Origin of the sequence: Breznakia pachnodae (assembly GCF_030814225.1) — a bacterium.
In the GTDB taxonomy this organism is placed as follows: domain Bacteria; phylum Bacillota_I; class Bacilli_A; order Erysipelotrichales; family Erysipelotrichaceae; genus Breznakia; species Breznakia pachnodae.
In genome coordinates this window covers 57,672-173,014 of sequence record NZ_JAUSUR010000009.1, presented here as the reverse complement: position 1 = coordinate 173,014, position 115,343 = coordinate 57,672, and the positions used below count along the sequence as shown (strand labels likewise).

The following is a 115,343-nucleotide window of genomic DNA, read 5'->3' as shown; positions in this document are numbered from 1 at the left end:
AAGTTTTTTCCAATGTGGATTTGGAATTCTAATAAACTAAACGATATTGAATCAAAAGAATTAATGGAGTATATAAAGGATAGAGTAATAAACCATAATTTAAAGATGGTGATTGTGAAAAATAATGTATATGAAAATCTAAGAGAACTGTATCCATATATTATTAATAACACTGTAATCATGAATGCATATATTAATAAGAAACCAAAACTCAATGTAGAAATAAGTGGAACAATTGATTATGCTAAGAAAGATGAAAATAAAATAATAGCTGATTTTTTGATTGGTTATGATGAAGAAATAGATCATACAGGATTGTCACGGGAAGATGCACTAGAGGACGCCAGTGGTCTTATTAGTAATCCTACGTTTTATGTGTGGAGAAATGAGCAACAAGAAATAGTAACGATTGGAAAATTGAATTATGATAGTGATACAGTGATTCGGATTAACTGTGTATTTACGAAACCAGAGGAAAGAAGAAAAGGATACTCTGCAATGCTTATGTATGCTCTTTGTAATAAGATATTGGAAATGGAAAAGATACCTATGCTCTATGCAGATAAAGCATATCTTCCAGCAAATAAATCATATCAAAATGTAGGCTTTCAAAAGATTGGTGAGATTGTAGAAATAGAACTATCAGAAAATAAGCAAACAAAAACATAACTTACTAGGTTATGTTTTTGTTTGTTTTATTAGTCTGTACAATGATACACCCGCAAGCATCCAAATAAGTATTCCATATACTACGTTTAGTAAGGAAAGGATGAGCATGAAAATAGATGCGATTAACATATAAAGAAGACCATCAATTTTTTCTGTATTTTTAAAATTATTATAGAAAATGACACTACTATATAATAAGAGAATACCTGAAATTATTTTATAAACAAGATTTGCCGAATCAAGCATAGTTATTGTAGCGGTGGAAATATAATAAGTGTTAACTTCGAAAACAGTCCATATAGTTAATATAGATAAAGAAGTAATAATCAATAAAATATTTATTATTTTACTGTGTTTTGTAATTGTAGTTGGTTTCATATAATTACCTCCATATCCTAATCCAATTTCCACTCGTATTCTTCTAAAAACTCAATTTTTGTATATTCTATAAATTGATCAACTACAGTTCTAGCAATATAGGGTTTATCACTTACAATTCCTAATATTCCAGCATCTAGATATTTTTTCATATCTATTGCATCATTAGCTGTCCAGACATATACAGGAATCCAAGAGGCTCTAAACTTATAAATGTTCTCAGCTGTTGCCATCGATTCTTCAATGAAGATGAAATCAATGTTCATACTTTTTATAATTGATGAATCAAGAATACCAATTTCACCAAATACACAGAATCCAGCATCTATACTTGGGTGCTTTGTATTTGCTTCCTCAACCAATTGATAATCAAGAGACAAGAACATAATATGTTCTTCATAGTCATACTTATCAACGACTTTCATAATCTCGTCAATTAGATTCTTTTCTTCTTTTCCATGTAGCTTCAATTCAATAACTAAATCAATTTTTCCATCACAGTAGGTAATTACTTCATCTAATGTCGAGATTTTCCCTTCATACCCATTTTGAGATAATGTCAGTCCTGATAATTCTGCAGCTGTCAGATCATAAACATTCACATCCTGGTTTGCCAATCGTGAAAGGTTGGTATCATGAATAACCATAGGAACCCCATCTTTTGATAATAGGATATCAATCTCTGCATATTCAGCATTTGCATCTATGGCACCTTGAATTGCTTCAATTGTATTTTCTACTCCTTTATCACTTCCTCGGTGACCTATAACAATTGGTTTATGTAATGCTTCTGGAACTCTTAAGACCGAGTAGGTACTACTTCCCAATGCCAAACAAAGGATGAAGATTAGTAACTTACATAAGGTTTTCAATTTAGGCTTTGTATTGATTGCTTTAATAAATCTTAAGTTAGAAAACTGCTTTGTATATAGTTCACTTAAACGTAAATTGATTGCTTGTTTTGTATTGTCAGATAATCGATAATTTATTGTTATAAGTGAAAGTAATAGAGGCATCAACATAACGTTACCAATAAAGTATAAAATCGTTATAGGTAGTAGTAAGAAGAATTGCCAGGAAAAATGATAATGTTCAAAAATCATTCCAATACTAATAATAGATGAATGAAACGCTTGTTCATATAAATAGTTTGGTATCCAATGTAAAACCAACCATATACTTATATAGATGATGATTGTAATGAAAAATTGTTTGTAAGATTTTTTGATGTTACGAATACTACTTTTCATTGCACGATAGAAATTTTGGTTTTCTAATATCATAGCCGGCAGGGTGTAAATCAAAAGAAAAAAGACTAGTGCTAATATAATAGGGATTAATAATAAAACAATAGAGCCCCATGAGAACTTGGCAATCTCACCACTAACGAAATTAGGGATCATAACTCTACTTACAAAAGAAGAATGAAGGCCTAATGTGGATAAAGGAAGTAAAGCAAATGCATAAATCAAGAAGCCAATACTACTGATGTGTTTCAGATTCTTTAAAGAGTACAGTGCATTTACTAGGATTGTTTTATATGTTGTTTTCGTATTGTTTCGCCAATTATGTACGCATAAAATAATAAGAGCATATTCGTAATAAATGGTGATTGTAATAATAAAGGTCGCAATAAAGAAGCAGATGAAACCAGGAATGGTTAAAACAAACTCCAAGATTGACATATTAAATGCAATTTGGATTCCTGTAACTCTAAGTGCAAACTGTAATATAAAAGAGATAACTCCTGTGACGACATAGTTGTTTACTATATAAATAGCAACTGATAAAAGAAATAGTTTAGGAAGTAGTTTTATAAATGATTTTACTTGGTTAATCATAGGGCCTCATTTCTTATGTATTATGGTTATCAACTAATGCAATAAAAGCATCCGCTGCACTACTTAGCGGAAAATACTTTTGATAGATATAACCAATTGATCTTTTAGGTAGTGGCTTTTTAAGATTTAATTTTTGTAGTGATTTATCTTTTAAATAATCTAATGAAAACTCCTCAATAACACAAGAGATTCCAAGATTGATTTTAGCGAACTGTAATAATAATTCATGTGCACCACTTTCAATGTGTGGTTCTAGACTAACTCCACTCTTCAAAAATTCAGATAATACAAATTGTTTTGAAATTGAATTTCCTTCCAATAAGATGATTGGAAGTTTAGCAATCTCTTCTCTTGTATATTCCTTTTTTAATTTTCTAGATGAACTTGCAACAAATATATCATGAATTTCAATGCATGGTATAATTTTTAGATCAGGATCATCAATTGGTAGATTCACAAAAGCTAAATCTACATCACCACTTTTAATTAAATCAATCATTTCTAATGATGTTGCATTCAGTACCTGTAAATGAATATTAGGATATTGATTATGGAATAGTTCTAAATAAGGAAGCAGGACATTGGTAGTAATTGTGTCAGCGGCACCAATGGTGAGTTTTCCATCATCCAAACTTTTTAAATTATTAATACGTTGTTCTGCTATATCAATTGAGTTCATTGCCGTTTTAACGTAATCATAAAGAATCTGTCCTTCTTGGGTTAGTGAAGTTTTCTTATGATGGCGATGAAACAATACACAATCCAGATCATCTTCTAACTGTTTAATTGATTGAGAGATTGCGGATTGTGATACATACAGTTTTTCTGCAGCTTTAGAAAATGAAGTTAATCGTGCTACTTCATAGAAAATTCGATAATTATCCAGTTTAGTTTTCATATAAGTACCTCTTATGTATAATATATTGAATATTAATTATACTTATGCCTATGCCTGTATTATAATATCAATGGATAAAATGTCAAATGAAACAGAAAGGATAAGTACTTTGGTACTTATAGGTGGTACAGATGGCTGGTTATGTAGTTGTAGGAACCCAATGGGGAGATGAAGGAAAAGGAAAGATTGTTGATGTCTTAGGAGATAAGGTAGATTACGTAGTACGTTTCCAAGGTGGAAATAATGCAGGGCATACAGTAGTTGTTGACGGTAAAAAACATATCTTACATTTATTGCCTTCAGGAGTATTGCATCGTCAGTCAAAATGTATTATTGGTCCAGGAGTGGTTGTTGATCCATTTGTTTTCTTGGAAGAAATTTCCGTTATTGAAAAAGGTGGATTAAATACTGACCATGTATTTATTAGTGAACGTGCTCATCTGATTATGCCATATCACATTGCATTAGATAAGTATCAGGAAGAATATAAGAAAGAAAATAAGGTAGGTACAACCAAACGTGGTATCGGACCTTGTTATGCAGATAAGTTTCAAAGAGTTGGATTACGCGTTGGTGATCTGTTGGACTTTGAAACATTTAAAGAAAAACTAACTTTTACATTAAAAATGAAGAATGATGAAATTGTAAAGTTATATGGTGGAGAAGCATTTGACTTAGATAAAATGATCAAAGACTTTGATGATATAAGAGAAACTTTATTGCCTCGTATTATTGATGCGGTGGAAGAAGTAAACAATGCACTTGATGACGATAAGTTTGTCTTGTTTGAAGGTGCACAGGCAGCGATGTTGGATATTAACTATGGAACCTATCCTTATGTTACCAGTTCATCACCAACAAGTGCTGGTGTATGTGCAGGAGCAGGAGTGTCACCTAAGAAACTGGACCGTATTGTAGGAGTGGTAAAAGCATACTCAACAAGAGTAGGAGAAGGTCCATTTGTTACAGAGCAATTAAATGAAGATGGTGATTTGATTCGTAGTAATGGAGCCGAGTATGGTGCAACAACAGGAAGACCAAGAAGATGTGGTTGGTTAGATTTGGTTGTAGTGAAACATGCCGCAAGAATCAATGGACTTACAGACCTAGTTATTACGAAGGTGGATATCTTATCTGGAATCAAAGAAATTCCTGTTTGTGTTGGATATGAAATCGATGGGAAGGTATATGACTATATTCCAGCAAGTGTTGAAAAAGTTGCGAAAGCAAAACCAGTATATGAAGTATATCCTGGATGGGATGAAGATATTTCAAAAATTGCTACATGGGATGAACTTCCAGAGAACTGCAAGAAGTACTTAAAGAAGATTGAAGAATTTACCAATACAAGAATCTCAATGGTTTCAGTAGGACCAGGCAGAGAACATAATATATATGTACATGATATAATCTCAAAATAAAACAGAACATTCGTTCTGTTTTATTTTCGAAAAAAGTAAAGTATATGATATGAGAAATTCTTATATATAAGGTATAATAGTTAAGAAGTGAAAGGAGATAGTGAAATGAAACAATTTATCGAGGACTTTAAAAGCTTTGCATTACGTGGTAATGTTTTAGACTTAGCTGTTGGGGTTGTAATTGGGGGAGCCTTCAGCAAGATCGTATCTTCTTTAGTTGAAGATATTATTACCCCTTTAATTTCTACAGTTCTTAATACAAGCGAAATGGCATCTTGGACGATGGTAATCGGATCTAGTAATGGAGAAGATGTATTATTAAAGTATGGATCATTCATTCAAAATATTATAGATTTCGTATTAATTGCATTCTGTATTTTTGTTGCAATTCGCATAATTGGCAAGTTTACAAGAAAAGAAAAACAAGAAGCAGCTCCAGCAAAATCTGCAGAAATTGTAATTTTGGAAGAAATTAGAGATGCTATAAAAAGTAAATAGATTGCAAACAATGTATAAAAATCTTGTTGTATTAGTTCATTAGTACGCTCGCAAACCCTTAGTTCAACGGCTCATTTGAGAACTGTTTTAGGGGCTTAATACAAATCACAAAATGTGTGAAAAAGCCACTGTTTATGGGCTTTTTTTTAAATGTGTGAAAGTTTGGGATTTGGTTGTCGCATTTGCTTTCCTGTGATATTATTGCAGTTGTGAAAAGGCAAAGGAGTGAGAACATGGATTCCAAGAAAACACTCATTGAGCAATTCAATGAATTTACAAAAGAAAAATATCGACAGACAAAAAATTATTTAGGGCCAGTCTTTAGGGAAGGTACTAATACAATGATAAAGATTGCTTATGCATGTGCTACAAAAGCGAAGGTTGCATTTAATACACTAATGCCTGTATTAATTGAAAAGACAAAATCTCTAACATTCGCAACAGCAGCAGGTATAAGAGAAATGAATAAGATTGCAGCTGAAAAGTTGAACTTTAATTTCCGTCACTTAGTAATGACAACAAGTGCAGCAGCGATTGTATTTGCATTGACAATTACAGTTACTGGTGCAGGGCGTTCTAAAGTTAGCGCAGCGGTGTTAGAAACAACACCGGAAGTTGAAAAGACTTATAACGATGAAGTTATGGAAATCAACTATGGTGATGACAGTGCAATCGTTGATGTTGCTAAAGAAATACTTGCAGATGACGAAGCTGCAGTATATGAAGCAAAACCTGTTACATTAGCAAATGGTGGCGAAGGTTACGAAATCGGAAACTATATTGTTGCGGTTGATCGTGAAGCTACGAAAGAATTAGGTGAAGAACAAATTCAACTTACTGTTCAAACAAAGGAAACTTACAACAAAGATGACTTTGGAAAAGTAGTAATTAATGATTCTACAGCTGATGTTACAAAAGAAAATGGTGCAGTTCATACATATACATTAAATGTTAAATATGTAGATACACAAGCGCCTACAATCAACTTAACTCAAAACGAAGTTGAAATTGATGATACAGATACGTTTAACAGACATTCATTTGTTCAATCAATTACTGATAACTATGATGGAGTAATCGAAGACTACACAATCGAAGGTGAAGTTCCTGAAAAGGATGAACTTCGTTGGGAAGCTGGAGATTACACAATTACTTATAAAGCTACAGATGCTAACGGTAACGTTGGACAAGCAAGCTTAAAAGTAAAAGTTAATGAAACAGAAGAAGAAAAAGAAGAGGAAGAAGTTGCTTCTAACACTGACACTGGTTCATCAAGTGATGTAGTTGAAACAAGTAGCGCAGCAAGTTACGAAAACGCAGGTTCAGTACTTGCAGCAGCATATGCACAAATTGGTGTAAACCAAGACTGTACAATGCTTGTTACAAACTCATTAAAAGCTGTTGGAATTAATTTCCACAGTGCACCAGCAGGATATATCAGCCTAGGAACTACAGTTTCAGTTGCTGATGCTCAACCTGGTGACATTATCTACTATGCAGATGGTGGTGCTGGAGTACCTCACGTTGCAATCTATGCAGGTAATGGTATGGCAATTCACGGTGGTTACATGGGAACAACAAAACTTGCAAGTGCATGGATGGGTTCTGGATTTGTAGTTATCCGCTTATAGTCAAATATTCAAAAAGTAACAATGCAAATTGTTGCTTTTTTTTAACTTTTAACTTATTTATATAGAGGAGTATATAGAATATTACTATATACTCTTTTGTTGTGTTGTGGGTTGAGAAAAATAGTTGAATAGAGTAGTGAAAAATAGAGCGTTATGTTATATAATGTTAGATATGTAGTTTTTAAAATAAAATGAGCAACACTCAATGTATATGAGTGAGTAAATAGATGGGTAAATTAAGGAGATTGCAATGAAAGAAATTATTCGTATCGAAGGTGGACATAAATTAAGTGGAAAAGTTAGAATTTCAGGATCGAAAAATGCTACTGTAGCACTTATACCAGCTGCGATCCTTTCGGATGAGCCAGTAACAATTGTTGGTGTTCCAGAGATTGCAGATGTAAAGTCACTAAAAATATTATTAGAAGAGTTAGGTGTAAATGTAGTAATGAAAGGAACTGACCATATTGTAATTGATCCTAATGGGATGGAAAACAAGCCAATGGACAGTGAAACGGTAACAAAATTAAGAGCATCCTATTACTTTATGGGTGTTTTGTTAGCGAAATATAAAAAAGTAGTTATTAAGATGCCAGGAGGGTGTTATCTTGGACCACGTCCAATTGATCTTCATCTAAAAGGCTTTGAAGCACTTGGTGCAACCGTTCGTTATGAAGGTGGTTGCTACCATATTGAAGCAGAAGAATTGGTTGGAGATAAAATTTTCCTTGATATTTCAAGTGTGGGTGCCACAATCAATATTATGACGGCTGCTGTATACGCAAAAGGGAAAACAATTATTGAGAATGCAGCAAAAGAACCGGAAATTATTGATATTGCAACATTATTAAATAAGATGGGTGCAGAAATTAGAGGAATGGGTACCAATGTAATTACAATTACAGGGGTCGAAAAGTTACATGGATGTTTCCATGAGATTATCCCTGATCGTATTGAAGCAGCAACTTATCTTACGCTTGCAGCAACTGCAGGAAACGATGTAACGATTGAAAACGTGATTCCACTTCACTTGGATGGTCTAATTTCTAAATTAGTAGATATTGGAGTCGAACTAAGTGTTGATATTGATAAAATTATAGTACATGGAAGAAAAGAAAAACTGACAGCAGTTGATATTAAGACAGCACCATATCCTGGTTTCGCCACGGATATGCAACAGCCTTTGACAGCTCTTTTAACGCAGTGTGAAGGCCAATCAGTTGTTACTGAGACAATTTATACAGAACGTTTCAAACATTGTAATGAGTTGAATAAAATGGGTGCGGATATTGATATTCGTATACCAAGTTCATTTATCAATGGTCCTTCAGTACTTTCAGGAACAAGTGTAGAAGCAACCGATTTACGTTGTGGGGCTTGTTTGGTTATCGCAGGACTAATAGCTCAAGGAACTACGGAAATCCATGAAATCTATCATATTGAACGTGGATATGAGAATATTGTAGGTAAGTTACGTGACTTGGGAGCGGTTATTGAAAAAGTTACAATTGATTAATGTGCAAAAGTGGTAAAAACACTTGAAATATTAAGAAAAGATAGATATAATGATTAAGCACTTACTTTAAGCTCGCATAGAGTTTAAGGCGGAAGGAGAAGAAATTATGAAAAAAGGAATTCACCCAGAATATCATAATATCACTGTTAAATGTTCAACATGTGGAACTGAATATGAAACTGGATCTACTGCAAATGATTTAAAAGTAGATACTTGTTCAAACTGTCACCCATTCTATACTGGTAGACAACGTTTCGCTGCTGCACAAGGTCGTGTAGAGAAGTTTAACAAGAAATATGGTTTAAAATCAGACGAACAAGAATAATCGAACAAAAAGCGAAGATGAAAATCTTTGCTTTTTTCTAGAAAAAGGAGAAAATTATGTTAATTACATACAAACCGCAGGGCGTTTGCTCAAAAGAAATCAACATTGAAGTTGAAGATAATATTGTAAAGACCGTTGAATTTGTAGGTGGATGTAATGGAAATGCGAAAGGGATTGCAGCACTAGCAAAAGGAATGAACGTAGATGAAGTTATCAAACGTTTATCTGGGATTACCTGTGGCTTTCGCCAAACAAGTTGTCCTGATCAAATGGCAAGAGCATTATCTCAAAGTCTGAAGGAAGAGTAATTCTTCCTTTTTTTTGCCATAAACGTCGAGTATGCTATGATAAGTAATGATAAAGTATAGATGAAAGGATGGTTCTATGGAAAAAACACTTTTATTAAGTTCTGCTATTTATTATATTGAATCAAATATTAGAAATGAAATTGATTATGAAGAACTTGCTAATCATCTAGGGATATCTTATCGTTATCTTCGTCTGCTGTTTAAAGACTATATGAATGAATCATTGCACTCATATGTTAGTAAACGAAGAATTCATAATGCAGCACTGGAAATCATCAGTACAGATAAGTGGTTAACAGAAATTGCCAGTGAATTTCAATATCAGGCATACGACAGTTTTACCAGAGCGTTTGATCGAGTTAGTGGGAAAACACCAGCCGAGTTTCGAAAACAGAACATAGCAGTGAAACGCAACCTTTTAGGTGTAGGAATCTATGGACCAGTAATTGAAGGAGGTAATACGATGAGTTTGAATTTAAATCAAGAAGAATGTGTATTGTTTGGAGTACCCAAAGTAGAGTTTACCACAGGAAAATGTAATACCTTTCCTGCATGTTTGGAAAGTGCACTTGTTTATATGGGGTATCAGGAAGATAACTTATATGCAAATCTGATGGCAGCATCAGGACTTAGTTTTCGTTTGCGTTGGAATAAAGAAGGATGGGATATGAGTAGTGTAGCATTGTCATTCGTAGAAGAAGACCCACAACTTCCATTACAAAGAATGTTTACCTATGCAAATGCAGAGTATCAGTTTTATGATAAGCAACAACTAAGTAAGGAAGAATGCAAGCATCAGATAATGAAGAGTCTTCAAAATGGTGTTCCTATACTTGCAAGTGGAATTGTTGGACCACCAGAGACGGTGATTATTACTGGATACAAAAATCATGGAAAAACATTATTGGGGTGGAGTTATTTTCAGGAACATCCAGAATATGCAGCTAATGTTATGATTGATGACAGTGGATATTTTGTAAGTGATGATTGGTGGGAGAAAGAAGAAACTTTAAACTTCTGTTTCTTTGAGAAAAAGGATGCATCTTATAATAAGGATACAGGCGCGTGGATAAAGAATGCACATCGTTTGATGAGTAAACTTGAAGTGGGAAGTTATTATGGTGGAAAGAAAGCATACGAAAGCTGGAAAGAAGCCCTTTTAAATGATCCAGTCTTTGCATCATCATCAGCAATCCAGTTGGTTGTTGAACGGCTGTTAGTAGAAGGGGATAATGAGACTTGTTTGAATGAAGGAAGGTATTGGGCATCGGTATTCTTTGATGAACTAGGAAAGGGAACACAAAATGATGAGTATACAATGATTGCAAGTGATTTTAAAGCAATTGCAGATATTGGAAATGAGATGCTGGCAATTCGTGATGCAATGAATCCAGAAGCAAACCCAATTGAAAAACTATGCGATATGAAAATCCGTAAAGAGTTAGCCAAACAGATTGATAAAGCAAAGGATTTAGAACAGATTATCATTAAAAAACTAGAAAAATTAATTGTATAAATTGAAGAGATGGAAAATTCCATCTTTTTTTATAAAATGCCTATAGGCATGGTATAATAGGAACGTTGAAGTAGAGGAGGTATACATATATGAGTGCAATGATTGAGCGTTTAGAAAAAATGGAACAGCGATATCATGAGATAAATGAACAAATGATGACTCAGGAAGTTCTTTCAGATAACAAGCTAATGGCGAAGTTAGGAAAAGAGCAATCTTCACTGACTCCAGTTGTTGAAACATATGGTGAACTAAAAAAAGTATTACAGGGAATTGAAGATGCAAATGCATTATTAAAAGAAAATGATCAAGAAGTTATTGAAATGGCAAAGATGGAACTAGAAGAGTTAAATCCAAAGGAACAGGAACTGTTGGACCGTTTGGAAGTATTATTAATTCCGAAAGATCCTGCAGATCAAAACAATGCAATGTTTGAAATTCGTGGAGCTGCTGGTGGAGATGAAGGAAATATCTTTGCTGGTGATCTTTATCGTATGTATATGAAATATGCAGAAAGCAAAGGTTGGAAGAGTGAAGTGATTGAAATGGCAGAAAGTGAAGCTGGCGGTTTCACCAGAGTTGTTTTTATGCTGAAGGGAACAGAAGTATATGGACACATGAAATTCGAAACAGGATCTCATCGTGTACAGAGGGTACCAAAAACCGAAACTCAAGGTCGTGTGCATACATCGACGGCAACGGTATTGGTTGACCCTGAAATTGAAGAAGATGAAATTGATATTGATCCAAATGATTTGGAAATCGATACAATGCGTGCAAGTGGAGCTGGAGGACAACATGTTAATAAAACCGACTCTGCAGTACGTGTAACGCACATTCCAACAGGAATTAGTGTGAAGTGTCAGGATGGTAGAAGTCAACATGAGAACCGTGCTACTGCCCTTATGAGTATTCGTGCAAAAGTGTATTCTGAAATGAAGCGAAGAGAAGAAGAAGAACGTCATGCGGAAAGAAAGAGTAAGTTAGGAACGGGAGACCGTAGTGAAAAAATCCGTACGTACAACTATCCACAAAACCGTGTAACCGATCACCGTATTGGATTAACCCTCCAACAGTTGGATCGTATCATGGAAGGAAAACTGGATGATATTATTGAAGCTTTGTTGTTACAGGATCAAAAGGATAAAATTGCAGGTAATAAATAATGAAATATAAGGATGCTTTAAAAAATGCAAAAGAAAAATGTATCAAGGCTGGTGTTGGCGATCAGGCACCACTGTTTCTTCTGCTGGAAATAACTGAAAAAGAAGCACATAACTTATATATGGAATATGAAGAAGAAATCGAAGATAGTATGCTTGAAGAATATAACCAAAAGGTCGAACGCTTACTAACGGGTGAACCACTAGATCATATTTTGGGATATAGTTATTTTTATGGATATCGTTTTGCTGTTGATGATCGTGTGTTAATTCCACGCCCTGAGACAGAAGAATTGGTAGCCAATGTATTAAGTGCATATGATGATCATTTTGCCTCACAGCAAGCAACCGTGATTGATGTTGGAAGTGGAAGTGGTGCAATTGCCATTTCTTTGAAACTGGAAGAAACTAATTTACAAGTTAGTGCCAGTGACATTAGTGAAGATGCGGTTGATGTTGCAAGCATGAACGCAAAGAACCTTGGTGCAGATGTAACATTCCTAGTTGGTAACATGTTGGATCCATTTATTGAAAACAATTATCAGGTAGATATTCTGGTAAGTAATCCTCCTTATATTCCTAAGGATGAGCAAATGGAACAAAGTGTAGTAGGTTATGAACCACATCTTGCTTTATTTGGTGGAGATGATGGATTACGCTTTTATCGTGAAATATTTGAAAAAGCACATCTGGTTATCAAAGAAAAAAGTATCTTGGCTTTTGAAATGGGTTATGATCAAAAAGAAACATTAACCAATGAAGCAAAAAAATACTTTAAAGATGATAGAATAGAAGTATATAAGGATATGAGTGGTAAAGATCGAATGCTTTTTATATATCATAACTGTTAGAGAGGTTAGCTATGAAAAAAATATTATGTTTCGCTTGTCTGTGTTTAACACTAGTTGCCTGTGGCAGCGATGATGACTATTATGTATGTAAGTTTGAAGATAAAACATCAAACGCAACAATGGAAATTTACTATGACAGCGATACTGGTAAAGTGCTAGAGGTAGAAATAGAATCTGAACAAACAATATCAAAAGATGAATTAGAATCATTTGAAGATACTAGTTTTGAAGAGTACTGGAACAAGAATGCTACATCTCTTGAAATGGATGGAGTATCTGTAAGTTCTAAATATGATAAATCAGATCGTATAGCTTCTGTCAGTATAACTATCAATGTTGATAACCTGGATAAAAATAATCGAGAAATCTTTCTAATACCAAATAATCTTAGTGTAGAAGATATGATTAAAAATGTAAAAGCAGAAGATTATAAATGTAACTACTAAATATAATAAAAAAGACCATATGGGAGCATATGGTCTTTATATATTATCTATGTCTCTTATTCTAAAGATTTCTTAAAAGGATCGCATAAGAAATGGGTAAGATTGTCATAAAGGAGTCCCAGACATATTTAAGTTAGCCTCAACTAACTGACTACATAATATACTATATTAGATTTGATGTCAACCAATATGCAACAAAATTTTAAAAAAAGTTAGAAAATGTTAACTAAATGTTTGACATTAGGGTTAGCCAGTGCTAACATATAACGTGTAAAAAAGTATTCTAATATTATAGAAAGGATGATCATGATGCCATTAGTATTAGCGCCAGTAGGAAAAACATTGAAGGTTTTAAAATGTTCGTTAGATGAGAAAACGGGGAAACATTTGCAGAACTTAGGGTTAATTCCGGGAGCAACAGTTGTTGTTGTAAGAGAAAAAGACGGAGATGTGATTGTCCAGGTAAAAGATTCTAGAATTGCTTTGAACAAGCAATTAGCTAGAAAAATACTTGTTGCGTAGAGATACGGGGAGGATCAGATGAAACTAAAAGATGTAAAGCCAGGAGAAACGGTTACAGTAAAGAAAGTACTTGGAACTGGACCAATTCGCCGCAGAATTTTTGACATGGGGATTACGCCAAGAACTCAGATTTTTGTACGTAAGGTAGCTCCACTTGGTGACCCAATTGAAGTAACTGTCAGAAACTATGAATTATCATTGCGTAAAGATGAAGCAAATGAAATTGAAGTCGAATAGGGGGACATTATGAGAGTAGCGTTAGTAGGAAATCCAAATAGTGGGAAAACCACATTATTTAATGAATTAACAGGTAGTACGGCTAAGGTGGGGAACTGGCCAGGTGTTACAGTAGACAAAAAAGAAGGTAAATATAAGAAAGCGAAGACACCAATGGACATTATTGATCTCCCTGGTGTTTATTCTTTATCTCCATATACTTTGGAAGAAGTAATTGCGAGAGATTATATTATTAATGAAAAACCAGATGTAATTATTAATATTATTGATGGTACTAACTTAGAGCGTAACTTGTATTTAACAACACAGATTCTGGAAACAGATATTCCAGTTGTTGGTGCACTAAACATGATGGACTTAGTTGAAAAGAACAAAGATAAAATCAATGTTGATGAGTTATCAAAAAAATTAGGGATTCCATTAGTTCAAATTAGTGCATTAAGAGCAACTAATATCAAAGACTTAATGGAAGTAGTTGCAACAGCAACTACGAAAAGAAAACCTTTAAACTTATTTAAAGGAACTAGCTTAGACAAACCATTCCATGACTTATATAACTTATATTCTTCAAAAGGGTTTGATCAACCAGTATTCAAAGCTAGTAAAACATTAGAACATGATGAAAAAATTCTGGCTAGTGATGAGTTAAAACCATTACTTGCAGATATTAAAAAAGTAACCGACTTAAATGAAGACAGTGAAGCAGATATCGCAGATATCCGCTACCAATATATTGAAACAGAATTAAGTGGAAGTTTAGAAAAAACAAGAGTACTTGGAGATTTAAGTACATCTGATAAGATTGACAAGATTCTAACAAACCGTTTCTTAGGTTTACCAATCTTTGCTCTTATCATGTTTGCAATCTTCCATACAACATTCTCTGAAAACTTCTTATTTATTGAAGGCTTGGCATCACCAGGTGTTTACCTTCAAGGATTAACAGAGGTACCAATTGAATGGATTACTGGAGTATTAGAAGGATTCTTAGAAAGTATGGGAGCAAGTGCTTGGGTATTTGGACTTGTAATTGATGGAATTGTTGCTGGGGTAGGAGGAGTTCTATCGTTCATCCCTCAGATTCTAGTTATCTTCTTATTCTTAAGTATTCTTGAAGACAGTGGATACATGGCTCGTGTTGCATTTATCATGGACCGTATCTTACGTAGATTTGGATTATCAGGAAAAGCATTCTTACCATTATTAACTGGATTTGGATGTAGTGTACCAGCGATTATGGGAGCACGTACATTAGAGGGTGAGCGTGAAAGAAAATTAACAATGATGTTAGTTCCGTATATGTCATGTGGAGCAAAGGCACCAATCTGGGCCTTATTTGCATCTGCAGTGTTTACGGACAATGGAGACTTAATGACGTTTGGAATTTATATGTTAGGTATTTTAGTGGCTGTAATTTCAGCAATTATCTTAAAGAAATTTGTATTTAAAGGAGAAGCATCTCCATTTGTAATGGAAATGCCAGCATACCACTTCCCAAGACTTAAGAACTTATTACTTCGTCTATGGGAAAAACTAAAAGGATATGTAGTACGTGCGGGAACAGTTATTCTTGCATCTACAATCGTACTTTGGTTCTTGGCTAACTTTGACTTCTCACTTAGTATGGTGGAAGCAAACAGTGAAGCAAGTATCTTAGGTATCTTAGCAAATGGTATCAAATTTATCTTTATGCCACTTGGATTTGTTGGTGGTAGTGATGGATGGAAAGCTGTAGTAGCAATCTTAACTGGATTGATTGCGAAGGAAGCAGTAGTATCAACTATGGGAGTTCTTTACACTGGTATGGAAAGTGAAGAAGACTTCCTAGGAGAAGATAGTGCAACAAACTCTTTAATTGCAACTATTGGTGCTACATTCTCTCCACTAGCAGCATTATCATTCATGGCATTTAACTTATTGAGTATTCCATGTATGGCAGCAGTAGCTGCATTACGTGCTGAATTAAATGATCGTAAGATCTTCTGGTTCACACTTGTGTTTTGGATAGTAGTAGCTTGGGTTGTTTCATTCTTAATCTTCAATGTAGGAACATTGTTAGGATTCTAATATGAAACCAATTGATATCATTATCCTTGTAGCAGCAGTAGCTTTCGTAGGATATATGGTGTTTAGAAAAATCAGACAACACCAAGAAAATAAAAAAAATGGTGTAGTAGGGTGCGGAGGCAGTTGTACTGGCTGTACTCAAGTAGAACAATGTAATGAAATCCATAAATTAATGGAAGACATACAGAAAAAACATAAACATAGCACATAATGCTATGTTTTTTGTTGGTAAAATATTGTTAGGAGATATCAAATATGCTATATAGTTATAAAGAATTAATTGATAAATATAAAACAAAATATGCATTGAAGAAACTATTAGATAATAATTATTTTGTAAAAATAGATAATGGTTATTACAGCGACACGCCTTATTATGATGAACTTGAATTAATTTTTAAGAAGTATTTAGGAATAATCCTTAACGATCAAAGTGCATTTTTTTATCACGGTTTGTCTGATTATATCCCAGACAAATATTTTGTAGCTACAAAACAAAAAGCAAAGAAAATTAACTTTGAGTCTGTAGTTCAGATATATGTAAGTAATAAATTCTATGGTTTAGGAAAAATGAAAATAAATGTTATTGGTGTTAATGTTAGTATATATGATAAAGAAAGAATGCTTATTGAGTTATTCAGAAGTAAAAAAAATTATTCATATGATTACTATAAGGAAATAGTTAAATCATTTAGGGAAATAATAGATGAGTTAGATATGGATAAATTAATAAAATATTTAGAGAAATTCTCAAATGGAGATAATATTTTAGAAAGGATAAATATGGAGATTTTCTAGCACAGAAAAAAAGACTTAGCTTAATTAAGTGAGCTAAGTCTTTTACATAAGTTTTGAAAAATCATGTTCTACTACTTCTACTGGTGTAAACACACCATCTTCAAATTCATATTTAATCATTCCACAATTTCCAAATGCGTGTGCATATTCTTCAAATGTTTTCCCTGTGTGAGCCAAGAACTGAAAACTTGCTCCAGCGTGAGATACAACTAATACAGTATGATGATCATCTTTTTCCATGATAGCTGTTATTGTAGGAACAATTCTGGCACGAACCTGAGATCGTGACTCACCACCATAATTTGTAAAGAAATCTTCATAAGTTTCTCGACTAGGATTTAAATCCTGACTTTCACTTTCGAATGTACCATAATTCATTTCTCGAAGATTTTTAACTCGCTCATAGTCCATTTTACCATCCGTTACCAATTCCAGTGTATCACTGGCTCTCTCGGATGTTGAAGCGTATGCATGATCAAATTCAATATTATGTTTCTTAAAGTATTCTCCAGCAATTTTAGCTTGTTTGATTCCTTTTTCAGTTAGAGGAGAATCACTCCAACCTTGTATTTTCCTGCGAACATTAAACAGCGTTTCTCCATGTCGCATTACATATAGCGTTTTCTTCATATTACCAAATCCTTTCTTCTTTGATTAAGTAAACAAAGTATAACACTTGGAGTGAACTCTAAGTCAATACATATACTATGAATTAATTGAAATAGGTACCTGCAGTTCAGTAACATACTGATCTGCATCTTTTGACCATTCACCTTCATGATAGATTTCACGAACACCACCACTAATTTCATACTTATGTTCCTTCATCCATGTTAACAGCAACTGATAGCTCTCACCAATGGTGTTTAAAGGGCCTACGTGAATGATAGAAGCGACTTTAACCTTTGGTAACTGTCTTATGTCATTTCTATCCTTCTTGCTTGCCAGAGGCTCTACTACCTCCATATCAATTGGTTTCTCTGTGTGTACAAACAAACCGGCATAATAAATACTCATACAAGAGATTGTTCTTGGCTCTTGTGCGACTTGATTTAATGAATTCCACATTCTCTCGCAAAACTCATCAAATGTTTCTTTTGTTTCATCATATACTTCTCTTTTTGTAACTGCCCAAATCGGTTCTACTTCTTTTACGACAATTTGATTCATAAATGTCATTCCTCCGTTGTTGAGTATAAAGTAGTTAACTTCTAATCGATTATGTTGCTCTTTCAACTGTTCTATTTTCTTGGACATTGTCTCAATCTTTTCTTCAAGAAGATGAGTTAGTTCAGCAGCAGTAATATTCGCATCTAAATGATACTTAATTTCTTTTAAACTACAGCCAGCATCTTTTAGCATTTGTATCTTCTGTACTTCCACAATTTTGGTAGCTGCATAAAAACGATAATTATTTATATCATCCACATAGGAAGGATATAATAATCCAACTGTTTCATAATGTTTAATGGTATCAATACTTAATCCACATATTTTTGAAAATTCACTTACTTTATACATTTTCTTACCTCTTCTGTAACGTTACATCTTTACTATATACCTGTGGGTAACTCCCAAGTCAAGAAGATACAAAAAAAATAACACTTACGTGTTACTTTTTGTTGTTTTCAAGACTTTCCAGAATTTTTTCAAATGTTTCTTCACTGATAATGTGTTCAATTCGACATGCATCTTTTTCTGCAGTATCAGCAGATACATTTAGTATTTCAATTAAAAAACTACGAATTGACTTGTGACGATGAAAAATCATCTGCGCCATATTCGTTCCTTCTTCCGTTAAATGGATATCTCCATACGTTTCTTGCGTAATTAAACCGCGGTCTTTTAAATTGTTAACTGCCTTGTTTACACTTGGCTTTGAAACTCCCATCAACTTCGCTACATCAATAGAGCGAACTTTTCCTTTTTCGGATAAAATCATGATTGTTTCCAAATAGTCTTCTAGTGATTCTCCTAAAAGCATAATACCACCTCTCAATATCTTAATTATACCATATTCTTTATCATGTCAAAATATGTTGCTTCTTTGAAGCCACAAGTAACTTGATCACCTACAACAAGAATTGGTCGTTTTACCAGCATTCCATTGGTTGCCAGCAGTTTGATTTGTTCTTCTTCACTCATTGAGTGAATTCTATCTTTTACTCGCAGTTGGCGATATAGTGAGCCTGATGTATTAAAAAACCTTTTTAAACTCAGGTTACTCATTTTGTATAATTTTCTTATCTCATCTTCACTTAACTTATCTTCAACTATATCCCTAGTTTTAAATTTCACATTGTTCATTCTCAAGAACTTCTTTGCCTTCTGGCAAGTACTACATCTTGGGTACTCTATTAAAAGAACCATATATTACTCTCCTCATAGTTTTCCACCTAATATATTATACTATGTAAACGCTTTCTTTTGAAACAATATTTTTAATAATGCTAATTTATTTTATATCCTGAACTTCAATAAGTCAAACTTAGTGAATTCCAATAGCATTCAAAACCATAAAAATAAGGCTTTATTCAAAAAGTAAAAAGTATTAATTAAATAAAGAAAATGAAGTTTGAATTAATTCGTGAATAAACAAGATGGATTGCTTGCAGTTTGAGGTAGAATATGGTTAAATAGGTTAGTACATAAATTATCCAGAGATGGGGTAGAGAGTTAGCTCGTAACCCACGCCAACCTACATGTATATGAAAGGTGGTACTGCTAACAGCGATAAGAGAATTCATTATACGTTAATGCCTTCTCTTTAGAAGGCATTTTTATATTTTATGCCAGAAAGGACTTGAGAATATGAAAGATTACATTTTTACTTCAGAAAGTATTACAGAAGGACATCCGGATAAGATCTGTGACAAGATAGCAGATGCAATTCTAGATGCTGCATTAACACAAGATACCAACGCTAAGATGGCGGTGGAAGCAACAATTAAGGATGACTTCATTCTTGTGTATGGAGAAGCAAATACAACTGCTGATATTGATTATGCAAAGATTGCGAAAGATACAGTAAAAGCAATTGGTTATGAAGAAGAGTATACTGTGCTTGTGAAAGTAAACAAGCAATCATGTGAGATTAATCAGGCGGTGGTTCACCAGGATGGTGAAATCGGTGCAGGGGACCAGGGATTGATGTTTGGTTATGCATGTAATGATAGTGATGAATATATGCCAGCACCAATTTACTATGCACATAAACTTGCCAGAAAACTTACAGAAGTTAGAAGAAACAATTCAATGCTGAAACCAGATGGAAAGACACAGGTAAGTGTGGAGTACAAAGATGGTAAGGTAGCTCGTATTGATACAATTGTAGTATCAACACAACATGATAAAGATGCAACACAAGAAGAGATTAAAGAATTGATTATGAAGGAAGTAATCAAACCTTGTGTGGAAGAAAACCTAGTAGATGAAAACACCAAGTATCTGATTAATCCAAGTGGAAGCTTTGTTGTTGGAGGAAGTTTTGGTGATTCAGGAACAACAGGTAGAAAAATAGTGGTTGATACATATGGTGGAATGGGTCGTATTGGAGGAGGATGTTTCTCTAGTAAGGATCCAACGAAAGTAGATCGTAGTGCTGCTTACTATGCTCGCTATGTAGCGAAATCAGTAGTCGCAAATAAACTTGCGGATCGTTGTGAAGTACAGGTTGCTTATGCCATTGGTAAGAGTGCTCCAGTATCGTTAATGGTTGATACATTTGGAACTGGTTTAATGAGTGATGAAGAATTACTTAAGGTAATTGAAAAGAACTTTAACTTTGAAGTAAGTAATATCTTGAATGAACTAGATTTACGTAAACCAATCTATTCGAAAACTGCATGCTATGGACACTTTGGTGATCCACAGTTCAGCTGGGAAAAAGTTAAAAAAATTAGTTAATTATGGAAGGATTCTCATCAGAATCCTTCTTTTTTACCGAAAATGCCAAAAAAAGTAAAAAAAATGCCAATTTATTCAAAAATTACTTGAAATATATATAATAATTATATATCATAAGTATAGGGAGGTAGGATTCCTAACTAGTCCTTGATTTTACTTGGGGGAAAGACATCGAAAGATGTCTTTTCTCTTTTTACGATAAATAGAATAAGGGTTGCATAATCAGTGATTTCAACTTATAATGGAGTGGTAAAATGCGATGAAGAAAAGAGTACTGATTTTAAGATGGATAGAGAGTAAGTGGCTGGTGGAAACTTATCATTAAGAAATCAAGAAGATGGTTTTGGAGCATCTGTGGTGAGCATTGGTAAACTATAGACGTGGGCGGCGTTAACGCTTGAGGTGTATATTGATACACGAAGTAAGGTGGTAACACGGTAACTCGTCCTTTGGATGAGTTTTTTATTTTAGAGGAGGACAACATTATGGAAAAACAAAAGTATTATATTACAACAGCAATTGCATATACCTCGGGGAAACCTCATATTGGTAATGTGTATGAAATTATCTTGGCAGACAGTATTGCCAGATATAAACGACTTGATGGATACGATGTATTCTTTCAGACTGGTACGGATGAACATGGCCAGAAGATTGAAGACAAAGCGAATGAATTAGGAATCACTCCACAGGCATATGTGGATGATGTAGCCAAAGTAGTAAAGAGCATGTTTGATCTTGCGAATACTTCTTATGATAAGTTCATTCGTACTACAGATCCTAATCATAAAGCAATGGTTCAAAAAATCTTTAAACGTCTATATGACCAAGGAGATATTTATAAAGGTGAGTATGAAGGATGGTATTGTAAGTCTTGTGAATCCTTCTTTACGGAATCACAGTTAGTGGATGGAAAATGCCCGGATTGTGGTGGTGAAGTTTATATTGCGAAGGAAGAAACATATTTCTTCCGTATGAGTAAATACCAAGATCGTTTAATGAAACACATTGAAGATCACCCTGAATTTATACAACCAGAATCAAGAAAAAATGAAATGATCAATAACTTCCTAAAACCTGGACTACAGGATTTAGCAGTATCAAGAACATCATTCAAATGGGGAATCCCAGTTGACTTTGATGACAAGCATGTTGTGTATGTTTGGGTTGATGCGCTAAGTAACTATATTACTGGACTAGGATATGATGTAGATGGAAATCATGGTGAGTTATACAAAAAGTACTGGCCTGCAGATTTGCATCTGATTGGAAAAGATATTTTACGTTTCCATACAATTTACTGGCCAATTATGTTGATGGCTTTGGATGTACCATTACCAAAACAAGTATTTGGTCATCCTTGGATTTTAGTTGGTGAAGGTAAGATGAGTAAGTCAAAAGGAAATGTAATCTACTTGGATGAACTAGTAAACTACTTTGGTGTAGATGCAGTTCGTTACTATGTACTACATGAAATGCCATTTGCTCAAGATGGAGTAATTACTTGGGACTTAATGATTGAAAGAATCAACTCAGATTTAGCCAATGTATTAGGTAACTTGGTAAACCGTACCATTTCAATGTCAAATAAATATTTTGATGGTGTAGTAAAAAATCCAGGTGTAAAAGAAGATGTTGATAATGAATTAATTCAGTTAGCATTAGAAACACCTAAGAATGTAAATAAACACATGGAAACATTGCATGTAAGTGATGCAATCACAGATATCTTTACGTTATTAAGAAGAAGCAATAAGTATATTGATGAAACATGTCCATGGATTTTAGCCAAAGATGATGCAAAACAAGATCGCTTACAAACCGTGTTATACAACTTACTGGAAAGTATCAGAATTTCAGCAGTTCTACTAGAACCATTTATTCCAGATACTAGTAAAAAGATTTTAGATCAAATCCAAACGAAACAAACAACATTCGATACAATCGAATCATTTGGAAATTTAGAAGAAGGAATTAAAGTGGTAGAAAAACCAGAAATTCTATTCAACCGTATTGATGAAAAAGAATTCGCGAAACAATATGAAGAAGATCACAAAGTAGAAACAAAACCGAAAAAAGAAGAAATTACGTTTGATGATTTCATGAAAACAGAAATGAAAGTAGGTCTGGTTGAAAAGTGTGAAAAGCATCCTAAAGCAGATAAACTGTTAGTTTCTCAAATCAATATTGGTGATGAAGTAAGACAAGTAGTGAGTGGAATCGCTGATGCTATTACACCAGAAGAAATGGTTGGTAAAAAAGTAATTGTAGTCACAAACTTAAAACCAGCAAAAATTCGTGGTGTAGAATCACAAGGAATGATCCTTGTTGGTGAAGATGACAAGAACCTTGAAGTAGTAAATGTAACTGCTCTAGAACCAGGTTCTATTGTCAGATAATGAATAATAAACGATTACAGCCTAGTATTATACTAGGCTTAGTTGCTATTGCCTTAATTATTAAAGGATTTACCAGTGGTGAAATGGCTATGGTAGCGATTGGTATTTTATTAATTATATTGAGTGTATCTAGAACGATGCTTATCAAGAAGTTCTCATCTGAGGAATATGATGATGTTGATGCACCAGATATGATTACTCGTTATCTGTTGGAAGATCCAGTACTCTATGTAGAGATGCTGGAAGTATATAAATCTGGGAATGGTGAAGTTCTATATGCAGAGAATGATGGTATCCTATTATACGATAATTTAAGCTTTAATTATCTTGCAAGTGCAAAAACTCTTGCGGGAGCCAGAGATATTGTAAGACTTTTACCACAGAACTATGGGGTATTTGTAGCTCATGATGAAATCTTTCAAGAGCTAATTGGTATCGACTTTGTATTTAAGAATTCGTTACTTTCTTATAATCATGTATATCAAAGCAAGCAACATGTGCCACTAGAAAATACCGAAGTTGAGATTCGTTTGCTGGATGATAGTTATCTAGAAGTGATTAAACAACAATATACAATTGAGCGTTTATCAACAGACACCTATATTCTTGGTAGAATAAAGGATGGTATGCTTGGCGCTTTTGTGGATGATAAATTAGCAGGATTTATTGGTATCCATGATAGTGGTCCAATTGGACTGTTAGAAGTGTTTGATGAGTATCGTGGTCAGAAGATTGCCCAGACTCTTCAGGCAGCAATTATGAATCGTTTAATTGATCAAGGAAAAACCATTTTCCTGCAAGTAAATGATACCAATGAAGTAAGTCTTCATATTCAAAAGAAATTACATATGACATGTGCGAAAAATCCATGCGGATGGTATTTCTCATAAATGAAAAAGAATAGCTCAAATTTATAGAGCTATTCTTTTATTTTAAGAGATATGGTCGATCTAATCGTTCTTTATATGCCTTGTTTTTTCTTAGGAAATAATGCCATCCTAGTTTATTTATCCATTTTACAGGCTTTCTACAAAGTAGTTTTACTTGTTTCTCACTTAATACATAAGGATTTCCTAACGTTTCTATCATTTCTTTTGAAAATGTTTGAGTCTGATTATATTCAACTCCTAATTGTGTCAATTGATTCAATAATTTTTTAAACATAAATCTAGGCATAAGGGCAAGACCAGCAGCTCCAGGTTTGACGATTGTTCCCATATATTCATAGTTCATTCTACGTACAAATACTTCCAGATAATTAACTAAGTATTTAGCTGTTTCACTTTCTTCAAATCCAGCCTGTACAATAAATCCAATTCTTCTTCCTTGTTTCTTATTAATTTTCATTTCTTCAAATAATTCTTTTACGATTCCTGGCATTGCATGAATATATAAAGGCATAACAATAATAATCGTTTCATATTCTTCAATTTCATCAGCCAATAACTTTGTGTTCAAAGATGCAAGCGTTCTTATCTCATATGGAAACTGTAAAGGTGCAGAAATCTGTTCGATAAAAGTATACGAATTACTTTTCTTTCCTTTTGGTGATCCGTTTATAAATAATGTACTCATAGTTGTTCCTCCTTAAATTCTGATAATGGTAATACAGAAATATCTTTACTGTGGAATTGGTAAAATGTACGGTGTAAGTATTCTTCTAAAACCGTTTTCTCATTATCCAATATATCTGTATCTTTATAGTATATTTTTATTGATGGATACTTTTCATATCTAGGATGATGCATTGATTCTCCAGTGTGGAAATTAGAGTATGGTAAAAATAGTGGAATCATACGATCAAATAATTTCTTTACCTTACTACTTACAAATCCAGTTTTTGTATCTAAGAAATAAACAACAGTATCTGCATTAATATAATTTGTATAATATTGCTCCAAATCTTTAAATGCACATCTTCCTGGGGTTCTCCACCAACAGCTCCAGCACCCTGTGCATCCATGAAATGTGACTTCATTAATATTCATAATATCTTCATAATTTTTTAAGTTAACTTCATATTCACTTACGATAAATGTTTTCATAACGTTCCTCCATACTTAGACTATAAGTTAGGGGCTGACCCCCAGGTCAATAGGTATTTAAAAAAAACTATTTTTTTTATAATTAAGGTCTTTTTATAGAGAAAAAAAGAGAATTGAAATTCTCTTTTTACTTACGTTTGATTGGTGAACAAGCTTCAATCAATATTCTTTCCTTTCCATCTTTAAATAGTACTAACTTTAGAAACAAGTAGACTTCTCCAAGCATTTCTAAGTTATTTTTCTCGCAAAACTCTAGTCCTTTTTTTAATGTATCTGCACCTATGGTGTGTTCATCATCATTATAGCGTCCACTTTCTACGATAACTGACATATACTCGCCTTCAGGCAAGTATTCGCATCCTGCTTCTTTCTTATCTGCTGGCTCAAGAATATACATGTTGGAATCAATATAACCATTTTGATCAAATGTCATTCGTTTAACCATATGAGAAAACATATCATCTTTTTCAAGATCCATATGGGCAATAACATGTTCTTCATATTCATCTAATGCGGATGAAGCAGTATAAGAACTTACAATTTTATAAAGTGGAATTTTCTTTATTATAAAGGTATTTAGATTTTGCTTATACTCGCTAATAAATTGTTTTGTGTTTTCAATCCGATTTATCTTCTTTTGAAGTTCAGCTAATTCTATATCAAGTTCTTTCTTACTGTTACTAAGTAAATCTTCGATAGATGAAAGTTCTGTACCTTCTGTAATTTGCTTAATCTGCTGCAAGGTTAATCCACGTTTCTTATAAAACTCAATTCCAAAAAGTTGAAAAATTTCATAGAACGTAAATTCTCGATAATTATTATCATTATTCTTATCTGGATGTAAAATTCCAATTTCTTCATAGTAACGAAGGGTATCTCTGGTTGTACCTAAGGTGCGAGTCATATCACCAGTTTTATACTTATTCTCTAAATTGTCGATATCATATTTATCGATATCATTTCCAAAAACGCGTTTGCTCATAATTATTCCCCTAATGTTTGATGTCTTAGATCCTTTTGGATTCTTCTGTTTTCAAATGCTTGCTTTTGTTTTTTTAGACGATCTTTTTGTCTTTGAAGTTGTCTTAGTTCATGTTCCAGTTTATTTTTTTCTGCTTTTGTTGCTGTATTCAGTTGTTCTTCACGATTACTTATTTCCTGATCTACTCGTTTATTCCATTCATACATAATCTGCTCTCTTCGATCTGGAATACCCTTACTGGCATCTTTCATTGAATCACGAAGTAGTTGTGAGTAACGTTGCATTGTTCCACCCCATACGCGATTACGGTCTTGGTAGTAATCAACCTGCTGTTCTTGCCCCAATTCATCTACCAAAGTATCTTCTTCACGATCTATAATATTTTGAAGGAAGGTCATAATAGGTAGAATCAAATAAATAATCAATCCTGCATGAATAAAGAAGTGGGCAAAGATTAATAATAGTACACGAAGTATAATCGTAAATAATCCTTGTCGGTTTAATTCATGTATCCGTTGTGTCTTTAGCTGCTCATCTACATTACTCTGTTTATTTAATGAGATAATCAGTCGTTGCATAATAACGGTTACAATCAAAGTGAGAATTCCATAAATCAAGATAGTCTGTTGGATGGTATCTTCTATCAGCATTCGGGTTGCTGAAGGAACTAATGATAAGAAAAATAATAATACTAGGTAAAATACCAGATTCTTATTTTTTACTGTATCTACTCGATTAAATGCATATGCAGTCTGAAACCAAAGGTTAGCCACAAAACAGAAACTAATAAAGTATATTCCCACTGCACGAAAAAGCGCAGAAATATCAACGACTCCATTTAATCCATATTTTATTGGTAACTCTAATACCATAATAGTTAGTATGATAGCAATGATTGCATCCCCAAAAACAACAACTCGATCCTTCATATCCAATACTCCTTATCCTCTTTAGAATTTTATTATATCATATTAGATTTATGAGGATTAGTGATTCAAATCAAGATGATTCAGAACTTGAATAATCTCTTCTTTTCGATTTGTTGAGAGTGAATCAATGAAGTTGATAAAGAGTTGTTGCCAACTTGTGGAGATTGCTAATAATTGTAGAGAATGATGAGTGAATTGTACTTCACGATGAAATGCAAATTCTTCTGGATAAAGGGTTTTAAATAATGCTGCAATACTTACATTATCAAAAGAAGTAAATAACTTGGTTACTTCTTCTTCAAATAAAAGGTCTAGATCTAAAACTTCAATCAAATCATTGATATGAAGTGGTTGTTTAAGAATCAGTTCTATTTTTTTATTAGACTTTGCATCCTGTATGGCTTCGATTAGTTGCTGGAAGTGTAGAGAATCCAATTTCTGAGGGTTTTTGATTTTAATTGCAAATGGTTTACTTTGATAATGTAACACAATAGAGTGAAGTGTATGGTTCAATAGAGCAGGCTGCAGTTTTGTTAGAAATGGTACGCGATACTTTTGTAGATACAAGAGTGTTTCTGGATTTTTTGTGAATTTTGTGAGTTGCTGAAAACATTGAATAACCAATTTCTCTGAGTTGTTATCCAACCTTTGATATAGTAATTCAATTTCTTCTTCATGAAAGAGATGTAGTTCTTCCTTGTTTAAGAGTAAAGAAAATAGTAATTGGTCTAGTATGATTTCTAAGAGATTAGTTCCAAGATAAGTAATGGATACACCGTGAAGTTCTTCGTATAAATGAATGATTTCTTTTAATGTATCAGAAGCGAATTGATTGCAGAAGTTTTGTTCAAGTTCAAAACGATGGATATATTCTAAAACCATAGCTATTCCTTTTTTGTTATACATATTATGGTCCATGGATAAACCATCAATCAGTGGATAATCTAAGTCCTCCTTACAAAATGCACTGTGATATTCTACATCATAGTTAATGTAGAAATCTAGTAATTGATGATCAATGACATTCTGATAACGTTCATTATTGAAAGGGAGTCGTGTTTGTTTTAGTTGCTGATATTTCTGATATACGAGTTGATGGTCTTTTTCAATGTATTCTTTTCCTTGCTCATATAATTGAAAGACATCTACCTTTGCTTCTAGTGAAAGGTTGGGTGTATACAGTACAGCATAATCTAAAGTGTAATAAACAGACTCCATAATTCGTTTGTATCGTCTTCTGGAAATAGTGGTACTTCTCTGAAAGTTATACATCTTTACTAGATTAGATGAAAGTAGGAATACATGATCCTGAATAATTTTTACCTGTTCACTGGTAAGTGAGTTATGTTCAATTAAAAAAAGCAGATAGTCTTCAAAGGATGTAAATTGATATTGTTTGGCAGTGATGGTATGGTTCATTATTGTTTCTCCAGTTCTTTTAAAATCATTTGTATAAGTTCTAAATCAATTACTCCATGTCTGGCAATGTAGCAATCATAAATCATTGATACAAATTCATCATCATAGATAACTTTAGTAGTACGACTCTTACAGTCATAAAAAAGATTGATGAAATCTTCAATGAGGGTGATGTACTGATCGACATGGATATAGCGAGATTGCTTTACGATGTTAGCGATTGTAAAAATAATATTTGAGTTCATATCAACAAGATTATTTCTTTTGTATGCCTGTTGTTGTACTTCTTGCAGATGCTGAAAATCTTCAGGTGATATAAAATATCCATCTGCAGCAATTTCACTATTCACTTCTACCAGTTGATGTGAGTTGCTTTTGTTATCCTTTATTACATAGTATTTCATGATGTTCCTCCTGTCTGTATATACTTAATACACCCTACAGCGAAGACATACAAGACTTGAAAAAATGGCCAAAATATGGTAATATAAGACTATAGATGAGGTGAAAAACTTCATTTTTTTTATTCATTTTATCGTTTAGTGGTAATTTATAAGTTTATGCATTATTTCAATAATCTTTTCTTGTTTTCCCTTTTTATATATAGTAAAGTGAAATTAAACGAGGAGGAAAGTCAAATGGCTAATCGATTTATTTTAAATGAAACCAGCTATCATGGAGCTGGTGCAATCAAAGAAATTGTAACGGAAGTAAAGAATAGAGGATTTAAGAAAGCATTGGTTGTTACAGATGCAGACTTAGTGAAATTCAATGTAGTGAAGAAGGTTACAGATTTATTAGATGGAGCCGATTTAGCATATGAAGTATATGATAAGGTAGAAGCGAATCCAACCGTAAAGATGGTACAGGATGGAGTAGCAATGTTTAAGGAAACAGGGGCAGACTACTTAATTGCAATTGGTGGAGGTTCACCACAGGATACTGCAAAAGGAATTGGAATTATCATCAACAATCCTGAATATGCAGATGTTGTGAGTCTGGAAGGAACAGCGCCTACAAAAAATAAAAGTGTACCAATGATTGCAGTGGCAACAACTGCTGGTACTGCAGCTGAGGTTACAATTAATTATGTAATTACTGATACTGAAAAGAAACGTAAGTTTGTATGTGTGGATCCTCATGATATTCCAGTAGTGGCAATTGTAGATCCAGACATGATGAGCAGCATGCCAAAGGGATTAACGGCTGCAACAGGTATGGATGCACTAACACATGCAATAGAAGGATATACAACATTAGGAGCATGGGAATTGGCGGATACGTTAAACTTGAAAGCAATTGAACTGATTTCAAGAAGTTTGCGAAGTGCAGTTGAAAACGATGCCAAGGGTAGAGAAGACATGGCACTTGGACAATATGTTACAGGTATGGCATTCTCAAATGTTGGTCTTGGGGTAGTACATGGGATGGCACATCCACTTGGAGCTTTCTATGGAACTGCACATGGGATTGCAAATGCAGTGTTACTTCCATATGTAATGGAATATAATAAAGACTATACTGGTGAGAAGTTTAGAGAAATAGCAAGAGCGATGGGTGTGGAAGGTGTTGATAATATGACACAGGAAGAATACCGTGCTGCTGCAATTGCTGCTGTTGAACAACTTTCTAAAGATGTTGGTATTCCTCACACTTTAAAAGAAATTGATGTGAAGGAAGAAGATTTAGAAGCACTAGCAGAGGCAGCTATGGCTGATGTTTGTACAGGTGGTAATCCAAGAGCTTGTAATTATGAAGAAGTTCTTGAAGTATACAAAAAAGCTTATAATGGGTAAAAGAAAAGAAGGTTCAAGTGAACCTTCTTTTGCTTATACAATTCCAAAGAATGCTAATATAATACTGATAATAATGATGACGATAAGAATCGTCGTTGTTTTTATTTTCTTACCCAAGAAGTAATATAGAATACCAAAGATTGCGAGTGGTAATAGACACGGCATTACTTCATCTAAGTATCCCTGTAATGGTTCTGCGAAATCGCCACTACCAACATTGATAGCAAATTCGAAGTATACCATCGATGCACTCATACAACCGATAACCATTAATCCAACTACAGAAGCAATATAGGTTATTTTATCCATAATACCAGAACCCTGGATTTGTTTGAAGAAATCAACTCCTAGTTCATATCCTTTGTTCAGACAGTAATAACGTAAGAACCAAGCTGGAATATTGAAAATTAAAATAAACAGAAGTGGACCAATTACGCTTCCATCTCTTGAGAAAGAAATCGCGATACCAGCAGCAATAATTCTTAATGTTCCCCAGATTAGTGAATCACCAATCCCTGCCAGAGGTCCCATAAGCGATGCTCTAACGGCATCAATAGATGTTTCATCAAAGTCTTCATTGTTTGCGTTTTCCTCTTCCATGGCAGCTAGGATACCATATAACAGGGTAGAGATGTGTGGCGTAATTGCCATAAACTCAAGATGACGTTTTAATGCACGTTTTCTACCTTCTAAATCATCTTCATATAAGGTACCAATCGCATCACACATCGTATAGGCAGCAGCAAGGTTTTGTTGTCGTTCATAATTCCAAGAAGCATCCTGATGACATGATCTTCTGAAGATTGTCATTAAATTCTTTTTTGTTAAACTCTTTGTATTAGAATTCGTTTTCATCTTCAATCACCTCCATTTGTGCATTTCCACTATTATTTTTATTTAAGGTCATAATAACTGCTACAATAACACAAGCCATAAGTGCTACACCAAGTACTGGTACATTCAGATATGCAGATAATAAGAATCCACCAAAGAAGAATGCAGCTACATCTTTTGTCATAATCATTCTAGCTAACATAGCAAATCCAATTGCTGGAATAATACCAGTTGCTACTTCTAATCCATGTGTAATAAATGCTGGTATTGCTGCAACAATATCAGCGATGAATGGAGAACCAAGGTAGTAAGAAATTCCAACGATGAATGATAGTGGAATTAAGAACTCAAGGAATGCTGCAATATGCATTCTTTCTACACCTTTTACATTTCCCTGATCAGCACTTATATCTGCTCTGCGACAGTTAATTTGTGGAATTACTAACATCATAATTAGGTTACTAACCATTGCTACTAGTGTAGCTACTGGTACTGCAAGAGCTACTGCAGTTCCTGGTTCACTACCACTAGAGATTACAAATGATGCACCAATAATTGTTCCTGATACCATATCAGGAGGGTTACTTGCTCCGACTGGGAAAGCACCTAACCATACAAGTTCTAATGTTGCTCCAACCATTACCCCAGTTGTGAAGTCACCCAGGACAAGTCCAACTAATGGAGAAATAACGATTGGACGATCTAACATGGAACTACCCATTACTACATTGGAGTAACCAAAGATAGCAATTAGAGTAATTAACATTGATTGTAATAATAAACTCATTTTTTAATCCTCCTTATAATAAATCCAATGGATTTTGTTTTGAATCATTTGGCACTAAACGAATTTCCAGTTCAACACCAGCTTTATCTAAGTTTTTCAATATCTCAACATCACTGTCATCGACAGAGATAGCTTTTGAAATTTGACGTTTATGTTCTTCTTTTTTCAAACCACCTAAGTTTACTGATTTGATTTGTGGATATCCATTAATTAATCGCTCAGTATCCTTTAAGTTACCAGTAATAATAAATAATTTATATTTATCAGTTGCACCATTGTTTAATGCAACTAAAGAATCTTCGATACTTTTCATTACAAGTTTTACCCCATTTGGTTTTGACATACGAATTGCAGTCATTCTAAGTTCATCTTCAACTACTTCATCATTGGCAATTAAGATACAATCTGCTCCTAATTGTTTGGTCCATGAAAAAGCAACCTGTCCATGAAGTAATCGATGGTCTACTCGAAGTAGTTTAATCATACTGTTATCCTCCTTACTGGACTTTATTTCTTGCATTAAGCATCGCTGTTACATGCTCTGCATCTATTTCACCAGTATCTTTATATGTATCTTTGAAGTAACTACCAACAATTGCTGCATCTGTAATTGCGAACTGCTCTTTACAATTGTCTGGTGTTAATCCAGCTCCAACAATCAGTGGGAAGTCTTTTAATGTATCCTTGAATGATTGGATTTTACTCATACTTGTTTCCTGACCAGTAGCATCTTCAGTTACAACAATTGCATCGCAACGCTCTTTACCAATTAATAAATCTTCTTCCAGCGAACGCTTTGATAAGTATGGCTGATATTTAAATCGTACCCCACCAAGAACGTATCCATCAAATCTCTCTCTAAATAATTTCATGAATGCATCAAATGTAATATCATCACGTTCTTCTAAATGACCAGCTACAGAATCTAATTGAATAAATGTAGCACCGTATTTTATAGCAAGTTCAAATGCCATCGTGTCATTGTTTAGACAATTGATTCCAAATGTAATACCTGGCATTGTTTCCTTTATATATTCCAAGACATCTACCATATTTGTATAGGTTCCAAAGTAGTTTTCAACAATCATTGCATCAACTCCTGCTTTGGTATAAATATCAATTTCTTTTTTTGCACGCTCTAAGATATCTTCAGGAGTATCTCCTTTTAAATGCAGCATCGCAAAGATTGGTTTTTTATTCTCAAATACTTCTAAAAAAGGTTTCTTCATTTCTTTCTCTCCTTCGATTAGAACTCTTCAGGTTCTAACTCATCACAAATTGATTCAATATAGACAATTGCCTCTTTTCCACTATCTAGAATATTTTGGATTCGATCATTGTCTATTTCACATTCTTTGTTGGATAGTACTATTTCCAACACCAAACTCATATTCATACCAGAAAACAGTTTAATATTTTCTAACTTTGCACTTTGAAGTAGTGCAGTATGAATACTTCCACCCACTATATCGGTAATTACGATATACTCTGTATCTGGATGATCACCAGCCTCTTCAATTAACTGTTTTGCATAGTCTTGTGCACTCTCCCCAGGGTATAGACTGAATGTTTCGATCTGTTGGGTATGTTCCCCGATGATCATCTGAACAGAATTCAACATTCCTTTTGATAACTCTCCATGAGAGGCTAAAATCACTTTTCTCAAGTTCTCACCACCTTTATAATCAAAGAATTCTTCTCACTTTACTATCCGCATTAATCGTGCCAAAAAGAAAAGTAAGACTAAAATTATCTTACTTTTACAAATTATTACTGATGTAATCATAAATATAACCAATTTCATCATCAGGTATTTCAACACTGTAGTATTTTTCTACTGAAGCAAATGTCTGTCTGATACTTGTGATGAAGTCCTGATGGTTAGCTTGTAGATCTTCAATATCCAGATAATTATCTAGAGGTTGATGAGTAACCAGACGTTCAATCATACAACAAATATGAACATATAAACCTACACAGGTATTGTTTTCAATTCGTATACCATAGTTTTGTTGGAAGTCATCAAGTGCTGTTGCGACATGTTCCAAGAGTTTGTTTGGGTTTAGAATGGTTAGATGATTCATAATATTTGTTAATGAGAAATTACGAAGCAATCGCTGTTTGAAATCGGTAATTTCCTGTGGTGACAGATATTGTTTAAACACATCTTCCAATATTTCAATATCCTGATTCATAATCAATTCTTCAATTGGAATAAATAATAAATTATCAATCCCAGGATTTAATGTTCCAATAACACACTTCACATTGTAGCGTTCAAACAGATTATCTCGATGTTCTTTTTCCAGTAACTGGTTATAGTCATATGTCAGAATACTTAAATTAATACCTGTTGGTAAACTGGATGATAGTAATTGACGAATCTTCTCTGCTGTACCCATTCCACTTGCACAAGCACATACCAAGATATCTTCTTTTTGTTTCTTTTCGATAATATGATATTGAAAAGAATTCTGCTCACATGCATTTTTTAATAGTGTATCGAGTGGTGTATCTAGTTTTAACTCATTACCAATTTCCAATGCAAGTTTTGTTGTAATGTTATTGATAATACCTATATCAGCATTAATCTCAGTTTCAATTCCTTTATAGATTTCTTCCAGTGAACCCATGTCTACTAATAAAACTAATTCCTGATAATGGTTAATCTTAGATAAATACTCATTCAGCTCTTCAATGATTTCCTGAGTAGTAACTTCAATTGGCATATCGATTGAATCAAATACATATTGTCCAAGTAGTTTATTAGTTGCACTGGCAATTGAACTAGCTGTTGAATAACCATGAGCAAGAATAATCCCTATTCTTGAATTGATAGGTTCTCCCTTGTTCATCATTTTTAGATTTAGTGATAAAAGGGAAGCGAACATATTATCAATTGCAGTATCTAAACGATTATTGATTTGTTCACTAATCACTGTAGCAACCATACTCTCTCGATTGGTTAGTGAAGAAGAGAGCTTGTAAAATGCATCTACTGCATCTTTGTGATTCATTACCCAATTACGAATGCGTACCGGACTGCTCATTACACTGCGAATATATTGCATCAACAATAAATAATCATTATTACTGATTTTATAGTTGTAACGTTTCATAACATCTTTGATAATGATTGAAATTTCATTCATCAGATAATCACTTTTGTTATCCTGAATCGTTTTCTTATCATAAAGAATCTGATCATAATAGTTTTTAATAGTTTGAAAGATTACTTCTTCACTATCCATTTGCTTTGGAATAGCAAGTAACTGATTATACAGTTGAATCACTCGATTATTGTCTTTTACTTCATTACTCAATTCAGCAATTGATAATAATCGATCATCACTTTCATTCTGTAGCGTTTTTATATTAAGTTCTTTTCTAAACAATGTTTTTGGTAAATGACGCATATGAATTTCAAGGGTATCATCTGCTTTTTCTCTTAATGCATTTGCACAACATACTTTAATATTATTTTTTAAATCACCAATATTTCCTTCAAAATCATACTCTATCAATAAGTTATAGACAAAGTTACTGATTTTAATATTACGTTTGATTAGTTGTTCCTCTTGGGCAAAGATTGAATGAATTAATTGAATACGCTCATAAATACCACGATCTTTTAAAGAAGGAATCATAACAGTAATTGGCACACGACGTAAGAAGGTTTTTAATAACACTTCTTCAGGTTTTTCGGTTGTCGCAAAGATAAGACGAACATGAGATGTTTCCCATTTCTCGTTTTCTCCAACTTTATGATAAATTCCTTTATCCATGAATAAGAATAGTTTTTCCTGACATTCCGCTTTTAGACAATGAACTTCATCTAAGAATAAGATTCCACCATTAGCTGCCTGAATCAAACCGACATTATCTTTATCTGCACCAGTAAACGAGCCTTTCTTATGACCAAACAGATTCGCTGTTAACAGTTCTGGATTATTTGCATATTCACTACAGTTCACCGTCACAAATGGTTTATCTTCACCAATGATATTGTGATTTACTGCATATTCATACATCAGTTGAGCAATAAAACTCTTACCAGTTCCTGTAGGTCCATTCAATAAAACCGGAAGGGAATTGTTGGGGTAGGAAATGGCTGCAATACATTGTTCTACACAATCGGATAAACTATCCTGATATCCAATTAGCTTTTGGAAGTCTTTTAATTCTTCTTTTTGTGTATGATTTTTTAACTCAGCTTCTGATAGAAATATTTTCTTTGCAATCTCTACCTGATGAGATTGTTCAAAAATACTTTTATGAAAGTACTGAGGTTCTTTATTTTGAATACAAAAAAGAACACCATCTTCAACTAGCTGATTAGATTCACGAGAAATAAAGTTCTTACTTTTCTCAAGTGACTCACTGAGCATTGCAATGGTTGTTCCCTTTCCTTTTTGTGTGTTTTCAATTACAATTTCTATTATTTTATCTTTCATGTTATCACCAAAAAGTTGTATCTCTTACTTAATTTCATTATATCGGGTGAAGTCGCTTTGTCAACACGAAGAAAAGCAGAAATGTTTTTATTATCACATTTCGTATTTTGGCACAAAAAATGCGTATAATTATATTGAAGAGACTTGTATTACTTCATCAGAAAAGAAAGGAGCGTTTTATGAAATATCGATTTACAAAAGATCTTACAACAACTCAGACGCAGACCTTTCATGCGAAATTGTATGATTCTTTAGAATTCTTAAAACTCTCAAACGATGAAGTGATTCATAGCATATTAAAAGCAATTCAGGAGAATCCATTATTAGAAGTAGATTTTGATCAGTATGGGATGTTGCCTTTAGATGAGACTTATGAAAATGTCTCACAGAAGCCAAATTTAAAGACTCATTTATATTATCAGTTACATACATCGGATGAATTTTATAGTGATAAAATATCTTCTTATATAATTGAAGCACTTGATGAGCGTGGCTTTTTTAGTGAAGATACAGAGGAAACATGTAAATTGCTTGGTGTGAACAAAGAAGAGTTCTTAAAGCATTTGAGTTTTATACAAACCTTTGATCCTTTAGGTGTTGCAGCATTTAACAGTATTGATTCATTGATTATTCAAAGCAAAGGAAAAGGACATTTACTAGCTGCTCAGATATTGGCGGAGTGTAATGAAGAATTACTTTTGAAAAAGTACTCTCTGATAGCGAAGAAATTGGATAAAAAGTTAGAGCAGATAACAAAAGAATTATCATTCATTCAAACATTGAATCCTTATCCTTGTACAGCATTTTATACTGCAAGAGACGAGACTAAAGTACCAGAACTTAAAATTGAAGTAGAGAATCAGCAGATTATGATTTCACCGATTCGTTACTATAATGTATACTACAATGATGTATATACTGATTTATTGAAAACAGATAAAGTGATTAAAAAATATTTCAATGAAGCAAAAACCATTATCGCGAATTTAGACAAACGTAATGCAACCCTATTGTTGATTGCAAATGAGTTAGTTACGACGCAACAGGGTTACTTTAGGTATGGTGATGAGTTAGTTGCCTGTACTCAAAAAGAAGTGGCAGATAGATTAGGAGTCAATCAGTCTACTGTATCACGTGCAACAATGAATAAGTATTATGAATTTAATAATGAAGTATTTGCATTATCTGACTTGTTTGTGGCTGCTACTGAAAGTGGAACCAGCAGTGATGGCGTTAAGAAAGCACTTCAGGAAATCATTCAACAGGAAGATAAGACAAAGCCATTTCGAGATGATGAATTAGTGGAAGAGTTGAAAAAATACAATCTGCAAGTTTCCAGAAGAACCGTAAGCAAATATCGAAGTAGTATGGGAATTCCAATTACAGGAAAACGTAAAAAGAAATAAATCATGGTATAATAACCACGGGTAAAACTGGAGGCTAAGAATGAACTATCGTATTCAAGAACTTGATTCATTTACTGTTGTTGGGCAGGAAGTAGAATTGAGTAATAAACAAAGTAAAAACCTTCAACTAAGTATGAACTTCTGGCCACGATTTAATGCAAATCTAAAAAAAGCTCAATTATCACAACTTGGGAATTGGGTAAAGTATGCATTTATGGAAAGAAGAGATAATAAAGTGTTTTATTATTGTGCAATCCCAAAACGAGATTGTATTCCAGAAGGATTTATATTGAAAGAAATACAACCTTCAAAATATCTGGTGGTAGAGCATGTAGGAAATATGAAGACTATTTATTCTACATACGAACAGGTTTATAAAGAAGTATTGCCAGCCAATAATTATCTTCCTAAACAAACCGATTTTCTTCATTTTGAGCGATATGACCATCGCTTTCACTGGAATAAACCAACTTCAATTATTGAGATTTGGATACCCGTTCAATAAAAACAAATGATAATCAAGTAGCTGAGTTTTTATAGCTGCTTTTTCTCTGTTTTCTTTTCGAGAATACTTGACTGTCTAGCAACTGTACAGTTTATAATGAACGTATATGGGCATTTTAGCAGAAAGGATAATTGTATGGATAAAAAAGCATACTTAAATGACTTATTAAGTCAGATGACAATTGATGAGAAAATAGCACAATTGTCATGTACACTTCCACTTACATTAATAGAAGATGAAGTGATTAATGAAGAGAGACTAAAAGAGAATCATCCGCATGGTGTTGGGAGAATGACCCAATTCGGTACTGGGTTTTTAAGAGGACCAAAAGCCATTGCGAAAGCATATAATGCAATTCAGAAGTATCATGTTGAAAATACAAGACTAGGAATACCAGCATTAATTCAGATTGAATCAATTGCTGGGGTTGTCGCAAAAGATGCAACCGTATTTCCTGTTCCAGTTGCAGTAGCTTCAACATGGGAACCATCATTATCAAGAAAAATTGGTGATATCAGTAGTGCGGAAGCAAAAGCATTAGGAGTGAGACAATGTTTAGCACCAGTAGCTGATGTTACTAGAGATGCAAGATGGGGAAGAGTTGGTGAAACATTTGGTGAAGATCCAACCCTTGTTACTCGTCTGTCAGTTGAGCAGGTAAAAGGATTACAGAAGGATGATATTCGCAATAATGTTGTTTCTTGTGCCAAACATTTCCTGGGATATGGAGCATCGGAAAAAGGAATTAATACATCATCTATTCATTATGGTGAAAAAGAAATAATGGAAACATATGCAAGACCATTCAACGCAATGATTAAGGAAGCCAACTTACAAAGTGTAATGGTTACTTATTCAGAAATTGATGGAGTACCAATTTCCACAAACAAATATTATTTACGTAATATTCTTCGTGGGGCAATGAAGTTTAGTGGAACTGCACTATGTGATGCAATGTCAATTCCACGTACCCACCAACAGCAAGGTATGTACAAAGATAATCATGTAGCTGCAATCAAAGCGATCGAAGCTGGACTTGATGCAGATACACCTATGACAACGGTTTATACTACACTGAAGGATAGTATTGAAAATGGTGAAGTAGAAGAAAAATATTTGGATGAAGCAGTATTAAGAGTGTTAACACATAAATATGATTTGGGCTTATTTGAAAATCCTTATGTGGATGAAAGAAGAATTGATGAAGTATTCTATAAGGAAAGTTCACAGGCAGTTTCAAAAGAAATTGCAGAGAAAGAAGTAACCTTATTAAAGAATGATGGAATTCTTCCATTAAATAAAGATAATAAGCAAAAACTAGTATTAGTAGGACCATTTGCTGATCGTTTAAATACATTATTTGGTGGATATGCATACCCCTCATTTGCAGAGATGCTACTAAATGTAACTTATAGTGCAAAAAAAGAAACATCTAAAATGGAAGGATTAGGAGCATTCTTTTCTCAATTATTAAATATTGATGATGTTGCGAAAGAAATGAAACTGGATCTTAATTTAAGTTATGAAGATAATGTTCAAAACTATATCAAAGATGTATATGGAATCGATACGTTATATGAAGCAATGCAGAAAGTATTTACGAATACAGATATTTCTTGTTTCAAAGGAACAGATGAAGAAATTGAAACAATTTTAGAAGCAAGCAAAGAGAGTGATGTTATTATTGCAACTTTAGGAGAAGTTACTGGATTTGGTAAAGATGCAACAAGTGGTGAAGGGATTGATAATCCAGATATTACCTTACCAGGTAATCAAAAATTTGTATTACAGAAGTTATGCGAAAGTGGAAAACCAGTAGTATTGGTATTGTTTAATGGTAGACCATTAGAACTACAATATGCTGCAGATCATTGTGCTGCAATCCTTGAAGTGTGGTATCCAGGTCCTCATGGTGCACAGGCAATCACAAAAGTATTATCTGGAGAAATTAACCCTGGTGGAAAACTACCATTGTCATTCCCTAAGCATGTAAATCAAAGTCCGCTATACTATGGACATAGAGCGAGCAGTGGATATCGAGAAGTAAATCATACGATAAAAGATAAAGAAAAAATTGAAGCAAGTAACTTGGCTCCGCTTTATCACTTTGGTCATGGTTTGTCTTATACAACTTATTCCTACAGTGATTTAAAAACACCAGAATCAATTCAGACAAAAGATACATTTGATGTTTCTTTTAAAGTGAAAAACACTGGTGAAGTTGCAGGAGAAGAAGTTGTTCAAGTATACGCACAAATGTTAGGTGCTACTTCAATTCGCCCAGTTATGGAGCTTAAAGGATTCAAACGTATTCATTTCAACAAAGGTGAAGAAAAAGAAGTAACATTTACGTTTGATACAACTCAGTTTATGTATTTTAATGAAGACCGTGATTATGCACTGGAAGCAGGTACATTAAAAGTATTTGTGGGATCAAGTTCTATTGATTTGCGTTTAGAAACACAAATTGAAATTGCTGGCAAAACATACACAGATGAAATGTTTGTAGGATGTTGTGACTTTACTTGTACAGTGAAATAAATTAGTAATATCAAAAAGATATAAATATCTTTTTGTCGATAATATAGGAGGTAAAGCATTTATGATGGAGAATTTGCAGTTTGTAATTTGTGATATTGATAATACATTGGTTTCACCACTTACTCACGATATGCAGGAAAAAACGAAAGAAGTAATTCGTAAACTGCATGCTCATGGGATTCACTTTGGTCTTGCGTCCGGAAGACCATTAGATGAAATTAACGCACAGGTAGTAAGATGGGGATTAGAGAAAGAAACAACAATGCTACTTGGAATGAATGGATGTGAGTTGTGGGATCGTAATGATGATACCTTGCATTCATACTATTTATTAAAGAAAGAATGGATTAAAGAAATTCTTGAACTTATGAAACCATTTGATTTAAATCCATATATGTATTTAGATGGTGGTAGATTTTTATGTACAAGAATGGATGAGATGGTACAATACTCAGCTGAGAAAGTAGGTAAAAAAATCGTACTTGTCAATGATATGAGTGAGTTTTATAAAGAAGAAAATGCGAAACTGATGTTTCGTATTCCAGAAGACCGAATGGAAGAAATTGAGGCATATGTCAGTAAACATGCTTCACCATATTATAAAGCATTTAAGACACAAACAACAATGTTGGAGTTCTCTAATATCAATGTCTCAAAAGCATATACCATGATTGAATATTGTAAACGTCAAAATATTGACGTGGAAAATGTAATGGCATTTGGAGATATGAGTAATGACAATGATATGCTAGAAGCAAGTGGACTTGGGGTATGTCTGCTAAACGGTGGGGAAGATACCAAAGCAATTGCTGATATCATTACTGAAAAGACTTGTGATGAAGAAGGATTTGCATATTTTATTGAAGATCATATTTTTAAACCAAGAGGTTGGTAATTTATATAGCAGATACTAAAATAATAAAAGGTATCTGCTTTTTCTTTTGGAATGATTATATAGGTTCTCTATAGCAGTTATTTCGTTTATAATAGAACTATAGCGAGGACATAATTATGAAAGAAAAAAATGTAATTGATGCATACATTGATGAATTTGATGGAGATATCAAAGAGCGAATGATAAAAATAAGAGCAATCATCAACAAGATATTACCAGAGGCAACTGAGAAAATGGGTTATAATATGCCAACATTTCACTGGCATGAAAATGTAGTTCATTTTGCTGCTTCAAAAACCCACATAGGATTTTATCCAACACCTTCAGGAGTTGATTATTTTAAGACATTAAGCAGTGATTATAAAACTTCAAAAGGAACAGTACAACTACCAAACAATAAGCCAATTCCTTATGACTTAATTGAAAAGACAGTATTGTTTCGAAAAGAAGAAGTGGAAAAGAAACATGGAAATAAATAATAATGTTCAGGAATTAGTAGCGAAGTTAAATCAAAATGATCAGATGGAAGCATATCATGCTTTAAAAGAACTATTAAAAATATCTCAAGATAGTATTGAAGTATATAATTATCTAGACACATTTCGTTCATTTTTAAGAGATGAGAAAAACTCATATGTTCGCTCTAGAGGTTTCCTATTAATTGTGGAAAATGCTAGATGGGATAAAGCTAACAAAATCAATGGGTTTGTATCAGAGTTGTTAGATGCAATTGAGGATGAAAAACCTACAGCAACCAGACAGCATATTCAATCATTAAGTACTTTGATAAAGTACAAACCAGAATTTCAGTCACTTATTGAAGAACGATTAGAATCTATTGACTATAATAAGTATGCGGACACAATGAAAGGATTAGTTCAAAAAGACGTAAACAACATCTTGAAGTTGACCAAGGAGTAAGGAGTTGTAACTATGCTTCTAATAATGAATATTATTTATTTTCTTATTGTACTTTTGATTTATAAATCACGGGCTTCAAAAAAACAAGATATCCGTGTTTTTAATAATGACGATGATTTTTATGAAAAATTACCTAAAGAAAAGAGTAATTATTATTGGAAGAAATCAACCCAATATGTAATTGCTTATATGATTAGTATGGGGTTATGGATTAATGCAGGTATTTTATTTATGAAGAGTACAGAAGATTGGATGTTTCAGATTATACTACTAATTGGTGGTTTTGCACTTATGAGCATTATTTACTTCTATCTAGATAAAAAATTAAGAGATCATATTCTAGAAGGAATGAGTCACGATGAATAAACAATACATAATAGAAATTACAATGAATGATAAAAAGACAAATAAAGTAAATACAGGATATCGACCACACCTTGCACTTCCTAATTCTAATGAATTGTTAGGAGTTCAATTTATTGATTTTATTGATGAAGTAATTACTAATCAACCCACATTAGCAGTTATTGAAACTATGTATGATATTGATTACAGTTCACTACAAGTAAATACTATTTTTGATATAAGAGAAGGACGAAATATAGTTGGAAAAGGGATTATAAAAGAAATAATTTAATTTTTTCTTGACCTTATACTTAGTATATAGTGTAAAAGGAAGGTAGGAGGTGTCATATGAAAACAAATGAAGTTGAAAAACGATTAGGCATCAGTAAACAGTCAATTCTATTTTATGAAAAAGAAGGACTTGTACATCCAAAACGTGATGAAAGTAATTACCGAGATTATGATGAGCAAGATGTTCAGATATTGCAAATGATTAAACTATTAAGAGGAATGGATATATCAATTGATGATATTCGTTTGGTATTAAGTGGAGATAAGAGTTTTTCTGAATGCTTAGAAATGAAGGAACAGAATATTGAGTATCTTATGAGTGAGTTAGAAGAAACAAAAAATGTGGTTTCTTCCTTAAAAGAAAAGAATATTCCATTAATTCCGGCACTTGCTGATTTTGAATTACAGACAAAGACAATTAACTTTGGATATAATAAAACTAATAAAACACCGTCATTGGGACGATTACTTACATCCAAATTAGCTTTATCCAGGTTAATGGGATTAATTATTTATTCACTTATTTTTCTTTTCTTTATCATTGTAATTCTACTTGCATTTAATTATACGATAAATTCAATACCAGTTATTATTGGTATTTGGATTATAATATTTATTATAGTTGTATTATTGTTTGGAAATGTACAATGGGTTTTACTAGAACTGACGAATGATCAATATATTGAATTTCTAGAATCCAGTATTCGATACTATAAGCGAAGAAATAACCTTTCTCATTTTCGTTATATTTTATCATCAATATTCAATAACAATAGAAAATATCTAAAAGAAGTAAACTATGAAGATATTAAAAAAGTAACAATTAAAGAAGTTGATCGTTATGTAAGGATGCCATATACTTATATTGGATATCAAATAGTAACTTATGATTTTACTTTTGATTTCAAAGATGAAAGTGTTATTTTGAGAAATCCAATTACTTTAGAGGATGATCAATACTTAGTAAAAGAAATAATTAAAGCAAAGATAAAAACAATTGAAGACAAGGACCATTACTTAGATTAATGATATGGCAACTGATTTACATTATATAAATCAGTTGCTGTTTTATTATATGGTTATGATAAAATAGGAGATATACAAACTAAGTTTCCTAGGAAATAGTGGAGGGAATATGTCTAGAAGTGAAAAAGTAACACTTACAAATATGTGTATGGTTTATGATGATAAAGGTAATATTTTGATACAAGATCGTAAAGATATTTCATGGCCTGGGGTTTGTTTTCCTGGTGGTCATATCGAAGCAAAAGAATCATTTGTGGAATCTGTAATTCGTGAAGTGAAAGAAGAAACTGGTCTTATTATTGAGAATCCAGTTTTATGTGGTGTGAAGCAATTTACTACAAAAGAACATGGAAGATATATTGTATTCTTTTACAAAAGCAATACCTATACAGGTGAACTGTGTAGTAGTGATGAAGGAGAAGTCTATTGGATTAAACGTTCTGAGTTACATAACTATCAGCTGTCAGAAGACTTTGAAGATATGTTGAAAGTATTTGAAGATGATGAATTGAGTGAATTTTATTACTACAATGAAGGGGGAGATTGGGATTATAAATTACTGTAAGGAGGTCAAATATGAACCGAGTTGATATATTACGAGACTATATAAATAATGTGCTAAACAGTATTAGAGATGATGAATTTAAAGCAATGGGATATATTCACCTTTATGGAGTTGCACAAGCAAGTGTATTACTGGCTAAGAAACGTAAACTAGGTGAAGAACTTTGTGAGATGGCAGCTTTACTGCATGATATTTATACATATCAAAATAATACAAGTAAAGACCATGCAGTAAAAGGTGCAGTTATAGCAAGAGAAATTCTGGAAGAATTAGAAATTGCCAGCTATGAAGAAATTGATATTATTTGTACTGCAATTTATAACCATAGTAGTAAAGCAATGGTTCATGATAGTTATAGTGAATTATTAAAAGATGCAGATGTTCTTCAGCATAATCTTTATCATCCGGATGTTCCAGACCATGAAAAGAAACGATATGAAGCTTTATTAAAAGAACTAGGTTTATGTGTGTAATGCCTATAGGTTTATCCAAATAAAGAAATATGGTATTATTATAGAACGAAATAGTAATAACTATTTAAGGGAGGAAGAAGTATGTTTGATCGCGTACAAATAAAAGAAAGAGCGAAAGCTATTTATCGAAGTAATGTTGTAAAAGCTCTAGTAATTGGAGTTGTTTTATGGCTAGTAACTGAGGGAAATAGTGGATCGACAACAGAATTTAATTTATCAGACTCAAATGATATGGTTGATGCTGCACAAGATAGTTTTTACCAGCTAAGATCAAGTCATTTCTGGAGCTTAATACCATTTGCGTTTGCAGGGTATGCAATTATTAGATTATTAATATCAGTACTTATATCACCAGTACAAACAATGCTGATGTACTACTATAAAGATATGTCACTAGGAAAAGAATCACCTAATATCATGGAAGTGGTTCAACGTGGAGTATTCTTCAAAGTAGCTGCAGTTACTATCTTGTCAGCAATTGGTATTGGAATAGCTACGATATTCCTTGTGGTACCAGGAATATATTTATCGTATGTATGGCGTTATGTAGGACTGATTGCAGTAGATCATCCTGAAATGTCAATTACCGAAGTATTCGCTGAAAGTAAACGAATTACTATGGGTTATAAGTTTGACTTATTCGTATTGGACTTATCATTTATTGGATGGTATATTGCAGTAGCAGTTGTTAGTGTAATATCACTTGGAATTCTTGGGGTTATTGGTGGAATTGCATTAACACCATATACAGCACTAAGTGATGTAGAGGCTTATAATGTATTAAGTTTAAATTTTACTGAATCAAGTGAATGGTAATTATGAAAGGCATTATCCTAATATAGGGTAGTGCTTTTTTTGTTGTGTGAGCAAGCATTCTATCATACAATAAAGATAAGTAAAAGAGGGAAATAGAATGAAAAAAATATTAGCAATCTTATGTCTTGCGCTACTTTTAGGGTGTAGCAGTGGACTCTCAATAGATGGACATATTGAGAAGTTGGAGAAAATAGGAATTCAGGTTCCAGATTCACTAGAAACAAGCATTGATCCAAAGACAGTAGAAATTAATGGAACGGTTTATCAGGATATGATATATATGTATATTTTAATTCAATCTGGAATTGGCGAATACGATGAAGAAAAATATGCTTATGTCCCTACAAATGAAACAGTGTATGTATTTGATGCCGAAGCAATGAATATAGACAATATGTATGCAAATCTGTGTGATGGATTATCTAGTATAACGAAAGATGATTTTGTGATTGAGAATGTTAAACAGGAAGTTATAGAAGAGAGTGAAGATGGAATAGGAATGTATCAGATTGAATTCACAATCAATGGAAATGTGTATACGGCAGAAGCTGAAATGAGATATGACTGGATTGATACCAACTTTATGTTGTATGTAAATGAAGCAATTGAAAAAGAAGGTTATGATAATCGATTGTACTATACTTGGTATACGCAAGAAGTTGTAGTGTTGTATCGTGACCGTGATTGGGTAGATGAATTTGAAGCTTTAACAGAAATAGAACTTTTTTAATCTTTGTAAACAAGAGTTGTCTAATTGTAGATGACTCTTGTTTTATTAATAGTATATTTAAAACTATAAAACAATGAAAATAGAATTAAACGTATTTAAATCTAAAGCCTCTACCTATAATTGTTTGAATTCATACATCGATTTTACATCAATTTTACAACGCTATGATATTCTTACTCTCAAGGAGGAACATAATATGAGAATATTAAAAAGAGCGTTTTGGAATGTATGTAAGACATACAAAAAAACAGTTCTGATGTTGCTTGTGATAAGTGCAATTATGACACTTATTTTTTCTGGTCTGGCATTACAGACTTCATCAGTACAGGCGACTAAAAAAGCACAGAAATCAGTGGGAGCAAAAGTAGACTTCTTTCCTGATTACAATAAAATGATGCAGGCTGAATTTGGTGATGGCATCAGTGATGATATGCACATTGTAGATAGTAAGTTTGTGGAACGATTAGAAAAATCAAAATATGTAAAGGAACTTGATTATTCACTTATGGCATTTGCATCATCAAATTACCATAATGGAATGACGGATATGTTTGCTCAAAGTGGTTCAGATCCATTTGCAGTTCAAACTGACAACATTGATGGTGCGGAAATAAAATATATAGTACCATCAATCTACGTGAAATCACTAGATAAACCAGAGAATGATTTGGATTTTAAGTCAGAGAAAAATAAATTAGTGGATGGTGTATATCCAGCAGATAGTAAAGAGGAAAATCCAGTTATTGTATCTAAAAAATTCTTGGAAAGAAATAATCTTGAAATCGGACAACAAATTGAAATAAAGGGTGGAGATGTAGCTATGGCACCTCTTAATGTAACAATTGTTGGAACCTTTGAATCAATAAAAAGTGATGATAGTAATAAATCGCAAAATTCAATGATGCCTGAAGATGATTTGAATGATTACTTCTATAGCAATATGGCTACAACACAAAAAATACTAATGGCTGGAAATTCAGAGGAACGCTCGAGTATACAATACGAAAGTATCAATGTTACATTAACGTCTGCAGATGATTTAGATGCATTTCTGAATGAGTTTAAAAATGATATGGGTGATACTTCATTAATTAAATTATCTTCTGAACAAGCATCACTAAGTCAAACTCTATCTGCAATTGACAGTGTGGGTAATATTGCCAATACGATGGTTCTTATCACGACAGTGGCAGCTGTTATGATTCTAGGATTACTTATACTTATTTCTTTAAGAGAACGTAAATATGAGGTTGGAGTATTACTGTCATTAGGTGAAAGCAAACTGGCATTAATTGTACAAATTGTGATGGAGTCCATTTTGATTATGGCGGTATCAATTATTATATCCATTGGATCTAGTACTATGGTTGCCAATCAGATTGAGGATTACATTACTGAACAGGCAATCAGTGAAACTACTGAAGAATCACAAAAAGAAGTAGATTTGGATTTAGATGTAAATATATTAGATCCATCTATATTTGGAAAAGGTGTTGGTATCGGATTTGGTATTGTAATTATATCTTCTGTATTGCCAATGATTCTAACACTAAAGAAAGATCCAAAAACATTACTGTTGGGGAGGGATTAATATGGAATTAATTTTAGTTGGAAAACATATAAACTTCGCATATAACCAAACACCAATTTTAAATGATATTAATGTTCAGTTTGAACAAGGCAAGGTTCATGCAATCATTGGTCCATCAGGTAGTGGGAAGACTACACTATTATCTGTATTATCAGGAATAAGTAAGTACAAAGAAGGAAGTATTGAATATAAAGGTGAAGAACTATCGAAGTTGAATCAATCGAAATATCGTAAAGAGACTGGCATTATCTTTCAAAACTTTAACCTAATTACTTACTTAAGTGCAGTTCAGAATATTGTAGTGGCAATGGATATAGGAAGTATCAAAGGCAATAAGTTAGAAAAAGCAAAAGCATTATTAACCCAAGTAGGGATTAAAGAAGAAGATTGGTATCGTCCAGCAGCTAAGTTATCAGGAGGGCAGCAACAGCGTGTAGCAATTGCCAGAGCACTAGCTACAGATAGTGAAATTATTTTTGCAGATGAGCCTACAGGAAATTTGGACAGTAAAACTGGCCAGGAAATCATTCGTTTGTTATGCAATCTGGCAAGCGAACATAATAAATGTGTCATCTGTGTCACTCATGATATGCGGTTTCGTAAGAAAGCCGATATCGTATATACGTTAAGTGATGGTACAATAGATACGTAAGTATTTATGGGAGTATTAAAATGAAATATAAAATATTAGTTGTAGAAGATGAAAAAGCAATTCAGAAAGCCCTTATGGGTTTTTTGAAGCGTGAGGGATATATTGTGGAAAGTGCAGATGATGGAAAAACAGCATTATCTCTTGCATTAGAAAATGAATATCATTTGATATTATTAGATATGCTTCTTCCAGAAATGGGTGGTGAAGAGGTATTAGTAAAGTTACGCGAAAAGAAAGATACACCAGTTATGATCATTAGTTCACTAGGTGATGAACTAATTCAACTGGATGCTTATCAAAACTCAATTGATGATTATATCGTAAAGCCATTTTCAATGAATCTTTTATTATGTAAGATAGCTGTTTTACTAAAACGAATTTATCCAACTGAAAAAGAAGTTGTTCAAAGTGGTGATATTCGCTTAATCGTAAATAATTATGAGCTTTATCGTAATGATGAAAAAATCGAAGTGACAACAAAAGAATTTGAATTACTGCAGCTATTATTTCTACATAAAGGAAGGGTGTTTACACGTGAAGAACTGTATACGACAATATGGGGATATGATTATTATGGAGATACTAGAACGATTGATGTTCATATAGGAAATATTCGTAAAAAAACAATGTTAGAGACAATCACTACAATCCCAGGCGTAGGATATAAAGTGGAGAAATAGGATGAAAAAACTATCAATTTATTGGAAAACAGTAGTTGTCTCTATAACAATTATTTTGGTAACCGTTGTTAGTTTATTTATAGTTGTTTCTATTCTAACTCCATACTTAACACAAGAAATACAAAAAGAACGATTTAATGAACAAATCGAAGCAATCCAAGAATCAATAGAAGAAAATGGAATCAATACGGATGAATTAGAAAAATTAATTGAAAATAATCTATATTTTGAAATATATGAAAATGGAGAAATGATTTATAACTCAATAACAATAGAAGTTGCTTATAATCCTGAACAAAATAATGGAAATGATGAAAATAGTTTTGTGATTCCTTCATTTATGGATACAGATACATTAGAACATGAAGAGGAAGTAATTTATCAAGGAAATGCTTATGATTTATTTGTAACTAAAACGATTACATTCACAATGAATGAAAGTACGATGTTGCTAAATAAGATATTACCTTATTTTCTTATTATAGGTAGTATTGCAGCTATTCTATTATCAATTATTTATGCAAGATTCTTTTCAAAGAAAATTAAGCGATTATCTACTATTATGGATAAGATGAAAGAAAAAGACTATAAACCTAATAATAAAAAGATTGATGGTGATGAATTACAGCGTTTAGAGAATGATGTGAATAGTTTATATTCACAACTCTTAGAAGAAATAACAATAGTAAATAAGTTTGAAGAAGAACGTCAATTGTTTCTAAGAGGAATTACGCATGAGTTAAAAACACCAATTATGGCAATGGGAGTAACAATTGAAGGAATCCTTGCTAAAGTAGACGGATATGATAATTATGAAGAAGCATTAAATGACTGTTATCAGGAATTACAGTCAATGTCGAATTTAGTAAATGAGATTTTGGATTTAGCTAAAATTCAGTCGGTAAAAGATGTAGGTACAATTAATGTATCTGAAGCAATCGATAAAATATTGGAGATATATCAATTCTCATTTATTGACAAACATATATCAGTTAATAAAAATCAAATGAGTGAAATGCAACTAACTATTCCCGAAAATCATTTCAATAAAGTATTATCTAATATTATTAGTAATGTGACAAAGTATACACCAGAACATGGTAAGTTTGATATCAATATAGATGATAAATGTTTGCGCTTTGTGAACACAGTTCAAGCAAATACAGATATTAAAGTTGATAAAATATTTGATGCATTTGTTACAAGTGACAGCTTAGATGAAAAAGAACTCTATAAGAGTCATGGTCTAGGTTTGTATATTACATCTTCAATATTGAAACAATATCATATTAACTATAAATGCTGGGTAGAGGATAATTTTTTCTACTTTGAAATATTTTTATAGTATTGTACAAGGTAAGCGATGAAACAGGTAATTGATTTCACTTCTTACCTTATTGCTTTTCAAAAAGACTATCAGTTATAATGAGTGTATAGTAGTCAATGAAAGAGGGCAATTCATGGATCATTCACAAATACTTAGTGATAAGTTTTCAGTAATATCATTACCTGAAATTTATGCACCAAGACAGTCATTAGTAGAGCGGTATCAGATGTCTGCGAAGAAGCGAATCATTTATATCTCAGCACCATCAGGGTATGGAAAAACGCTTTCTACAAGATTATGGCTTGAAAATACCAGTTATAAATATATCTGGATTAGTTTAGATGAATACGATAATACTGTATCAATTTTTTATCGCTTACTATGTACAGGTATTTTTTCATTGCAGCCTAATAATAAAGCAATGCAAGAAATATTATCCAGTCCTTCCTTTCATGCTTCCCCAATCGAACATACAATAGAATTAATTTCCGCATTTGGGATTGATTTAGAGCGATATGCAATTGTATTAGATAATATGCATCTTGTACACAATAAAGAAATTATTAAATCAATGTTAATGATTCAAAAACGTTTTCCTGGATCTTTCTTACTATTGATACTTACTTGTGATGAGATAAGGTATGATGATATAAAAGCGATTGGTCAGGAGCGTTGCGCAATTATTACAGAAGATCATTTGGCTTTTTCTACCAAAGAAATACAGAAGTATTTTGGTGAGTATAATCGAGTAATTTCATTTGAAAAAGCAGAGGAAATTCGTTCGGTTACCAGAGGTTGGGCGATTGGTGTTAATGCCTTGGCGATGAGTGGAATTATTGATATGAAAGTGGAAGATGGACAAGTCTTTTCAAATTACATTAAATCTCAACTTTGGGATAAATGGAAAACAGATACCCAAGAATTTCTACTTAGAACATCAATTGTTAGTGAAATAACAATTGATTTAGCGATTCGTTTAACTGGAAGAAAAGATAGTTTAGATATATTAGAGGAACTAAGTGTTCAAAATGTTTTTGTCAGTCAGGTAGGAAAAGATAATTATCGATATCATAATTTGTTTTCCGAATTTTTAAAAGGTATTCTTTTTGATGAACATCCAATATTAACTAAAGAATTATATAAAATAGTAGCTGAGTATTATTTAGAAAATAATAAAATATTTCAGGCCAGACAATGTGCATTGAAGAGTGGTAGTAAAGAAATTATTGAAAGAAGTAATCACGCAATTAATAGTACAGATAATCAGAACAGTGTATTATCTGTGGATGAGTTTGTGAATGTATATAGCAGTTATTCTGATATGAGTAATCCTGAAGAAGTATGTGAGTTATATCCTTATCTATATTCTCAGTATGTTGGTTATTACTATGTAACAGGGAATGCGGAAATGACCCTGTTTTGCTTGGATAAAATATATGAACACCTACCAGTGATTTCGAAAGAATATCCACAATTTGTATCAGATGTTTCAATTATTACACTTCTTGATTTTAGAGTGAGTTTATTTAAATCGGCAAGAAAGTTGTTTAAATACCGTTCTCCATCTGAATTAAGTGAACGACTAGGTTGGAGCTCATTTACCATGCAGTTACCATTCTTTATTCATTCGGGTATGGACTACAGTGATCTTATAAGTAGAAATATATCAAAACAAATTATTCGCTTCCTTGGTCCTATGCTTGGGGATATTGGAAAAGTTCTTTTACCAATTTTAAATTCTAGTTATATGTATGAAAGAAATGAATTAGATAAAGCACAAACAGTAATTTCAAATATTAAAATATGTCAGGATGCAATATTTGGTGATGAAATTGGTTTTTGTTATTTAATGCAGGTTGCTGCAATTCATAATGCACAGGGAAATAGTAAAGCACTATCAAATGCGATTACAAATATTGAGCAATTTGTTAGTGAAAGTGACCATAGTTATTTTGCACCTAATTTTGAAGCATTCAAAACAAAGGTGAAATTAATGAATGCAGATCAAAAGTTAGCTCACCAATGGTTAGATAACTACTATATTGTAGATACAGGTAAGTTTGCATTGTACAAGATTTATCAGCATTTTACTACAATAAGAGCCTATATGGTTCTTGGCTATGCAGATAAAGCTAGAGAATATATAAAAGGAATTAAAGAGTTATCACAAGAGTTTGGTAGAATCATTGACCAAGCAGAAGCAAACGTATTAGAAGTGATAATAGAATGGTCAATTGGTGATAAGAAAAAAGCAGTAAGTATATTAGAAAAAACACTTTCTTCAATTCAAAATTATAAATATATTCGTGTAGTTGCAGACGAAGGAACTGCAATATTACCAATTCTAGTAAGACTGCAGTCTTTAATGAAGAACCCTAAATATGAAAAAGTAGTCAATGAAAAATATCTAGATAGTCTTGTTGAAGCAACACGTTTACAGGCAAAATCAACCAAAGGAATTGCTGTTTATCTTCGTTCGCCTAAAGTGAAGTTATCCAATCAACAAAGGAATGTATTATCATTACTAGTAGAGGGTTACCGAAATAATGAAATAGCGAAAATGACAAACTTAACCATTCATACTGTTAAATATCATTTAAGTGCAGCATATAAAAAACTTGGTGTTGATAATGCCAATGATGCAGTTAAAAAAGTAGTAGATGAAAAGTTATTAGACTAATATAGTAATAGAGAAATCCTAAAAAAGGGTTTCTTTTTTTCTGTTTTAAGCAAAAACCCTATACTCCACCTAAAATAAAATTTAAAAAAATGAAAAAAACCCTATACTCATTTCGTTAAATTGAAAAAACTCATTATAAACTGTAAGTAGAAAAAACATAATTCAAGGAGGTGTATCATGAAGAACTATCAAACCTCAGAATTTATAGAGATTTGTAGAAATGCAACCATCGAGTTATTTAAGGATAAGATTACAAGTGATGATATACAAACATTATTAGATTGTATGCCAATGGTTAATAATAATGAATTATTAATACCTGAATCTAGTTTTTCTATACCAAAAGTAATCAACAGTGAAGTACTTATTACCAGTTCATTGGGTTGGTCAATTATTCGTGTTACACCATCAGATACACAGTATCAGACATGGAGAATGGATGAAAGAGTATGGGGTACTAGAATTGGTAGTGGAGTAGCAAGTGGCTTTATTTATACCGTATATGAAAGTTATGAAGCATTCTTTAAATATACAACAACCTATCAGTTAAAATCAGTAAATAAATATGATGATATTCTACAAATCAATTGGTTCAATAGTAGTGGCTTACCAATTGCACAGTTTAATGGAGTATTAGAAGGAGGGCCAATATTAGAAATAGGAGGTGGTTGTTACTGGAAGAATAGTGGTGCTTAGTTTACAACTTTGAAACAGGAGGAAAAAATATGAAACGAGTTTCTAAAGTATTTATGAGTATTTTTGTATTATTTACAGTTTTATTTACAAATGATGCAATTATTGAAAAAGTAGAGGCAGCTGATACAACATATGATATTTGGGATGGACAAGCAGATATTGATTGGTATGATTCTTCCAATATAAAAGATTCATATGATATTCTAAATGCAAAGCAGTTGGCTGGTTTAGCGCAATTAGTGAATTCTGGTGAGGATTTCAATGGGGTTGTAATAAATCTAACAACTAATATTGATTTAAATAATATGGAATGGACACCAATTGGAGGAAGTAATCAGCTTGAAGGTGTTACATTTAATGGAAATGGTTATATGGTAAAAAATTTGAAAGTAACTAATAAATTTTCAAGTGGTTTATTCGGCTGGATTATTGATTGTCAGTTGAATAATTTAAATGTTGAAGGAGAAATTATTACTAGAAGTGGTTATGCAGGAATGCTTGCTGCAGATATAATAAATACAAATATTTATCAGTGCTATACATCTGGAACTATTACAATGAATGGTACTGATTATAATGAATATGGCGATGCTGTAGGTGGTGTAATCGGACAGTATTATAATGAAGATGAAAATGTAAATGGATATATAAAAGAATGTGGCTCATCAGTTACTATTAATGCAGTTACACCTGGACAATATGCAGGAGTAATAGGTTGGGCTTCTACATACAATGATAGTTCAACTTATGAAATTAGTGACTGTTACTTTTCTGGCGTTTTAAGTATTTCGGATCCAAGTTCCGCAACAAATGGAATTGGTGGTATTATCCTTTCAGTAGGAGCTGATTTTGGTCACGCAGATTTACCATCAGGAAATTATATAGTAAAGAATTGTTATGTATCCGGAACTGTTGAAAACACAGGAGATTCAACTTCTGCACTTGGAATTGCAATAGTTGATGGTACAGTAGATAATTGTTATTGGAATTCTTCATTACAAATAGATGGAGTTCAACAATTGATTTGGAATAAAAGTAAACAAGATTTTGATTCTGGAACAGGACAAACTACGAATACAGAAGAGAGAACATTAGAACAAATGAAAACAGTAGAATTTCTATCGACACTAAATGGTGGAAGAACCGTTTGGGAGTGGATGATTGGTAATGATGGAAATTCTTATCCAATACTAGTATGGCAGCTACGTAATTATGATGCGGATTACACATTAGTAGATGAAGCACTAAAGAAAGTACCAGATGACTTGAGTGTCTATACAAATGATACAGTAAATTCATTAAATAATGCTATAGATGCGATTATTCGAGGAAAAGATGCCAGTGAGCAAAGTATAGTTAATGGATATGCAGCAGCAATAGAAAATGCAATCAATCAATTAGTATATAGAGATGCAGACTATGCTAAGGTAAATGAAGTAATAAGTAAAGTTCCAAAAGACTTAAATCTTTATACAGACGAAAGCGTGAAAGTTTTAAATAATGCACTGGATGCAGTAATATTAGGAAAGAACATAACTGAACAAAGTATTGTTGATGGTTATGCAACAGCAATAGAAAATGCAATCAATCAACTAGCATATATAGGTGCAGATTACACAAAAGTAAATGAAGCCATAAAGAAAGTACCAACAGATTTAAGTATCTATACTGATGAAAGTGTAAAAAAATTAAATGATGCATTAGATGCAGTAGTAGAAGGAAAAAATATTACAGAACAAGAACTTGTTGATAGTTACGCAACAGCAATAGAAAATGCGATTAACGCTTTAGAAAAGAAATTAATTGTTATTGATGGTTCAGATAGTAACAGTACAAATAAAGATGATATAGTCGTTCCTCCTGCAGGAGATCTAACAAATATACCATATTTAATTTTTACAGTGCTACTTAGTTCAGCAATTATTATTGTATTAAGCAAAAAGCAAAAGAGAGTATAAGTTAATTAAAAAAACGGTAACCAAATCAGGTTACCGTTTTTGAATGTATATTATTCTCCTAAAACGATTTTTACTAAATCAAGAGGATGAACTACTTCACCATCTTTGTATACACGCATGTTTCCACCAGAGATTTCATCGATAAGAATAACTTCTCCGTTATTTCTACCAAACTCTAATTTGATATCGTATAATTCACAATCTTTTTTAGCAAGGTCAGCTTTTAAAATCTTACAAATTTTTTGTGTTTGTGATTTTAATGATTCATATTCATCAGCTGTTAGAAGATTCAACATCTCTAATGCATCTTTTGTGATAGGAGGATCTTCTCTGTCATCATCTTTTAATGTTACTTCTACGAATGCATCTAAATCTTGACCCTCTGTAGCATATTGTCCATAACGACGCATAAAGCTACCAACTGCTTTAAAACGACAGATAATTTCTAAACCATTACCAAATACAGTTGCAGGTAATACTTCCATTGTATTGTTATCTGTATCAGCATTTACATAGTGTGTTTTAACTCCATTGTCATGTAGTAATTCGAAGAAGTATTTTGTTAATCTTAATCCTCCGTTACCCATTCCATCAATTGAAAGACCAACTGTATTTGCTCCTGGATCAAATACTCCATCAGTTCCAGTTACATCATCTTTAAACTTTAATAAATAGTTTCCATTTTCTAATTCAAAAACGTCTTTTGTTTTTCCTTGATATACTAATTTCATAATATAAAGTACCTTTCTTTCTGCTTATATCTTAAAAAATATCATGCAATGCTTAATGTGTCAACTTTATATGTTAATTGTATAGCAATTGATTATAATATAACTTAAAATATAGTTAATTATTTATACATTGATACATCAAAGTATAGAAAGTGATTGTAATCAATCTAGTTATTATGTATAATTCAGTGGAAGAAAGAAGGTTGCTATGAAAAATAAAAAAGGTAATGCTTTAAGAGAAGATATTTTAAAAGTATCAGAACAACTCTTTAAAGAATATGGATATGATCATACAACTTTTCAGATGATTGCAGATGAACTGGGAATCACAAGAGGTGCAATTGTATATCATTTCAAAAATAAACATCGAATCTTACATACACTATTTGAGGATTACTTTCAATCAATTCATAACTATATAAAAGAGAATCTAAACGAAAACTTTAATTACTATCTGTATTACTGTATTTTCTACATTTATATATCTAGAGAGATTACAAAGAACGAAAAGAATTATCAACTCTTCTATCACAAAGATTATATTAACAGTTGGGAAAATGAAAAACTGATGGATGTGGAAACATCGTATCAGTTGATTACGGATAATTTTAATAAGGATTTTTCTAAAGAAGAATTACGATTGGCAACAGTTATGGACTTAGGTGCTAGAAAGAGTCTGTTTAAAGAGTTCTCAGACGATGCAGGAGTTCTAACTATCGATAAGTATAGTTATTATCGAGTATATCTGATTGGGGTCTTATCACGCTTAGATGAAGCGACAATCCAAAAGAATATTCAAAGAGCTTTTGAATTTGTAGATGCTCATGAACTTGAGAGTATTCCTTTGTTGGCGTAAAAAATGAAGAAAGTAATTTCGTGATATAATAACAGAAGGGAATATAATAAAAATAAAATGACTTTCTGATTTAAGTAGTCGAAAAAATATTTTGAGGGGCATTATGATAAAAAGAATAATTCAGAAATTTCAAGATTTAACTACAGTGTATAAAGTAATTACTATTATCGTTAGTTTATCAGTAATTGCTGCAGTAACCTTTGCAGTATATACTGCAGTTACACCAAACAATAAATTGAAATTAAAAGAAGAATCGTTTGTATTTGAGTATGGCTATTCTTATTCCTATGAGAAGAGTTACTATATAGATGCAGATAAAGAAATTCTTGATAAAATAACAGTTAAGATCAATGGGGAAGATATTGATAATCCGGCAACCTATGATTTGAGTGAAGAACAGTGGTTGGATATTTATGATGTTGGAACATACAAAGGTGTTGCAACTTATGAGGATGAAAAGGTTGAATTTCTCGTAGAAATTAAAGATACTACAAAACCTGAATTTATTAGTTTTAATAAAGAAATTACAGTAAAGGTAAATGATGAAAAGGTTGAATTTGAAAGTTATTTTTATGCAGGTGATTTATCAGATGTAACTCTTAGCGTCGATACAAGTGATGTGGATTTATCAAAAGCAGGAAGTTATGAAATAACGGTAGTTGCTGAAGATGAATATGGCAATAAGACAGAAAAAACTGCTACAGTGATTGTGGAAAAATAAGACAAAAATAATACCTAATTCAATTGATGATTGAGTTAGGTATTTTTCTTTTGTGAAAATGGAAGTGAACCATTTTAAAAAAACTTGCGACTAATTTATGTTAAAAACAAAAAAGTGAAATATTTTAGTTTCATCGTGAACCGATACAAAAAATTTGTGTCCTTAATGATGAAAGGAGACTAAGGTATATAAAATAATCAAAGGATTATTTATTTTATGAAGGAGTGTTTATGAGTAAAAAGACAAAATATTTAGTTTCAACACAAACAGTTGTCAGAGCTATTGAAGGAGATACGGAAGCTTTTAATGAACTATATAAAGCTTATTTTAATATGATTCGTTTTATTACTAGTCAGTTCGCTAGAAATGAAAGTGAAGCAATTGATTTAACTCAAGATATCTTTGTGAAGATACTGAATAATATTAAATCTTTGGATCAGCCAAGGGCAATACATAATTGGATTTTAAGAATTACTTATAACCATTGCTTTAACTATAATAATAGATCAAAAACAAATACAGTAGATTTTGGTGTAGAGAACAGCATAGAAAATATTGCAGACAGTAAAAGTAAAAAGATAAGTGAACAGATAGAAGATGAAAGAATTGTAAGTATTGTTAGACAATCACTTGAAACGATGGATACAACATTACAAAGTGTTGGAATGATGCGTTATTTAGATGAAATGGATCTTAATGAAATTGCATCAATTCTAGAAATACCTAAAGGTACAGTAAAATCAAGACTTAGTCGAGTGAGAAAAATACTACAAGAAGATTTGGAGGAACATGGGGTATCACCTGCAACTTATCGTGTTGTTGTATCACCAGTTGTTTTATGTGGTATTTATCAGATTATGTATCAGCAATCAATTGATAAATCCTACGATCGAAGTATTGTGTATGTTGTATTAGCTTCTTTGTTTCAGTTTAATATGAAACAGATTGCAGTGGTATTAGGTACACTTTCTTTGATTGTTGGAGGGATTTTTGTGTCGACACAAACTGGCGATACTAATATTGAAGAAGTTACACCAATTCAAATTGAGAAACCAAGCAAGGCAGTCGTAGATGATGCAAAGATTATGAGTATCAATTACAACCAGAATTGGACCAATGAAGCAATTTTAATTGAAGTAGAAACTTCAAATGATAATTATGATCATATTTTAATTAATGACAATGAAACAATGTATATTTCTGCCAATGGAGAATATACAGTTTCATTACAGAAGAATGGTGAAGTAATTGATCAGAAAACAATTGTAATTGAGAATATTGATATCCATAGTCCTGATGGTTACAGTGAACGAAGTGGAAATCAATATATTTTGTATTTGAATGATGATTTATCACAAGTAGATAGTACTAGCATTTTATATTATAAGAATGGTGCATTGAGTACAGCATATATAGTTGATGATTATAACAAGACAATTACCATCACCAGTGAAAAAGGTGATACAGAATTATTATATGTAAGTGACAATGCGGGGAATGTACTACAGATAGATATTTACAAAGAATAACAATAGAGGGCAATTGGAGGAGTAAATATGAGAGTAAAACAGTTACTAAAAAAGGTTGGAGTAGCTACTTTAGTTATGATGATAGTATCTGCAAATATGATATTCAATAATGATATAGTTCATATAAATGCAGGTGACTATGAGATTGAAGTAGATAAAGATAATGTAACAGATAAGTTCAACTTTAATGGAACAGCATCGTATAATCAGGATAGTGGGATTGCTACATTAACAGAAGATGTTGCAGGACAATCAGGAAACATAACAATCAATGAAAAGATATCATTAAGTGATGCTTTCTCATTAACATTAGATATTAATATTGGAAATAAACCTCAAGGAGGACAAGGTGGGGATGGAATGGCGTTCTTTTTCCATACTGGAGAAGTTAGTGATGTAGGTTCTTTTGGAAATGCATTTGGTGCAGGATTCTTATCAGATGTTGTAGGGTTTAAAATAGATACAACAAACAATAATCATGATGAACCATATATAAATGCAGTTGCTGATCCTAATCGAGTATGGTGGGATCCAGGTATTTCACTAAATCGAACAGGAAGCTGGTATGGATATAATAATTCAGTATACGGAGCATTTTTCTATTCAAATCCTAATAATTATGGAGTTATAACAACATGGGGTGATACTGCTTATAATACACCACATAATACGAATGGAGATGATGACATAAAAGGATTAAGTAATCCAACAAATAATGAATTCAAAGAAATCACAATAGATTATGATGGAAACGGAATCATGAAAGTGAACTATGATGGTGAATATTGGGAAATCGATATTGTAAATACATTTAATATGGACCTTGATGATGAGTATGTATTTACAATTTCAGGAAGCACTGGTTCGTTCACAAATTACCACCAGGTAAAATTTGGGGATATAACATATACGCCGTCAGAAGAAAATGGACAAGTAATTGTAAAGTATGAGAATGAAGCTGGAACGGGAATAGCAGATAGTGTAACCTTGGTTGGTGAAGTGGGAAGTACATATACAACAACGCAAAAGACAATTGATAATTATCAATTTAAAGAGATGAAAGTTGGAAGTGCAGCAGCTAGTGGAACTTATATTGATGGTTCATTAACGGTTACATATGTATATGAACCTGTAACACTTACCCAAGGAACTGTGATTGCAAAGTATGAAAATGAAGCAGGAGCAGAAATTTCAGGAAGTGTAAGTACATCAGGAAATGTAGGGAGTACATATACAACCACACAGAAAACGATTGATAATTATACGTTCAAAGAAATGAAGGCAGGAAGTGCAGCAACCAGTGGAAACTATACGAATGGAACACAAATTGTTACATATGTATATAAAGCGAATCCACTTGTAGTAATACAAGGAACAGTTATTGCGAAATATGAAGATGAATCAGGAACAGAAATCGCAGCTAGTGTTATAACTACTGGAGCTGTAGGAAATAGTTATACAACCATTCAAAAGACAATTAATGGTTATACCTTTAAAGAAATGAAAGTAGGAAGTGCGAATGTAAGTGGCAATTATGTTAATGGTACATTAACAGTAACTTATGTTTATAAAAAGAATATTGTTTCGATTGCGCAGGGAAGTGTTATTTCTAACTATGTTGATGAAGCAGGTAATACAATTGCACCAAGTATCACAACAACAGGAACTATAGGTACAAACTATAATACTCAAAAGAAAGATATTAATGGTTATACATTCAGTAATCTACATGAAACTAGTGCAAGTGCATCTGGTAAATATGCGAATGGTGTACAGACAGTAATCTATGTATATACAAGAGACAGTGGTAAATTAATTGTTCGCCATGAAGCTAGTGATGGAAAGTTACTCGAAAATGAAAGTGTTAGTGTAAGAAACACTGGAGAAACATATGTAACTATTCAAAAAGAATTTGATGGATATGTATTTAAAGAAGTAAAAGCAGGAAGTCATGAGCAACAAGGTGTCTATGAAAAAGATGTAACGAAAGTTGTAACGTATGTTTATGAATTGGATGATGAAGATAAAGTAGTTATCTTTACTCCAAGCATAGCAAGTCCTTCAGGCAATCCAAGTGTTGCAGTTAATACTAGTGATTCTACAAACATCTCATTCTACTTAATGTTGATGGTATTAACAGGTGGAGTTCTAATTGTTGGAAAACAAAGAAGAAAAATATAATTAGTTTTATACTCTTAAAACTCTGAAAAAATTGCGAAAATATTCTTTCGCAATTTTTGTATTCTCGGATGATAAAACAATGAAAAATGACTCGATAAAAATTGATAATAAACAATCGTATTTTATCCTTTACATTTGAAATGTTGTTGTGTATAATTGGAAATCCGACACATAAAATATACATGTCTCAAGTCCATCAGTTTGTAAATAAAAACTGATTGTATTTTGTGTTGTCCGATAATGAATGGAGGAGGATATAAAGTATGAGTGAATCAATTATTTTAAAAGGAATGAAACAGAATAATCTAAAGAATATTACTCTGGAGATTCCAAAGAACAAGATTACAATTTTTACTGGTGTTTCAGGTTCCGGTAAGTCGTCAATTGTGTTTGATACAATAGCGAATGAAGCTGGAAGACAGATGAATCAGACGTATAGCACGTTTGTTCAAACATATTTACCAAAGTATCACAAGCCAGATGTAGACAGTATTCAGAATTTATCACCCGCTTTTATTGTAGACCAAAAACGATTAGGTGGTAATGCACGTTCCACATTAGGAACAAGAACCGACATATACAGTTTTCTTAGATTATTATATTCTCGTGTAGCAACTCCGTTTGTCGGATACTCACATGTTTATTCATTTAATGATCCAGAGGGAATGTGTCCAGTTTGTCATGGGATTGGAACAGTAGTTACACCAAACCTGGATAGTATTATCGATATGAGTAAGTCATTAGATGATGGAGCAGTAAAGTTTAACACATTCAAAAAAGGAACTTGGTATTATAATTCATTTGCAGAGGTAGGACTGTTTGATAAGTATCTGCCACTAAATGAATATCCAAAGGAATTACTTGATAAGTTATTATATGGGCATGGAGAGAAAGTAAAAGTTCCACACAAAGGTGGTACTTATACAACAGAATTTGAAGGAATCATTTATCGATTTAGAAGATTATTTGTAGATCGTGATTTGAGTGGACATTCAGAAACAACACAAGGAAGAGCTGCGGAGTATACAACTTCTTGCACATGTGAAGCATGTGGTGGAAAGCGATTAAATCCAAAATCATTGAGTAGTACAATTGAAGGAAAGAATATTGATGATGCAACACATATGGAATTGAAAGATCTATTAGACTTTGTGAAGAGAGTAGATCATCCAGAAGTGAAGCCGATTGTTGATGAGATGGTGATACGACTTCAAAACTTAGTGGATATGAATCTAGATTATCTGACATTATCTAGAGAGACAACAACATTGTCTGGAGGAGAATCTCAAAGAATTAAAGTAGTTCAATATTTGAACAGTAGTTTGAATAATATTCTATATATCTTTGATGAACCAAGTACAGGACTTCATCCCAGAGATGTACAGAATTTGAATAAGATGCTTCAGAAGTTAAGAGACAAAGGAAATACCATCTTAGTAGTGGAACATGATCCTGATGTTATTGAAGTAGCAGACTTTATTGTAGATGTAGGACCTCTGGCTGGTAGTCAAGGTGGAGAGATTATGTTTACAGGAACTTTAGAAGAATTGAAGGTTGCAGATAATCTAACTGGAAAGTATCTAAGTAGAAAGTTAGAACTAAATGATACACCAAGAGTGAGTGATGATTATTTCTTAATTGAGAATGCAACTTTAAACAACTTGAAGAATGTAACCACAAAGATTCCAAAAGGTGTATTCACTACAATTACCGGAGTAGCAGGTTCAGGTAAGAGTTCACTTATCTTTGGTGAGTTTGTGAAACAACATCCAGAAGCAATCGTTATTGATCAAAGTGCACTACACAAATCTAATCGTTCAAACCTTGCAACTTATACAAAGATATTAGATACGATTCGTGATAGCTATGCAAAGAAACACAATGTGGATAAAGCACTTTTCAGTTTTAACTCCAAAGGTGCTTGTGAGAACTGTCAAGGAAAAGGTTATGTAGTAACCGAACTTGCATTCATGGAAGGCGTGAAAACAACCTGTTCTGTCTGTAATGGAACTCAGTACAAAAAAGAAGTATTACAGTACAAACTAGGAAACTATAACATAGTAGAGATTCTTAAGATGACAGTTAGTGAAGCATTAGAGTTCTTTAGAAACACTAAGATTAAGAAAGCACTTAGTACTTTAAATGAAGTAGGATTAGGATATCTTTCATTAGGACAGATGATGGATACATTGTCTGGTGGAGAATGTCAGAGAATCAAACTTGCAAATGAATTACATAAAACAGGAAATATCTATATTCTGGATGAACCAACAACTGGACTACATATGGCGAATGTTGGTGAATTGTTAGTACTACTTCAACGACTAGTAGATAATGGAAGTACAGTTATCGTAATCGAACATAATACAGAGGTTATGAAACAATCAGACTGGATTATTGATATTGGTCCGGATGCAGGTAAGAATGGTGGAGAAGTTGTATACTCAGGTCCAGTAAAAGAGTTTGCAGATAAAGATACCATAACTTCAGAATTTTTAAAATAATAATTAATAGAAGTAAGAGGAGATAGTTATCAGAAATGATGACTATTTTTCTTTCTTATACGATGTATTTATGAATAGATTATGCTACAATTTCAATGACAGGAAGTATGAGGATACAATATGAAAGCTAGAGAGCTGCTAAAACATATAAGAAAAGAATATATTTTTGAAATGTATACACAGACGGTTGATAATCCTAAAGGATATGATCAACTATCTAGGTATAAAATGTATGATGAAATCGTTAAGTTCTATGATAATTGTTCAAGAGAAGAATTTCTTTCTTATATTGGAAAAAGTGAATTAAAAATTTTGAAAAGTATGTTAGCAGGGAAGTTTCAAAATAAGATGTATTATTCAGAGTTTCTTAGTGTACTTTCAAACAAAGGGTTTTTGTTTTTGAGTGGCATTAATCAATTTGAAATACCAGAAGAACTAACGGAGATTCTAAAAAGAAATTTAGGAAAAAAATTATCTGAAGAATCTTCTTTACGTATGGATGTCGAAGAAGTTATACATGGAGTATTAAGAACTCATGGAATTTTCCCGGCAAAGTTAATTGCACAGGTTGTTAGTGAATTAATGGAAGAAGTTGATATCTTTGAAGTATATGACATGATTATGGATAGCAATAATTTACGCTTCTATGCATTTGTCTATGAAGAGTTGGATAATGATATTGTGATTGCATATAATCAATATACAGAGTGGTATGAATCTGATATTGAAGTAATTATTGAAGGACAATATCATGACTTCCAATATACTCACTACCGCACAAAAGAGGAATATATTGCTATGGCAGAGTATGGATATAATGCACATAATCCAAAAGTGAAAAAGTTTTTTGATAAGATGGAAAATGATAGTGAAAATCCAATCTTATGGTATTTATATAGACGTTTAGTTCTTGCTCCACATTTTAATATTAGTATTTTGAGCGAGCCATTCTTTACTCAACTGATTGATGAATCAAAGTTGAAAGGTGTGGATTATTCCCAGTTAGAAGAAGTTCAAAAGAATATGTTTAGTGCTGCTCTTGTGGGAAATACTTGGAATGAATATTATGCAAATGAGGATATTAAACATAGAGAAGAAAGTAGAATCTTTTCTTACGAAGAAGTAGAAGAGTTCTTTGACGTATATATGGCATTGTTGCAGTATACCAATGATTTATATGAAATAAATGATGACGTATACAGTATTGTTGATCGTGAATTTGACAGCGTGGAAAGCTTAATAGATATTAGAGAACATCTATTTAATCATAAACATATTATTGATGATTTTGTATCGGAAAATCCATTTGATTTCCCTGATGATTATCTACAGGTAGCAGAAGATTTCAAACTAGGTATTTTAGATTCTTTTATTGTTTGTGAAGTAGGTATGGATTATGCCTTATTAATGGATCGTAAAGAAAATATCTACAAAATCGCAGGTTTACATTCTGACATGAGAACGGTGTTGGTAGAAAAACCTCCATACTGGTTAAATACACTGTTGCTTCCATTCAAAGGTAGAATAATCTATGATGGTATTGTTGCAGTATTAGATGTTGAAATGAAAAATAGTGAAAAGAAATTATTACTGAATGCAGTAGATGATGAAGAAAAATATATTACTACATTCACTCGACTGTTTAGTTAAATAACGAAACCAACGAATTAATCTAAATGATTCGTTGGTTTTTTTGTATATAGATATTTTTAAAAATAAACTATTGACTTGGAGTGAACTCCAGCATATATAATGACGATAGAAATAGATTTATAAAACTAAATGAATATGAATTTGGATCAAAACTGAAAGGAAAAATAAAAATGGAATATGTAAAATTAGGAAATACAGGATTAGATGTTTCCAGAGTATGTTTGGGATGCATGGGATTTGGCCAAGTAACAGAAGGATTTCATAAGTGGGTCTTAGATGAAGAAAAGAGTCGTGTTGTTATTAAAAAAGCGTTAGATGAAGGAATTAACTTTTTTGATACAGCTAATATTTATTCAGATGGATCAAGTGAAGAAATACTAGGTAGAGCAATTAGAGATTATGCAAATCGTGAAGAAGTTGTTATCGCTACAAAGGTCTTTATGCCAATGCATAAAGGACCAAATAGTTATGGGTTATCTAGAAAAGCAATCTTCCATGAAGTGGAAAAAAGTTTAGAGCGACTAGGAATGGATTATATTGATTTATATATTATTCATCGCTGGGACTACAATACTCCAATTGAAGAAACAATGGAAGCTTTGCATGATTTAGTGAAATTAGGAAAAGTACGTTATATTGGTGCAAGCGCAATGTATGCATGGCAATTTCAAAAAGCACAATATGTAGCTGAAAAGAATGGTTGGACAAAGTTTGTATCAATGCAAAATCACTACAACATGATTTATCGTGAGGATGAGAGAGAATTGCTTCCATTATGTAATGATATGAAAGTAGCTCTAACTCCATATAGTCCACTTGCTGCAGGAAGATTAACACGTGATTGGGATGCTACAACATATCGCTTTGAAAGTGATGAAACAGCAAAACAAAAGTATGATAGTACAGAAGAACAAGACCGTAAGATTGTGGAAAGAGTAGCAGAACTAGCTGAGAAGAAAGGTGTAAAAAGAGTACACATTGCCCTTGCTTGGTTATTACATAAACAACCAGTTGTAGCTCCAATTATTGGGGGTACAAAGATATCTCATATTGAAGATGCAGTTGCTGCAATTGATGTAAAACTAAGTGAAGAAGAAATAAATTATTTAGAAGAATTGTACGAACCACACAAAATTGTTGGTGCATTATAAAGTAGTAAAATTAAGTAAATGACAAAGAGTTGTATTGTGGAAATACAACTTTTTTGTATAATAAAGATATATGAGGGATAATAAGAAAATAAAGAATAATGATTATAAGTAATATCAAGTGAAACTAATGGGGTAGAAATTTATGGATAAAAGATGGATTCAAATAATACAACTTTTGTATGAAACTGATCATTCAGTTACAGTTAAAGAATTATCATCAAAGATGCAGTTATCTTCAAAAACAATTAAGAATTTAATCAACATAAATCAAAGTAACTGTGAAGAATATGGATTCTCAATTAGTTATCATTTGACGAAAGGTTATAGTATAAACATTCAAAATGAAAATGACTTTTATAATTTCTTTTTAAAGGAACATATAGCAAGTGATGAAGTTGAGAATCGAATCAATTACATGATTGGAAGATTAGTGGAAAATGAAGACTATATCCGAATAGAAGATATTGCAGATGAATTATTTGTAAGCAGAGCAACACTGGATCGATTAATGCCAGTGGTGAAAGAGATTGTCGCAAAATATGATTTAACAATTTCTAAGAAACCCAAGTATGGAATAAAACTTAAAGGTAGTGAAGTAAATAAACGGATTTGTTATGCTCATGAAGTAAAGAGTTCAAAACAAAATAATAATGAAGAAATGACTATTAAGATTCAAAAGATATTGTTTGATACAATTAAGAAATATGATTTAATCCTAAATGATATTAATTTCTATAATTTAGTTCAACATTGTGTAATTGCAATTAATCGAATAAAATCTGACAATGTAATGGAAAAACAGACATTTAGTGATAATCAAGATAATATCGAAAAGGAAAAACAAGCAGCAAAAGAAATTGTCCAAAAATTTGAAAATGAGTTTGATATACATATACCAAATAGTGAAGAACATTATATTATTATGCATCTGTTAGGGAAAAGAATTTTAATAGGGCAAACCATTTCCGAGGATATATTTGCATGTATTGATGATATCTTAGAATATATTAAGCAGAAAGAAAACATTGATTTTAATAATGATCAAGAACTGAAAACAGCATTAGCACTTCATATTCAACCATTGTTATCAAGATTGAAGTTTGGTTTAAAACAGGAGAATCCAAACCTAACTGATATCAAGCGTGAAATGTCCAAAGGATATGAATTAGCATTATGTGCATCAACTGTTATTCAAGATAAGTATGGTTTAAAGTCGAATGAAGATGAGATAGCATATCTTGCTTTACATTTTGCTGTTGCTTTAGATAAAAGAAAGAAACCTGTCATTGATAAACAAATTGTAGTTGTATGTTCTTCTGGAAGAGGAACAGCAAAGTTATTACAGCATAGGTTAATTGATCGCTATCATTTTAAACCAGAGAACCTAGTTTTATTATCTTCGTTTATGTTAGAGGATTATGACTTTTCAAACACGTTATGTATTTTAACTACAATTCCATTAAATATAAAAACTGATATATCAATTATAATAATTGATATGATTTTTAATGAGCGAAGTGCTGCAAAGGTAGATAAAGCAATTCAATCATTAACTCTATTGGAAGAACTATCAACAATGCTCAATATTAAGTTATTTTTTAAAGATGTTAAACTATCTAGTAAAGAAGAAGTATTAGAGTTTTTATGTAACAATATAGTATCAGTTTATGATGATGTTGATGAAGATTTTTATAATCAGGTAATGCAGAGAGAAGATAGTAGTTCCACTGAAGTAGGTAATCTAGTAGCAATACCACATCCATTTAATTATCAGGGTTATCGAGTTATATTAAGTTTTATAAGTTTAAAGAAACCAATAAAATGGAAATTTGGAGAAGTTCAATTAGTTATTTTAATGGCACTTCCAAATGAAGACTTGTTAATTCTAAATGAGATTAGTGACTTAATCACATCGATTGTAAGTGATATTAATAAAGTAAATGCATTGATAAGCGATACATCATTAGATAAGTTTATAGAAATTATCAAAGGTGGTGAGTAGGATGAAAGTGACATTGGTTTGTACATCAGGAATCACTACAGATATACTAGCTAAGAAGTTAAGTAAGTATGCTACCGAAAATGAATTTAATGATACATTTATAGCATGTCGAATTAATTTTTATGTAGATGCTTTATCTCACTCCGATATTATAATTATTGCACCTCAAGCAAGATTTATTGCTAAATCACTTGAAGAAGATGCAGGAAAAAGAAATATACCAGTTCTTTATCTAGAGGAACAAGATTTAGTATTTGGTAATGTGAAGCATATTTATAAAGAAATGAATAAAGTCAGGAAGAATGATATTAAGGAAACACATCAAGAAGCTTTATCAGTTAAAATAGTCGTTGATATATTTTGGAATGCGATTATTCGTTGTGTTCCAATGATATTATTAGGTGTATTGTCTTCGATTCTTTTTTATGGTTTTAATTTTACGGTAGTAGAACCACTCATTTATATTAGTGTAAAAATGCTTCATTTCTATTTAGCATTTGCTATAGGTTATGAGTATGGAGTATTTGTAGGGAGTAATTACATTTCTTATGCAGCATTATTCTTATTGAGTTCTACCTTTGTCTTATCCGTTGATTCAATTAGAGTAATTGATGGTGGTTTAGTATTTATAAGAACAGGATTTATTCCCCTATTGGATTTTAATGTAATGAACTACATGATTTTATTTATCGTTTCTATACTTACAATGATGATTATTTATGTTATGAGAAATATAAAGATAAAGAATCATACAGTAGGTAATTCAATCGCACATAATATTTTGGACATGCCGATTCGTTATGGAGCCGTTTTAGTTGTGCTTCTAACAATCAGAATTGTATACATCTATTGCTTTCATTAGCACAGAATTCCAAACTCAGTTGAAAATCATGATAATGAATCAATTATTTTCATCCTGTAAGATTTAAGTGTAAACAGGAGGTAGAAGCATATGAATAAAATTTTAGAGAAGATACTTGGTTTTACTCAAAATAAGTATCTGAAAATTCTGACAAATGCATTTATGAGTATTGCAGCTGTTAGTATCGCTGGATCATTATTTACATTGGTAAATTCTTTACCAATTGATATCTGGCAAAGTTTTTTAACAGACAGTGGATTAAAAGCTATATTATCAATTCCAGTATCGATTACATCTGACCTTATGGCAGTGTATGTTGTATTAGCAATGGGATATACATTAGCGAAGGAATTCGGAAAAGACGCTTTTGGAGCAGCAGTTATCTCACTTGGAGCATTTATGTTGTTGACACCATTTAGTGAAACACAAATGATTCAAAGTGAAACAGGAGAAATTATAACTCAATTTGTAGAGAATGTAATTCCTATTTCATCAATTGGTGCTAGAGGAATCTTCTTAGCTATCATTGCTGGATTAGGAGCTTCAAGATTGTATGTGTTCTTCTTGGATCGTGGATGGAAAATTAAAATGCCAGACACAGTACCAGAGAATGTAGCAAAAATGTTTGAGATGATGATTCCAGGTGGTTTAGTATTTGTTGTATTCTTAGCAATCAGATGGGGATTCAGCATTACAAGTTATGAAACAGCACAAGCATTTATTTACACGATTCTTCAACAGCCATTAATTGCAGTAGGTGGAGGATTAGCTGGAGCACTGGTTTATTTAACAGTATCAAAACTACTTTGGGTATTTGGTATTCATGGTGGAATGGTTGCTTATTCGGCATTTGCAGTTATTTACAGAACGGTACTTACAGAAAATATTTCAGCATTTGCTCAAGGAGTGGAAGCACCAAATCCAGAATGGGCTTGGGTTACAGTACTAGCGGATTTCAGTATCATCGCATTAACAATTATTATGTTATTCCGCAGTAAATCAAAACAATATAAACTATTGGGTAAACTATCTTTACCAACATCATTATTTAATATTTCAGAACCAATTGTATTTGGTACACCATTAGTAATGAACTTTGTAATGGCAATTCCATTTGTTTTATTACAACCAATTAATTTATTACTAACTGTATTTATGAATAATATTGGACTATTGGCAATGCCTACAGGGGCTACCATCAATAATATGATTCCAGGTCCAATTCAGATGGCATTAACAAACAGTCACTGGAGCGGTCTTGTATGGGGACTTGTACTACTAGCAATTAATATTGCAGCTTACTACCCATTCTTTAGAATTATTGATAAAAAAGCATACGCAATAGAACAAGAAAACGCAGAAGAAGTTGAAAATGAAACTGTAGATACAGTTCAAAGTGAAGCAGGAGTAGCATAATGAATAAACTCTTTCCGAAAGATTTTCTGTGGGGAGGTGCAATTTCTGCCAGCCAGGCAGAAGGTGCATACCTAGATGATGGAAAACTTCCCAGCACAGTAGATACTATGATTAGTGGTCCATACATGGAACGATTTGCAAGTTTTGGAAAAGACATTGACTTGGATAATAATTATTATCCAAGTCACAATGCAATTGATTTCTATCATCGCTATAAAGAAGATATTGCGTTGTTTGCAGAAATGGGATTTAAGGCCCTTCGCGTTAGTATCGCATGGACACGCATTTACCCTAGAGGTGATGAAAATGCACCAAATGAAAAAGGTCTTCAGTTCTATGATGATTTATTTGATGAAATGAAAAAGTATAATATTGAACCTGTTGTTACAATTGTTCATTATGATACGCCATTATATTTAGCAGATAAGTATGGAGGATGGAAGAATAGAGAAATGATTCCATACTTCGAAAAGTATTGTAAAACGATTTTTGAAAGATACAAAGATAAAGTAAAGTTATGGTTGAATTTTAATGAAATTAATTCAATGACATTTATGGGAATATTAGGAGCCTCAATGCCAGTATTTAGAAGTTCTCCTGACTATTTTCAATCAACATATAATGCTGCACATAATATGTTAGTTGCAGCAGCTATCGCAACAAAACTTTGTCATGAAATTATTCCAGATGGCCAAATGGGAATGATGTTGGCAGGACAATTAATTTATGCAGCAACCTGTGATCCCGCAGATGAATGGCAATCGTTATATGAAAATAGAAGACATTACTTCTTTGCAGACGTAATGATGCGTGGTCATTATCCAGCATACACAAAACGATTCTATGAAGAGAATAATATTACAGTCGATATACAAGATGGAGATTTAGAATTACTTAGTGAAAATACCTGTGATTTCTTAGCTTTCAGTTATTATTCAACAATGACTGCGAAAGCCCAAGGAGAAGGAGCATCTATAGGAAATATGGTTACTGGGTTTGATAATCCTTATCTTAAGAAAAGTGAATGGGGTTGGACGACCGATCCTACAGGTCTTCGTATACTAATGAATAATCTATATGATCGATATGAAAAACCACTATTCTTAGTAGAGAATGGTTTAGGTGCAAAAGATGAAATTAATGAAGATGGTACCATCAATGATGATTATCGAATTGATTATTTGAAACAACACATAGAAGCTATCAAAGAAGCAATGGACGATGGTGTTGAAACAATGGGTTACTTATCATGGGGTTGTATAGATTTAGTTAGTTGTTCATCAGGTGAAATGAGTAAACGATATGGCTATATTTATGTGGATGTAGATGATCAAGGTAATGGAACATTCAATCGTTATAAAAAGAAATCCTTTGACTGGTATAAAGAAGTTATTAAAACAGATGGAGGTAATATATTATGAAAAATATAGTGCTACTATGTAATATGGGGCTATCCACAAGTGCACTCATGAAAAAAATGAGAGACTATGCACAACAGGCTGGATTTGAGTGTACTGTTAATGCTTATCCAGTTAGTGAAGCATCAAAGGTTGGGGTGGATGCAGATTGTATTCTATTAGGACCCCAAATAAGTTATCAATTAAATGCAGTCAAAAAGACATTGCCAGATAAACCAATTGCTAGTATTGATATGCAGGCATATGGCATGTTAGATGGTAAAAAAGTAATTGATCAGGCAAAAGCGTTAATGGGTATTTAGAATGAATGATTTAGAATTAATTAGTTTTCAGATTATTTCTGCTGTAGGTAGTGCTAGAAGCAATTACATTAATGCGATTCAGGAAGCAAAGAAAGGTGACTTTGAAGAAGCACAACGTTTATTAAGTGAGGGTGAAGAACTCTTTGTTGGTGGACATCAGGCTCATATGCAGTTACTGACAAAACAAGCAAATAATGAAAAACTTGACTTCGACTTATTGCTGGTTCATGCAGAAGACCAAATGATGAGTGCAGAAAGTTTCAAGATAATAGCTGAAGAAATTATTGAATTATATAAGAAGATACTATAAAAAGAATTGACTCAATTCTTTTTTATTAGAAAGGTGAGTGTTTTTATGAACAGATTAGGAGTATCAGTATACCCGGATTTACGACCATTAGAAGAAATCAAAGATTATTTAAAACTTGCGTCTACCTATGGATGTACTCGTGTTTTCTCAAGTATGTTTAACGTTGATGGGACAAACGAAGAAGTATTAAGTTATTTTAGAGACTTAATTGATGCAGCACATGAAGTAGGTATTGAAGTATCGCTAGATGTAAATCCTGAATGTTTAGAAAGACTGGGTGCCAGTCCAAATGATTTATCTATATTTAAAGATATTAATGTAGATGTTTTACGAATGGATATTAGTTTTGGATTAGAAAAAGATATGCAATTAGTTCAAAATCCTTATGGTATTCTTATTGAATTTAATGCATCGATTATTCCTGTGGAAACATTGAAAGAAATGATCAATCAAGGTGCTAACCCTAACAATATTTTAGTATGTCATAATTTTTATCCACAAAGATATACTGGAATGAAATGGTCAAAATTCAAAGAAGTAAGTAAATCGCTCAAAGAACTAGGTGTGAGAGTTGGAGCTTTCATAAGTTCAAATGCAAAAGATACACATGGAGTATGGAGAGCAGAGAGAGGATTATGTACAGTTGAAAGACATCGAGGTCAACCAATTGATTTGCAACTTAGAGAATTGTTGCAGACAAACAGTATTGATGATGTTTTAATTGGAAATGCATATGCTACAGAAGATGAATTCAAAATGATTCAAGAGGTATTCACTGTAATTGAACCAGACGAAGAAAAATATCCAATCGTAAAAATGAAAAAGATGTATGGTGCCAGTGATGATTCATTCTATCCTCAACGGAAAATCAGAGTGAATCTTTGTGATGGAATTTCAGATATTGAAAAAGCAATTCTTTTTGATTTCTTTCCACATTCAGATGTTGGAGATAGTTCCGAGTGGATATGGCGATCTCGCATGCCTAGATTCTTGTATCAAGATAAGGAAATAAAACCAAGAAGTTACAATAAGAAGATGCTTGATCGAGGTAGTGTAGTTATGGTAAATGATAATTATAAGCATTATGCTGGAGAAGTACAGGTTGTTCTTTTCCCAATTGAAAATGATGGAGATCGAAATCTTATTGGATACTTGGATCAAAGAGAATTAGAAATGCTGGAAATGATTCCTGAAAGAGAGATTGTAGTATTTTTAGATAATTTATAAAAGAAATTAAGTTTAATATCTTTTTAACAATTTATTCACATCTCTTTAATATACATACGTAATAATAATCATAGAATTAAGTTGGAGGTTATTATGAAAGCACATGAATTTGAAATTATTGAAGAACTATATGATGAACAAAATCCAAAAAGGATATACTTAAAGAATGCAATCAAGGCAGAAAATGTATTTATAGGAGATTTCACTTTTTATGATTTAGCAAATGATACATTTGAAGATTATGAACAAAATCATATCTTATATAATACAAAGGGTCATGGGGAATTACATATTGGTAAATTCTGTAGTATTGCCAATGGTGTACAGTTTATTATGGCTGCTGCAAATCACAGTATTGATTCATTCTCATCTTATCCATTCTGCACAATTAGTAGGAATTGGGCTGCTATGAATGGAATGACAAAAGAAGATATGCCTGTTAAAGGAGACACGATTATTGGAAATGATGTCTGGATTGGTAGAGATGCGAAAATTATGCCTGGGGTTACCATTGGTGATGGAGCAATTATTGGGGCATATAGTGTTGTTGCTAAAGTTGTTGAACCATATACCATTGTAGGAGGGAATCCTGCAAAAGTGATTAGAAAAAGGTTTTCTGATGAAGATATTACTTTCTTAAAAGAACTTAAATGGTGGAATTTTACAGATGAACAATTAGTCAAAGCAATTCCATATATAACAACTCTAGATACAAAAAATGCTAAAATTGAACTGATGAATATTAAATTAAATAAATAGTAAAAAAGAAGTTGTCATATTGGACAACTTCTTTAATTGATATCATAAACCTTATTAACTCCATGAACACTTTCCAATAATTCTACTATCTCTTCAGTATCTATTTTTCCTAACATCTGTACTGATAACAAAGTAGAGTAAGTATTTTCTTTTACCTGTAAATTCTTAAGTAAATTATTGTCTTCATTTACTAATTCGATATGATTATCTTTCATAAGAAGAATCATACTGCTTAAATCAAATTCAGAAGTATATTCTAGATACATATCGATCGTTGTATATTTTGCTTGTGGAGAGATGTGTTTACTTAATAATTTTAATACAATAATTTCTAATACAGTTGCAGCTACTGCACCTGAATAGAAACCAATACCAACAGCTAATCCAATACAAGCACTAAACCAGATACTAGCTGCTGAAGTAAGACCTTTGATTCGATCATTACCAGTAACCAAAATCATACCAGCACCAAGAAATCCAATTCCACTAATTACTTGTGCAGGTAATCTAGTAATATCGCCAAGTTCATAGTTTATGAAACAGTACTCACTGGTAAGCATAACTAGCGTTGATCCAATACAAACAAGTGAATGAGTTTTTAGTCCTGCTGGACTACCTTTCTTGGAACGGTCAAATCCAATCGATGCTCCTAATATCATGGACATAATTAAACGAATTAGAATATGCATGAAATCAAACTGCTGTAGAAGTTCGTCAAACATGTTATACCAAATACATTTCTTGTAGTGTTTCTATTTCGTTTTTACTTACTCCGATTCCATTAATAATGTAATCCAAGAAAGAACCATATTTTTCATTTGCTGTTTCAAAAGCAGTTTCCAAATAATCCGTTTTTACACTCATAAATAAATTAAAGTATTCAAGTTCTTGTTCACTTGCTCCCTGGTTTCTTTTTTCCTCCAGCATTTTATCATTCGCTTCTTTACGAGGAACATTTGTTTCTAAATAATCACTTATGATATCTTCTTTGTTTGCTCCTAAGATTGTTAGGATAATTGCAGCACCAAGCCCTGTACGGTCTTTTCCTGCAAAACAATGGAAAATTGTTGAACCTTCTTTTTGGTTAAGTAATACATCAATAAAACTGCGGTACCCTTGATTTGCTGTATCATCAAGAATAATTGTTTTGTATACATCCTTCATCATTTCATCAGGATGATATTCTTCATTATCCTCAAAGTATGATTTACTGGCATTGTTTTCAACGTCTTTCATGATATCAATATGGTAATACTTAGTATTTTCTAAACAATCATCTGGACGTTCATCAATTTCTTTGCTTGAACGAAAATCCACAATACTCTTAAGTCCATAATTATCAATTAACTTAAGTTTGTCTTCATTTGCTAAGTCTACTAATTCACCTGAACGGAGAATTCGATTTGCTTTCACTGTTTTACCTGTACTTGTGGTGATTCCACCTAAATCTCTGAAATTTACTACTGTTTTCATTATTATAAAACCCTCCTTGCATACCTATTAGGATACCTCAAATAGCTAATAAAATCAATGACACCTAAATTTAATTCCAATCGTTGTAGTCTATATTTTATGCTTGCTGTGCTATTATTTGAGTATATTATAGGAGGAAGTTATGGAACGAATAGTAGAGGCACGAATTGAGATTCCAATGGGAAGTCAGAATAAGTATGAAGTAAATCAGAAAACTGGAAAGATAGTATTAGATAGAGTACTGTATTCAGCGAGTTTCTATCCTGCAGAGTATGGTTTTATTGAAGGTACGCTAGGTGATGATGGAGATCCTTTAGATATCTTAGTATTTACCACATATCCTACATTTCCTGGTTGCTATATCAAAGCAAGAATCATTGGTGGTATGGATATGATTGATACTGGTGAAGGTGATAAAAAGATACTTGCGGTAAATGTGGGTGATCCACGTTATGATTACATCAAAACATTGGATGATTTATCACCGCACTATCTAAAAGAAATTGATAATTTCTTTTCTAATTACAAAGCCCTTCAACACAAGGAAACAAGTGTAGAAGGATGGCTTACAATTGATGAATCAATTAAAATATTGGAAGAGTCGATTGAGAATTATAAAAAAGAAAACAAATAAAGATTAGAGATAAGTAACTGAATATGGTTGCTTATTTTTTTGTTTATAAAGAATAAAAAATAAGGCTTTAACACGAATTTAGAAATACTTTTCATAATAATGAACTAAATTACATAAATTTACGACTAAAGAGTGTTCCCTTTTTTATTTAAGACAGTGTCTTACTTATGAGAAAGGTATAGAAGGCGGAGGTAAATATGGATATTAGGAACAGAGAAGCTGTGCTACCATATGTAGAGCAATTTTTAGAGGGCGATCTAGAAGCATTCTCTTTTATATATAAAATCTATAAAGATTCTGTATATTATTTTGCAGTATCAATCACAAAAAATACTGCAGATGCTGAAGAGGTAGTCCAAGAGACCTTTCTTAAGGTATATCATAAAGTACATCAGTTAGAGGATTTAAGTAAATTCCATTCATGGATTTTTTCTATTACTTATAATACAGCACTTAATATGAATCGAAGAAAATCATATACATTAGTAAGCTACGAAGATACTGTAGCCATGGGTGAAGATGATAAGCAATTGGAAGGTGCGAGTGAAGATTACGACAAGAAAGAATTAGTGGAAATCATAGGTGAGCGATTCACTCAACTACCACCTGATTTATTTGCGGTTGCGAAATTGCGATACTTTGAAGAACTTAAAATCAGAGAAATTGCAGACATCTTAGAGGTCTCAGATACGATTATCAAACGAAGATTGAGAAAAGTGAAAGATTATATGATACCAGAACTTCAAAAACATGGGATTACTCCAGAAAAATATTTTTCGTTTGGAAGTATTCCAATTATTGCGAAAGGTCTGGAATATTTGTACTCACAAAATACGATGCAAGCAGATTTCAATAAAGAACTTCTTGCACAAAGTGTTGTTGAAGATACAGTACCTAAAAATCCTAAATCAAGCAAGATTTTAAAGTTAGTTGCAGTAGGTGCAGTAGGTATGATTGCGGTTGGAGCGGTAGGCATCTCTCAATCAACACCAAGTTCATTAACAATTGAACAATTAACATATAGTGAAGAACCTACCAATCAGCCAGTTGCTGTAAGTGTTGAAATGAGCAGAAGTCCAAGTAATGATTCACTTGATGTTTATTATGAAGATGAACCAGTCTATTTTGAAGTTGATGGAACTACTCTTACATTCTATGCCAATAATAATGGAAGTTATAAGGTTCAAACTAGTGATAGTGAAAAAACATTCTCAATAGACACAATTGATAAAGAAGGACCAGAATTAATGAATGCAGATTATGATGGTAACATTCTAACCTTAAATGTAAATGATCACCATAATGATATTGATTATGAGAAAAGTTACATTGAATATCAAGATGAAAAGTTAAGTCTTGATAAATCAATGAGTATAACATACGACTTTGAGGGCGAAGTGAAGATCGTTTTATATGATGAATTTGGTAATGAGAGTACTTACCAATTAGATATCAGTAAACTGTGGAAAGAAAGTGCACTATGAAGAAAGTACTTTTATTACTTAGCATAATACTTGGTATAACAGTATTCGCAGATACCACAACTGCACAGGAACAATTAGGTATCAAATGTGAAGTTCAACTTCATCTCGATGAAGATGGAGTTTATAAAGAAATTCATAAAGGATATGACTTTTCTTCAATGAAAGAAAAACAAAAAGCAAAACTAGTGGTCACTCTTATAAATGAAGATTCACCAAAAAATATTAAAGTTACAATCCCAAAAATGAATGGGATTTCAATTGAAAGTAAAACCGAAGAGATATTTATTAAGGATTCTATAACATTGGAATATGAAGTTATCATCGATCCTACATCATCCAGAATAACAGTAGCAGTACTTATAGATGCAGTTGACGAAGAAGCCTCACATGACTTCTATTATGACTATAAAAGTAGTTATGAAAAAGAAAACACAAATTACTATACTGCATCTTTTTATGGGATTAATGAAACACTTATTCAAAAGTATTTATTGAAAGAAAATGAAGAAATTCCATCTCTTGTATATTATCCAATTGGCTATGAAATTACTGGATATAATACGAAGAAAGATGGCTCTGGAGAGTTCTTTAAAACCCATGAAATAAGTGAAAATGAAATCTATTATGCAATCTATGAACCAAAAGCATATAAGATTCATTATTATGTTGATGAACAACTATATGATACAAAAGAAGTCGCATATGGAAATGATGCGACTTACATTACTCCGCCAACAAAAGAAGGTTTGGAGTTTGTGATGTGGTATGGAAAACTTACAAATATTAAAAGTAATGTTCATCTTTATGCAATCTATAAAGATAAACAAAACAATTATTATGCAAACACAGAGGAAAATGAAGTAGTTGTAATACCACTAAGTGAAGTGCAGGTACAACAATTACTAGAAATAGCAGTATCTAGTAAAGAGGTGAAAGCGAATAGTGAAGATAGTGTAGATAATTTCCTTCGAAGTGAAGATGGAGAGCAGTATGTGATGATTGATGAAAATGGAAATCTGATTTATACCGATTTAGAAATGGATTTACCAGAGCAGACATCATCATCTTACTTATATTACTTCTTAATTATCATGGGAGGAATCATTCTTATTATTTGTATGTATCAAATAAGAAAGAAAAGTAGAAAGGTTTAATAAGCAATTTGAAGGAGGGCAAAATGAAAAATTTTAAAATGAGCAAATTGTGGAAAGTGAGTTTAGCACTACTAATATCTTTAACAAGTATTGGTACGTTAGTAAACTCAGTCGATTTATTGGCAAGTGAAGAATTTGATGTTAGTGAAACAGTAACATTAAATGATGAAAAGACACAGGCGACAATTACTTTAGATATAGATAATATTAATGAAAATTATTCAATTCAAAGTATCGAAAATCCAGAAGGTGCAATGATGGATATAGCAGTGAATCCATCATATGTAGTTGATAAGAATGGAACATATACATTTAAAATCAACTATGTTGATAATAGTTCTGAGGAAGAGGAAGTACTAGTATATGAAAAAGAAGTAACAGTAACTCAGTTTGAAACTAAAAAAGAAGAAAAACAAACACGAGCAGTTTCGAATTCAAGTGGTGATAATTTAACTGTTGAGTTTATGAGGGATAGTGGAAGCAACATAGATTGGAGCGATACTGCTCAACTTGATTGGAATTATTATGATGAGGAAAAAATAGAAATAACTTCTGTTTTTTCAGAAAAAGGGATTACAAAAACAAGAGAAATATATGTAGATATACCGGATGGTTATAGGATTGTTGGTTATTCAGCAAAAACTGGAACTACTTCACAAAATGGAGAAGTTATATTAACAACTACTGATGAAGTACAACAAGTAATGAAAAGTAGCACTCTTACCTCACAAAATGGTGGAGTGTTTGGCAGTGAACAATTAACTGGGTATATGAGTAATAATAATACAGCGTTTACTGACTCTAAGAAAAGTGGGAAAATTAAATATGAATTTAATTCCGAAGCTGATGTAGTTGTATTAACGATACGGTTGGGTATAGATACGAAGTTGAGTACTTTTGAAGATACTAGAACATTGTATTCAGATGTATTAGGAACTACAAGTGTTGGTATATCTACTGGGCAACTGTTAAATGATTTGAAAGTAGAGATGGTATCTGGAAGTGAGACACTAGAAGAAAGCGTAAAAGCAAATGTGAAGCAGACAGTAACAACTTTAAATGCAGCAGGTAGTGGAACAACGACAACATATATTGATGATGATAATTATTCTACAGTAATTCCTGCATTCTCAAATAGTCTTCAAATATATAATTATGGTGTACATAGAGTAAATATGGTCTTTGATGAAGTAGTTATGACATATACATATCCTGAAGGAGCAATATTTACAGGCATGTCTTCTCCTACATCAGCTTTTATAGAAGCTACTGGTGCAACTTTTGTACATGATGAAACAAATAGAGTAATTATAGTAACCTATAAAAAATTCCAGACAGGTGGTGGTGCAGGTACGATTTATCAACCCACGTTTAAGTTAGATGGAGATTTTTATGGATTGAGTGATGGAAAGAAAAAGTCAGTAGTTTTTAATGCAACAACTGCATTTAAGTTTATCGGAACTGATAATTATATTGTAGATAAAAATCGTAGCCAAGTAGTAACCCTAGTAAATAAGAATCAACCACTAAAACTAACGGGGTATAATCAAAAAACATATGATTACTATGCAAATGGTTATGATGGATATCAATATTTAGGTAATCATTCTATTGAGAATCCAGCTTTTGTTGATAATGAAAATGCTGAATTTGAATGGGAATTCACAGATGGTTTAGGCGTTAAAATTGTAAGATTTGGCATGATTAAAGATACAGCAATAACAGATGTAACAGTTTATACAACGAATCATCCAACAGGTATATCTATTGCAGATATGAAGGTTACGGGAAGTGCAGGAGAGGGTGCGATTATAGATGCTGATATATTGGGGCTAGAAGAAAACGATTATATTATAAAAGTAACAGGAGAAATTGATAAGATTGCAGCAAACACAGGCAGAGGAACAGAATGGGCAACTAAGATGTATGGTTGTGCAGCTTATGGAGTTATTTTAAACGGTAGTGGAGGAATTAATAAACTAACAGTAGATGGTGTTACATCAGCTGCAATAACAGAAACCACTAGTGAAAGATATTCTAGTGTTGGGGGTGTAAAAACAAATGCATTTGAAACTGCATATTATCCAGGAGATAAAATCCCTGTATCTCTTACTTATACAATGTCAAGTGATTCTTATAATCGATCAAAAATTGTAACTGATGACTTTCTTCAGGATCCTACAATTTATATTCGTGTTCCAACAGGATTTTCATTAGATGAAAATAGTGTAAGCTTTGATTATCTAGGGGATGTAAACGATTTAATTACTATGACTGGAAAAATAACAGCAGATGATGGTTCTCTAATTTATAAATATGAATTTAATAAAGAATATTCTGCAGTAATTGGTAGACTATGGAAAGGTGGGACTGGAAGTTACAGTACAGTAAACCCTTTTAATGTTTCATTTGATTTAATTGTATCTCCTACTAACCGTGGTACAGCAAACTTACCACTTCAAGATTTTGTTATGATAGAAGGTAAAGGTGATTTTGTTGGGTATGACGGCACAAGTCGTTATATACGCAATGATGATTTTGAATTAACATCATCTGGCAATAATTTATTAGTTCCTGATGATTCAGTTACAATTTCAGTAATTAAATTGTCAGAACTTCAAGTATCTTCAGGAATTCGAGTAAAAGATTCAGGGGATGACTATTATATTTATAATGGAAATGATAGCTCGATAGCAGGTCTTTCAAGAACGAAAAGTGCAGAAGTAGAGGTTTCTTACTATAATAATGCACAAAGTGCTTTTGAAAGAGCTAGTATATATTTCCCAATTCCTAAAGTTGGGAAAGATTATGGATCTTACTTTAATAACAAAGCAATATCAGATCCAATAAATAAGCCTGAACCCTCTCCTTTTACATGGAGTGTAAATTTAACTGGAGAAATTACAGTACCTGGATTTACTACGCTCTATGCAACTGATGGCGCAATCAATACAAGTACTAATGATGGTTCATTAAGTTGGGAAGCATTTGAACCAGAAACTGGATGGAAAACATATACTCAAGTATCAGATAAATTGGATAGTGTTATTTTCCTAAAGTTTGTATCAAATAATCAGATTGATTCAGGAGATGGTGGTTCTTTTAGTTTTGAATTAAAAGCAGCAACTGATTCACCAGTAGATGAAGTTAACTATTGGCGGACATATTCTAGTGCACAGCCTCTAGGAACTATGAAACAATCCTGGGTAGTAGGTTCGGTATTGGCAGGAAGTTTATCAGTAGGAGAAATAAGTGGATTAGTGTTCTATGACAACAATGCAAATGGTAAATATGACACAGGTGATACGCTATATAATGGCAGTGAGTTAACAATCAATCTAAGTGAAAAAGATGGAAAAATATCTACAACTACACTTGCAATTGGTAGCGATTCGACTTATTCAATAGAACGATTGAAAGAAGGAGAATACTCAATTAGTGTTATTAATACAAATACAACAGATTATCACTTCTCAAAAACAACAGTTAGTACAGATACAGTTGTAGGAAGTAATGTTACTGCAAATGCAGCACATTCTGAAGGTAAGTATACAGGAATGGTGATTAAGGCTGGCGATACAGAAACTTATGAAAATGTTGGTATTGGATTAATATCGAAACTAGATACTAATTATGAATTTGAAGATCGAGTAATGGGTGATACTTCGTTAAGTGGAAAAGCAAAACTAACAATATCAGGTTCTCAAATAGAATATGATGGAACATTAGTAAATAATACATTCCCACAAGAAACATTCTCAACTACATCGACTGTAAACTTACCAGATGGAATGGTTCATCTAGGATGGCAACTATATAGTGTAGACAGTAGTACTCTTAAAAAGAAAATAGGCAATGTGATTTTACCTGCTGATCTTAAAGATACAGCAGTACCTACAGTAGATAGCGGTTCTAGTTTACTAGTAAAAGCAGTGGTAAGTTATGGACCAACAGTAACAACATCAGATCTTACAAAATATGTAGGGGATAATGTTAACTTACTAGATGGAATAACAGCTGCTACTGAAAGTAGTGAAACAATTACATTAGTTACAGGATTGTTAGGAAATACAGAAGTGACACAAAGTATTCCAGTAACTGATAATAATGAATATAAAACGGCTGGTACCTATGAAGTAACTTATAAAGTAAAAGACCTAACAACAGGTTCTTATACAACTGCAAAACGTTTGGTAAAAGTTCATGAAGCACCAACAGTAAGTGCAACACCACAGGAATATACATTAGGTGATGCATCAATTATGACAAATGTATTGGGAAACCCAAGTGCAACATGGAAAGAAGCACAGCCGACAGTTGGTGATGCAACAATACAAACGATTAATGGACCAGCAATTACAACGGACGCAGTGAATACAATCAAAGCGGAAATCAGTGGACCAAGTAGTGACTTCTCAGTTACTGGTATTCATACAGTTACTTATATTGCCACAGATGTAAATGGTAAAACCGGAAGTAAAACAGTAGATGTACTTATTAAGAGCGATACCTATACACCTGATCCAACAGGTATAATTGGAATCGATGCAGATTACTTTGTATTGGAAAATGCTGCTGCGAAAAATCTGACAGCAACAACTGCAAAGTCAGATGTAAATGGAAATACAACAGCATTTACTAAAACATTTGATGAATCAACTGTGCAGATTGGTTATGCAACAATTAATCGTGATGATATTAGTGTAGACAATACACAATTAAAAGCAATAAATGCAGTTGGAGTAAAAGGTGGAATATTCAATCTTACTTACTCGGTTGCCAAAGATAGCAAAAATGCAGAAATTACAGTAAAAGTATTTGTAAAACCAGTAAACTATGAAGAAAGTGATGATGAAAGTTTAATTATTACTGCCAATGGTTTTGCGATTAATTATGAAGATGCAAGTGCATTTGATGATGCGCAGGCAACTACATTAGGACTACCTGTTGCATACAAAATCACAAAAGATGCACAAGGTAAGATTACAGATATCGAAACAGTAACACCAATTAGTGTAAATGCAACACATATTAGTGATATCCAAGGAGCACCAAAAACTGGAGGTACTTATGATTTAGAGTACTCAGTGAGTGATGGAAGTGAAGTTGCTTCTATTACAGTGGAAGTGCTTGTAAGACCAAAGGATTCAGTAGAAGATGAGGATTTATCAATTACTGCATTTGGATTTATTTTAGAAAATAGCGAAGCATCTTTATTAGATCAAGATGATGCAAATACAAGAGGAAACTCAATTGCATATAAAACAGTCTATACAGATGGAGAAGTAAGTAGCTATACTAATATCTCAGATAAGATAACAGTAAATAGTGATGATTTAGCTAAGATTAATAAAGCAGGAGAAAAAGGTGGTATCTTTGATTTAACTTATACAATTAAGGATGGAAACAATACAAAGACAAAAACGGTTGAAGTACTTGTGAAACCTCTTAATAGTGATGAAAGTCCAGATGGAAGATTGATCATCAGTGCTAATGGATTCGCAATTAATTATGAAGATGCAAAAGGGTTTGATGATACACAAGCAAGTACATTAGCACTTCCTGTCGCATATAAAATAACAGTAGATAGTGATGGGGACATTACGTCAATTGCTGAGTTTACACCAATCGAAGTAAATGCGACTCACATAAGTGATATTCAAGGAGCACCATTTACTGGAGGAATATACGATTTAGAATATTATGTAAGTGATGGTAGCGAAGTGGTTTCAACTACAGTACGTGTACTTGTAAGACCTAAGAATCCGATAAATGATGAAGACTTATCAATCTCAGCATTTGGATTTATTCTAGAAAATAGTGAAGCATCACTATTAGATCAAGGTGATGCAAATACAAGAGGAAATTCAATCGCATATCGCACAGAATACATCAACAATGTAATTAGTGATTATATTAATATCTCAGACAAGATAACTGTTGATGAAAAAGAATTAGATGCAATTAAGAATGCTGGTGCAGCAGGAGGAATTTTTGATTTAACTTATACAATTAAAGATGGAAAAAATACTCAAAGCAAAACAGTACAAGTGTTGGTAAAACCATTAGACAGTGTAAGTGACAGTAGCGAAAGCGTTGTTATTTATGCAAAAGGATTTACTCTTGAACATGAAGAAGCTATAGCATTAAATGATGCAGAAGCAAATAGCAAAGCATATACAATTGCATATGGTATTACGTATGATGAAGATGGAATTATAACTGATATTCAAGATATTACAAGCAAGATTACAATTGATGCAACACAGTTGTCAAATATTCAAAATGCATTAACTGCTGGTGGTATCTTCGATCTTACATTTAGTGTAACAAATGGTACAAATAGTGTATCGATTGAAGTTCCTGTATTAGTAAATCCAAAGTATATGAAAGAAAAAAGTAACATTGTATTAGGTGCTGAAGGATTCTCTTTAAAGAATGAAGATGCTGCATCACTAGATGCAGAAACCGCGATTCTTTCAGGATTTGGAAATGTATCAGCTTATAAATATGTATATGATGCAAATGGAAACTTGATTGGATATTCAGATATTACCTCTAAAATTACAGTGGATGCAAAAGAACTGGAAGCAATTAATAATGCACCAGCAGAAGGTGGAATCTATGACCTTACATTCTATGTGACAGATACGGTAATGATTGATGGTAAAGAGGTTGAGGTAACTGTAGAGAAGACAGTAAAAGTTACGGTGGAAGGAACAAGTACTCCTCCAGTTGTGGAATTACCAGATGGTGATAACCTAGCGATTACAGCCAAAGACTTTACAGTTGAAAATGCAGATGCAGCAGGAGTTGATAAATCAACTGCGATTGCATTATCAGAAGCAGAAGCCTGGTTATTAAAGAAAGGTACACAAGTAGATGTTTCAGTAGATGAAGCAATGTTGAAGGAAATTCAAAATGCACCAGCAAATGGTGGAGTTTATGACTTAACATTCTTCGCTACGTATACTCCGCTTACAAGAGCAGAGGAGGCATATACACTTGAAACAACAATTAAAGTAACTGTATTACCTCTTGATGAGAAGAAGCCTTCAACGGCTCCAACAACACCTACAACTTCAAATCCTTCAGTTGCAGGTAGTGGAACAAACACAGGAGATACAACAAATCTGAATATGTATATTGGATTGGCATTTATCTCATTACTTGTGATTGTTGGAAGAAAATTAAAAAAAGAAAAATAATAATAATTATATGAAAGATAAGAGTTCTCAATAGCAGAAGTCTTATCTTTTGTTATTATGATACTATTCTCTCAGTTTTTAGAAATGGACAGTTGATTATTAAAAAAAATATTATATTATTAAGGAAAGGACTTGAGGTAATCATATGGATCGTAAATATTCAATTGTTATGAGTTTAAAAGATGGTCAGATAATATCTTCCAATGACTTAGCAACTAGATTTAATGTTAGCAGTCGCACAATTAAAAATGATATTTCAGAGATTAATTTATTGGATCGAAATCTTATTATTTCTTTGAAACAGGGATATAAATTAAATGAAAACTATAAAGAAAGTGATATAGATGCATTTTTAAATTCATTAGAAGAAACGCAGTATAGACACATGAAAATTGCGGCTGATTTACTGTTAGTTGAAGATGTAACTACTTCGCTATATGACGTTTATGAACTATGTGAGAAGTATTATATTAGTCTTACAACACTAAAAAGAGATATAAAAAAGATCAATGATATTATTTCTATTTACAAAGTTCTAGTTAAAACGAAAGGCGATAAATTATCGATTGAAGGCGATGAACAAGATATAAGGAGGGTAATCAGTTTCTTATATTCCAAAGAAATTACAAATCAAGAAAAGAGTTTAGATAACTTACAATTACTATTTCCTGAATATCAAATTGATACAATAAAACAAATTATTGATTTAAGTTGTAAAAAATTCCACTATTATGTAAATGGATATTCAATGTATAACTTAATATTAGACATTGTTATAAGTATAAGAAGAATAAAGAGTAGCAGTTACACGAAGAAGTCTAAGGAAATTACTCAAAAAGAATCAAAAGAATATTCAATAGCAAAATACATTGCGAAACAATTTGAAAAAGAGTTTGATATCATTTATACAGAAGCAGAACTCTTAGAGTTAACAGCCATGCTAATGAGCTATATTTTAAAGATTAATTTCAGTTCAGTAGAGTCAGACGATTTAGAAGAATTTGTAGGTAGAGATTGTATAAATCTTTCAAAGAAACTGATTTATAGTATTGAACCTATTTTATCAGCAAATGTGAGAAGTCATGATTTTTATATTAAATTCACAATGCACATTCATAATCTACTTATTCGTGTAGATACAGGTTATATTAAAAAGAACCCACTTACTGATAACATTAAAATAAAATCATCTATGATGTTTGAACTAGGTGTCCATATTGCAAATGAATTATATAAGATAAAGAAAATAAAAATTACAGATGATGAAATAGCATATATTGCACTACATCTTGGTGGAATCCTAGATGAGGAAAATCAAAAACATAATAAAATAAAAGTAGCAGTGGTTATCCCAAAATATTATGATTTCAGTGATTTATTTATAAGAAAAATAGATGAGAATTTTTCTAGTGAGATGAATATTGTAGGTATTTTTGAAGTGGATCAAGTACCTGAAGCCAATATAGAAATGATTATTTCTACCATTGAATTACCAATTCAACTTCGAAAGAAAGTTGAAAGTATGATTTTATCACCATTATTACCAAAAGATGAAATTAGAGAAGTAAAGACAATGGTGGAGAAAGTTCAAAGAAAAAAACAAGCTGATAATTTTATAGAAACGTTTAAAGAATTAACAAGTTCAAAATTAATTAAACGTAATATGAATTTTCAAAATGCAACTGATATTATTTTTTATTTAACTCAGTTCTTAGTAGAAGAAAACTGCGTTGAATATAATTTTGTTGATGAAGTACTAAAAAGAGAGAAGTTATCAAGTACAGCATATGATAAAATTGCTATTCCTCATGCATTAGAAATGTCTGCTAAAAGAACCGCTATGGTTATCTTGGTTAATAAAAAAGAAATAGATTGGTTTGGAAAGTCAGTTAATATTGTTATTCTATTTTGTGTGAATAAACAGGAAATTTCATTGTTTAGAATGATGTTTCAAGAACTAATTGAAGTCTTGGATGAGAAAACCGTGAATGAAGCAATTGATTGTGAAAGCTATTCAGAGTTAATAGATTTATTATATAATGTGCGATTATCACTATAATTTCACTACATGGGGAAACAGGTTGGTTTGAAAATAGACCAATCTTTTTTTATATTAGAGTTGACAAGACTTGCAAGCGTGTCAACAAAAGAGGTGAGAAAAATGAAAATCTTATTAGTTTGTGGTGCTGGGGCATCAAGTGGTTTTATGGCTCAAAGTATGCGTAAAGCTGCTAAAAAAAGAGGATTAGAAGTTGAAATTATTGCAAGAAGTGACGCAGAAATGCTAGAAAATATTAGTGATGCTTCCATTCTTTTGGTTGGTCCACATCTTGCATATAACAAAGAAGGTATAGAAAGGGATATTTCAAGATTTGGAATACCTGTGATGTTTATTGATAAAGAAATATATGGATCTTTGGATGGAGAGGCAGCACTAGAAAGTGCACTTCAGAAAATGGATGAATATGGTAGTACTGATAAGAAGAAGGTTACTACTAATGCAAAGGATAATAAAAAAGTTATCGAAGAAAAGCAAGACAATAAAAAAGGATTCTTTAACTGGGTCAACAATAGTTTGGCTCCTAAATTGAATAATATTTGTAAGAATCATTACATAGCGTCAATACAAGAATCTATTATGAGTGTATTACCAATGATTATGGTAGGATCAATTTCATCAATTGTTGGAGTAATGAGAAATTTCTGGGATTGGGTACCTGATGTTTCATTATTAAATACATTCTCATTTGGTCTTATTGCAATTTTTATTGCATTTCTAATTCCATTGAAAGTATTGGAGAAAAAATCGTATCAGAAGCTAAAATTATCTGCATCTGTTACCAGTGTGGCAGTATTCTTCTTAATTGTAATGCCTGAATTTAATGATGGTACGATATCATTTGTTCAAGATAAGATAGGAACAGGTGGGATGATTGTTAGTGTATTTGTTGGAATATTTGTATCATTTATATTTAGTTTTGCATCAAAACACTCATTGTTTAAAGAAGAAACATCAATGCCTGATATTGTAGTTACTTGGGTTGATGCAATGCTTCCTGCAATAGTTTGTTTAACACTTGGAATATTATGCTACAACTATCAATTTGATATTTATGCAATAATTCGTTCAGCATTTGAACCAATCGCATCAATAGGACAAACATTGCCAGGATTTGTATTGATTAGTTTCCTTACATGTTTCTTATATTCATTTGGATTTACTTGGATTTTGTTTCCAATTGTCTGGGCAATCTGGATGGATGGAATTGCAGCAAACGCAGCTGCAGTTGCTATTGGTGAAGCGGCAACCAATATTACATTGATGGAGTCATTCCATGGAATTATGTATATTGGTGGGCAAGGTGCAACTTTAACTTTAGTAATATTAATGATATTTTCAAAAAGTAAGAGATTAAGTGCAATTGGTAAGGTTACAATAGTTCCCTCAATTTTTAATATTAATGAACCTGTGGTATTTGGAGCACCAGTAGTTTGGAATCCATTATTAATGATTCCACTTTGGTTAAATTCAATTGTATTGCCTTTGATTACTTACTTCGTATTTATGATTGGATTAGTTCCAATTCCACATCAGCCATTTCAACTTTGGTATTTGCCAATCTATATACAATCGTATTTTGCGACAGGAAGTGTTGCTGGTGTAATTTTATGTTTATTCTTAACTGCAGTTAGTTTTATGATTTGGCTTCCATTCTTTAAATCATATGAAAAAGAAGAGGTGTTAAAAGAAAAACAAGCAGAAATAGAACAAAAGTATAGTTAGAATAGAAAGGAAGGTAGTTATATGAAAGAAGATCTGAATAATATAGCAATGAGTATTATTTTAAATGCTGGAGATGCTAGGCAACTCATTAATGAGGGACTGGATTTTGCTGAAAATGGTAATATAGAAAGTTCAAAAAATAGTTTTCTAAAAGCTGATGAGAAATTAGTGGAAGCTCATCGTTCGCAAACAAAGATGATGAGTTTAGACTTTGAAGAAGAAGTAGAATTAAATGTACTATTTGTACATGCAATGGATACTTTAATGACAATAAAAATGTTATATGATATTTCGCTTAGATTAACAAAAATTATACTAAAGGAGGAGAAGTAGATGAAATTTATGTGGGGAGCTGCATTGGCAGCACATCAGTGTGAAGGAGCGTGGGATGTAGATGGAAAAGGAGTAAGTGTATCAGATATTCTTACTTCATCAAAACATAACCAAAATAGAGAAATCCATTTAGATATGCAGAGTGATGTGTATTATCCAAGCCATGAAGCGGTGGATTTCTACCATACATACAAAGAGGATATTAAGTTATTTGCAGAGATGGGAATGAATAGTTTGAGAATCTCACTTGCATGGACAAGAATTTTTCCAAAGGGAGATGAAGAACAACCAAATGAAAAAGGACTTCAGTTCTATGATGATTTAATTGATGAGTTAAAAAAGTATGATATTGAACCAGTTGTAACTTTACTACATAATGATATGCCACTTCACCTTGCTACTGCGTATGGAGGGTGGAAAAACAAGAAAGTAATTGATTTCTTTTCACATTATTGTGAAACAGTATATGAGCGATATAAAAATAAAGTAACCTATTGGTTAACATTTAATGAAATTAATAATATGCTAAAGTATGAGTATCAATTACTACCATACTTATCAGGGGGATTAATCCTTGATGAGGAAGATGCAGATGAAGGTGAAATATATCAAACGATGCATAATCAGTTTGTGGCTAGTGCACAAGCAGTGATTACTGGACATCGAATTAATAAGAATTTTCAAATAGGTAGTATGACAGGGTTTATATTAGTTTATCCTAATTCATGTAATCCTTTAGATACAATTGAGACATTTCCAAGTTATAGAAATCTATTCTTTTGTACAGATGTACAAGCAAGAGGATATTATCCAACGTATATTCAAAAGTATTGGGAACGTAAAAATATTCAATTAAATACTACAGAAGAAGAGATGCAAATTTTAAAAGATGGAGTAGTTGATTATTTAGGATTTAGTTATTATATGAGTGAAACATTAAGTGCAAGTAAGGATGTGGAAAAGAAGAAAGATGCAGCGAAAATCTTAAAAGGAGTAAATAATCCTTATTTAGAAAGTTCTCAATGGGGTTGGACTGTTGATCCTGTAGGATTACGTATTGTTTTAAATAAACTTTATGAGCGATATCAGAAGCCATTATTTATTGTAGAATGTGGGCTAGGAGCAATTGATGAAGTAAGTGAAGATGGAAAAATTCACGATGATTATCGAATTAACTACCTAAAAAATCATATTGAGGAAATGCAAAAAGCCATGGAAATTGATGGCGTGGAAGTAATGGGATTCTTACCTTGGTCTGCAATGGATATTATTAGTGCATCAACAGGTGAAATGAGAAAACGTTATGGATTTATATACGTTGATAAAGATGATGATGGAAATGGTAGTTTAAAACGAATTAGAAAGGATTCTTTCTATTGGTTTAAAGATTTTATTAAGGAGCAAAACTAATGTTTCAATTTTCAGATAAAGGACCACTATATTCTAAGTATATGATAAAGAATGATGAGTTAATTACATCTGGTATCATTTCTGAAAAAGCTGGTAGCATTGAGGAAGAAGCAAATGATATTTTCCACCAAATTATTGAAATATTAAAATTAAATAGTTTGGATCTTAATTGTATTTATTATACTGAATGTTATTTAACGAAAGAAAGTGATATGGATACTTTCAATCTACTATATCAAAAGTATATGAATACAAATTCATTAAGAAAACTAGTCGTAGTTAAATCATTACCAAAAGAAAGAGTATGTGAGGTTGCTATAAAAGCAGTTACAAAGAAGCGATCTGCATTGTTTAGTGATGATAGTGTTGACTTATCTATATTAAAAAAGAAAGCATTTAACTATCGATGGGCAGAAGTAGAAGAAGGAATAATTCCACTTACTGCAGCAGATATCGACTTTCCAGTTGCAGAAGAGATTAAGTCTGCGCTTATGGAGTATATTGAGGAAGGATATTTCAGCTATACTCCAAAGCGAGGATTACCAGAGTTTAAAGAGTCAATTGCAAATAATTTAAGAAAAAAGGGTATTGAAATCAACAATGATTATATTCTACCAATTGACAGTGCAGCAAGGGCCATGTATATTGCATCAGCAGCAGTTCTATGTAAAGAAGACGAGGCAATTGTATTTAATCCAGTAGATTTCTTGTTTAAGGAATCAGTTCTGGCAGCAGGAGCAACTGCAGTTTCTTATCCAGCTAAAATAATTGATGAGAGAATTGACGTAAGTAAACTTGAGGATTATATTAGTGAGAAAACAAAAATGATTTGTTTGTGTAATCCGCATAATCCACTAGGGAAACTGTATCATAAAGAGGAATTAGAGGAGATTCTGAAGATTGCTAATAAATATAATCTTTGGGTTATGAATGATGAAATCTGGTCTGATATAGTATATGAAAATGATTTTGTAAGTATTATGAATATGAAAGGTTACGATTTAAGTAAAGTAATAAATATCTATGGTTTTTCAAAAGCTTATGGACTTGCAGGTTTAAGAATTGCCTATATGTATTGTGATAATCAAGAACTTTTTGATAAAGTAGTAAAGGCATCAGATGTAGATTCTACTGCGGGTGGTATTAGTTCTTTATCTCAAGTAGCTGGGATTGCTTGTCTAGAAAAAGCAGACTATTGGAAACGGAAGTTTGTTGAAAAAATGAAAGAAAATAGAGATTATGCAGTTTCAGTGATTAATCAATTACCATTAGTAAAATCCAACATTCCTGAAGCAACTTATTTGCTATATATAGATATTAAAGAAACTGGAATGAATAGTAGTGAGTTTGTAAACTTACTAGAAGAAAAATATCATGTTTCTTTAATACCTGGATCTTCTAAGTTTTTTGGAACAGAGTCTGAAGGTTATGTAAGACTGTGTTTAGCAACATCAAGAGAAATACTTTCTGAGGGATTAAAACGTATTTCAATAGCAGTAAAGGATATAGCTGAAAATAAATTGTAATAATATGTAAAAGAATATCTTTTACATATAGATATTCTTTTGTAACTATCAACAATTTTTGAAATCTCTTGACTTTCAAAAGTACATTGTGTAATAATGAAATTAGTTAATAGGAATGTTACTCTCTGAGGCATCACCCAATACATCTTTCGATGTGTTTCGTATGTTTATCGGAGAGTTTTTATATATTGAAGGAGTGAAAATATGTTTAAATTTTTTAAAAAAGATAGTTCAGATGAAATTTATTCTCCAGTGAAAAAAGGAAAACTAATAAGTATTGAAAATGTTCCAGATGAAGTTTTTGCTCAAAAACTGATGGGTGATGGTGTTGGTTTTATTAATGAAGACAATGGAATCTATGCACCATGTGATGGTGTCATCATAATGACAACACCAACGAAACATGCAATTGGATTACAGTCCAGAGAAGGAGTGGAAGTATTAATTCATATTGGATTAAATACAGTAGATTTAAATGGTAAAGGGTTCACTTCATATGTGAAAAAGGGAGATAGGGTAAAAAAAGGTGACAAACTAATTTCTTTTGATAAACAGTTTATGATAGAGAACAACATTGATTTAACAACACCCATGGTAATCACAAATGGAAATGAATATACCATTGATTTTGTGGATACTGTGGATGAAGTAAACTTACAGTCTAAGATTATGGAATTAAAGAAGAGTACGTAGTGAAAGTAATAAGAAGATTTAACAATAATGTAGTACTCTGTGTAGATGACAATCAAAAAGAAATAGTAGCATTTGGTAAAGGTCTAGGATTTCATGACATACCTTATGAATTAACTGATTTAAGTAAAATAGAAAAGAGTTATTATGGAATAGAAAAACGATATTTAAGTATGATCAATGAGTTGAGTGAACAATCACTTGAACTAGCAATGACAATTATGGATTGGTGTAGGATTAATTTGCAGGGACAAATCAATCCTAATCTAATCTTTACATTAGCTGATCATATTGATTTCTGTATCGAAAGAAATAAAAAGAATATGAATGTGAAAATGCCACTTTATAATGATTTTGAAAATATGCATCCAAAAGAATTTAAGATTGCTCAAAAGGCAATTCAATTAATATCTAAAAAGTATAATGTATATTTATCAGAAGATGAAGTGGTTGGTATAGCAATGAATATTCTTAACTCTGAAATGGATTTAGATTCAAATAAACCATTTAAAGATTTTGATCGAATCCAAGAAGATATTCTAAATATTATAGAAAAGGAATTAAATATTAGTATTGATAAAAAGACAACTTCATATGCTCGTTATGTAAGTCATATTCAATATTTAATTAAACGAGTAGAAGAAGGATCTGAAGACAGTGAAGATGACTTTAAAATGTATGAGAGTATCTCTAAGCAGAATCCTGAAGTAACTGCATGTAGTTTAAAGATTGCAGAGTACTTTAAAGATAAAAAGAATTTTAGTTTAAACCACAATGAATTATTATATCTAATGATTCATATTAGCAGATTAACAAACCGTGAGGAATGTTACCAGATGGGCATCACCTCAAAAGAGTAAATCATGTTTTATGATATTCTTTTGAGGTTTTATTTTGTTTTGATCAGTGATGAAAGCGCGCAGTTACTGTTTAAAATATAGTATTCACAATAAGGAGGACTAGAAAATGTCTAAGAAAAATTATGAAGAAATGTCACGACAAATTATTGAGGCAGTTGGTGGAAAAGACAATATCCAATTGTGTTATCATTGTGCAACTAGATTACGTTTTCATTTAAAAGATTTAAGTAAAGCAGATACTGCTGTAATTAATAAAATTAGTGGAGTCATATCAACTAAAATAACAGGTGATCAGTTACAACTTATTATAGGAAATGATGTAGAAGATGTTTATTTTGAAGTATGTAAACAAGCAGGTATTGAAATCCATGAAGCAATAGATGAGGATTTAGATGGACCAAAAGAAAAAGGAAAATTCAGTGTAAAAGGAACAGTGAATCTGCTAATTAAGACAGTAACGGATTGTGCAATTCCAATCTTTCCAGTATTCACATTAGGTGGTCTAACAAAACTATTAGTTGCTTTATTAGGTTCAAGTATGTTAGGGATTTTACCTGATGATTCTGATTTCATGAGAATGATGGCAATCGTAGGAAATTCATGTTTCTATTTTTTACCAATGTATGCAGCATATGCAAGTTCAAAAAGATTTAAGACAAATACTGTTGTTGCAATGCTATTTGCAGGAATCATGTTATATCCTGATTTTGTGAGTATTGTAGCGGAAGGTGAAGCATTTAGTGTATATGGAATCCCAATGATTCTAACGGATTATGCATCATCGTTCTTACCAATTATTTTAATTACTTGGATTATGTCATATGTTGAAATGTATCTAAAACGTTTTATTCCAAAAAGTGTAAGATCAATCCTATTACCACTTGGTACATTACTAATTATGTTACCATTAGCATTCTGTGTATTAGGGCCAGTAGGAACAATCCTAGGTAATGGTATCAGTAATATAATTATCTGGTTGAAAGATATCTTTGGACCATTTGCTACAGGTTTAGTTGGAGCTTTATTCCCATTCTTAATTGTTACAGGAATGCACCATGCATTAAACTCAGTTGCGTTTGTTGATTTTGCTGCTAAAGGATTTGATAACTGTATCTGGGCTGCATCTTATATTATGGATTACCAGTTATTAGGATTATGTTTTGCATCCTTGATTAAATCAAGAAGAGCAGAAAATAAGGCATATGCAGTAAACTGTATTATCACAGAAGGTATCGGTGGAATAAGTGAACCAACCATTTATGGAATTGTATTAAAAAGCAAGAAAACAATTGCAATTACTTTGATTAGTGGGTTTATTGGTGGATTCTATATTGGATTAATGGATGTTCATATGTATACATTTGCAGCAGCAGGTTTCCCAGCAATCTTTGCATATGGTGGTGGAAGTAATATGAACTTTATTCATGGTATTATTGCTTGCGCAATCTCATTTGGAATTTCATTTATTCTTGGATTAGTACTAGGATTAGATCATGAAGAAGAAACAGTGATTGAAGAAGACTCAGATATGATTAGTACAAATGCAGTTGAAGCATAGGAAGGAAAGATAACTATGAAATTATTATGTATAGGAGATGACTTTGCTTTCACAAGAGCAGTGACGTTTGGGATTATTGATGCGATTGATTATGGTATATTAAGAAACACTGGTATCTTTATTAATAGTGAATGGGCTGAAATGGCAATTGATTTAATTAAGGAACGACCACACGTTTGTTTAGGAATTGATTTTAATCTTGTAGCTGGAAAACCAGTGTCAAATCCAAAAGATATTCCACATCTAGTTGATGAGAATGGGGATTTTCATAAATCTACTTACTATGTAAATCAAGAACAGTACAATACAGAAGAAGGAAGAAAAGAGTTGTTTCCTTATGATGAAGTGCGTATAGAAATAAGAGCACAGTACAACAAGTTTCTTAAACTAGTTGGAAAAGAACCAGGTTATCTGAATATGCATTCTATTATACCTGAAACCTATGATCAAGCGATTGAAGAAATTCATCAAGAAACTAATATTCCAAGATATGAGCAAATAGTTAAAAAGTATAAAATAAAAGAGTTGTATGACTTTGTTGGTATCAGTTATAGTGAAAAGAAAGAGTTCGATGTGAAATGGCAATTAGAGAAAAACATGATTCCAGAAGTGTTTAAACATAGTAAAGAAATGCTCAGTGAAGAGTATGTACATATTATCTGTCATCCAGGTTATGTGGATGCTCAGTTGGTGGATAATACAACATTATCAATTGAACGAATGCGAGATGCTGAGTTCTACATGTCACCAGATATTAAAAAATGGGTGGAAGATAACGATGTTGAATTAATAACTTTCTATGGTTTAGTAGATTAATCAAAAAAAGAAGTAGTGACGTGTTTTAATCGTTACTACTTCTTTTTGTAATTATTTAAATATTATGTAGTTATGCTATTTCTTTTCTTCTTTTAATGACTACAATTAATCCAAGTAATGACGTAGCTAACATAGCATATAACATCATTGTATTTGTTTCGTCACCTGTATTAACTGAGTTGTTTCCACTTACAGTAGTTCCACCAGCTACTGATGGTTTACCATCAACAGAAGGTTTTGTTACGATAGGGTTAGTAGGTGTTGTAGGATCGGTTGGCTTTACTGGATCAGTAGGATCAATAGGGTCTACTGGATCAACAGGGTTAATAGGATCAGTTATTGTTTTCACATCTACTGTCAATGGTACACTCACTTTCGCTCCACTTGCAAATTCTACTTCAACATCATAAGTTCCGTTTTCTAAAATCTTTAAATAGGATTCATTTAATGTAATTACTGTACTTCCACTTGTTACTACATAGTTGCTTGAAGGTAATAACTTACCATCTACATACACTTTAGAGAATTTCTCTACTGGTGCATCAATTGTTGTGCTTACGGTTCCTGTACCAGTAAATGTTTGAAATCCTTCTAAAACAGTAAATGTTTTTTCATCTAATTGTTTTTGTGCATCATCAAGATTATCTTGTAATTCTTGTTTTTTATCTACATCTGTCACTTTATCTATTAAATCTTGAGCATTATCAATATCTTTTTGTGATACTGAATCTTTGATTGTCTCATCAGGATTAAATAAATCATTAACTGCGTTTTCAGCATCTCTTTGATTTAATAGTTCTTGAGCTATATCAATCTTTGTTTGCCATTCGCTTTTTGTAGAATCATCCCAGTAATTTGCACTATCCTGCGCTCTATCAATATCTTCTTGGGTTAATCCTTCTTTTAAAGAACCATCTACATTCAACAAGCCTTCGGCCAAATTATCATATCTACAGTTACCACCATATAAGACATTTGGTGGTGCTTGAGTTAATCCAGTTCCATGAACACTTAACTCAGTTAAATTTGGATGATTTGTAAATCCTTCTGCTGGATTACCTGTTAAATTTTGGTTTTCGTGAAATTTCACAACCTCTAAACTTGCAATAGTATATATTTCTTCTGGAATTTCTCCATTGAAGTTGTTCGTTTGTAAAGCAAGTTGTTGAAGATTAATAAGTTTTCCAATAGTGTTAGGAATTTCACCACTCAATTGGTTATTGTTTAATACCAATTCTGTAAGATTTGTTAAATTTCCAATAGATGCAGGGATTTCACCACTTAATTGATTACCGTTTAAACGTAATGTCTCTAGATTATTTAGATTTCCAATTTCATTAGGAATGTTTCCAGTAAATCCATTAGAAGTCAATACAAGCATCGAAAGATATTCCAAATTGCCAATGGAAGTTGGAATATCTCCAGTTAGACTATTATTTCTTAGATTAAGAATTTCTAAACCTGATATATTATCAATCGATGATGGTATATTTCCAGTTAAACCATTATTTTCTAAATTTATAGAAGTTAATGCTGGGTTGGTAAAGTATTCTATTCCATTTAGTGTTGTACCAATTGCAAACGACTGATTAGTAATAATAATCCTATCTCCTCCCCATGCATTTGCTTCACCTTGCGAAATAAAACCATCATCATTTGTATCAACTTTAATCGTGCCTCCTGTACCATTATATTTTGCAATTATAGCTTCTTCTAGTGGTCTTGATGAATCAGGAAAAGCTGGGTCTGTTAATGCGTAAGTCGTAATACCTTCTTCATTTGCTTTTATTGCATTTGGCAATGCGATGCTAAATAACACTCCTACTGCCAATAAACTTGTTAATATTTTCTTATTAAATTTCATTTTGTCCTCCATAATTTTATATATTTATACTCACAGTTAATTAAAATCATAAACATAGATAATAAAATCACCTTCTTTGTTAAACAAAGTGATTTCAATTTGTCCTTTTAAAACACCATAAACCTTTAAGCCATCTGATATCTCATATCTTTTTCCTTGACACTCAACGAATGATTCGTCGTAATCGAATTGATGATTTACATCCTTTACAATCAGTTGAGTATAATTTCCATAGTTTTTTACCATTGCTAATTCTGGTGCATATTGATCAATATGTTCTATTTCAAATGTCGTTTCAAGTCCATTAATCACAATAGTGTAAATTCCATTTTCTTGAACTAGAACGAGAATATCCTTTTCCTTTTTATCAAATATTAATTCATTATCATTGAATATAATTTGAATTTGTTCTTCATCAATATTATCTTTTAAGATAATTGATACATCAGTAGATGTTCTTGTTGGAAAACTAAGATAAGTGATATCTTCGATATAAGGATGTCCTTTTAACTTTTCATACATTTCAATATTGTTTAGAAGTGCATGATTAGATGGGATTTCAGTAATCTCAGTTTTTGCTGTGTTTTGAAACGAATTACTTAACACGATTGCTGCAATACTTATACATGCAATAACTACAATTGCAATGATTAAAGTTTTAGTAGTAATTATGCTACCAGTTATAGTTGCTGCTGTACTCCCACTTGTACTTCCTGTATTAGATATATTCTTAGCATCATATAGTTCTTTATCATATGCTAAATTCTGATTACTAATGACTGCTTGATAATAATCATTTATAAGAATTCCAAGAAGTGCTACTAAACCAGTAGCACTATATAGTTTCACATTATTCTGTTCTTCATATTCTTTAATATGAGATTCAAGACTTTTTCTACCTGCATGTAATCTTGACTTTACTGATCCCGAATTATAATCTAGAATTTCTGCAATCTCATTAATCTTATATTCTTCAAGATAATAAAGAGTGATTACTTCTTTTTGTTTTCTTGGTAATTGATCAATCAAATTCACAATCACTTGTTTCACTTCTTTGGAATTGTATGCCTCACTAGGTAGATTACCTTTTCGATTATCTTTTACTACATTTTCAAATGATTCTTTATAGCTGTCATCATATAAAAATTCTAGGTCATTTTTTTTATGTAGACGTATATAAGTAAGGCTGTTATTCCTTACTAATCGATACATCCATGAGAGAAACATTTCTGGATCTTCAAGACTATCAAGCTTTTTATATATACGAATCATTGCTTCTTGTGTAGCATCACTTGCATCGGCATCATTACCAAGAATGGTATAACACCAGAAATATACTTTGTTTATAATTTGTGAGTATAATAACTCAAATTGCCCTTTATCTTTTTGTACTGTTTTGACAATTTGGGTAAGTTCCTCTTTCTTAACCATTTTATCTGCGCCCTCCTTTATTTCTAAAGTTTTACTTACCCTTACTACTAATAACTACTTGAGATTATAAAGGGTTCGGTTTTTATGAAAAATAGTTTCTTATTTCTTCGTCCTATTATTAGTCGTAAAAAAAAGAAGTATCGTTCATTAAAATGTAGTTTATTATGTAAACGGTTCGGGACATATATCATTACAAAGAAATTAGTATCAAATACCTTATTAGTTGAAGAGTCTAATAAGGTATTTGAAATATATGTTATAATAATGAACTGTATAAGCGGTTTTTACGACCAATTTATATAGAAGAGATTTTCATAACTGTAATTAGAGAGGAGTGAGTGTAAAATAGGAATCTTTTGTTATAGGTCAGTCGTAAAAAAGAATAGCATAGTATTGGACTAATTTATTAGTTATTAGAGAATGGGCAATTAGGATATATTAAAAATGAAGGGGTTATTATGAGGTTAAAAAGAAAGATATTATTAAGTATGGTATTACTACTATGCTTAGGTTTTTTTAGTTTTGCAACAAATACATCAGCTAATACAACGGGCGGTTGGTTACTTGATGAAGACAATTTAATTACAACAGATGAGGATGGATATTTCGTATATACATTAAGTGAAGAAGATATCGATGAAAATGGAGAGATAATTATCGATGGAAATCTTTTAGCTGATTATATGGCAGATATGATGAGTGCTAGAATGAATTATACAATTCATGTTCCTGTAAAGATTGTGAATAATACTGGATACAAGATTACCTATAAGGATTATGAATTTGATACAGTTAATCGAATTGAAGCAAGCACACCATTCATTCCTGATATGCGTAGTGCTACTTTAGAAAATAGCAGTGGTTATGGATGGGGACAAGCATGGGATGATCCATTTCAAGCATTAGTAGATAATAAAATATACGATAAGACGTTAGGTGCAATAGGATTCGATGGTTTACCTATTCGCAGTATGGTTGCACCAGTACGTTGTATTAATCCTGCAGTTATTTCATTGTATGGTAAATCAAGTGCTTCAACAATTACACTTATTGAAATGAATAACTTAGAGGAAAAAATTAAAGAACAAAATATGTTTAAAAATAGCAAAGGTGAGACAATCACTTTGGAAGCTGATTCATCTAGAACTTATGCACAATTTTTAAAATCTTATTATGGAGTGAGTTCTTTTGATGAGTTATCTGCAACTGAAAAAACAAATATTCTAGGATATGGAAAAAGTGGTAGTGTAGGTGGTGCTGCAGGACAAAGTAGAATTTCGAATTATAAAGGAAATAATGCATCATCTGACGATAATTATATTCCAGCAAGTGCATTAACTGATGGATCATTAGAGTATTTTCAGACATGGGGAATGGCAACAGTATTTAAAGGAAATAGTGATTTTGCATCTGTAGACTATCCTTACGCACCAACATATTTTATATTAGAAAGTGATCCCGAGGTATTGGAAATGGGATATGAATATTTATATGATCGCTGCATGAGAATCACATTTGATAATGTTCAATACCCAATGAGTGTGTCTGGTGCAGAAAGTTATGAATCATCAGCAATTGGTATGAAAAAATATATCGATAAAACTGACACTTCAAATGCAGCAATTGAACAAGCTTTTATGAAAGATACATGGATTGAAGATGGAGAAAGTATTACAATTGATACTCTTGATGTTGGAATGGATTTACCAAATGCATGGCATGGATTTCGTTATATTGATTTTGGATTTTCAATAACTGTGAAAACAGATAAAGAAAAGGAACCGATTGTTGAACCTGAACCGGAGCCAAAACCAGATCCTGAACCGAAACCCGAACCAAAACCAGATCCAGAACCAAAACCAACACCAAAGCCAGATCCAATTCCTGAACCAGAACCAACGCCTGAAGAGCCATCAACACCTGTAGTACCTGATACTAATCCATCAAAACTACCAGAAGTGGAAAAACAGGTTAATTTGAGTACAAAACCAAATAGTAGTTTGCCTTTGGGAGATCAAAGCAATAGTATACAATATTCATTATTATTTATATCATCTGCTTTTGGACTATATATAATAATGAGAAGAATGAAGAATCAGAAACAATAATTTAAGTTATTAGTAATTGATAATCTTAGACATGATTAAATAAAAATATCAAACTACATCTGTTTTAAACAATGATTGTAGTTTGATATTTTATTTTTATTAGTTAAAACAATAGGTTGGTATAGAATTCTACTTATTAGCAATTAAATAAATTTATTGATTAATATCTTGTATCCAATAATGTAGTTTCCGCTTTGATTCTAGTCTTTTGATTCTTATCATAATCAGCCACAAACCAACAAGAATATAATACGTTTAATACATATTCAATTGCTACTTGTGAAGCAAAGGTTGAGAACTTAATTGACTGACTTTCTTTTCTAGGAAGAGGTAATACAATATCACTAATTTTTCCAATATGTGAATCTGGATGAGCACTAATGGTAATCATTTTACAATTATTATTCTTTAAGATTTCTACCATTCTTAATGTATTTTTATTCTCCCCACTATAGGATATAACAATCGCGCAATCCTCTTCGCCAAAAGTTAAGGCAAGTTGCGTACTTTCATTTGGAATAGGGGAAAGTAAAATATTCGCATTAATCTTCATCATTCTGTTTTGAAACCCTAATGCTCTTATATGCGTATCTCCATCAGCGAAGATACCAATTCGGTTTGCGTTTTGCATCATTTGGATAGACTCTTCAATGAGTTCACTGGAAAATAACTGATAGGTTTGATATAAGGATTCATTAGTTAATTCATAGATTTTCTTAGATATTTCCATATAGGAATCATCATCTGTAAATGGAAAATTTGCATCGATATCAGAAATGTTTTCATATACTTTTTGTAAGTCTGCAGAGAGCTTAATTTTGAAATGTTTGTATCCTTTTAAACCTATCTTACGACATAATCTTACAATTGTAGAAGTTGATGTATAGGTGTTTTGAGCTAACTCCTGTACAGACATTTCTAATATCTTTTCCTTGTTCTTTAAAATGTAGTTTGCTAGTTCTATTTCTGATGAATTGAAGTTTGTTTGTTCCTCTAATTTTTTTATGATACTCATAGTTAGTCACCTCTAATAATATTGTGAACTAGATTGAGTGAAATGTAAATACTACTTTTCTTTATCAAATACAATATACATTACTTGTTTCATTTATGTTAGGAATTTGTTAGTGAAAAAATAATTGATATTAATATTAAAATAATAACTCGATTTACAAACAAAATAAAAAAGATGTAAGATCTTTCTTACATCTCTTCATATGTGTATTGATTATTCAGAAAATACTACACCAAAGCAACCAGGACCGCTATGAGTAGTAATTACTCCTCCTGCTTTTAACCACCTTATATTTTTGAAACCTAATGATTCGCTATAGGTACTAATATTATCTAATGTTTCTTCGCTAAGCCCATAATTGGATATAAGAAATAGTTCTGAGTAATCAGGAGAGAATTTTTCAGTATTCTCTTTGACTAATTTCTTACATAATCTTTCAAAGTCTCTACCTCGAAATTTTCTTGTTCCAATAAGCTTGCCATCAACGATATCAATGACAGGTTTTAGTCCTAATATATTTGCACCTAAATATGCTACATTTGATACTCGTCCACCTGCTTTTAAAAAGTCTAAATTACCTGGAATAAAACTCATGTGTACCTTAGTTATTAATTCCGATATGTATTTTTCCAAATTAGCTATGGAATCATCAGGATTTTCTCTAATATACTGTGCTACTCTGTAGACAATAAACGCTTGTCCACCTGATACAGCTTTTGTATCTATATGCATTACATAATCACGATTTTCACTCGCAGCAATTGAATTTTGATAGGTTGCTGTTGTTATTGCTGAATAACATAAATGTAGAATTATTTTATTAGGGTATTTGTTGTGTATATCATCGTAGGCTTCCATATATTGTCCAATGTTAGTTGCACTAGTTGTTGGTATATTTCCAGTTTGTTTATAATATTCTCCAATTTGTTCAATTGGAAACGAACCATCTTCATAGTCTTTTCCATTCATAATAACATGCATTGGTAATACCACAATGCCATATTCTTTTTCTATATCCTTTGGTATATCTCCGCCCGATTCGGTTAAAATAACAATTTCAGTTAATTTCTTTTCCACTATATTTCTCCTATAAGTTCTCTATACTGTGATTATACTACAATTAAGTTATTAAAAAAATGTTAGTGAACTGTTAAAAAAATATTAAATTAAAAAAGAATGAAATATTTAAATATAAAATAATAGCTAGTATTGTTTTAAGTACTATTACTATCCAACTTTCATATATTTCATAAACCATATATTTGATAATTTCCAATAATTCAGTTAAATTAATTCCTATTTTCAATGTGTGATATTTCATAAAATTGTAATAATATTCCAAGATGAAAAGGACTTTTATATATATTTCTGGAATAATTTTACAACATTTCTGAAACCGTTTACAAAAGATTTTTTCCATGCTTAAATGAAAGTGCAAGAAGCAACCGGTTGAATAAATGCATTAAGTAAAAAAGGAGAAAATAGAAATGAAAGATTTAATAGATGTTTTCAAGAATCTTAAGAAGCATATCCTTGCTGGGGTTTCGTATTTAATTCCAGTAGTAGTGGTTGGGGGAATATTCTGTGGTATTGGTGTTGCGTTTGGGGGAACAGCTCCTTGGGAAACACCTGATACACCAGGTTACTTCTTTTTCTTACTAGGAAAAGTAGGGATAAATTTAATGCCAGCAGTAATTGGGGCATATATTGCGAATTCGATTGCTGATAAACCAGCAATCGCACCAGGGTTATTACTTGGGCAAGTTGCTCAAGATTGTGGAGCAGGATTTCTAGGAGGGATCATTGGAGGTCTCTTTGCAGGTATTGTTGTATTATATATGAAGAAAGTTAATGTACCTAAGAATTTAAAAGCAATGTGGTCAATTATTGTAATACCAGTAATTACTGTAGGTATTGGAGCATTCTTTATGCAATATGGTATTGGTAATTTAATTGTTGCATTTACAGATTGGTTAACAGAGTTTGCTACGAATATGGGAACAGGAAACTTAGCGTTATTAGCTATCGTAATTGGATTCTTTGGATCTATCGATTTAGGGTTATTTGGAAATAAAGCATTAGGGGCAGTTCCATTAGCAATGTTAAGTACAATTGATCCAGCAACAGGAATGCCAGTAATGATTGCACAGCAATTAATGCTGATTTGTGTTACAACATGTGCAATTCCACCACTTGTATGTTCTTTGGCTACAATTGTTCGACCAAAGAAATTTAGTGAAGAAGAACGAGAAGCAGGAAAAGCTGCTGGTTTCTTAGGAGTATTTGGAATTACGGAAGGTGCGATTCCATTGGCATTATCAGATAAGATTACATATGCAGGATGTATCATTGGAACCATCGTTGGTTGTGTAGCTGCTTCATTTACAGGAGCTGGAACCATCGTTAACTGGGGTGGATTACCAAACCTTCCAGGTATGACAAATATTCCATTGGCATTAATTGCATGGGCAATTGGTATTGTTGTTGGAGCAGCCTTCATTATTATCTTTAAGAAACCATCTTCTGAAACAGAAGGAAAAGAAGTGGAAGAAAAAGATGCAAAAGTTACACAACAAGGTGAAGAATTTAACTTGGATTTCTAGAAAGGATTATTATATGCTGATTAATAAAGAACTAATTCAATTAGATGTAGAGTATAAAACAAAAGAAGAAGTAATTGAGAATGTGGCTAAGCTGTTTGATAATGAAGCAAAACTGAATGATTTATCTGGATATATTCAGGCAGTTAAGGATAGAGAGGCAGAAGTCTCGACAAACATGGGAGACCATATTGGGATTCCTCATGCACGTACCAATACTGTAAAGGAACCAGGTCTAGCCTTTGTAAGATTGAAAGATCCAATCAAATGGGATGATAATGGAGAAGTACAAATTGTGTTTCAAATTGCTGTTCCTGAGACTGGAGGAGACTTACATTTAAAAATATTATCGAAATTAGCCAGAAAGCTAATCTATGAAGAATTTAAACAGAAGTTGTTTAATGTTCAAAGTGAAGATGAAGTGCTATCATTAATACAAGAGGCAACAGGAGGACTAGTGTAATGAAATTATTATCAGTAACGGCTTGTGCTGCAGGTGTAGCACATACATTTATGGCAGCAGAGTCAATTGAGAATGCAGCAAAAGCTAGAGGACATGAAATCAAAGTGGAAACACAAGGTGCTCTTGGAATTGAAAACAGAATTACTGCAGATGATATCAAAGAAGCAGATGCAATAATTATGACAACGGATATTCCAATTAGAGAACGTGACCGTTTTGAATCATTGAAAGTGTTCAATGTTAGTTCAACAGCAATGATTAAATCAGCAAATAAGATTATTGAAGCAGTAGAAGAAAACTGTAAATAATCACAACTAGAGAATTATTAGCAGATCAGTTTCTTACAAATAAATAGTATGAACACTGATCTGCTCTTTTTAATATGGGATTTTAAGGAGGAAATACATGAATATAGGAATTATAGGATCTGGACTAATTGTTCAGGTAGCACTTGATATCTATGAGCGAATTGATGATGTAAAGTGTACAGCAATGTATTGTCGAAGTGTAGATAAAGAGTCAGCACAAGAGGTAGTGAATAAATATAAGATTGATAACTTATATGACAATATAGATCAGTTTTTAGAAGACAGTAGTTATGGCACAATTTATATTGGAGTTATTAATAGTACACATTACGAGTTTGCGAAAAAAGCATTGTTGGCAAACAAACATGTTATTTGTGAGAAACCATTTACTTCTACATATGCAGAAGCAAAAGAATTAGCAGAATTAGCGAAACAACAAAATCGTATGTTGTTTGGAGCAGTGAGATTACGTACGCTGAAGAACTTTGAAGAAATAAAAAATACCATTCCTTCATTAGGTGATATAAAAATGATGCAGTGTAATTACTCACAATACTCCAGAAGATATGATAAATATTTAGAACATGTAGTATTACCAGCATTTGACCCTGAATTATCTGGAGGATGTTTATATGACATTAATGTATATAATGTTCATTTTGTAGTGAGTTTATTTGGAAAACCAGAAACAGTACAGTATTATCCAAATAAAGGATATAATGGAATCGATACATCAGGAATTCTAATTCTTGATTATGGGACATTCAAAGCAGTATGTTGTGCAGCGAAAGATTCAGCGAGTCCAGCATATGTCACAATGCAAGGGACAAAAGGTTATATTGAGGTAAGATCAATGCCAGCACAAGTAGCAAATGTAAATGTTGTACTTGGTGATAAACAATATGGAATTGATTTGGATGAAATTGATGATGCAATGGAAAGTGAATTCCGTTCATTATTTGAAATCATTAAAGAAAAAGATTATGCACGGATGGAAACATATCTGAACGATACATTAATTGCAATGAAAGTTTTAGATGATGGTAGAAAGAGTGCAAATCTTGAATTTGCAGCAGACAGAAAGTAGGTAAATATGAAAAAGGTATTAATCATTGGTGGTACTGGGACAATTTCTTCTCCGATCACAAAGAAGTTAGCAGATGACAAAGATGTAGAACTTTATGTTTTAAATCGTGGTACAAACAACGGTAAACTTCCACAGGGAGTAAATCACATCAAAGGAAACATTCAGGAAGTTGAAACAATGAAAGAGATTATGAAAGATTATTCTTTTGATAGTGTAATTAACTTTATTGTATGGAGTCCTGCAGATGCGAAAAACAATGTAGAGATTTTCCAAGGAAAAACGAAACAGTTTATTTATATCAGTACAGTATGTGTATTGAATCATGAAGTTACTTGCAACATTGATGAGACTTGTGCAATTGGTAATGAATATTCTGACTATGGTCAATCAAAGGCAGCAGCAGAAAAAGTATTCTTGGATGCAAAAGAAGCGACTGGATTTCCTGCTACTATTGTAAGACCAACCCAGACATATTCGGATCATCGTATTCCACTAAGTGTAAAAGGTGGAGGTTGCTGGCCAGTGGTAAGTAGAATGCTTCGTGGTAAAAAAGTAATAATTCATGGTGATGGTCAGTCAGTCTGGGCTAGTACACATGCTGATGATTTTGCCGAAGGTTTTTATAAACTGGTAGCGAATGATACAACAATTGGTGAAATCTATCAAATTATGAATCCAGAACCTCATACATGGGATATGATTTATCAGGCACTTGCAGAGTTGTTGAATGTAGAATACAAGCCTGTCTATATTGGTACTGATATTTTAAAACTATCTAAAACATATAATTTTATGGGTTCAATACAAGGTGATAAACGTTGGTCAAACATTTTTGATATTTCAAAAGTACAAGCGAAAAATCCTGAGTTTGAATGTAAAATCAGTTATAAAAAAGGGCTAGAACTGTATTTAGAATTTATGGATGCACATCCTGAGCAAAAGAAAGAAGAACCAGAATTTGATGAGTGGTGTGATAAAACAATTGCATTATACGAAGAAATGATTTCTTCATTAGATGGAAAACTGTAAGGAGCAACTTATGGAATTTAAAGATTATCAATTAGTTGATGGAAAGTATGATTTATTGGGTGATGGTACTTGTATCTACGACATTGCATATAAAACTGATTCATCAAAGAATACATTAGATTTATATCTTCCAAGTATTAAGAAAGAGAAATATCCAGTTGTTGTATTTATCCATGGTGGTGGATTTGTAGGTAGTGATAAAGGTCGACATCTTACAGGGATATTGAATTGTCTGCAGGATGGATATGCGGTAGCTAGTATTAATTATCGTTTGAATGATGAGGTAGTCTATCCAAGCATTGTATATGATTGTGTAGATGCAATTAGTTTTCTGGCTAGTCAGGACGAGTATCATTTAGACAAAGATAAGATTCTATTGTGGGGAGAAACGCATGGTGGCTTTATCGCTAGCAGCATTGGAATTCAATATCATACAACTGAAGTATATAAATTAGCTGGAGTAATTAGTTTCTATGCACCTATTGATCTATATGCATATCATAAGTATCAAATTGATACAAATCAGGTAATGAAGATAAATGATGTAATTCTAGATGAGAAATCATTTGGAAAACAAGGTGATGAATTATTAAATCTATTAAAGACATATGATGTATTATCTTTGATTGATGGTGCACAACCACCATTTTATTTACTGCATGGTAAAAAGGATACATCAGTTCCAATTGAATATTCTTATCGATTTGCAGATGCATTAAAAGAAAAGGGTGTACCTTGTACATTGGATATTGTAGAAGATGGAACTCATGGAATAGATTTCTATGCCTGCGAGAAATACAATACACCAATTCGAACATTTATTAATACTGTATTTGAAGAATAATAGAAGTATCTAGTTGTTTTAAAGAATTAAACTATTATATATAGTGAAGAAAAAAGTAATAGAATTAGGATTGGAGAAACTGTATGAATCAAGATAAATCAATTGAAATGATGATATGTTACTATGGTAAAGAAGGATATAGCAAAAGTGGAATTATGTATTGCAGGTATCAGCCTGAACTTCAGACATTTGAAATAATTGATGATGCTCGTGTAGGTGGAAAAATTAACTTTATTCTATGGAATAAGGAGCAGGTATTAGTACCAGTAGCAGATGGTAATCAAACCGGAATAAAAGTTTTTTCGTTAGAAAATGATAAATTAAATGAGAGTCGTTTTCTAAATACAGAATACTTTTATAGTTATGGTGTAATGAAAAATAAAGACTATGGATATTTTTCAAGTTTTTCATCTGGAGTAGATGCAATTATAGACTTTCATAAAGACAGCGAAATTGATACAATAGAGTACGAAGGTGGAAAATCTCATTACATCAATTTACTTAATGATGGAAGAATTTATGCACTGGATAATGGAAATGATATGCTATATGTATATCAGGACAACAATAAAGAATTAGAAATTGAAAAGAAAATTAGTTTTGGAAATGAATCACCAAGACTGATGCCGTTACATCCAAATGGAAAACGAGCATATTTATTAATGCAGAGAACGAATCAGATAGTGGTATTTGATACAGAGGACTTTGATGAACTACAACGTATTGATATTCCTGGAGCAACGATTGATGTTGATTTCTGTGGAGGAATATTTGTTGATAAGTCAGGTACTTATGTATGTGCAACGATTCGTGTGAAGAATGAAATTGCATTATTTAAGATTGATAAGAATGGATTACTGATATATCTTGATTCGCAAGCCTGTGGGGAAATGCCAAGAGACTTAACCAGTGAACAAGAGTATATGTTTATCACATGTTCTTATAGCAATCGTATTGAAGTAATGAAAATAGAAAATGATAAATTGGTGAAACTGGATACATATCTGGAAATTGATCAGCCAATTACATTTGCCAATAAGGAGAATATATAAGTTATGTATAAGAAAAGTTTACTTTTATTTGTTGGAGTTGTCGTTTGTGCGATGGGAACTTCCTTTGTCATCAAAGGAGCAATTGGTGCTAGTGCATGGGATGCACTTAGTCAAAGCATCAGTGGTGTAACCAGTCTTAAGATTGGTACAGTATCTATGATTATTAATATATCATGTGTAGTTGCACAACTGATTATTGTACGACCAAAATCATTAATTACATATATATTGCAAATTGCAATTGCAGTAATATTTGGATCCGTACTTAACTTCTTCCTTTACCAAGTATTAGGACAAATAGAAGTAACAAATCTTGTCGTGAGAACAATCGCGGTAGTGATGGGAACCATCATTGCCGCATTTGCTGTTAGTTTTGTAATGTCATTAGACTTTGTAGGATTCCCATTAGAAAGTTTATGCAAGGTTTTATCAAAAAATAGTAAACTTGGATTTGGAAGAATCCGTCAGCTGGCTGATGTGATAAGTATGGCAATCGTCTTAATTATTACATTTGCTTTAGGTAATGAATTAACATTAGGTGTAGGAACAATTATTGGAGTGGTGTTATTTGGACCACTCATTGATTTATTTACATCTTCGATTCATCCTAAAATTCATAAGGCATTAAGTATCCAAATTAATTAAATTTATTCTTGAATAGATAAATTTAAGATTTAGTTATATAATATAACTAAAGAGGTGGTTGTATGAAGGATACGATTAAAGTAGTAACAGGAGTACTTATTCTTTTAAACTTTTTTATAATTCCTATGGCGTATACAAACTTTGTATGGATAATAATATGTGGGTTAATTGCAGCAAGTAGCTATTTTGACTATAAAGAGGATGGTAAAAGGATGACTTTATATGTAACAATCTTTTTTGTAGCTGCTACAATTATGTGGGCAGTTATGACGGTATTTCCTAGGTAATAATAATTTAACCTAGTTGCATAAATGGAAGACAAATTTATACTGAAACCAAGACACAACAGTAAGTTGTGTTTTTAAGCTATATAGACTTTAGGAAAGCAGTTATCTAACTATATCTATATAAAGAAAATAATACTTGTGTTGTAGTGAACTCTAAGTGTTATAGTATAGTTATAAATAATTTGATAAATGTTAAAACGAATGGAGGAAGAAATGAGAAAAAATTTAGGTGCTAAGCCATTTATGTATCCACAGCCAGTATTAATTATAGGAACATATGATCAAAATGGAGTTGCGAATGCAATGAATGCAGCTTGGGGAAGTATTGCTGATTTTAAGAAAGTAGCTTTATATTTATCAGCTACTCATAAAACGGTTAAAAATATTCTAAACAAAAAAGAATTTACGGTTAGTATGGCAACAGAAGATGAAGTGATTGTCTGCGATTATGTAGGTATTGTATCAGGAAATAAAAATCTGAATAAATTAGATAAAACAAACTGGACTATTGAGAAAAGCGAACATGCAGATGCTCCTACTTTCGCTGAATTACCAATGACTTTAGAATGTCGTTTGGAAAGTTATGATGAAGAGAGTGAACTTCTAGTAGGTACAATTATAAATGTAAGTGTTGATGAAGAGATTCTAGACGATAATGGACAGATCAATCCATTAAAGTTAAAACCAATTACGTTTGATGCATCAAATAATTCTTATATTGGGTTAGGTGCTAAAGTTGGTAATGCATTTAAAGATGGAAATCAGATAAAGTAAAATCTAAAGGTAATAAATAAAGAAACGGACGAAAGCGTTCGTTTTCATTTTTGTAACTTATTGAATTTCAAAATTAAACTACAAAATTTCATTTTCTTAGAAAAAACTATTGACTTGGAAGTTACTATACACTGTAGAATAGATAATAGATTAGGGGGAACATATGTTTAAATTAAAAGTAGATTTATTAAATGGAAATATATTAAAATCAGTTTTGCTGTTTGCATTACCACTGCTGATATCTAATTTTTTCCAACAACTATACAACACAATTGATACCATGATTGTTGGTAACTATTTGGGGGATGTATCATTAGCAGCAATTGGTGCAAGTACACCAGTATATGATTTATTAATTGGATTTGCATTAGGAATTGGTAATGGATTAAGTATTGTAACTGCACGAAGTTATGGTGCAATGGATGAAGATAAGATAAAGAAGTCAGTAGCTGGATCAATTGTAATTGGTGCAGTTGTTACAGTTGTTGTTATGGCATTATGTAGCTTTCTTTTATATCCATTATTAGAATTATTAAACACACCAGAAGCGATT

Annotated in this window: 106 protein-coding genes and 1 other annotated feature (2 of these 107 cut by a window edge); of the genes, 80 read left to right on the top strand and 26 right to left on the bottom strand. The window is 32.2% G+C overall.

Annotation, left to right across the window (positions count from 1 at the left end; all coding sequences use genetic code 11):
- Positions 1 to 669, top strand: partial view of a GNAT family N-acetyltransferase gene (locus tag J2S15_RS19415; RefSeq protein ID WP_307411836.1) — the 3' portion only. 150 nt of this gene lie to the left of the window's left edge; only the last 669 of its 819 coding nucleotides appear in the window; the start codon falls outside the window, past its left edge; its stop codon occupies positions 667 to 669.
- A gap of 9 nt (positions 670 to 678) precedes the next feature.
- On the opposite strand, the gene J2S15_RS19410 is transcribed toward J2S15_RS19415, so the two are convergent.
- Genes J2S15_RS19410 through J2S15_RS19400 form a run of 3 tightly spaced genes read right to left on the bottom strand, consistent with a single transcriptional unit; the run spans position 679 to position 3,786 of the window.
- Positions 679 to 1,047 (bottom strand): hypothetical protein, encoded by a 369-nt coding sequence (locus J2S15_RS19410; RefSeq protein ID WP_307411833.1) that lies wholly within the window; start codon positions 1,045 to 1,047, stop codon positions 679 to 681.
- Between the two features lie 17 nt (positions 1,048 to 1,064).
- Positions 1,065 to 2,888 carry a glycerophosphoryl diester phosphodiesterase membrane domain-containing protein gene (locus J2S15_RS19405; RefSeq protein ID WP_307411830.1) on the bottom strand — a complete coding sequence of 608 codons (1,824 nt, stop codon included), beginning with the start codon at positions 2,886 to 2,888 and terminating at the stop codon, positions 1,065 to 1,067.
- Positions 2,889 to 2,901: 13 nt separating this feature from the next.
- Entirely contained in the window at positions 2,902 to 3,786 is an 885-nt protein-coding gene (locus tag J2S15_RS19400; protein ID WP_307411828.1) for a LysR family transcriptional regulator, read from the bottom strand.
- Positions 3,787 to 3,917: 131 nt separating this feature from the next.
- On the opposite strand from J2S15_RS19400, the gene J2S15_RS19395 reads away from it, so the two are divergent.
- From J2S15_RS19395 to J2S15_RS19325, 15 genes are all read left to right on the top strand, one after another.
- Positions 3,918 to 5,207, top strand: a complete 1,290-nt coding sequence (locus tag J2S15_RS19395; RefSeq protein ID WP_307411824.1) for an adenylosuccinate synthase — start codon at positions 3,918 to 3,920, stop codon at positions 5,205 to 5,207.
- Between the two features lie 105 nt (positions 5,208 to 5,312).
- A complete protein-coding gene (gene mscL / locus J2S15_RS19390; protein ID WP_307411821.1) occupies positions 5,313 to 5,705 on the top strand; it encodes a large conductance mechanosensitive channel protein MscL in 393 nt (130 codons plus the stop codon).
- A gap of 233 nt (positions 5,706 to 5,938) precedes the next feature.
- A complete protein-coding gene (locus J2S15_RS19385; RefSeq protein ID WP_307411819.1) occupies positions 5,939 to 7,336 on the top strand; it encodes a C40 family peptidase in 1,398 nt (465 codons plus the stop codon).
- 250 nt (positions 7,337 to 7,586) lie between these two features.
- Positions 7,587 to 8,852 (top strand): UDP-N-acetylglucosamine 1-carboxyvinyltransferase, encoded by a 1,266-nt coding sequence (gene murA / locus J2S15_RS19380; RefSeq protein ID WP_307411816.1) that lies wholly within the window; start codon positions 7,587 to 7,589, stop codon positions 8,850 to 8,852.
- Between the two features lie 106 nt (positions 8,853 to 8,958).
- Complete coding sequence (gene rpmE, locus J2S15_RS19375) at positions 8,959 to 9,177, top strand: 50S ribosomal protein L31 (RefSeq protein WP_307411813.1); 219 nt, start codon at positions 8,959 to 8,961, stop codon at positions 9,175 to 9,177.
- A gap of 56 nt (positions 9,178 to 9,233) precedes the next feature.
- Entirely contained in the window at positions 9,234 to 9,485 is a 252-nt protein-coding gene (locus J2S15_RS19370; RefSeq protein WP_307411810.1) for a TIGR03905 family TSCPD domain-containing protein, read from the top strand.
- A 76-nt stretch (positions 9,486 to 9,561) separates the two neighbouring features.
- Positions 9,562 to 11,001: a helix-turn-helix transcriptional regulator gene (locus J2S15_RS19365; RefSeq protein ID WP_307411807.1), complete on the top strand. Its 1,440-nt coding sequence runs from the start codon at positions 9,562 to 9,564 to the stop codon at positions 10,999 to 11,001.
- Positions 11,002 to 11,090: 89 nt separating this feature from the next.
- Positions 11,091 to 12,164: a peptide chain release factor 1 gene (prfA, locus tag J2S15_RS19360; RefSeq protein ID WP_307411804.1), complete on the top strand. Its 1,074-nt coding sequence runs from the start codon at positions 11,091 to 11,093 to the stop codon at positions 12,162 to 12,164.
- Positions 12,164 to 13,012 carry a peptide chain release factor N(5)-glutamine methyltransferase gene (gene prmC, locus J2S15_RS19355; protein WP_307411801.1) on the top strand — a complete coding sequence of 283 codons (849 nt, stop codon included), beginning with the start codon at positions 12,164 to 12,166 and terminating at the stop codon, positions 13,010 to 13,012. Before prfA ends, prmC begins: the two co-directional genes overlap by 1 nt.
- An 11-nt stretch (positions 13,013 to 13,023) precedes the next feature.
- The gene (locus J2S15_RS19350) at positions 13,024 to 13,458 is read left to right on the top strand and encodes a hypothetical protein (RefSeq protein ID WP_307411799.1); all 435 of its coding nucleotides are present in this window, start codon (positions 13,024 to 13,026) and stop codon (positions 13,456 to 13,458) included.
- A 309-nt stretch (positions 13,459 to 13,767) separates the two neighbouring features.
- The gene (locus J2S15_RS19345) at positions 13,768 to 13,980 is read left to right on the top strand and encodes a FeoA family protein (RefSeq protein WP_307411796.1); all 213 of its coding nucleotides are present in this window, start codon (positions 13,768 to 13,770) and stop codon (positions 13,978 to 13,980) included.
- Between the two features lie 18 nt (positions 13,981 to 13,998).
- The gene (locus J2S15_RS19340; protein WP_307411793.1) at positions 13,999 to 14,217 is read left to right on the top strand and encodes a FeoA family protein; all 219 of its coding nucleotides are present in this window, start codon (positions 13,999 to 14,001) and stop codon (positions 14,215 to 14,217) included.
- 9 nt (positions 14,218 to 14,226) lie between these two features.
- Positions 14,227 to 16,284, top strand: coding sequence for a ferrous iron transport protein B (feoB, locus tag J2S15_RS19335; RefSeq protein ID WP_307411789.1), 2,058 nt, complete (start codon positions 14,227 to 14,229; stop codon positions 16,282 to 16,284).
- A gap of 1 nt (position 16,285) precedes the next feature.
- A complete protein-coding gene (locus J2S15_RS19330; protein WP_307411787.1) occupies positions 16,286 to 16,495 on the top strand; it encodes a FeoB-associated Cys-rich membrane protein in 210 nt (69 codons plus the stop codon).
- Between the two features lie 44 nt (positions 16,496 to 16,539).
- Positions 16,540 to 17,082, top strand: coding sequence for a type IV toxin-antitoxin system AbiEi family antitoxin domain-containing protein (locus J2S15_RS19325; RefSeq protein WP_307411784.1), 543 nt, complete (start codon positions 16,540 to 16,542; stop codon positions 17,080 to 17,082).
- Positions 17,083 to 17,124: 42 nt separating this feature from the next.
- Here the strand turns inward: J2S15_RS19325 and J2S15_RS19320 are convergent, their stop codons facing one another.
- The 4 genes from J2S15_RS19320 to J2S15_RS19305 form a co-directional block, all read right to left on the bottom strand.
- Positions 17,125 to 17,712 carry a histidine phosphatase family protein gene (locus J2S15_RS19320; RefSeq protein ID WP_307411781.1) on the bottom strand — a complete coding sequence of 196 codons (588 nt, stop codon included), beginning with the start codon at positions 17,710 to 17,712 and terminating at the stop codon, positions 17,125 to 17,127.
- A gap of 75 nt (positions 17,713 to 17,787) precedes the next feature.
- The gene (locus J2S15_RS19315; RefSeq protein WP_307411778.1) at positions 17,788 to 18,603 is read right to left on the bottom strand and encodes a MerR family transcriptional regulator; all 816 of its coding nucleotides are present in this window, start codon (positions 18,601 to 18,603) and stop codon (positions 17,788 to 17,790) included.
- Between the two features lie 91 nt (positions 18,604 to 18,694).
- Positions 18,695 to 19,066, bottom strand: coding sequence for a metal-dependent transcriptional regulator (locus J2S15_RS19310; RefSeq protein ID WP_307411775.1), 372 nt, complete (start codon positions 19,064 to 19,066; stop codon positions 18,695 to 18,697).
- Between the two features lie 23 nt (positions 19,067 to 19,089).
- Positions 19,090 to 19,452, bottom strand: coding sequence for an arsenate reductase family protein (locus J2S15_RS19305; RefSeq protein WP_307411773.1), 363 nt, complete (start codon positions 19,450 to 19,452; stop codon positions 19,090 to 19,092).
- Positions 19,453 to 19,893: 441 nt separating this feature from the next.
- On the opposite strand from J2S15_RS19305, the gene metK reads away from it, so the two are divergent.
- From metK to J2S15_RS19290, 3 genes are all read left to right on the top strand, one after another.
- Positions 19,894 to 20,988 (top strand): methionine adenosyltransferase, encoded by a 1,095-nt coding sequence (gene metK, locus J2S15_RS19300; protein ID WP_307411770.1) that lies wholly within the window; start codon positions 19,894 to 19,896, stop codon positions 20,986 to 20,988.
- Between the two features lie 250 nt (positions 20,989 to 21,238).
- Positions 21,239 to 21,441 (top strand) — a binding site (T-box leader).
- A 32-nt stretch (positions 21,442 to 21,473) separates the two neighbouring features.
- Positions 21,474 to 23,387, top strand: coding sequence for a methionine--tRNA ligase (gene metG / locus J2S15_RS19295; RefSeq protein WP_307411768.1), 1,914 nt, complete (start codon positions 21,474 to 21,476; stop codon positions 23,385 to 23,387).
- Positions 23,387 to 24,277, top strand: a complete 891-nt coding sequence (locus J2S15_RS19290; protein WP_307411766.1) for a GNAT family N-acetyltransferase — start codon at positions 23,387 to 23,389, stop codon at positions 24,275 to 24,277. Before metG ends, J2S15_RS19290 begins: the two co-directional genes overlap by 1 nt.
- A 37-nt stretch (positions 24,278 to 24,314) precedes the next feature.
- Here J2S15_RS19290 and J2S15_RS19285 read toward each other — a convergent pair whose 3' ends face one another.
- The 6 genes from J2S15_RS19285 to J2S15_RS19260 form a co-directional block, all read right to left on the bottom strand.
- Positions 24,315 to 24,962, bottom strand: a complete 648-nt coding sequence (locus tag J2S15_RS19285; protein WP_307411763.1) for a hypothetical protein — start codon at positions 24,960 to 24,962, stop codon at positions 24,315 to 24,317.
- Positions 24,959 to 25,432: a flavodoxin family protein gene (locus J2S15_RS19280; RefSeq protein ID WP_307411760.1), complete on the bottom strand. Its 474-nt coding sequence runs from the start codon at positions 25,430 to 25,432 to the stop codon at positions 24,959 to 24,961. The genes J2S15_RS19285 and J2S15_RS19280 overlap by 4 nt, the downstream gene beginning before the upstream one ends.
- Positions 25,433 to 25,559: 127 nt before the next feature.
- Complete coding sequence (locus J2S15_RS19275; protein ID WP_307411758.1) at positions 25,560 to 26,414, bottom strand: MerR family transcriptional regulator; 855 nt, start codon at positions 26,412 to 26,414, stop codon at positions 25,560 to 25,562.
- 2 nt (positions 26,415 to 26,416) lie between these two features.
- The gene (locus J2S15_RS19270; RefSeq protein ID WP_307411755.1) at positions 26,417 to 27,343 is read right to left on the bottom strand and encodes a TMEM175 family protein; all 927 of its coding nucleotides are present in this window, start codon (positions 27,341 to 27,343) and stop codon (positions 26,417 to 26,419) included.
- 57 nt (positions 27,344 to 27,400) lie between these two features.
- A complete protein-coding gene (locus tag J2S15_RS19265) occupies positions 27,401 to 28,762 on the bottom strand; it encodes a DUF6179 domain-containing protein (RefSeq protein ID WP_307411752.1) in 1,362 nt (453 codons plus the stop codon).
- Positions 28,762 to 29,166, bottom strand: a complete 405-nt coding sequence (locus J2S15_RS19260; RefSeq protein WP_307411748.1) for a DUF6323 family protein — start codon at positions 29,164 to 29,166, stop codon at positions 28,762 to 28,764. The genes J2S15_RS19265 and J2S15_RS19260 overlap by 1 nt, the downstream gene beginning before the upstream one ends.
- A 234-nt stretch (positions 29,167 to 29,400) precedes the next feature.
- Between J2S15_RS19260 and fucO the strand changes: the two genes are divergently transcribed.
- A complete protein-coding gene (gene fucO, locus J2S15_RS19255) occupies positions 29,401 to 30,558 on the top strand; it encodes a lactaldehyde reductase (RefSeq protein WP_307411745.1) in 1,158 nt (385 codons plus the stop codon).
- Positions 30,559 to 30,591: 33 nt separating this feature from the next.
- On the opposite strand, the gene J2S15_RS19250 is transcribed toward fucO, so the two are convergent.
- From J2S15_RS19250 to J2S15_RS19225, 6 genes are all read right to left on the bottom strand, one after another.
- On the bottom strand, positions 30,592 to 31,413 hold the full coding sequence (locus J2S15_RS19250) for a PTS system mannose/fructose/sorbose family transporter subunit IID (protein ID WP_307411743.1): 822 nt from the start codon (positions 31,411 to 31,413) through the stop codon (positions 30,592 to 30,594).
- Positions 31,397 to 32,179 (bottom strand): PTS mannose/fructose/sorbose/N-acetylgalactosamine transporter subunit IIC, encoded by a 783-nt coding sequence (locus J2S15_RS19245; protein ID WP_307411740.1) that lies wholly within the window; start codon positions 32,177 to 32,179, stop codon positions 31,397 to 31,399. Before J2S15_RS19245 ends, J2S15_RS19250 begins: the two co-directional genes overlap by 17 nt.
- A gap of 13 nt (positions 32,180 to 32,192) precedes the next feature.
- Positions 32,193 to 32,663 carry a PTS sugar transporter subunit IIB gene (locus tag J2S15_RS19240; protein WP_307411736.1) on the bottom strand — a complete coding sequence of 157 codons (471 nt, stop codon included), beginning with the start codon at positions 32,661 to 32,663 and terminating at the stop codon, positions 32,193 to 32,195.
- A gap of 13 nt (positions 32,664 to 32,676) precedes the next feature.
- Complete coding sequence (locus tag J2S15_RS19235) at positions 32,677 to 33,408, bottom strand: BtpA/SgcQ family protein (RefSeq protein WP_307411733.1); 732 nt, start codon at positions 33,406 to 33,408, stop codon at positions 32,677 to 32,679.
- A 17-nt stretch (positions 33,409 to 33,425) separates the two neighbouring features.
- Positions 33,426 to 33,836, bottom strand: coding sequence for a PTS sugar transporter subunit IIA (locus J2S15_RS19230; protein WP_307411878.1), 411 nt, complete (start codon positions 33,834 to 33,836; stop codon positions 33,426 to 33,428).
- 103 nt (positions 33,837 to 33,939) lie between these two features.
- Positions 33,940 to 36,633, bottom strand: coding sequence for a sigma 54-interacting transcriptional regulator (locus tag J2S15_RS19225; protein WP_307411731.1), 2,694 nt, complete (start codon positions 36,631 to 36,633; stop codon positions 33,940 to 33,942).
- A gap of 179 nt (positions 36,634 to 36,812) precedes the next feature.
- On the opposite strand from J2S15_RS19225, the gene rpoN reads away from it, so the two are divergent.
- The 20 genes from rpoN (at position 36,813) to J2S15_RS19125 (ending at position 56,731) form a co-directional block, all read left to right on the top strand.
- Positions 36,813 to 38,039: an RNA polymerase factor sigma-54 gene (rpoN, locus tag J2S15_RS19220; protein WP_307411729.1), complete on the top strand. Its 1,227-nt coding sequence runs from the start codon at positions 36,813 to 36,815 to the stop codon at positions 38,037 to 38,039.
- Between the two features lie 40 nt (positions 38,040 to 38,079).
- Positions 38,080 to 38,544, top strand: a complete 465-nt coding sequence (locus J2S15_RS19215; RefSeq protein ID WP_307411727.1) for a GyrI-like domain-containing protein — start codon at positions 38,080 to 38,082, stop codon at positions 38,542 to 38,544.
- Positions 38,545 to 38,679: 135 nt separating this feature from the next.
- Positions 38,680 to 41,085: a glycoside hydrolase family 3 N-terminal domain-containing protein gene (locus tag J2S15_RS19210; RefSeq protein WP_307411724.1), complete on the top strand. Its 2,406-nt coding sequence runs from the start codon at positions 38,680 to 38,682 to the stop codon at positions 41,083 to 41,085.
- A gap of 61 nt (positions 41,086 to 41,146) precedes the next feature.
- On the top strand, positions 41,147 to 41,980 hold the full coding sequence (locus J2S15_RS19205; protein WP_307411722.1) for an HAD family hydrolase: 834 nt from the start codon (positions 41,147 to 41,149) through the stop codon (positions 41,978 to 41,980).
- Positions 41,981 to 42,096: 116 nt separating this feature from the next.
- Positions 42,097 to 42,459 carry an iron chaperone gene (locus J2S15_RS19200; protein WP_307411719.1) on the top strand — a complete coding sequence of 121 codons (363 nt, stop codon included), beginning with the start codon at positions 42,097 to 42,099 and terminating at the stop codon, positions 42,457 to 42,459.
- Complete coding sequence (locus J2S15_RS19195) at positions 42,446 to 42,901, top strand: hypothetical protein (RefSeq protein ID WP_307411716.1); 456 nt, start codon at positions 42,446 to 42,448, stop codon at positions 42,899 to 42,901. The genes J2S15_RS19200 and J2S15_RS19195 overlap by 14 nt, the downstream gene beginning before the upstream one ends.
- A 12-nt stretch (positions 42,902 to 42,913) precedes the next feature.
- Positions 42,914 to 43,267 carry a hypothetical protein gene (locus tag J2S15_RS19190; protein WP_307411714.1) on the top strand — a complete coding sequence of 118 codons (354 nt, stop codon included), beginning with the start codon at positions 42,914 to 42,916 and terminating at the stop codon, positions 43,265 to 43,267.
- Positions 43,260 to 43,538 (top strand): hypothetical protein, encoded by a 279-nt coding sequence (locus J2S15_RS19185; RefSeq protein ID WP_307411710.1) that lies wholly within the window; start codon positions 43,260 to 43,262, stop codon positions 43,536 to 43,538. The genes J2S15_RS19190 and J2S15_RS19185 overlap by 8 nt, the downstream gene beginning before the upstream one ends.
- Positions 43,539 to 43,594: 56 nt before the next feature.
- A complete protein-coding gene (locus tag J2S15_RS19180; protein ID WP_307411708.1) occupies positions 43,595 to 44,563 on the top strand; it encodes a MerR family transcriptional regulator in 969 nt (322 codons plus the stop codon).
- Positions 44,564 to 44,672: 109 nt separating this feature from the next.
- The gene (locus tag J2S15_RS19175) at positions 44,673 to 45,128 is read left to right on the top strand and encodes an 8-oxo-dGTP diphosphatase (RefSeq protein ID WP_307411706.1); all 456 of its coding nucleotides are present in this window, start codon (positions 44,673 to 44,675) and stop codon (positions 45,126 to 45,128) included.
- A gap of 11 nt (positions 45,129 to 45,139) precedes the next feature.
- Complete coding sequence (locus J2S15_RS19170) at positions 45,140 to 45,601, top strand: HD domain-containing protein (protein ID WP_307411703.1); 462 nt, start codon at positions 45,140 to 45,142, stop codon at positions 45,599 to 45,601.
- A gap of 81 nt (positions 45,602 to 45,682) precedes the next feature.
- Positions 45,683 to 46,417 (top strand): DUF975 family protein, encoded by a 735-nt coding sequence (locus tag J2S15_RS19165; protein WP_307411700.1) that lies wholly within the window; start codon positions 45,683 to 45,685, stop codon positions 46,415 to 46,417.
- 97 nt (positions 46,418 to 46,514) lie between these two features.
- Positions 46,515 to 47,147, top strand: coding sequence for a hypothetical protein (locus J2S15_RS19160; RefSeq protein ID WP_307411698.1), 633 nt, complete (start codon positions 46,515 to 46,517; stop codon positions 47,145 to 47,147).
- 196 nt (positions 47,148 to 47,343) lie between these two features.
- Positions 47,344 to 48,738 carry an ABC transporter permease gene (locus J2S15_RS19155; RefSeq protein ID WP_307411696.1) on the top strand — a complete coding sequence of 465 codons (1,395 nt, stop codon included), beginning with the start codon at positions 47,344 to 47,346 and terminating at the stop codon, positions 48,736 to 48,738.
- Between the two features lies 1 nt (position 48,739).
- Entirely contained in the window at positions 48,740 to 49,390 is a 651-nt protein-coding gene (locus J2S15_RS19150; RefSeq protein ID WP_307411692.1) for an ABC transporter ATP-binding protein, read from the top strand.
- Positions 49,391 to 49,410: 20 nt separating this feature from the next.
- Positions 49,411 to 50,070: a response regulator transcription factor gene (locus tag J2S15_RS19145; protein ID WP_307411690.1), complete on the top strand. Its 660-nt coding sequence runs from the start codon at positions 49,411 to 49,413 to the stop codon at positions 50,068 to 50,070.
- 1 nt (position 50,071) lies between these two features.
- Positions 50,072 to 51,415, top strand: coding sequence for a sensor histidine kinase (locus J2S15_RS19140; protein WP_307411687.1), 1,344 nt, complete (start codon positions 50,072 to 50,074; stop codon positions 51,413 to 51,415).
- Between the two features lie 115 nt (positions 51,416 to 51,530).
- Positions 51,531 to 54,077 carry a winged helix-turn-helix domain-containing protein gene (locus tag J2S15_RS19135; RefSeq protein WP_307411684.1) on the top strand — a complete coding sequence of 849 codons (2,547 nt, stop codon included), beginning with the start codon at positions 51,531 to 51,533 and terminating at the stop codon, positions 54,075 to 54,077.
- A 177-nt stretch (positions 54,078 to 54,254) separates the two neighbouring features.
- Positions 54,255 to 54,773 (top strand): hypothetical protein, encoded by a 519-nt coding sequence (locus J2S15_RS19130; protein WP_307411681.1) that lies wholly within the window; start codon positions 54,255 to 54,257, stop codon positions 54,771 to 54,773.
- 29 nt (positions 54,774 to 54,802) lie between these two features.
- On the top strand, positions 54,803 to 56,731 hold the full coding sequence (locus J2S15_RS19125; RefSeq protein WP_307411678.1) for a hypothetical protein: 1,929 nt from the start codon (positions 54,803 to 54,805) through the stop codon (positions 56,729 to 56,731).
- Positions 56,732 to 56,781: 50 nt separating this feature from the next.
- Here J2S15_RS19125 and J2S15_RS19120 read toward each other — a convergent pair whose 3' ends face one another.
- Positions 56,782 to 57,462: a phosphoribosylaminoimidazolesuccinocarboxamide synthase gene (locus J2S15_RS19120; protein WP_307411675.1), complete on the bottom strand. Its 681-nt coding sequence runs from the start codon at positions 57,460 to 57,462 to the stop codon at positions 56,782 to 56,784.
- Positions 57,463 to 57,670: 208 nt separating this feature from the next.
- Here J2S15_RS19120 and J2S15_RS19115 point away from each other — a divergent pair, with 208 nt between their 5' ends.
- The 15 genes from J2S15_RS19115 to J2S15_RS19045 all read left to right on the top strand — a co-directional run bounded on the left by J2S15_RS19115 (position 57,671) and on the right by J2S15_RS19045 (position 76,353).
- Positions 57,671 to 58,318 (top strand): TetR/AcrR family transcriptional regulator, encoded by a 648-nt coding sequence (locus J2S15_RS19115; protein WP_307411671.1) that lies wholly within the window; start codon positions 57,671 to 57,673, stop codon positions 58,316 to 58,318.
- A 103-nt stretch (positions 58,319 to 58,421) separates the two neighbouring features.
- A complete protein-coding gene (locus J2S15_RS19110) occupies positions 58,422 to 59,039 on the top strand; it encodes a DUF5011/hyalin repeat domain-containing protein (RefSeq protein WP_307411668.1) in 618 nt (205 codons plus the stop codon).
- 230 nt (positions 59,040 to 59,269) lie between these two features.
- Positions 59,270 to 60,568 (top strand): RNA polymerase sigma factor, encoded by a 1,299-nt coding sequence (locus tag J2S15_RS19105; protein WP_307411665.1) that lies wholly within the window; start codon positions 59,270 to 59,272, stop codon positions 60,566 to 60,568.
- A 27-nt stretch (positions 60,569 to 60,595) separates the two neighbouring features.
- Positions 60,596 to 62,749, top strand: coding sequence for a MucBP domain-containing protein (locus tag J2S15_RS19100; protein WP_307411662.1), 2,154 nt, complete (start codon positions 60,596 to 60,598; stop codon positions 62,747 to 62,749).
- Positions 62,750 to 63,012: 263 nt separating this feature from the next.
- Complete coding sequence (locus J2S15_RS19095; protein WP_307411660.1) at positions 63,013 to 65,253, top strand: ATP-binding cassette domain-containing protein; 2,241 nt, start codon at positions 63,013 to 63,015, stop codon at positions 65,251 to 65,253.
- 120 nt (positions 65,254 to 65,373) lie between these two features.
- Positions 65,374 to 66,903, top strand: a complete 1,530-nt coding sequence (locus J2S15_RS19090) for a hypothetical protein (protein WP_307411657.1) — start codon at positions 65,374 to 65,376, stop codon at positions 66,901 to 66,903.
- 173 nt (positions 66,904 to 67,076) lie between these two features.
- On the top strand, positions 67,077 to 68,057 hold the full coding sequence (locus J2S15_RS19085) for an aldo/keto reductase (protein WP_307411655.1): 981 nt from the start codon (positions 67,077 to 67,079) through the stop codon (positions 68,055 to 68,057).
- Positions 68,058 to 68,199: 142 nt separating this feature from the next.
- Positions 68,200 to 70,059 carry a BglG family transcription antiterminator gene (locus J2S15_RS19080; RefSeq protein WP_307411652.1) on the top strand — a complete coding sequence of 620 codons (1,860 nt, stop codon included), beginning with the start codon at positions 68,200 to 68,202 and terminating at the stop codon, positions 70,057 to 70,059.
- 1 nt (position 70,060) lies between these two features.
- On the top strand, positions 70,061 to 70,921 hold the full coding sequence (locus J2S15_RS19075) for a PTS sugar transporter subunit IIB (protein WP_307411649.1): 861 nt from the start codon (positions 70,061 to 70,063) through the stop codon (positions 70,919 to 70,921).
- Positions 70,922 to 71,011: 90 nt separating this feature from the next.
- The gene (locus J2S15_RS19070; RefSeq protein ID WP_307411648.1) at positions 71,012 to 72,337 is read left to right on the top strand and encodes a PTS sugar transporter subunit IIC; all 1,326 of its coding nucleotides are present in this window, start codon (positions 71,012 to 71,014) and stop codon (positions 72,335 to 72,337) included.
- Positions 72,337 to 73,758 carry a 6-phospho-beta-glucosidase gene (gene ascB / locus J2S15_RS19065; RefSeq protein ID WP_307411646.1) on the top strand — a complete coding sequence of 474 codons (1,422 nt, stop codon included), beginning with the start codon at positions 72,337 to 72,339 and terminating at the stop codon, positions 73,756 to 73,758. Before J2S15_RS19070 ends, ascB begins: the two co-directional genes overlap by 1 nt.
- Positions 73,755 to 74,057 carry a PTS sugar transporter subunit IIB gene (locus J2S15_RS19060; protein WP_307411643.1) on the top strand — a complete coding sequence of 101 codons (303 nt, stop codon included), beginning with the start codon at positions 73,755 to 73,757 and terminating at the stop codon, positions 74,055 to 74,057. The genes ascB and J2S15_RS19060 overlap by 4 nt, the downstream gene beginning before the upstream one ends.
- A 1-nt stretch (position 74,058) precedes the next feature.
- The gene (locus J2S15_RS19055) at positions 74,059 to 74,367 is read left to right on the top strand and encodes a PTS sugar transporter subunit IIA (RefSeq protein WP_307411639.1); all 309 of its coding nucleotides are present in this window, start codon (positions 74,059 to 74,061) and stop codon (positions 74,365 to 74,367) included.
- Positions 74,368 to 74,412: 45 nt separating this feature from the next.
- Positions 74,413 to 75,594: a MupG family TIM beta-alpha barrel fold protein gene (locus J2S15_RS19050; protein WP_307411636.1), complete on the top strand. Its 1,182-nt coding sequence runs from the start codon at positions 74,413 to 74,415 to the stop codon at positions 75,592 to 75,594.
- A gap of 93 nt (positions 75,595 to 75,687) precedes the next feature.
- Positions 75,688 to 76,353, top strand: a complete 666-nt coding sequence (locus tag J2S15_RS19045; RefSeq protein ID WP_307411633.1) for a CatB-related O-acetyltransferase — start codon at positions 75,688 to 75,690, stop codon at positions 76,351 to 76,353.
- A gap of 32 nt (positions 76,354 to 76,385) precedes the next feature.
- On the opposite strand, the gene J2S15_RS19040 is transcribed toward J2S15_RS19045, so the two are convergent.
- Both J2S15_RS19040 and J2S15_RS19035 read right to left on the bottom strand, forming a co-directional pair.
- A complete protein-coding gene (locus J2S15_RS19040) occupies positions 76,386 to 77,075 on the bottom strand; it encodes an MgtC/SapB family protein (protein ID WP_307411630.1) in 690 nt (229 codons plus the stop codon).
- Between the two features lies 1 nt (position 77,076).
- Entirely contained in the window at positions 77,077 to 77,826 is a 750-nt protein-coding gene (locus J2S15_RS19035; RefSeq protein ID WP_307411628.1) for a tyrosine-protein phosphatase, read from the bottom strand.
- A 142-nt stretch (positions 77,827 to 77,968) separates the two neighbouring features.
- On the opposite strand from J2S15_RS19035, the gene J2S15_RS19030 reads away from it, so the two are divergent.
- The 13 genes from J2S15_RS19030 to J2S15_RS18970 all read left to right on the top strand — a co-directional run bounded on the left by J2S15_RS19030 (position 77,969) and on the right by J2S15_RS18970 (position 99,283).
- Positions 77,969 to 78,460, top strand: a complete 492-nt coding sequence (locus J2S15_RS19030; RefSeq protein ID WP_307411625.1) for an inorganic diphosphatase — start codon at positions 77,969 to 77,971, stop codon at positions 78,458 to 78,460.
- Between the two features lie 197 nt (positions 78,461 to 78,657).
- Positions 78,658 to 79,944: an RNA polymerase sigma factor gene (locus tag J2S15_RS19025; protein ID WP_307411622.1), complete on the top strand. Its 1,287-nt coding sequence runs from the start codon at positions 78,658 to 78,660 to the stop codon at positions 79,942 to 79,944.
- On the top strand, positions 79,941 to 81,098 hold the full coding sequence (locus J2S15_RS19020) for a hypothetical protein (protein ID WP_307411619.1): 1,158 nt from the start codon (positions 79,941 to 79,943) through the stop codon (positions 81,096 to 81,098). Before J2S15_RS19025 ends, J2S15_RS19020 begins: the two co-directional genes overlap by 4 nt.
- A 23-nt stretch (positions 81,099 to 81,121) precedes the next feature.
- A complete protein-coding gene (locus J2S15_RS19015) occupies positions 81,122 to 88,306 on the top strand; it encodes an SdrD B-like domain-containing protein (RefSeq protein WP_307411616.1) in 7,185 nt (2,394 codons plus the stop codon).
- A gap of 145 nt (positions 88,307 to 88,451) precedes the next feature.
- Positions 88,452 to 90,365, top strand: coding sequence for a BglG family transcription antiterminator (locus J2S15_RS19010; RefSeq protein ID WP_307411614.1), 1,914 nt, complete (start codon positions 88,452 to 88,454; stop codon positions 90,363 to 90,365).
- A gap of 102 nt (positions 90,366 to 90,467) precedes the next feature.
- Entirely contained in the window at positions 90,468 to 92,090 is a 1,623-nt protein-coding gene (locus J2S15_RS19005; RefSeq protein WP_307411611.1) for a PTS transporter subunit EIIC, read from the top strand.
- Between the two features lie 21 nt (positions 92,091 to 92,111).
- Entirely contained in the window at positions 92,112 to 92,423 is a 312-nt protein-coding gene (locus J2S15_RS19000) for a PTS sugar transporter subunit IIA (protein ID WP_307411609.1), read from the top strand.
- Positions 92,424 to 93,833, top strand: a complete 1,410-nt coding sequence (locus tag J2S15_RS18995) for a 6-phospho-beta-glucosidase (protein ID WP_307411606.1) — start codon at positions 92,424 to 92,426, stop codon at positions 93,831 to 93,833.
- Complete coding sequence (locus J2S15_RS18990; RefSeq protein WP_307411603.1) at positions 93,833 to 95,359, top strand: aminotransferase class I/II-fold pyridoxal phosphate-dependent enzyme; 1,527 nt, start codon at positions 93,833 to 93,835, stop codon at positions 95,357 to 95,359. Before J2S15_RS18995 ends, J2S15_RS18990 begins: the two co-directional genes overlap by 1 nt.
- 204 nt (positions 95,360 to 95,563) lie before the next feature.
- Positions 95,564 to 96,052 (top strand): PTS sugar transporter subunit IIA, encoded by a 489-nt coding sequence (locus J2S15_RS18985; protein WP_307411600.1) that lies wholly within the window; start codon positions 95,564 to 95,566, stop codon positions 96,050 to 96,052.
- Positions 96,052 to 96,909, top strand: a complete 858-nt coding sequence (locus tag J2S15_RS18980) for a PRD domain-containing protein (protein WP_307411597.1) — start codon at positions 96,052 to 96,054, stop codon at positions 96,907 to 96,909. The genes J2S15_RS18985 and J2S15_RS18980 overlap by 1 nt, the downstream gene beginning before the upstream one ends.
- A gap of 106 nt (positions 96,910 to 97,015) precedes the next feature.
- Positions 97,016 to 98,467, top strand: a complete 1,452-nt coding sequence (locus J2S15_RS18975; protein WP_307411594.1) for a PTS transporter subunit EIIC — start codon at positions 97,016 to 97,018, stop codon at positions 98,465 to 98,467.
- A gap of 15 nt (positions 98,468 to 98,482) precedes the next feature.
- Positions 98,483 to 99,283, top strand: coding sequence for a ChbG/HpnK family deacetylase (locus J2S15_RS18970; protein ID WP_307411591.1), 801 nt, complete (start codon positions 98,483 to 98,485; stop codon positions 99,281 to 99,283).
- Positions 99,284 to 99,353: 70 nt separating this feature from the next.
- Here the strand turns inward: J2S15_RS18970 and J2S15_RS18965 are convergent, their stop codons facing one another.
- Both J2S15_RS18965 and J2S15_RS18960 read right to left on the bottom strand, forming a co-directional pair.
- Positions 99,354 to 101,147 carry a leucine-rich repeat domain-containing protein gene (locus J2S15_RS18965; protein WP_307411588.1) on the bottom strand — a complete coding sequence of 598 codons (1,794 nt, stop codon included), beginning with the start codon at positions 101,145 to 101,147 and terminating at the stop codon, positions 99,354 to 99,356.
- A gap of 36 nt (positions 101,148 to 101,183) precedes the next feature.
- Positions 101,184 to 102,578, bottom strand: a complete 1,395-nt coding sequence (locus J2S15_RS18960; RefSeq protein ID WP_307411582.1) for an RNA polymerase sigma factor — start codon at positions 102,576 to 102,578, stop codon at positions 101,184 to 101,186.
- A gap of 458 nt (positions 102,579 to 103,036) precedes the next feature.
- On the opposite strand from J2S15_RS18960, the gene J2S15_RS18955 reads away from it, so the two are divergent.
- A complete protein-coding gene (locus J2S15_RS18955) occupies positions 103,037 to 104,686 on the top strand; it encodes a hypothetical protein (RefSeq protein ID WP_307411580.1) in 1,650 nt (549 codons plus the stop codon).
- A gap of 160 nt (positions 104,687 to 104,846) precedes the next feature.
- Here J2S15_RS18955 and J2S15_RS18950 read toward each other — a convergent pair whose 3' ends face one another.
- Positions 104,847 to 105,701, bottom strand: coding sequence for a MurR/RpiR family transcriptional regulator (locus J2S15_RS18950; RefSeq protein ID WP_307411579.1), 855 nt, complete (start codon positions 105,699 to 105,701; stop codon positions 104,847 to 104,849).
- A gap of 213 nt (positions 105,702 to 105,914) precedes the next feature.
- Entirely contained in the window at positions 105,915 to 106,778 is an 864-nt protein-coding gene (locus tag J2S15_RS18945) for a DegV family protein (protein ID WP_307411578.1), read from the bottom strand.
- A 410-nt stretch (positions 106,779 to 107,188) separates the two neighbouring features.
- Between J2S15_RS18945 and J2S15_RS18940 the strand changes: the two genes are divergently transcribed.
- The 11 genes from J2S15_RS18940 to J2S15_RS18890 all read left to right on the top strand — a co-directional run.
- The gene (locus tag J2S15_RS18940; protein WP_307411573.1) at positions 107,189 to 108,304 is read left to right on the top strand and encodes a fructose-specific PTS transporter subunit EIIC; all 1,116 of its coding nucleotides are present in this window, start codon (positions 107,189 to 107,191) and stop codon (positions 108,302 to 108,304) included.
- Positions 108,258 to 108,764 carry a PTS sugar transporter subunit IIA gene (locus tag J2S15_RS18935; protein WP_307411572.1) on the top strand — a complete coding sequence of 169 codons (507 nt, stop codon included), beginning with the start codon at positions 108,258 to 108,260 and terminating at the stop codon, positions 108,762 to 108,764. Before J2S15_RS18940 ends, J2S15_RS18935 begins: the two co-directional genes overlap by 47 nt.
- Positions 108,764 to 109,072, top strand: coding sequence for a PTS fructose transporter subunit IIB (locus tag J2S15_RS18930; protein ID WP_307411571.1), 309 nt, complete (start codon positions 108,764 to 108,766; stop codon positions 109,070 to 109,072). The genes J2S15_RS18935 and J2S15_RS18930 overlap by 1 nt, the downstream gene beginning before the upstream one ends.
- A 97-nt stretch (positions 109,073 to 109,169) precedes the next feature.
- Positions 109,170 to 110,159: a Gfo/Idh/MocA family protein gene (locus J2S15_RS18925; RefSeq protein WP_307411570.1), complete on the top strand. Its 990-nt coding sequence runs from the start codon at positions 109,170 to 109,172 to the stop codon at positions 110,157 to 110,159.
- Positions 110,160 to 110,165: 6 nt separating this feature from the next.
- On the top strand, positions 110,166 to 111,188 hold the full coding sequence (locus J2S15_RS18920) for an NAD-dependent epimerase/dehydratase family protein (protein ID WP_307411569.1): 1,023 nt from the start codon (positions 110,166 to 110,168) through the stop codon (positions 111,186 to 111,188).
- 10 nt (positions 111,189 to 111,198) lie between these two features.
- Positions 111,199 to 112,032 (top strand): alpha/beta hydrolase, encoded by an 834-nt coding sequence (locus J2S15_RS18915; RefSeq protein WP_307411568.1) that lies wholly within the window; start codon positions 111,199 to 111,201, stop codon positions 112,030 to 112,032.
- A gap of 83 nt (positions 112,033 to 112,115) precedes the next feature.
- A complete protein-coding gene (locus J2S15_RS18910; RefSeq protein ID WP_307411567.1) occupies positions 112,116 to 113,084 on the top strand; it encodes a lactonase family protein in 969 nt (322 codons plus the stop codon).
- A gap of 3 nt (positions 113,085 to 113,087) precedes the next feature.
- A complete protein-coding gene (locus J2S15_RS18905; RefSeq protein WP_307411565.1) occupies positions 113,088 to 113,729 on the top strand; it encodes a YczE/YyaS/YitT family protein in 642 nt (213 codons plus the stop codon).
- A gap of 62 nt (positions 113,730 to 113,791) precedes the next feature.
- Positions 113,792 to 114,016 carry a hypothetical protein gene (locus J2S15_RS18900; RefSeq protein ID WP_307411564.1) on the top strand — a complete coding sequence of 75 codons (225 nt, stop codon included), beginning with the start codon at positions 113,792 to 113,794 and terminating at the stop codon, positions 114,014 to 114,016.
- Between the two features lie 213 nt (positions 114,017 to 114,229).
- Positions 114,230 to 114,790 carry a flavin reductase family protein gene (locus J2S15_RS18895; protein WP_307411563.1) on the top strand — a complete coding sequence of 187 codons (561 nt, stop codon included), beginning with the start codon at positions 114,230 to 114,232 and terminating at the stop codon, positions 114,788 to 114,790.
- 163 nt (positions 114,791 to 114,953) lie between these two features.
- On the top strand, positions 114,954 to 115,343 hold the 5' end (the start) of the coding sequence (locus J2S15_RS18890; protein ID WP_307411561.1) for an MATE family efflux transporter. Its footprint extends 966 nt past the window's final position; 390 of the gene's 1,356 nt are visible here — the first part of the coding sequence; the start codon lies at positions 114,954 to 114,956; its stop codon lies off the right edge, out of view.

Bases quoted from the DNA above. Each gene is read 5' to 3' on its own strand.
- J2S15_RS19035 (WP_307411628.1), bottom strand. From the start codon at position 77,826: ATGAAAACAGTAGTAAATTTCAGAGATTTAGGTGGAATCACCACAAGT.
- J2S15_RS19410 (WP_307411833.1), bottom strand. From the start codon at position 1,047: ATGAAACCAACTACAATTACAAAACACAGTAAAATAATAAATATTTTA.
- feoB (WP_307411789.1), top strand. From the start codon at position 14,227: ATGAGAGTAGCGTTAGTAGGAAATCCAAATAGTGGGAAAACCACATTA.
- J2S15_RS19325 (WP_307411784.1), top strand. From the start codon at position 16,540: ATGCTATATAGTTATAAAGAATTAATTGATAAATATAAAACAAAATAT.
- J2S15_RS19330 (WP_307411787.1), top strand. From the start codon at position 16,286: ATGAAACCAATTGATATCATTATCCTTGTAGCAGCAGTAGCTTTCGTA.
- J2S15_RS18920 (WP_307411569.1), top strand. From the start codon at position 110,166: ATGAAAAAGGTATTAATCATTGGTGGTACTGGGACAATTTCTTCTCCG.
- J2S15_RS19025 (WP_307411622.1), top strand. From the start codon at position 78,658: ATGGATATTAGGAACAGAGAAGCTGTGCTACCATATGTAGAGCAATTT.
- rpoN (WP_307411729.1), top strand. From the start codon at position 36,813: ATGAAATATCGATTTACAAAAGATCTTACAACAACTCAGACGCAGACC.
- J2S15_RS18975 (WP_307411594.1), top strand. From the start codon at position 97,016: ATGTCTAAGAAAAATTATGAAGAAATGTCACGACAAATTATTGAGGCA.
- J2S15_RS18935 (WP_307411572.1), top strand. From the start codon at position 108,258: ATGCAAAAGTTACACAACAAGGTGAAGAATTTAACTTGGATTTCTAGA.
- J2S15_RS18915 (WP_307411568.1), top strand. From the start codon at position 111,199: ATGGAATTTAAAGATTATCAATTAGTTGATGGAAAGTATGATTTATTG.
- J2S15_RS19070 (WP_307411648.1), top strand. From the start codon at position 71,012: ATGAATAAAATTTTAGAGAAGATACTTGGTTTTACTCAAAATAAGTAT.
- J2S15_RS19145 (WP_307411690.1), top strand. From the start codon at position 49,411: ATGAAATATAAAATATTAGTTGTAGAAGATGAAAAAGCAATTCAGAAA.
- J2S15_RS19060 (WP_307411643.1), top strand. From the start codon at position 73,755: ATGAAAAATATAGTGCTACTATGTAATATGGGGCTATCCACAAGTGCA.
- J2S15_RS19050 (WP_307411636.1), top strand. From the start codon at position 74,413: ATGAACAGATTAGGAGTATCAGTATACCCGGATTTACGACCATTAGAA.
- rpmE (WP_307411813.1), top strand. From the start codon at position 8,959: ATGAAAAAAGGAATTCACCCAGAATATCATAATATCACTGTTAAATGT.
- J2S15_RS19005 (WP_307411611.1), top strand. From the start codon at position 90,468: ATGAAAATCTTATTAGTTTGTGGTGCTGGGGCATCAAGTGGTTTTATG.
- J2S15_RS19175 (WP_307411706.1), top strand. From the start codon at position 44,673: ATGTCTAGAAGTGAAAAAGTAACACTTACAAATATGTGTATGGTTTAT.
- J2S15_RS18965 (WP_307411588.1), bottom strand. From the start codon at position 101,147: ATGAAATTTAATAAGAAAATATTAACAAGTTTATTGGCAGTAGGAGTG.
- J2S15_RS19250 (WP_307411743.1), bottom strand. From the start codon at position 31,413: ATGAAAACGAATTCTAATACAAAGAGTTTAACAAAAAAGAATTTAATG.
- J2S15_RS18960 (WP_307411582.1), bottom strand. From the start codon at position 102,578: ATGGTTAAGAAAGAGGAACTTACCCAAATTGTCAAAACAGTACAAAAA.
- J2S15_RS18940 (WP_307411573.1), top strand. From the start codon at position 107,189: ATGAAAGATTTAATAGATGTTTTCAAGAATCTTAAGAAGCATATCCTT.
- J2S15_RS19030 (WP_307411625.1), top strand. From the start codon at position 77,969: ATGGAACGAATAGTAGAGGCACGAATTGAGATTCCAATGGGAAGTCAG.
- J2S15_RS19270 (WP_307411755.1), bottom strand. From the start codon at position 27,343: ATGAAGGATCGAGTTGTTGTTTTTGGGGATGCAATCATTGCTATCATA.
- J2S15_RS19125 (WP_307411678.1), top strand. From the start codon at position 54,803: ATGAAACGAGTTTCTAAAGTATTTATGAGTATTTTTGTATTATTTACA.
- J2S15_RS19075 (WP_307411649.1), top strand. From the start codon at position 70,061: ATGAAAGTGACATTGGTTTGTACATCAGGAATCACTACAGATATACTA.
- J2S15_RS18985 (WP_307411600.1), top strand. From the start codon at position 95,564: ATGTTTAAATTTTTTAAAAAAGATAGTTCAGATGAAATTTATTCTCCA.
- J2S15_RS19100 (WP_307411662.1), top strand. From the start codon at position 60,596: ATGAGAGTAAAACAGTTACTAAAAAAGGTTGGAGTAGCTACTTTAGTT.
- J2S15_RS18895 (WP_307411563.1), top strand. From the start codon at position 114,230: ATGAGAAAAAATTTAGGTGCTAAGCCATTTATGTATCCACAGCCAGTA.
- J2S15_RS19055 (WP_307411639.1), top strand. From the start codon at position 74,059: ATGAATGATTTAGAATTAATTAGTTTTCAGATTATTTCTGCTGTAGGT.
- J2S15_RS19155 (WP_307411696.1), top strand. From the start codon at position 47,344: ATGAGAATATTAAAAAGAGCGTTTTGGAATGTATGTAAGACATACAAA.
- J2S15_RS19020 (WP_307411619.1), top strand. From the start codon at position 79,941: ATGAAGAAAGTACTTTTATTACTTAGCATAATACTTGGTATAACAGTA.
- J2S15_RS19280 (WP_307411760.1), bottom strand. From the start codon at position 25,432: ATGAAAACATTTATCGTAAGTGAATATGAAGTTAACTTAAAAAATTAT.
- J2S15_RS19205 (WP_307411722.1), top strand. From the start codon at position 41,147: ATGATGGAGAATTTGCAGTTTGTAATTTGTGATATTGATAATACATTG.
- J2S15_RS18910 (WP_307411567.1), top strand. From the start codon at position 112,116: ATGAATCAAGATAAATCAATTGAAATGATGATATGTTACTATGGTAAA.
- J2S15_RS19115 (WP_307411671.1), top strand. From the start codon at position 57,671: ATGAAAAATAAAAAAGGTAATGCTTTAAGAGAAGATATTTTAAAAGTA.
- metG (WP_307411768.1), top strand. From the start codon at position 21,474: ATGGAAAAACAAAAGTATTATATTACAACAGCAATTGCATATACCTCG.
- J2S15_RS19130 (WP_307411681.1), top strand. From the start codon at position 54,255: ATGAAGAACTATCAAACCTCAGAATTTATAGAGATTTGTAGAAATGCA.
- J2S15_RS19185 (WP_307411710.1), top strand. From the start codon at position 43,260: ATGAATAAACAATACATAATAGAAATTACAATGAATGATAAAAAGACA.
- J2S15_RS19240 (WP_307411736.1), bottom strand. From the start codon at position 32,663: ATGATTAAACTACTTCGAGTAGACCATCGATTACTTCATGGACAGGTT.
- J2S15_RS19195 (WP_307411716.1), top strand. From the start codon at position 42,446: ATGGAAATAAATAATAATGTTCAGGAATTAGTAGCGAAGTTAAATCAA.
- fucO (WP_307411745.1), top strand. From the start codon at position 29,401: ATGGCTAATCGATTTATTTTAAATGAAACCAGCTATCATGGAGCTGGT.
- J2S15_RS19315 (WP_307411778.1), bottom strand. From the start codon at position 18,603: ATGTATAAAGTAAGTGAATTTTCAAAAATATGTGGATTAAGTATTGAT.
- J2S15_RS19040 (WP_307411630.1), bottom strand. From the start codon at position 77,075: ATGTTTGACGAACTTCTACAGCAGTTTGATTTCATGCATATTCTAATT.
- J2S15_RS19010 (WP_307411614.1), top strand. From the start codon at position 88,452: ATGGATCGTAAATATTCAATTGTTATGAGTTTAAAAGATGGTCAGATA.
- J2S15_RS19340 (WP_307411793.1), top strand. From the start codon at position 13,999: ATGAAACTAAAAGATGTAAAGCCAGGAGAAACGGTTACAGTAAAGAAA.
- J2S15_RS18930 (WP_307411571.1), top strand. From the start codon at position 108,764: ATGAAATTATTATCAGTAACGGCTTGTGCTGCAGGTGTAGCACATACA.
- J2S15_RS19090 (WP_307411657.1), top strand. From the start codon at position 65,374: ATGAAAGCTAGAGAGCTGCTAAAACATATAAGAAAAGAATATATTTTT.
- J2S15_RS19225 (WP_307411731.1), bottom strand. From the start codon at position 36,633: ATGAAAGATAAAATAATAGAAATTGTAATTGAAAACACACAAAAAGGA.
- J2S15_RS19165 (WP_307411700.1), top strand. From the start codon at position 45,683: ATGTTTGATCGCGTACAAATAAAAGAAAGAGCGAAAGCTATTTATCGA.
- J2S15_RS19170 (WP_307411703.1), top strand. From the start codon at position 45,140: ATGAACCGAGTTGATATATTACGAGACTATATAAATAATGTGCTAAAC.
- J2S15_RS18995 (WP_307411606.1), top strand. From the start codon at position 92,424: ATGAAATTTATGTGGGGAGCTGCATTGGCAGCACATCAGTGTGAAGGA.
- J2S15_RS19015 (WP_307411616.1), top strand. From the start codon at position 81,122: ATGAAAAATTTTAAAATGAGCAAATTGTGGAAAGTGAGTTTAGCACTA.
- J2S15_RS19260 (WP_307411748.1), bottom strand. From the start codon at position 29,166: ATGAAATACTATGTAATAAAGGATAACAAAAGCAACTCACATCAACTG.
- J2S15_RS18905 (WP_307411565.1), top strand. From the start codon at position 113,088: ATGTATAAGAAAAGTTTACTTTTATTTGTTGGAGTTGTCGTTTGTGCG.
- J2S15_RS19180 (WP_307411708.1), top strand. From the start codon at position 43,595: ATGAAAACAAATGAAGTTGAAAAACGATTAGGCATCAGTAAACAGTCA.
- J2S15_RS18970 (WP_307411591.1), top strand. From the start codon at position 98,483: ATGAAATTATTATGTATAGGAGATGACTTTGCTTTCACAAGAGCAGTG.
- metK (WP_307411770.1), top strand. From the start codon at position 19,894: ATGAAAGATTACATTTTTACTTCAGAAAGTATTACAGAAGGACATCCG.
- J2S15_RS19365 (WP_307411807.1), top strand. From the start codon at position 9,562: ATGGAAAAAACACTTTTATTAAGTTCTGCTATTTATTATATTGAATCA.
- J2S15_RS19290 (WP_307411766.1), top strand. From the start codon at position 23,387: ATGAATAATAAACGATTACAGCCTAGTATTATACTAGGCTTAGTTGCT.
- J2S15_RS19345 (WP_307411796.1), top strand. From the start codon at position 13,768: ATGCCATTAGTATTAGCGCCAGTAGGAAAAACATTGAAGGTTTTAAAA.
- J2S15_RS19305 (WP_307411773.1), bottom strand. From the start codon at position 19,452: ATGGTTCTTTTAATAGAGTACCCAAGATGTAGTACTTGCCAGAAGGCA.
- J2S15_RS18950 (WP_307411579.1), bottom strand. From the start codon at position 105,701: ATGAGTATCATAAAAAAATTAGAGGAACAAACAAACTTCAATTCATCA.
- J2S15_RS19045 (WP_307411633.1), top strand. From the start codon at position 75,688: ATGAAAGCACATGAATTTGAAATTATTGAAGAACTATATGATGAACAA.
- J2S15_RS19395 (WP_307411824.1), top strand. From the start codon at position 3,918: ATGGCTGGTTATGTAGTTGTAGGAACCCAATGGGGAGATGAAGGAAAA.
- murA (WP_307411816.1), top strand. From the start codon at position 7,587: ATGAAAGAAATTATTCGTATCGAAGGTGGACATAAATTAAGTGGAAAA.
- J2S15_RS19370 (WP_307411810.1), top strand. From the start codon at position 9,234: ATGTTAATTACATACAAACCGCAGGGCGTTTGCTCAAAAGAAATCAAC.
- J2S15_RS19150 (WP_307411692.1), top strand. From the start codon at position 48,740: ATGGAATTAATTTTAGTTGGAAAACATATAAACTTCGCATATAACCAA.
- J2S15_RS19135 (WP_307411684.1), top strand. From the start codon at position 51,531: ATGGATCATTCACAAATACTTAGTGATAAGTTTTCAGTAATATCATTA.
- J2S15_RS19120 (WP_307411675.1), bottom strand. From the start codon at position 57,462: ATGAAATTAGTATATCAAGGAAAAACAAAAGACGTTTTTGAATTAGAA.
- J2S15_RS19265 (WP_307411752.1), bottom strand. From the start codon at position 28,762: ATGAACCATACCATCACTGCCAAACAATATCAATTTACATCCTTTGAA.
- J2S15_RS19210 (WP_307411724.1), top strand. From the start codon at position 38,680: ATGGATAAAAAAGCATACTTAAATGACTTATTAAGTCAGATGACAATT.
- J2S15_RS18900 (WP_307411564.1), top strand. From the start codon at position 113,792: ATGAAGGATACGATTAAAGTAGTAACAGGAGTACTTATTCTTTTAAAC.
- J2S15_RS19310 (WP_307411775.1), bottom strand. From the start codon at position 19,066: ATGCTTTTAGGAGAATCACTAGAAGACTATTTGGAAACAATCATGATT.
- J2S15_RS19350 (WP_307411799.1), top strand. From the start codon at position 13,024: ATGAAAAAAATATTATGTTTCGCTTGTCTGTGTTTAACACTAGTTGCC.
- J2S15_RS19095 (WP_307411660.1), top strand. From the start codon at position 63,013: ATGAGTGAATCAATTATTTTAAAAGGAATGAAACAGAATAATCTAAAG.
- J2S15_RS19085 (WP_307411655.1), top strand. From the start codon at position 67,077: ATGGAATATGTAAAATTAGGAAATACAGGATTAGATGTTTCCAGAGTA.
- J2S15_RS19080 (WP_307411652.1), top strand. From the start codon at position 68,200: ATGGATAAAAGATGGATTCAAATAATACAACTTTTGTATGAAACTGAT.
- J2S15_RS19405 (WP_307411830.1), bottom strand. From the start codon at position 2,888: ATGATTAACCAAGTAAAATCATTTATAAAACTACTTCCTAAACTATTT.
- J2S15_RS19110 (WP_307411668.1), top strand. From the start codon at position 58,422: ATGATAAAAAGAATAATTCAGAAATTTCAAGATTTAACTACAGTGTAT.
- ascB (WP_307411646.1), top strand. From the start codon at position 72,337: ATGAATAAACTCTTTCCGAAAGATTTTCTGTGGGGAGGTGCAATTTCT.
- J2S15_RS19275 (WP_307411758.1), bottom strand. From the start codon at position 26,414: ATGAGCAAACGCGTTTTTGGAAATGATATCGATAAATATGATATCGAC.
- J2S15_RS19400 (WP_307411828.1), bottom strand. From the start codon at position 3,786: ATGAAAACTAAACTGGATAATTATCGAATTTTCTATGAAGTAGCACGA.
- J2S15_RS19160 (WP_307411698.1), top strand. From the start codon at position 46,515: ATGAAAAAAATATTAGCAATCTTATGTCTTGCGCTACTTTTAGGGTGT.
- mscL (WP_307411821.1), top strand. From the start codon at position 5,313: ATGAAACAATTTATCGAGGACTTTAAAAGCTTTGCATTACGTGGTAAT.
- J2S15_RS19235 (WP_307411733.1), bottom strand. From the start codon at position 33,408: ATGAAGAAACCTTTTTTAGAAGTATTTGAGAATAAAAAACCAATCTTT.
- J2S15_RS19245 (WP_307411740.1), bottom strand. From the start codon at position 32,179: ATGAGTTTATTATTACAATCAATGTTAATTACTCTAATTGCTATCTTT.
- prfA (WP_307411804.1), top strand. From the start codon at position 11,091: ATGAGTGCAATGATTGAGCGTTTAGAAAAAATGGAACAGCGATATCAT.
- J2S15_RS19215 (WP_307411727.1), top strand. From the start codon at position 38,080: ATGAACTATCGTATTCAAGAACTTGATTCATTTACTGTTGTTGGGCAG.
- J2S15_RS19190 (WP_307411714.1), top strand. From the start codon at position 42,914: ATGCTTCTAATAATGAATATTATTTATTTTCTTATTGTACTTTTGATT.
- J2S15_RS19285 (WP_307411763.1), bottom strand. From the start codon at position 24,962: ATGAGTACATTATTTATAAACGGATCACCAAAAGGAAAGAAAAGTAAT.
- J2S15_RS19000 (WP_307411609.1), top strand. From the start codon at position 92,112: ATGAAAGAAGATCTGAATAATATAGCAATGAGTATTATTTTAAATGCT.
- J2S15_RS19385 (WP_307411819.1), top strand. From the start codon at position 5,939: ATGGATTCCAAGAAAACACTCATTGAGCAATTCAATGAATTTACAAAA.
- J2S15_RS19200 (WP_307411719.1), top strand. From the start codon at position 42,097: ATGAAAGAAAAAAATGTAATTGATGCATACATTGATGAATTTGATGGA.
- J2S15_RS18990 (WP_307411603.1), top strand. From the start codon at position 93,833: ATGTTTCAATTTTCAGATAAAGGACCACTATATTCTAAGTATATGATA.
- J2S15_RS19320 (WP_307411781.1), bottom strand. From the start codon at position 17,712: ATGAAGAAAACGCTATATGTAATGCGACATGGAGAAACGCTGTTTAAT.
- J2S15_RS19140 (WP_307411687.1), top strand. From the start codon at position 50,072: ATGAAAAAACTATCAATTTATTGGAAAACAGTAGTTGTCTCTATAACA.
- J2S15_RS19105 (WP_307411665.1), top strand. From the start codon at position 59,270: ATGAGTAAAAAGACAAAATATTTAGTTTCAACACAAACAGTTGTCAGA.
- J2S15_RS18955 (WP_307411580.1), top strand. From the start codon at position 103,037: ATGAGGTTAAAAAGAAAGATATTATTAAGTATGGTATTACTACTATGC.
- prmC (WP_307411801.1), top strand. From the start codon at position 12,164: ATGAAATATAAGGATGCTTTAAAAAATGCAAAAGAAAAATGTATCAAG.
- J2S15_RS18925 (WP_307411570.1), top strand. From the start codon at position 109,170: ATGAATATAGGAATTATAGGATCTGGACTAATTGTTCAGGTAGCACTT.